Source organism: Streptomyces sp. BPTC-684 (genome assembly GCF_030028635.1).
Classification (GTDB): domain Bacteria; phylum Actinomycetota; class Actinomycetes; order Streptomycetales; family Streptomycetaceae; genus Streptomyces; species Streptomyces noboritoensis.
Genome location: NZ_CP124863.1, coordinates 952,501 through 1,067,843, shown reverse-complemented (window position 1 = coordinate 1,067,843; position 115,343 = coordinate 952,501). Strand labels below are relative to the sequence as shown.

The window sequence follows — 115,343 nt, the reverse complement described above, 5'->3', positions numbered from 1 at the left end:
GCCCGGCGGAATCGCGGAGGACCGGAAAACCTGGACGGCTTCCTCAAGGGCAGTGCCCTTGAGGAAGCGATCTGGGACTGGGCCCGGAGCCGGCGGGCAGCCGGTGTCCAGCTTCCGCCCAGGATCAGTGCCCAGCCGCTGCGGCACAGCGCACAGGTCCACCATGGCCGGGCCCGCAACAACACCGAGGCAACCCACGCGAAGGACTACCTGTTCAAGGACGAGAAAGTCCGCGAGGACTCCCGCGCAGTCGTGGAGTCGGGTCTGGCCAAGGCCGTCGAGCACGCCCGGGAACGCGTGGAGATGCGGCTGGTCGCCCACGCGACCGGTGACACCGACTACGACGCCGACCAGGTCGCCAAGGCCGTGGGGGTCGATCGCGAAACTGCGATGGAGATCGTGGCAGGGCGGCTGAAGACGCCCGTCGCCTCCTGCACGGACTTCGAGAACTCCGACTTCAGCGAGGCGGGCAAGCCCTGCGGGGTGTCCTTCCTGCTGTGTTTCGCCTGCCGCAACGCAGTGGCGACCGCACGTGACCTGCCGAGGGTCGCCTATCTCCACCAGGTCATCGAAGGGCTTCGCGCGACGGTGACCCCTGCGGCCTGGGCAGCGGACTGGGAAGGCCATCACGCCCGCATTTCCGACTTCCTGAGCACCCACACCAGCCCGGAGATGCGGGCCGGGCTCTTGTCCGCTCTGGCCGAGACGGACCGGCACCTCATTGACCGCATGCTCGACAGGAGGCTCGATCCGTGACGACGACTGCTCTGGCCGGCGGGATCCGTCTGGTCGACCCGGCCCCTCACGACCTGGTCCTGCCCTCCCACCGGGTCCGCTCCAACGTCCCCGACGACGTGCTCCCGCGCTTCTTTGAGCTGGTCTGGCGCCTGTCCTACATGATCCACAAGGACACGGTGAAGTCTCAGATCGTCAACTGGGCCCGCTGCCCCGAGCCGTTTCAGGCCTCGTTGATGCGGGTGGGCTGGGCGGTCCTGAACATCCCGACCCCCGCGGTCATGTTGAACGAGACGGCCTCCCGGGCGGTGATATCGCCCAGGGCCCTACGGTTCACATTCAGTGTCTGGATGGACTTCGCTCGCTGGCTCATCAAGCGGGAGATCACCGAACTCACCGCGGTGACGGCGGAGGACCTGGCCGAGTACGCGGAACACATCCGCACCTACGGACGCTCCTGGGACCACGACCGGCGGGCCGCACGGGCACTGAGCCGAATCTGGGCCTATGCCCCTTTCCTGCTGCCGCAGGACCGTCTGGTGATGCCGCCCTGGGAGGATCCGGCGGCCGCGATGACCGACTTCCTCGGAGAGAAGGACACCCCCGCCGGAGGGGAGAACAGCATCCCGATCGTCCACCCGGCAGTAATGTCGCCCCTGCTGGTCTGGTCGCTGCGGATGGTTTTGGACCTGGGGCCGGACATCCTGGCCGCCTGGCGGGAACGCAAGTGCCTGCTCGACCGCACCCGCGAGCCTTCCGCTCGCGGGGACAGCCAGAAGGTCGTCGACTACCTCAAAGACTTGATCGCACGGAGGCAACCGCTGCCTGGCTACTCCGGCTATCAGACCCGCGGGATCAAGCTGAGTGCCCAGTCCCGGGGAAGCGAGGGACGTTTGCCTGCTCTCAACCGCTCCTACGTCGCCGGAATCGTCGGGGTCAACCTCCACCAGGTCACCGTGGGCCGGAAGCGACTGCAGCACGAGCTGGAACCCCGGCATTTCGGCTCCTCTGCCCCGCTGGACATCCCGGTCACGGGCCGCATCGGAGACAGGCCCTGGACCGACTCGATTGACTTCGAGAACGTCCCCTTGCTGGCCCGGCACTTGTCCACGGCCGCACTGATCGCTACCGCCTACCTCTCCGGCATGCGTCCGGAAGAGGTCCAGCACCTCGTCAAGGGCTGCTGCACACGCGAGGACCGCAAGGACGGCACCGTTCGCTACAAGGTCACCGGTCGGCACTTCAAGGGCGTCATTGACGACGAGGGCAACACGATTCCCGAGGGCGAGATCCGTCCGGACCCCTGGATCGTCCTGGAGTTCGTGGCCCAGGCGATCGCGGTGGTCGAAGAGCTGGAGACCGGTGACCTGCTGTTCTCCCGCAGCTTCGCCCCGGCGCGACGGCCCCGTTCGGAAGACGGTGTCGGTGATGCGGTCACCGGCGACGTGGCCGCCAGACGCATCGCCAGCTTCATCGCCTGGGCCAACCAGCAGGCTGTCCGCCACGACCGTCCGCACGAGCTGATCCCGGAAGACCCCGACGGCCCCGTCGTCCTGCAGCGCTTCCGCCGCACGATCGCCTGGTTCATCCACCGCCAGCCGGGCGGGCGGATCGCGCTGGGAGTGCAGTTCGGCCACGCGGCCACGCTGATCGGAGAGTCGTACGCCGGACGCTCGAAAGCCGACATGCTCGAACTCCTCGACTTCGAGGGAGGCCTGGCCTTGGCGGATGCCCTCTCCGAGGCCCGCGACCGCCTAGCCGACGGCGAGAGCGTCAGCGGCCCGGCCGCCACCCGCTACATCGCTGCCGCAACGGAGTTTGAGAACCGGTATGCCGGCACCTACCTCGGCAAACGAGAACTCAAGGCGCTGAGGAAGAACCCGAAGCTGCAGGTCTATGAAGACCCGAAAGCGTTCCTGACCTGCAACTTTGATGCCTTCAAGGCCCTCTGCGACCCGGAACTGGGACAGAGCAGTGCGGGCGGGCAGCGGACCCCTGACCGGTCCAGGTGCAACCTGGCCTGCGCGAATATCAGCCGCACCGACTCCCAGATCGCGGCCGTCCAGGCCGAGATCGACGAGATCGATGCCGCCGCCGCGGACGGGCTGGACCCCTACCCCATCGCCCGCCGCGAGCAACAACGGCGAGCTGGCCTCGTCCAGATCATCGAACGGCACCGGGCCACCGCGATCCCCGCCAGCCCGGCCAAGGAGAGGGACTCATGACTCAGGTTCAGGGACCGGAGGCTGCGGCGGAACCTGTCCCGGACGGCGAGCGGGGCTGTCAGGCCGCTGCCATCGCCGAGACCGTCGGAGCGGTCCTTGCCCACACCGCTGATGCCGCTGCCCCGCACAACCCGGCAAACGCCGCTGAGATTCGGGCGATCACCGATGCGATGGTCCGGCTCTTCGTCGGGGCGCCTCTTCGCTCAGACGGACAGCTCACGGTCAAGTCCCTGGCCGAGGAGGCCGGACTGCGGAGGAACAAACTCACCCACAAGCACACCGGCCTCAAGGATCTCTTCTACGCGCTGGCCAAGGCCCAACAGGCCCCGCCGCAGCCCTTCACCGACAAAGAGCGAGAGGCGAGCGACAAACAGAAGAAGGACCTGACCCGAGTCCGAGCCGAACGGGACAGCCTCCGCGCCAAGACCCAACAGATGGCCCGGGTCATCCATGTCCTTGAGGTCGAGAACCACCAACTCAGGCAATCCGCCGGAACCGATGGAGTCGTCCGCGTCATGCCGAGCCGCAACTGACACCGATGTCCTCTCCACTTTGCGCGGAGCGATCTTGCTGACCCAGGCGTCCACGATCAGGCCGCGGCCATCAGGGTCTCCTTGCTGGCGCGCTCTCCAGGGTGAAGGACCCGAACCGTTCCCGATCACGGGTCCTTCACGTGCCAGCGTTTAGAAGACGCTCACCTTGTTGAGGGTGACGTTTTCGGGAGGGGAGTGCACAGGGGGAGGCCCTCGACGTCCTTCCAGGAGTTCGGGAAGAAACTCCTGTACACGTACACGCCGTCCGGGATCGCGTAGTAGCGCGTTTCCGCGATCTTGAGTCGATACGTGTCCGTACGGCACGTCACGAAGAAGGCGTCGTCGGCCTTGATCCAACCAACGGAGGTGACGGAGGACACTGGCATGTCGGCGCGAGGCGTGATCTTGAGCAAGCCCTGCGTCTTGCTGGGTGTCGGCAAGTCCAGGTAAGGGCTCGTGGTGCGGCCCGCTGGATTCGTCGAGCATGAGGGAGATTCCTCGATGTCCTTATGGGAAGTGTCTCCGTCCCGAATCAAGGCGCTTGCCTTCACGTAGTAGCCGGTTTCCGCGATCTTGAGTAGACCCGAGTCCGTACGGCACGTCACGAAGAAGGTGTCCCCGGCCTTGATCCAGAGGTCGAGGGCGAAGGGGCGACTGTCTGGGGCGAAGATGTATACCCGGATGCTGGATTGAGGCGTGATCTTGAGCAGGCCCTGCGTCTTGCCGGGTGTCGGCAAGTCCAGGTCGAGATCATTGTCGGTCGAGTTGCTGCACGAATCGGGGGTTGTGCAGGCGGTGAGGTTATCGCTGTGGTGGGTGGGCTCTCCTCCCTTCCCGCCCAACCAGAGCATGGCGAGTGAACCGCAGAGGATGAGAAACGCAGAGACGATGAGGCCGACATGGCTCTTCAGCGACATGACGTTTCCGCCTCCGCCGGAGGGCCGGATTGGCTGCACGTCGCCGGTTCCGCTGGTGCCAGCGTCACGCCTGACGTCAGCGAAGCACCGGTTGACCCACGCCACGGAGCGCCCTGCTGCCAGGGCTCCGGCGACCCACATCTTCTTGATGACGGGCAGGGGTTCGGACGGTGACAGCACCTCGTACAGGGCCACGACGCGATACCAGCGGGGGTACTCCTCCGCCCCGCGGAGCAGCTCCGATACCTTGCCTTTGCTGGTCAGCCGCTTCACGCCTTCGGCGCCTCGCGACTTTTCACTGATCTCCTCGGTACTGAGGCCGCTGTCGAAGTAGGCGGTACGCATGAGGTTGAGCCATGCACGGTGGGAGTCGCTCACGGTCTTAGCGATGGGTCCGAGCCCCGGCCCCGGCTTGCTGGCGCCTCTGCTGGTGGCGACCGTCGTGCTCATGCGGCCTTCTCGTCGGTGTTGTCGCCTTGGTTGTCCTCTGTGGCCTCGGCAGCTGAGAGGTCGTTGCGCTCTAGGGCTTGGGTGGCGGGCGGGAGCGGTGTCGGCGCGCGGGGCGTCTCGTCCTGGCAATTGCCGCCCTCCAACGCTTGGAGCAGCTGCTGCACGCCCAGCACAATCACCAGGATGAGTGGGCTGATGACGGCTGCGGGCTGTCCGAGGACGAGCAGCGTGATCACCAGACTGGTGAAGGTGATGAGCCCGGTGAGGGCGATGACGAGTCTGGTTTTGAGGGTGGTCACGGGAGTGCTCCTCCGTGTGTCGCGTCCGGCTGGTGACCTCCCGGCGTTGCCATACGGCCGGATGCCGTCGCTCGGTGCGTCGTTGCGCTAACGCAAGGTCATCACCTAGCAGCATGCGCAACCATTAGGGGTATCGATAGACCTTTGACTCAAAGCGGAACGATCATGGAGTGACGGGGAGGGAACGGGGCAGCTCATGAACTATTAATGGAAAGTTCCGGGTTTCGGTCTTGCGCTCGTCTTCCCTTGACCCGCCAATAGGGCGTGTGGTGTGAACCAAGGTTCGCACTGCTGGGTCTGCCGCGTCCGGAAGACCACGGCACTGAGTGGCCCCCTCGTTTTGCCGCGAGGGGGCTCAGTCGTTTCGGCGGCACGGGACTGCTGGCTCGCTTCGGTCGCTGATAGGGTCCGACTCCGAGGCTGAGGCAACACGCTAGGACTGTCCCTAGAACACGAATGGCCGGGACAACTGGACGACCTGGGCGACGCCCGTCCGGTCGGGCTCTGGCTGCGGGGCCCGGCCGACCTGCGGTTATGGGCACTCAGATCCGTCGCCGTGGTCGGCGCCCGAGCCTGCACTCCCTACGGCGCCCACATGGGCGCCACCCTCGGCGCCGGGCTCGCCGAAAAGGGCTGGGTGGTCGTCTCCGGCGCCGCCGCAGGAGTGGACGGCGCCGCCCATCGCGGCGCCCTCGCGGCAGGCGGCGCCACCATCGCCGTCCTCGCCAGCGGAGTCGACGTCGTCTACCCGCGCGCCCACGCCGAGTTGATCGGCCGCATCGCCGAACAAGGCGTACTCGTCGCGGAGTTGCCACCAGGCGATCATCCAACCCCCAGCCGGTTCGTCCAGCGCAACCGCGTGATCGCCGCCCTCACCCGCGGCACCGTCGTCGTCGAGGCCGAATACCGCAGCGGCTCCCTCGTCACCGCGCGCAACGCCCAACGGCTCGGCCGCCACACCATGGGCGTACCCGGCCCCGCCACCAGCGGACTCTCCGCCGGAGTCCACGAACTCCTGCGCGGCGAAGCCGCCCTGGTCACCGACGCCGCCGAAATCGTCGAACTCGTGGGGGAGATGGGCGAACTCGCCCCGCCGCGCCGGGGCCCCGTCCTGCCCAGGGACCTCCTCACCCCCGCCACCGCACACGTACTCGACGCCCTGCCCGGCCACGGCGAAGCCCCCGTACGGGACATCGCCCGCGAGGCGGCGACCACACCCGAGGACACCCTCGGCAGGCTGTACGAACTGCACTCCCTGGGGTTCGTCGAACGCGAAGGGGACGGCTGGCGGTTGGCGTCAAGCCCGCTCCGTACGCCGGGCACGCGGCGAGGCGGTGCTTGACCTGGAGCATTCGGGTGAAAAGGTAAGGCCGATGACCATCGAGGGCCGCACACCAGCGCTTTCGGGGCCGACGCACCCCGCGACGGCCCCCACCCCCGCGCGTGACCGGCCGCCCGCACCGGGCAAGCCCGATCCCCCCACGTTTGCGCACCGCAACAGCCCGGTCACGCTACGCTCACGAGAACCCCGCAGCAGAGACAGCTCCCCGCTCACGTCACAGCAGAACGGCTCAAGGCAACGAATGCCCCAGCACACCTCCGGGTCTGATCGCACGGCAGCTCCCCCCGCTGCCCGCGCCGGCGGCACCGTGCGACCACCGGCGCCCTCGTCCGTCGACGAACTGTGGCGCTCGTACAAGAGCAGCGGCGACGAGCGCCTGCGCGAACAGCTGATCCTGCACTACTCGCCGCTGGTCAAGTACGTCGCGGGCCGAGTGAGCGTCGGGCTGCCGCCCAATGTCGAACAGGCCGACTTCGTCTCCTCCGGAGTCTTCGGACTCATCGACGCCATCGAGAAGTTCGACATCGAACGGGCCATCAAATTCGAGACGTACGCCATCACGCGCATCCGGGGCGCGATGATCGACGAACTCCGCGCACTCGACTGGATCCCGCGCTCCGTACGGCAGAAGGCCCGCGCCGTCGAGCGCGCCTACGCGACCCTCGAAGCACAGCTGCGCCGTACGCCCTCGGAGAACGAAGTCGCGACCGAAATGGGCATCGCGGTCGAGGAACTGCACTCCGTGTTCAGCCAGTTGTCGCTCGCCAACGTGGTCGCGCTCGAAGAGCTGCTGCACGTCGGCGGCGAGGGCGGCGACCGGCTCAGCCTCATGGACACCCTGGAGGACACCGCCGCCGACGACCCCGTCGAGGTCGCCGAGGACCGCGAACTGCGCAGACTGCTCGCTCGCGCCATCAACACGCTGCCGGAGCGCGAGAAGACGGTCGTCACCCTCTACTACTACGAAGGCCTCACCCTCGCCGAGATCGGCAACGTCCTCGGCGTCACCGAGAGCCGCGTCAGCCAGATCCACACGAAGTCCGTCCTCCAGCTGCGGGCCAAGCTGGCCGACGTGGGCCGCTGAGCACCACCCCGGCACATCGCCCCTCCGCGGATCCCCGGCCCCAGCCTTACAGTGGAGCGGTGCCAAGGATTCGAGCGGCCTCAGTGGCCGAGCACCGCGCCATGCAGCGCGCCGCCCTGCTGGACGCCGCACGCTCCCTGCTGTCCCAAGGCGGCACCGACGCCCTGACCTTCCCCGCCCTCGCCGAGCGCACCGGGCTCGCCCGCTCCTCCGTGTACGAGTACTTCCGCTCCCGGGCCGCCGTCGTCGAAGAGCTCTGCTCCGTCGACTTCCCGCAGTGGGCGGCCGACATCGAAGCCGCCATGCAGCAGGCCGCAGGCCCAGAGGAGAAAGTGGCGGCGTACGTACGCCGCCAGCTGGAACTCGTCGGCGACCAGCGCCACCGAGCCGTCGTCGCCATCTCCGCCAGCGAGCTCGATGCCGGCGCCCGCGAGAAGATCCGCGCCGCCCACGGCGGCCTCATCGCCATGATCGTCGAAGCCCTCGGCGACCTGGGCCACACCCAGCCCCGCCTGGCCGCAATGCTCCTCCAGGGCATGGTCGACGCCGCCGTCCGCCGCATCGAACTCGGCGCGGCGGAGGACCCGACGGAGATCACGGACGCAGCGGTGGGCATGGCGCTGCGGGGTGTGGTCGGCTGAGCCCCGGGGCCGCGAAACACGCACGTGCCGCCCCCTCCCCTCCCCCCTCCCTCCCCCCCACCCCGGCCCCGTCCCCCCTCACACCCCCCAAACCGGCAGCAGCCGCGCATGCCCGCCACGGACCAGTGCCAGCGGGTTCAGGTACAGGTCGCCCCGTTTGAACCCCCAGTGCAGACAGCTTTCCGCGCAGTGCGGCGGGCGATCCGCGTCCGGTTCCGCCGCCTCGATCACCGCCACCAGCTCGCCCCCGGACACCCGCTCGCCCTCCCTGACGAGCGCCCGCACCGGCTCGTAGGTCGTCCGTAAAGGCGGGCTTCCCGAGCCGTCCAGGGTGATCGTGAGTACGCCCTTCCCCGCGACGGGGCCCGCGAAGGTGACCCGGCCCGCCGCGACCGCACGGATCTCCGTGCCCGGTGGGGCCGCCAGGTCGACGCCGCGGTGGCCGGGGCCGTACGGCGTGGTGGGCGGTTCCCAGCCCCGTACGACCACGGGCGTACCGGGAACCGGCCACAGCCGACCGGCCCTGGGCGCCACCCCGCCCGCGCCCACGGCGGCGGCAGCCGCCGCCCCGCCACCCGGCGGCGCGGGCAACGCGGGACGGGCGGGGGCCGCCGCCGAGGTGGCCAGCGCCCCCATCGTGACCAGGCAGATCAGTGTGCGGTGCATGCCGGAAATGATCCCGGGGGGAGGGGATTCGCGGTGATCATGGGCCGGAGCTGTGGACAACCGGCCCGTTGTGGACAGTGGCGTCACCCGGCACGGTGAGGGTCCCGTACACTTCTTGTGGCGATCCGGGTCACCGGGTCGACTTCGCACGCCCCGCCGGTGGTCCAGACCACCGGCCGCGCCTCTCGGTCCTTCACCTGTCAACGGTGCGGGGCACGGCGCATCGGGGCGTCAGGCGCGGCAGCCGCCCGGCGGCCGCGATAACCGAGTACCTCAAGGAGTACGGCCATGGCCGTCGTCACGATGCGGGAGCTGCTGGAGAGCGGCGTCCACTTCGGTCACCAGACCCGTCGCTGGAACCCGAAGATGAAGCGCTTCATCTTCACCGAGCGCAACGGCATCTACATCATCGACCTGCTCCAGTCGCTGTCGTACATCGACCGCGCCTACGAGTTCGTCAAGGAGACCGTCGCGCACGGCGGCTCCATCATGTTCGTCGGTACGAAGAAGCAGGCTCAGGAAGCCATCGCGGAGCAGGCGACTCGCGTGGGCATGCCCTACGTGAACCAGCGCTGGCTCGGCGGCATGCTGACCAACTTCTCCACCGTCTACAAGCGTCTGCAGCGCCTCAAGGAGCTCGAGCAGATCGACTTCGAGGACGTCGCGGCCTCGGGTCTCACCAAGAAGGAGCTCCTGGTCCTCTCGCGCGAGAAGGCCAAGCTGGAGAAGACCCTCGGTGGTATCCGCGAGATGTCGAAGGTTCCCAGCGCCGTCTGGATCGTCGACACCAAGAAGGAGCACATCGCCGTCGGTGAGGCGCGCAAGCTCCACATCCCGGTCGTCGCGATCCTCGACACGAACTGCGACCCCGACGAGGTCGACTACAAGATCCCGGGCAACGACGACGCGATCCGCTCCGTCACCCTGCTCACCCGCGTGATCGCCGACGCCGTCGCCGAGGGCCTCATCGCCCGTTCCGGCGTCGCCACCGGTGACTCGAAGCCGGGCGAGAAGGCCGCCGGCGAGCCGCTCGCCGAGTGGGAGCGCGACCTGCTTGAGGGCGACAAGAAGGCCGACGACGCCGAGGCCCCCGCGGCCGAGGCTCCGGCCGCTGAGGCCCCGGCCGCTGAGGCCGCTGTCGAGGCTCCGGCCGCCGAGACCGCCGAGGCCCCGGCCGCGGACGCCGAGCAGGCCTGACCTTCACGGTCTTCGCTTCGGCGGTGACGGCGGGGGCACACGCTGTGCCCCCGCCGTCACCCCGTAGCCCCGTAGATCTTCCGTAGATCTTTCAGACTTCGAGTCAGACTTCCGAGAGAGAAACACAGACTCATGGCGAACTACACCGCCGCTGACGTCAAGAAGCTCCGCGAGCTCACCGGCGCCGGCATGATGGACTGCAAGAAGGCGCTGGACGAGGCCGACGGCAACGTCGACAAGGCCGTCGAGGCGCTGCGCATCAAGGGCCAGAAGGGCGTCGCCAAGCGCGAGGGCCGTTCCGCCGAGAACGGCGCGGTCGTCTCCCTCCTCGCCGAGGACAACACCTCCGGTGTCCTCCTCGAGCTGAAGTGCGAGACGGACTTCGTCGCCAAGGGCGACAAGTTCCAGGCCACCGCCGCCGCGCTCGCCGCGCACGTCGCCGCGACCTCCCCGGCCGACCTGGAGGCGCTGCTCGCCTCCGAGATCGAGGCCGGCAAGACCGTCCAGGCGTACGTCGACGAGGCCAACGCCAACCTGGGCGAGAAGATCGTCCTGGACCGCTTCGCGCAGTACGCCGACGGCTTCGTCTTCGCGTACATGCACCGCACCATGCCCGACCTGCCGCCGCAGATCGGTGTCCTGGTCGAGCTGGACAAGGCCGACGCCGACGTCGCCAAGGGCATCGCCCAGCACATCGCCGCGTTCGCGCCGAAGTGGCTGTCCCGCGAGGACGTCCCGGCCGAGGTCGTCGAGACCGAGCGCCGCGTCGCCGAGGAGACCACGCGCGCCGAGGGCAAGCCCGAGGCCGCGCTGCCGAAGATCGTCGAGGGTCGTGTCAACGGCTTCTTCAAGGACGCCACGCTCCTTGGCCAGCCGTACGCGCTCGACAACAAGAAGTCCGTCCAGAAGGTTCTGGACGAGGCCGGTGTCACCCTGAAGCGCTTCACGCGCATCAAGGTCGGCATCTGAGTCCGTTCAGCGATCGACGGAAGACCCCGCTAGGGTCTGAGGCAGTCGTCGGCCGCGCTCGCGACGGACGACCGCAGATCTGACGAGGAGGCCATTGCCGCTCAGGGACACAGCACCCACCGGCAATGGCCTTCTTCGTATGTGTACGAGGAGATCCCCATGAATCAGGGCGCGGACGCCGCCACCCAGGCTGACCACAAGCGCGACGACGGCAAGGTGACCGGACGCTTCATGCTGAAGCTCTCCGGTGAGGCGTTCGCCGGCGGAGGGGGTCTCGGCGTGGACCCCGACGTCGTGCACGCCATCGCCCGCGAGATCGCCAATGTCGTACGGGACGGCGCGCAGATCGCCGTTGTCATCGGCGGCGGCAACTTCTTCCGCGGAGCCGAGCTCCAGCAGCGCGGCATGGACCGGGCCCGCTCCGACTACATGGGCATGCTCGGCACGGTCATGAACTGCCTCGCCCTCCAGGACTTCCTGGAGAAGGAGGGCATCGACTCCCGGGTCCAGACCGCCATCACGATGGGCCAGGTCGCGGAGCCGTACATCCCGCTGCGCGCCGTGCGCCACCTGGAGAAGGGACGCGTCGTCATCTTCGGCGCGGGCATGGGCATGCCGTACTTCTCCACCGACACCACGGCCGCCCAGCGCGCTCTGGAGATCGACGCCGAGGCCATGCTGATGGGTAAGAACGGGGTGGACGGGGTCTACGACTCCGACCCCCGCGTCAACTCGGACGCCGTGAAGTTCGACGCGCTGGAGTACGGCGAGGTCATCACCCGCGACCTGAAGGTGGCGGACATGACGGCCATCACCCTCTGCCGTGACAACAACCTCCCCATCCTGGTCTTCGAACTGCTCGCCGAGGGCAATATCGCGCGCGCGGTCAAGGGTGAGAAGATCGGCACGCTCGTGAGCGACCAGGGCACCCGGGCCTGACCGGGGGATGGACAATCCCCTGACGGTCGGACACCGTGCAGGGAAAGACGCGGGTTACGCAGGGCCGTTGGGCACCCCACGGAGCACTCCCGGCCCACTCAAGACATGCAGGAGCAAGTGGTGATCGAAGAAATCCTCCTCGAAGCCGAGGAGAAGATGGAGAAGGCCGTCGTGGTCGCCAAGGAGGACTTCGCCGCGATTCGCACCGGCCGTGCGCACCCGGCGATGTTCAACAAGATCGTGGCCGACTACTACGGTGCGCTGACGCCGATCAACCAGCTGGCCTCGTTCTCGGTGCCCGAGCCGCGCATGGCCGTGGTGACCCCGTTCGACAAGAGCGCGCTGCGCAACATCGAGCAGGCGATCCGCGACTCGGACCTGGGCGTCAACCCGAGCAATGACGGCTCCATCATCCGGGTGACGTTCCCGGAGCTGACGGAGGAGCGCCGCCGGGACTACATCAAGGTCGCCCGGACCAAGGCCGAGGACTCCAAGGTGTCGATCCGCTCCGTGCGCCGCAAGGCCAAGGACGCCCTCGACAAGCTGGTCAAGGACAAGGAGACCGGCGAGGACGAGGTCCGCCGTGCGGAGAAGGAGCTCGACGACACCACCGCGAAGTACGTGGCGCAGGTGGACGAGCTGCTCAAGCACAAGGAAGCAGAGCTGCTCGAGGTCTGATGAACGACTCTTCCTGGGGGGCTCCGCCGCGACCCGAACACTGGGGGCCACCCGACCAGGGGCCTTCCCAGGAGGTGCCTTCGGCGGGGGCTGCCTACGATGCGTATGACGCCCCGTCCCGTACGCACCGATCGCCCGTCGTGACCGACACGGGCAACGACGCCGTACACCGCGAAGAACGTGACCGGGGGGCCGCTCGGGTGAGCGGTCCCCTGTTCCGCGAAGAGACGCCGCAGGAGCCCATGCCCAGCTCGGTACCACCTTCGACTCCGCAGCAGCCGCAGCGGCCCGCGCAGCCGGAGAAGAAGCGGGCGGGGCGCGACCTGCGGGCCGCGATAGGGGTCGGCGTCGGGCTCGGCGCGGTGATCCTGGCGTCGCTGTTCGTCGTCAAGGCCGTCTTCGTCGGAGTGGTCGCGGTGGCGGTCGTCGTCGGGCTGTGGGAGCTCACCTCCCGCCTCGACGAGCGCAAGGGCGTCAAGGCGCCGCTGGTGCCGCTCGCGGTGGGCGGCGCGGCGATGGTCGTCGCCGGCTACGCGCGCGGTGCCGAAGGCGCGTGGGTGGCGATGGCGCTGACGTCGCTTGCGGTGCTGGTGTGGCGGATGACGGAGAAGCCCGAGGGCTATCTCAAGGACGTCACCGCGGGCGTCTTCGCGGCGTTCTACGTGCCGTTCCTGGCCACGTTCGTCGCGATGATGCTGACCGCCGACGACGGGCCGTGGCGGGTGTTCGTCTTCCTGCTGCTGACCGTGGTCAGCGACACCGGCGCGTACGCGATCGGCTGGCGCTTCGGCAAGCACAAGCTGGCGCCGCGCATCAGCCCCGGCAAGACCCGTGAGGGCCTGCTCGGCGCGGTGACGTTCGCGATGGCGGCGGGTGCGCTGTGCATGCAGTTCCTCATCGACGACGGCCAGTGGTGGCAGGGCCTGCTGCTGGGCCTCGCGGTCGCGGCGAGCGCCACGCTCGGCGACCTCGGCGAGTCGATGATCAAGCGGGACCTCGGCATCAAGGACATGGGCACCCTGCTGCCCGGCCACGGCGGCATCATGGACCGCCTGGACTCCTTGCTGCCTACGGCACCGGTGGTGTGGCTGCTGTTGGTCGCCTTCGTCGGCGGCGGCTGACCGGCTGCTCCACCAGGCGCTGACCTGCCGTTTTACCGGTCGGGGGCTCGTTGTCCACAGGACGGCGAGCCCCTTTCCGTATGTCTGAGACACTGGTGGGACCATGCCGAAGCCCGGAGAACTCACTTTCGTCGCCCCCCGCGGAGCCAAGAAGCCCCCGCGGCACCTCGCCGACCTCTCGCCCGCCGAGCGGAAAGAGGCTGTCGCCGCGATCGGCGAGAAGCCGTTCCGCGCCAAGCAGCTCTCGCAGCACTACTTCGCGCGGTACGCGCACGACCCGGCCCAGTGGACCGACATCCCCGCGGCCGCGCGCACCCGGCTCCAGGAGGAGCTGCTGCCGGACCTGATGTCGGTGGTGCGGCACATCTCGTGCGACGACGACACCACCCGCAAGACGCTGTGGCGGCTGCACGACGGGACGCTCGTCGAGTCGGTCCTGATGCGCTACCCCGACCGGGTGACCATGTGCATCTCCTCGCAGGCCGGCTGCGGCATGAACTGCCCGTTCTGCGCGACCGGCCAGGCGGGCCTGGACCGCAACCTGTCGACCGCCGAGATCGTGCACCAGATCGTCGACGGCATGCGCGCCCTGCGCGACGGCGAGGTCCCCGGCGGCCCGGCGCGCCTGTCGAACATCGTCTTCATGGGCATGGGCGAGCCGCTCGCCAACTACAAGCGGGTCGTCGGCGCCATCCGCCGCCTCACCGACCCCGAGCCCGACGGCCTGGGCCTGTCCCAGCGCGGCATCACCGTCTCCACCGTCGGTCTGGTCCCGGCCATGCACCGCTTCGCCGACGAGGGCTTCAAGTGCCGCCTCGCCGTGTCGCTGCACGCGCCGGACGACGAGCTGCGCGACACCCTGGTCCCGGTCAACACCCGCTGGAAGGTCCGCGAGGTCCTGGACGCGGCGTGGGAGTACGCGGAGAAGTCCGGCCGCCGCATCTCGATCGAGTACGCACTGATCCGCGACATCAACGACCAGGCCTGGCGCGGTGACCTGCTCGGCCGCCTCCTCAAGGGCAAGCGCGTCCACGTCAACCTGATCCCGCTGAACCCGACGCCGGGCTCGAAGTGGACCGCCTCGCGCCCCGAGGACGAGAAGGCGTTCGTCGAGGCCATCGCCGCCCACGGCGTGCCGGTCACCGTCCGGGACACCCGTGGCCAGGAGATCGACGGAGCGTGCGGACAGCTCGCCGCGTCCGAGAGGTAGTCTGGGCTCGAAATCTGCATATTCCGACAGGGGAGCGCCACAGCGCTGAGAGTGCGACACCGTCAGGTCGCAGACCCTCTGAACCTCGCCCAGGTCATTCTGGGTAGGAAGTTCGGTCACCACTCAAGCTGTTGCGCCCTGCTCGCCGCCGCCCGGCGAGCAGGGCCGCGTCTCTTCCTGGTCCCACCAGGAGGATCCAGAACCATGCGCAGTACGAAGAAGATGGCGGCCGGCGCGCTCGCCGCCGCCCTGGGCGTCAGTACGCTCGCCGCGTGCGGCGGCAAGGACGACACCGCCAAGTCCGACGGCGGCACCAAGTCCAAGACCGTCACGCTGGTCAGCCACGACTCGTTCGCCGCCTCCGACGCGGTGCTCAAGGAGTTCACCGCGCAGACCGGCTACACGGTCAAGGTCCTCAAGAGCGGCGACGCGGGCGCGGCCCTCAACCAGGAGATCCTCACCAAGGGCTCCCCGCGCGGCGACGTGTTCTTCGGCGTCGACAACACCCTGCTCTCGCGCGCCCTCGACAACGGGATCTTCACCCCGTACGAGGCGAAGGGCCTCGCCGCCGTCCCCGCGGCCGTCCAGCTCGACAAGGGCGAGCACCGGGTCACGCCGATCGACACCGGCGACATCTGCGTCAACTACGACAAGAAGTACTTCGCGGACAAGAAGCTCAGCCCGCCGAGCTCCTTCGCCGACCTGGTCAAGCCCGAGTACAAGAACCTGCTGGTCACCGAGAACGCGGCGACCTCCTCGCCGGGCCTCGGCTTCCTGCTCGGCACTGCCGCCCAGTACGGCGACGAGGGCTGGCAGGACTACTGGAAGAAGCTCAAGGGCAACGGCGTCAAGGTCGTCGACGGCTGGGAGCAGGCCTACAACCAGGACTTCTCCGGCTCGGCCGGCGGCAAGAAGGCCAAGGGCGACCGCCCGCTGGTCGTCTCCTACGCCTCCAGCCCGCCCGTCGAGGTCCTGTACGCCAAGCCGCAGCCCACCGAGGCCCCCACCGGCGTCGCCACCGGCACCTGCTTCCGCCAGACCGAGTTCGCGGGGCTCCTCAAGGGCGCCAAGAACGAGGCGGGCGGCAAGGTGCTCCTCGACTTCCTGGTCTCCAAGAAGTTCCAGGAGGACATGCCGCTCAACATGTTCGTGAACCCGGTGGTCAAGGGCGCCAAGCTGCCCGAGCTGTTCACCAAGTTCGGCGCCACGGTCACCGAGACGCACGACGTCGCTCCGGAGAAGATCTCCAAGAACCGTGAGCAGTGGGTCAAGACGTGGTCCTCGCTCGTGCTGAAGTAAGCCGCACGCCCCGCGCGAAGAAGGTGCGCGCGAACGCGGTGCGGCTCGGCCTGATGGCCCTGCCGCTCGCGTTCTTCGCGCTCTTCTTCGCCTGGCCCGTGGCCGCGATCGTCGGCCGCGGGCTGCGCGTCGACGGCGGCTGGCACCTCGGCCGGATCGGCGAGGTGATCACCGAGCCGGACATCGGGCACGTCCTGTGGTTCACCACCTGGCAGGCGCTCGCCTCCACCGCGCTCACGCTGCTGATCGCGCTGCCCGGCGCGTACGTCTTCGCGCGCTTCGACTTCCCCGGACGCCACCTGCTGCGGGCCGTGGTCACGGTCCCCTTCGTGCTGCCCACCGTCGTCGTCGGCACCGCGTTCCTCGCGCTGCTCGGTCGGGGCGGGCTGCTCGACGAGCTGTGGGGCGTACGGCTCGACACCACGGTGTGGGCGATCCTGCTCGCACACGTCTTCTTCAACTACGCGGTCGTCGTACGGACCGTCGGCGGCCTGTGGGCCCAGCTCGACCCGCGCCAGGAGGAGGCCGCCCGGGTCCTGGGCGCCTCCCGGTTCGCGGCGTGGCGCACGGTGACGCTGCCCGCGCTCGGGCCCGCCGTGGCGGCGGCCGCGCTGATGGTCTTCCTCTTCACCTTCACCTCCTTCGGCGTCGTCCAGATCCTCGGCGGCCCCACCTTCTCCACGCTCGAAGTGGAGATCTACCGCCAGACCGCCCAGCTCCTCGACCTGCCCACGGCGGCGGTCCTGACCATCGTCCAGTTCGCCGCGGTCGGCTCGGTCCTCGCCGTGCACGCCTGGACGGTACGGCGACGCGAGAGCGCCCTGAAGCTCGTCGACCCCGCGCAGACCGCCCGGCGCCCGCGCGGCGCGGGCCAGTGGACGCTGCTCGCCGGGGTGCTCGCGGTGATCGCCGTACTGATCCTGCTGCCGCTGGGCGTACTGATCGCCCGCTCCCTGGACACCCCCGACGGCTACGGCTTCGGCTACTTCCGCTCCCTCCAGTCGGTGGGCGCGGGCGGAACGTTTCTGGTGCCGCCGCTGGAGGCGGTGTGGAACTCCGTGCAGTACGCGCTGGCCGCGACCGGGATCGCGCTGGTCATCGGCGGCCTGGCGGCCGCGGCGCTCACCCGGCGCGGAGGCCGCCTGGTCAGAGGCTTCGACGCACTCCTGATGCTGCCGCTCGGGGTCTCCGCCGTCACCGTCGGCTTCGGCTTCCTGATCACCCTGGACCGGCCGCCGCTGGACCTGCGCACCTCCTGGATCCTGGTGCCGCTGGCCCAGGCGCTGGTGGGGGTGCCGTTCGTCGTACGGACCATGCTTCCCGTACTCCGCGCGGTCGACGGGCGGCTGCGCGAGGCGGCCGCGGTGCTCGGCGCGTCCCCGCTTCGCGTGTGGCGGGAGGTGGACCTGCCGCTGGTGCGGCGGGCGCTGCTGATCGCGGCGGGGTTCGCGTTCGCGGTCTCGCTCGGCGAGTTCGGCGCGACCGTCTTCATCGCCCGCCCCGACCGCCCCACCCTGCCGGTCGCGGTGGCCCGCCTGCTCGGCCGGGCCGGGGACCTCAACTACGGCCAGGCGATGGCGCTCAGCACGATCCTGATGGTGGTGTGCGCGGTGTCCCTGCTCCTCCTCGAACGCCTTCGTACGGACCGGACCGGAGAATTCTGATGCTCAAGCTCGACGGGGTGACGGTCCGGTTCGGCGAGCGGGCCGCGCTCGACGCGGTCGACCTGGAGGTCGCCGAGCACGAGACGGTGTGTGTGCTCGGGCCCAGCGGCAGCGGCAAGTCCACGCTGCTGCGGGTGGTGGCGGGGCTCCAGCCGGTCGACGCGGGGCGGGTGCTGCTCGGGGGCGCGGACCAGGCTGCGGTGCCGGTGCACCGGCGCGGGCTTGGCCTGATGTTCCAGGACCACCAGCTGTTCCCGCAGCGGGACGTGGCCGGGAACGTGTCCTTCGGCCTGCGCATGCGCGGCGTGCCGCGCGGTCAACAGGCCCGGCGGGTCGAGGAGTTGCTGGAGCTGGTGGGGCTGCCCGGGGCGGGGCGGCGGGCGGTCGCGGCGCTCTCCGGCGGCGAGCAGCAGCGCGTCGCGCTCGCCCGCGCGCTGGCGCCGTCGCCGCGGCTGCTGATGCTGGACGAGCCGCTGGGGCAGCTGGACCGTACGCTGCGGGAGCGGTTGGTGGTCGAACTGCGTGCTCTGTTCGGCCGGTTGGGTACGACCGTGCTGGCCGTCACGCACGACCAGGGCGAGGCGTTCGCGCTCGCCGACCGGGTCGTGGTGATGCGGGACGGCCGCATCGCGCAGACCGGTACGCCGCTGGAGGTCTGGCAGCGGCCGGCCTCCGAGTTCGTGGCGCGCTTCCTCGGCTTCGAGAACGTGGTGGCGGCGACGGTGTCGGGGGCCGTGGCTTCCACGGAGTGGGGTGAGGTGCCGGTGCCGGCGGGCTCGGCGCAGGGGCCTGGCCGTGTTCTCGTCCGCCCGGCGGGGATCCGGCTGCTTCCGCCCGGCGAGGGTCTGCCCTGCGAGGTCTCGGCCCGTACGTTCCGGGGCAACCACGTGGCCCTGCGCCTGCGGCCCCGGTCCGGGCCGGTCCTGGAGGCGGAGTGCGGGTTGCGGGGCGCGCCGGGGGTGGGGGATTTGGTGGGGGTGGGGTTCGTGGGGGCGGAGGTAGTGGTCCTGGCGGGTTGAGCCCCCACCCCGCCCCTTCCCCAAAGCCCTCGGCCGGGCGGCCTGTTTCTTGGCTGCGGGTGCGTTGTGGCTGGTCGCGCAGTTCCCCGCGCCCCTAGTGGGCGCCCTGAAGGGGCGCATTTAAGGGGCGAGGGGAACTGCGCGACCAGCCACAGACGGTCCGCAGACGAAAGTCACCCCCGGAGGGTCTCGGGAAGGGGCGGGGTGGGGGAAGCATCCCGGTCGGCAGCGGCGGGTGCCGCATCCGGCTCCGCCCCGAACCAAGCCACCCCCACCGCCCCCGCCACCGCCAGCACGAACCCCAGCCCCGCCATCCACCCGAGGCCCGCCCGGGACGCGTCGCCCAGCCACAGGACGCCGATCGCGCCCGGCAGGACCGTCTCCCCGACCACCAGCGCCGCCGTCGCCCCGTTGACCGAGCCGATCTGCAGCGCCACCGTGTGCAGGTACATCCCGCCGACCCCGGCCACCAGGATCGCGTACAGGGCGGGGTCCGAGAGCAGGCGGCCGAGGTCGAAGGGGTCCACGCCGTTCAGGACCCGCACCCCGACCCCCAGCGCGCCGAAGCCGAGCCCCGACAGCAGGCCCGCCAGGATCGCGGCGCGGGCGCCGAGGAGCCGTACCGCCACCGCGCCGCCCGCCATCAGCAGCACCGACACCACCAGCAGCCACCAGTGCGTGGCGAGGGACGTGTGCCCGCTGCCCTCCGCGCCCGCCGCCGTCGCAAGCAGCACCAGGGCCGAGCAGACCACCGCGATCGAGCCCCACTCCGCGCGGCTCAGCCGGATCCCGAGCAGCTTCACGCTCAGGACCGCCGTGATCACCAGGTTCGCGCTGATCACCGTTTGAGACAGAAACAGCGGAAGCAACCGCGCCGCCAGCGCGCCTAGCCCGAAGCCGACGAAGTCGAGCACCGTGCCCACCATGAATTCCCACGTCATCGCCGCCTTCGCGGTGGACGACAGGCTCGGGCCGCCGTGCTGGGTGCGGGCCGTCGCGGCCGCCTCGCGGCGCGCGGACTTGCGGGATCCGACGGCTTGCAGGACCGAGCCCGTGCCGTAGCAGATCGAGGCCGCGATCGCGGTGAGTAGGCCGAGCAGCACCAAAAGCTCCGTTCCGAGGGATCAAGCATCGAGCAGGAGCACGAGGGGGCTCCTCAGCAGCAGACGTGCGCAGACCGCCTCGCGTTGCCTGGTGTGATCTACGCGTCGCCGCTCACGCCGACAGGCGCGCCAGCTCCGCCGCCGCCTCGTCCACCGAGTCCACCAGCGCGATCCGCGCCGCCATCGGGCGGCCCTCCGCCAGCGCCCGGAGCAGCGGCCACGCGGGCAGCCGCTCCGTCCAGTGCGCGCGGTCGACCAGCACCATGGGCGTGCGCTCGCCGCGCGACCCGTAGTAGTTCGGGGTCGCGTTGTCGAAGATCTCCTGTACGGTCCCGGCCGCGCCCGGCAGGAACACCACGCCCGCGTTGGAGCGGGCCAGCAGCCCGTCCTCGCGGGTCGCGTTGGCGAAGTACTTGGCGATGTGGCTGGCGAACGCGTTCGGCGGCTCGTGGCCGTAGAACCAGGTGGGGATGCCGACCGACACACCGCCCTGGCGATGGCGCCCCCGTACCTCGAAGGCCGCCCGCGCCCAGTCCGAGACGGACGGCGCGAACGACGGCGCCTTGGCGAGCAGTTCCAGCGCCTCGCCGAGCACGGCGTCCGCGAACGGCGCCGCGTACGCGCCCAGGTTCGCGGCCTCCATCGCGCCCGGCCCGCCCCCGGTGGCGACGGTGAACCCGGCCCGGGCCAGGGTGCGCCCCAGCCGGGCCGCCCCGGCGTACGCCTCACCGCCCCGGCCCATCGCGTGCCCGCCCATCACGCCCACCACCCGCGCCCCGGCCAGGAACTCGTCGAGCGCGTCCGAGACCGAGTCGTCGTGGATCGAGCGGAGCATCGACGCGAAGACGTCGCCGTCCGACTTGGTGCGCTGGAACCAGGCGTACGAGCGGGCGTCGGGCGTGCGCTCGTAGCCGGCGTCGAGGTCCTCGAACAGCTCGTCGGGGGTGTAGAGCAGACCGCGGTACGGGTCGAAGGGCAGATCGGGGACGGGCGGGAAGACCAGTGCCCCGTCGGCGCGCACCTTGGCGGTGGCGTCCGGCTCCATCCGGCAGCCGAGGAAGACGGCGCCCGCGGTGTCGGCGGACAGGAGCGCGAACGTACGGTCCGTCAGATCGAGGGACTGCAGGCGGTATCCGACCAGCGTCCCGCCCGCGACGACCTCGTCGAACTCGGCGACGGACTCGATCTCCCGGTCGCGTGCCGCGCGAAGGCCTGCCGGGTGCCCCCGGCGACCCGCTTGTCCGGCTGGGGGTCCGGGGGTCGTCCCCCGGGAAGACGCAGTACTGGCCATCCGGCCACGATAGTCGTACGGGTGGGGGTCCCCTGCTCCTCAAGAGCTTGGGGGAGGGAGGCCCGGCCGGGGCTCAGCCGGTCAAAGGCAGTGCCGCGAGCTCGGCGATCCCCCAGGTCACCGGGCCGAACAGGGCCAGGAGCGCCGCCGCGCGCAGGGCGGCCGAGGCGCGCAGCAGCTTGGCCGGGGCGCCCAGGCGCAGCAGCGCCGCCGTCGTCTCGCCGCGGGCGTGCTTGGACTCCAGGGCCGCCGTCAGCAGCGTCGCCACCGAGCACCCCGTCACCAGCGCCGCGCCCAGGCCCGTGAGCGGGCCGAAGGGGTGCGGGCCCGCCTCGTCGCCGTACAGCGTGGCGGCCGCGATCGTGGCCGAGGCCACCGCGCACACCACGCCCAGCGGACGCCCGATGCGGCGGGCCTCCTCCATCAGGACGCGCCCCGCCAGCAGCCGGGCCGCCCCGGGGCGCGCGGTCTGGAGCAGCCGCCCGCACAGATGGGTCAGGGCCGGGCCCGCGACCGCCAGGCCCAGCGCGGTGAGGACCCAGCCGGCCAGCACCCCGGCGGGGCTGCTGTCGGGGTGGCCCGGCATGGGGATCGCGGAGCCCGGGGTGCCCCGGCTCGCGAACGTCTCCATCGCCAGGCCCGCCGTGATCAGGGTGATCCCCCAGGGCAGGCCCGCCGGGACGGACGCCGGGGGCCGCTCCGCACCGCTCGGCCGGGGTCGGGGCTGCTCCTTGCGCGGGCGCAGGGCGAGCCCGGCCGCCGCCGACGCGGTCAGCGGCAGCACCGAGAGCAGGGTGAGGGCGGCGGCCGGCGGAAGCGGCTGGTCGGCGGTGAGCAGAGAGGCCGCGGCCCCGTCGAAGGGCAGTCCGGTGATGTCTCCGCGCAGATGGAGGTAGACGAGCAGGGCGACCGTCGAGCCGAGCGTGCAGGCCACCGCCGTCGACGCCGCCGCGATCGCGGTGAGCCGCCCGGGGCCCAGGCCCACCGCGGAGAGCCCGGGGCGGGGGCGGGTGCTCGGGTCCGTACGGGCCACGGCGACCGCGAAGTGGACGGTCGCGGCGAGCGGCACCGCGCACCACAGCAGCCGCGGCACCGAGCCGCCGGGGTGCGCGACCGCGTGGCCCAGGGTGCACAGGAGCAGGAAGCCGACCCCCGCCGACGCAGCGGCCACCAGCAGGCGGCGCAGCAGGACCAGCGGGTGGGTGCCGCGGGCTAGACGGAGAGCGAGCACGCGGCGCGGCCCTCCGCGTCGGCGGCGCCGGCCTGCCCGGCCGCGGTGACCCGGCGCCCGTCCAGCAGCCACACCGCGCGGTCGGCGAGCGCCGCGACCTCCGCGTCATGGGTGGCCAGGACCGTGGTGATGGCGTGCGAGCGGGCCGCGGCCGTCAGGGTGCGCAGCACCTGGGCGCGGTCGGCGCGGTGCAGGGTGGCGGTCGGCTCGTCGGCGAAGAGCACCGCGGGGGAGGTGACCAGGGCGCGGGCGATCGCCACGCGCTGGCGCTGCGCGGTGAGCAGGGCGTGCGGGCGGCGGCGGGCGCAGGCGCCGATGTCGAGCCGCTCCAGCCACTCCAGGGCGGCCTTCTTGGCGGTGCGGTGCGAGATGCCGCGCAGCAGCAGCGGCAGCGCCGCGTTCTCCCAGGCGTTGAGCTCGGGCACCAGGGTCGGCTCCGGGTCGATCCAGCCGAACCGGTCCCGGCGCAGCCGCTCGCGGGAGAGCGCTCCCATGGTGTGGACGGGGGCGCTGTTGAACCACACCTCGCCCTGGTCGGGCACGAGCTGGCCGGACAGACAGCGCAGCAGGGTCGTCTTGCCGCTGCCGCGCGGGCCGCCGACGGCCAGGATCTCGCCCTCGCGGATCCCGAGGGAGACCCCCGTCAGGGCGGGCGAGCCGCCGTGGGAGTGGTGCAGGGAACGTCCCCAGAGCACATCGTTGTCCGGCGGGGCCACCATGGCGTACACCTCGGTTCAGATCAGATTTCCTACTCCCCGTACGGGGGAACGAAGGCAGGGCCGATCGGTCACTGGGCACCGTAGGGACTGATGCGCGCCGGTCCCGACAGCACGCGGCCCGGTGGCGCCCATCTCACTCGGATGGGCGCCACCGGGCCGGTGCGTTCAGACGAATCGCCAGGGACGGTCCGGGGACGGCTACAGCTTCGTCCAGGCCTCCGTCAGGACCTGGCGCAGGATGCCCTCGATCTCGTCGAAGGTCTCCTGGTTCGAGATCAGCGGCGGGGCCAGCTGGACCACCGGGTCGCCCCGGTCGTCGGCGCGGCAGTACAGGCCGTTGTCGTACAGCGCCTTGGAGAGGAAGCCGTACAGGACGCGCTCGGTCTCCTCGTCGTTGAAGGACTCCTTGGTGGCCTTGTCCTTGACGAGCTCGATGCCGTAGAAGAAGCCGTTGCCGCGGACGTCGCCGACGATCGGCAGGTCGTGGAGCTTCTTGAGGGTGTCGAAGAAGGCGCCCTCGTTGTCGAGCACGTGCTGGTTGAGGCCCTCGCGCTCGAAGATGTCGAGGTTGGCCAGGCCCACGGCCGCGGAGACCGGGTGGCCGCCGAAGGTGTAGCCGTGCAGGAAGGTGTTGTCGCCCTTGTAGAACGGCTCGGCGAGCTTGTCCGAGATGATGCAGGCGCCGATCGGGGAGTAGCCCGAGGTCATGCCCTTGGCGCAGGTGATCATGTCCGGTACGTAGTCGAACTTGTCGCAGGCGAACATCGTGCCCAGGCGGCCGAAGGCGCAGATGACCTCGTCGGAGACGAGCAGCACGTCGTACTTGTCGCAGATCTCGCGCACGCGCTGGAAGTAGCCGGGCGGCGGCGGGAAGCAGCCGCCCGCGTTCTGCACGGGCTCCAGGAAGACCGCGGCGACCGTGTCGGGGCCCTCGAAGAGGATCTCCTGCTCGATCTGGTCGGCGGCCCAGCGGCCGAAGGCCTCGGGGTCGTCGCCGTGGATCGGGGCGCGGTAGATGTTGGTGTTCGGCACCTTGTGCGCGCCGGGGACCAGCGGCTCGAAGGGGGCCTTGAGGGCGGGCAGACCGGTGATGGACAGGGCGCCCTGCGGGGTGCCGTGGTAGGCGACCGCACGCGAGATGACCTTGTACTTCGTGTGGTTGCCGGTGAGCTTGTGGTACTGCTTCGCCAGCTTCCACGCGGTCTCGACGGCCTCGCCGCCGCCGGTGGTGAAGAAGACCTTGTTGAGGTCGCCCGGCGCGTAGTGGGCGAGACGCTCCGCCAGCTCCACGGCCTTGGGGTGGGCGTAGGACCACACCGGGAAGAAGGCCAGCTCCTGCGCCTGCTTGTAGGCGGTCTCGGCGAGCTCGTGGCGGCCGTGGCCGGCGTTGACGACGAACAGGCCGGAGAGACCGTCGAGGTACTTCTTGCCCTTGTCGTCGTAGATGTAGGTGCCCTCGCCCCGCACGATGGTGGGAACGGGCGCGTTCTCGTACGACGACATGCGGGTGAAGTGCATCCACAGGTGGTCGTAGGCGGTCTGGCTCAGGTCCTTGCTCACGGCTATCGGGTTCCCCACATATAGGTCTGCTTCTTCAACTTGAGGTAGACGAAGCTCTCGGTGGAGCGCACGCCGGGGAGGGCGCGGATCCGCTTGTTGATGACGTCCAGCAGGTGGTCGTCGTCCTCGCAGACGACCTCCACCATCAGGTCGAAGGAGCCCGCGGTCATCACCACGTACTCGCACTCGGCCATGGCCGTGAGCGCCTCCGCGACCGGGTCGAGGTCGCCCTCGACGTTGATGCCGACCATCGCCTGGCGCCGGAACCCCACGGTGAGGGGGTCGGTGACGGCGACGATCTGCATCACGCCCTGGTCGAGCAGCTTCTGCACGCGCTGCCGCACGGCCGCCTCGGACAGGCCCACGGCCTTGCCGATCGCTGCGTACGGGCGGCGCCCGTCTTCCTGGAGCTGCTCGATGATCGCCAGGGACACGGCATCGATCGACGGGGCCGATCCGTTCCCGGTCCTGGGTTCTGCGCTTCTACTGGCCACGGAGCCACTGTGCACCCGACTCGTCTGTCCCGCAACCCCAAAGCGATGAAATTCGTTGTTCCGTGACCTCTCAAGCACTGAATCCGAAGTTCCCGGGCGGCGGGTCTGTCGAAAGCGACACTGGACCGACTAGGGTGGGCTGTCTCACCCATCGGACATCGGACCGGGAGGCAGGACCCAAAGTGACCACCGAACTGCGACGGCTGCGCACGCTACGCAACTACATTGCCGGAGAGTTCCGGGACGCCGCCGACGGGCGGACCATCGAGGTGGTCAACCCGGCCACGGGCGAGGCGTACGCCACCTCGCCGCTCTCCGGCCAGGCGGACGTCGACGCCGCCATGGCCGCCGCCGCCGCGGCCTTCCCGGCCTGGCGCGACACCACCCCGGCCGAGCGCCAGCGGGTCCTGCTGAAGATCGCGGATGCTTTTGAGGAGCGCGCCGAGGAGCTGATCGCGGCCGAGTCGGAGAACACCGGCAAGCCGCTCGCGCTCACCGCCAGCGAAGAGATCCCGCCGATGGTGGACCAGATCCGCTTCTTCGCGGGCGCCGCCCGGCTGCTCGAAGGCCGCTCGGCCGGCGAGTACATGGAGGGCATGACCTCGATCGTCCGCCGCGAGCCGGTGGGCGTGTGCGCGCAGGTCGCGCCGTGGAACTACCCGATGATGATGGCCGTGTGGAAGTTCGCCCCGGCGCTCGCCGCGGGCAACACGGTCGTCCTCAAGCCCTCGGACACCACCCCCGCCTCCACCGTCCTGATCGCCGAGATCATCGGCGCGATCGTCCCCAAGGGCGTCTTCAACGTCATCTGCGGCGACCGCGACACCGGCCGCGCGATGGTCGAGCACCCCACCCCCGCGATGGCCTCCATCACCGGTTCCGTACGGGCCGGCATGCAGGTCGCCGAGTCGGCGGCCAAGGACGTCAAGCGCGTCCACCTGGAGCTCGGCGGCAAGGCCCCGGTCGTCGTCTTCGAGGACGCCGACATCGCCAAGGCCGTCGAGGACATCGCGGTGGCGGGCTACTTCAACGCGGGCCAGGACTGTACGGCCGCGACCCGCGTGCTCGTCCACGAGTCCATCCACGACGAGTTCGTGACCGCGCTCGCCAAGGCCGCCGCCGACACCAAGACGGGGCAGCCGGACGACGAGGACGTGCTGTACGGCCCGCTCAACAACGCCAACCAGCTCAAGCAGGTCACCGGCTTCATCGACCGCCTCCCGGCGCACGCCAAGGTCGAGGCGGGCGGCCACCGGGTCGGCGACAAGGGCTACTTCTACGCCCCGACCGTCGTCTCCGGCCTCAAGCAGGACGACGAGATCATCCAGAACGAGGTCTTCGGCCCGGTCATCACGGTCCAGTCCTTCACCGACGAGGAGCAGGCCCTCGAATACGCCAACGGCGTCGAGTACGCCCTGGCCTCCTCGGTCTGGACGAAGGACCACGCCCGCGCGATGCGCATGTCCAAGTACCTGGACTTCGGCTGCGTCTGGATCAACACGCACATCCCGCTGGTCGCGGAGATGCCGCACGGCGGCTTCAAGAAGTCCGGCTACGGCAAGGACCTCTCGGCGTACGGCTTCGAGGACTACACCCGCATCAAGCACGTGATGACGTCGTACGGGGCCTGATCCCCCGGCGGTTCCCCGCGCCCTGTTCTGGGGCGCGGGGTTGTCGCGCCCCAGCTGGGTGATCGCCCCGCAGGGGCGCTCAAGGGGCGCGGGGAACTGCGCGACCAGCCACATACGGTCCGCAGTCGAGAGCCGAACTGCCAACGCTCGACAGGGTGTCGGGCCTGCGGGGCCCGGCTGTACGCACCGTCCATTGCCCCGTGCGGCAGCACACCGGCATTCTTCCGGGGTGCGAGCGACCCCCATGAACCCCCTCTCCCGCCGCCACCTGCTGCGCGCGCTCGGCGGCGGCGCCGCCGCGGCCGCGCTGGCGGGCTGCGGAGTGCCCGCGGCGTACGTCGGACCCGGTGAGCGCGCGGCGCGCGACCGCTCGGCCGCCGACCACCGGCTCACCTTCGCCAACTGGCCGCTGTACATCGACACCGACGAGGACGACAAGTCGAAGCGGCCCACCCTCGACGCGTTCACCAAGAGCACCGGGATCTCCGTCACGTACACCGAGGAGATCAACGACAACGACGAGTTCTTCGGGAAGATCAGCCCGGCCCTGATGAACCATCAGGCGACCGGCCGGGACATCGTCGTGGTCAGCGACTGGATGGCGGCCCGGTTCGTGCGGCTCGGCTGGGTGCAGGAGATGGACCGCGCCCGCCAGCCCAACGTCGCCGAGTACCTGGATCCGCAGCTCGCTTCGCCCGCCTTCGACGAGGGGCGGCTGCACAGCGTGCCCTGGCAGTCCGGGATCACCGGCATCGCGTACAACAAGAAGAGGCTCGGCCGCGAGATCAAGCACACGAGCGACCTGTGGGACCCGCGCCTGGCGGGCAAGGTGACGCTCCTGTCCGGGCTCGACGAGTCGTTCGCGCTGCTGATGCAGGGCGACGGCGTCGATGTGACGCGGTGGACGGCCGACGACTTCCACCGGATGTGCGACCGGGTCGAGAAGCAGGTGCACAAGAAGCAGATACGCCGCTTCACCGGCAACGACTACATCAAGGACCTCTCCACCGGCGACGTCCTCGCCTGCCAGGCGTACTCGGGCGATGTGATCCAGCTCCAGGCGGACAACCCCGACATCGAGTTCGTGGTGCCCGAGGAGGGCGCCGAGCTGTGGGCCGAGTCGATGATGGTCCCCAACCTGGCCCGCCACAAGGCCAACGCCGAGGCGCTGATCGACTACTACTACGACCCGCACGTGGCGGCGGAGCTGGCGGTCTGGGTCAACTACGTCTGCCCGGTCCCGGCCGCCCGCGAGGTCCTCGCGGCCTCCAAGGACAAGGACCGCGCGGAGCTCGCCGAGGACCCGCTGGTCTTCCCGGACGCGGAGATGCGCCGGAGGCTCGCGATCGCCCGGGACATCACGTCGGAGGAGCGGGTGGAGTTCGCGAAGAGGTGGAACGCGATCGTAGGGCTCTAGGAGTTTGTTCAGGCTGGTTTGAACGCGTTCAAATCACGGCGTAGGCTGCGATCATGAGCGAGCGAAGAGCTGCCCTCGTGCGGCGCATACGCCTGTGGCTTGTCGTCTTCATCGTCTGCCTCGTGCTGAGCGGACTGACCGCGTTCCCGCTGGTGCACGAACTGCACTGGACGCAGAGCCTGTTGCGCTCCACGCCCGTGGGGGACTGGTTCCCGGGCCTGACGGGCTGGATCGACCGGGTGCGCGAAGGGCTCGACGCGACGGACGAGAAGTACCCCTTCGTCCTCTACGGAACGGACTGGCTGGCGTTCGCGCACCTCGTCATCGCCGTCGCCTTCTACGGGCCCTACCGCGATCCGGTGCGCAACATCTGGGTGATCGAGTTCGGGATGATCGCCTGCGCCGGGATCGTCCCGCTGGCGCTGATCTGCGGGCCGGTGCGCGGCATCCCCTTCTGGTGGTCGGTGATCGACATGTCGTTCGGCGTGTTCGGGGCGATCCCGCTGTACGTCGTACGCCGGAAGATCAAGGAACTGGAGGCGCTGACGGCCCGGGCCGCCGTGGGGGCACCGGCGGCGGCGTGAGTCGCGCAGCCACGACACCGGGTGACCCGTCAGCCGTCCCCCGTCCCACCCGTACCCCCCGCCAGGACCGCGCGCAGCGCGTCCACCCGGTTCGTGGTGATCGCGTCCACGCCCTGCGCGATCAGCCGCCGCATGGTCCGCTTGGTGTCCGCCGTCCATACGGACACGAGCATCCCGTCGCGGTGGATCCGCCCGGCCAGCTCCGTACTCATCAGCCCGAAGCGGTAGTTGAGCCAGCGCGGTTTCACCGCCGCGATCAGCTCGGGGCGCGGCGGGGCCAGCGTCGTCCACGTCAGGGCGATCTCGGCGGACGGGTCGGCGGCGCGGACCTTGAGCATGGCGGCGGCGCCCGCGCAGTAGTAGACGCGGTCGCCCGCGCCGCACTCCTGGACCGTGCCCACGACCGCGCGCACCGCCGCCTCCGTCGCACCGGGCAGATCGACCATCACCCGGTGCGCGCCCGCCGCCGTCAGGGCCGCGCGCAGGGTCGGGACGCCGGAGCGGGTCAGCTCGCGCACGTCCTCGTACACGAGGGAGGACAGCGGGCGGTCGTGGCCCCACAACCGCTCCAGCGTGTCGTCGTGGAGCAGCACGGGGACGCCGTCGCGGGTGAGCCGTACATCGATCTCGACCGCGTCCGCGCCCCGCTCCAGCGCCGAGTGGATCGACGGGAGCGTGTTCTCGCGGACGCGGTACGGGTCGCCGCGGTGACCCACGGCAGTCACGGTGCGCATGGGCCCATTGTTGTCGCGGGCTACGGCGCCAGCCACTTCGAGGTGTAGTCGTCGATCTCGGCCGCGAGCTTCGTCTTGCCCGCCTCGTCGAGGAAGGACGCCTCGACCGCGTTCTTGGCGAGGTCGGCCACGCCGCGCTCGTCCAGCTCCAGGAGGCGGGCGGCGACCGCGTACTCGTTGTTGAGGTCGCTGCCGAACATCGGCGGGTCGTCGCTGTTGACGGTGACGAGCACGCCCGCCTGCACCATCTCCCTTATCGGGTGCCGGTCGATGTCGGCGACGACGCGGGTCGCGAGGTTGGAGGTCGGGCAGACCTCCAGGGCGATCCGGTGGTCGGCGAGGTGCTTGAGGAGGTCCGGGTCCTGGGTGGCGCTGGTGCCGTGGCCGATGCGCTCGGCGCGCAGCTCGTTGAGAGCGTCCCAGATCGACTGCGGGCCGGTGGACTCGCCCGAGTGCGGCACCGAGTGCAGTCCGGCGGCGATCGCCTGGTCGAAGTACGGCTTGAACTGCGGGCGCGGTACGCCGATCTCGGGGCCGCCGAGGCCGAAGGAGACCAGGCCCTCGGGGCGGATGCCGTCGGCGGTGGCGAGCCGGGTGGTCTCGGCGGCCGCCTCCAGGCCGGCCTCGCCCGGGATGTCGAAGCACCAGCGCAGCACCGTGCCGAGCTCCTTCTCCGCCGCCCTGCGGGCGTCCTCGATCGCGTCCATGAAGGCGCGCTCGTCGATGCCGCGGCGGGTGGAGGAGAAGGGGGTGATGGTCAGCTCGGCGTACCGGATGTTCTGCCGGGCCATGTCGCGGGCGACCTCGTACGTGAGAAGCCGCACATCCTCCGGGGTGCGGATCAGGTCGACGACCGAGAGGTAGACGTCGATGAAGTGCGCGAAGTCGGTGAACGTGAAGTAGTCCGCGAGGGCCTCGGGGTCGGTGGGGACCTTCGAGTCGGGGTGGCGGGCGGCCAGTTCGGCGACGATACGGGGGGAGGCCGAGCCGACGTGGTGCACGTGGAGCTCTGCCTTGGGCAGGCCCGCGATGAACGGGTGCAGGTCGGTCATGGTTTCCTCCGCAGGCTGTCGGCTTCGCTCGTCGGGGATCATGTTAGGCCGGGCGGGTCCCCCGGATCCCGTGGATCCCGCGGGTTCCGCCGCGGGCGGGAGCTTTAGCATGTCGGAACCACGATGGGGGAGGCCCATGTCAGACAACCGTGATCAGCCGTCCCAGGGCGCCGAGCCCGGGGATCCGTGGGCACCGCCGGAGCGGAAGGTTCCGCTGGAGAAGCCGGGGGCGACAGGGCGGCCGGGGCAGCCGGTGCATGATCAGCCGACGGTGACGTCGATGCCGGCGGCTGGCGAGCCCGGTCCCTCGGACGCGGCGGGGCCCGGTCCCGGTCCTGGTCCGGGGGGCGGGCCCGGGTGGGGTGGGCCGGTGCCGCCGCCTCCGACCGCGCCGGGGGGTCCCGGGCAGGCGGTTCCGGGCAGTTACGGCTATCCCGCGTACCCCGGCTACCCCGACTACCCGGGTTACGGCTACGGGCACCCCGGGTGGACCGGTATGGGTGCCCCGCTCAACGGCTTCGGCACCACGGCGCTGGTGCTCGGCATCGTGTCCGTCGTGCTGTTCTGCATGTGGGGCCTCGGGATCATCCTGGGCGTCCTCGCGCTGGTCTTCGGGTTTCTGGGGCGGGGGCGGGCTAAGCGGGGGCAGGCCACGAATGGGGGGCAGGCGCTGGCGGGGATCATTCTCGGGGCGGTTGGGATCGTGGTGAGCGGGGTGTTTCTGGGGCTGATGATCTGGGCCGTCACGAATGACGAGGAGTCGGGGGACTCGTCGAGGTACGACGATCCGTTCGCGACGTCGCTGGTCACCGGGGATGTGCACCCCACCCCGCCCCTTCCCTAAACCCTCCGGGGGTGGGTGGGGGTGGAGGTGGTTTCTCCCGGGGGCTACGCCCCCGGACCCCTTCTGGGCGGGGCCTGCGGCCCCTGCACCCCGCTTCGGGGCTCCGCCCCGGACCCCGGCGTGGGGGTGGGTAGGTTACCGGGAGCTGCGCCCCGGACTCCCTTCGTCTGCGGGCCGTGTGTGGCTGGTCGCGCAGTTCCCCGCGCCCCTAGATGCGCCCCTCCGGGGCGCCCAGGGGATGCCGCGCAGCGGCATTCAAGGGGCGCGGGGAACTGCGCGAGCAACCACCGATGGTCCGCAGGCATACGCCGGGCCAATGAGGTGCGCGGGGAACTGCGCGAGCAACCACCGACGGTCCGCAGACGAACCCCGGGTCCACCCTTACGCGTCCCGCAACCCCTCCCGCGCCTCCATCAGTGCGAACCCCAGCAAGTTCTCCCCCCGCCACTTCGACGGGTCCTCCGCCTCGGGGGCGTCCGCCGCCAGGCCTATGCCCCAGATGCGGTCCAGGGGGCTGGCCTCCACCAGGACTCGGGTGCCGGTGGACAGGAGGTAGGCCTTCAGGTCGGGGGACTGGCCGAACTTGTGGAGGCTTCCCGCCACCACGATGTCGTACCGCTCCCGCCTCCACACCGCCTCGTCGAACCCGCGGACCAGTCGGCCCGCCTTCTTCGCGGCGGCCGGGCTCGTCGCCGTCAGCGCGGCCCGCTCCGCCTCCGCGTCGCCGAACAGGCGCGCCTTGGCCGCCATCATCCAGTGCTCGGCCGTCGCGTACGCCACGCCGTCCACCTCGAACGGCGACGGCCACCACTGGCTGAAACAGCTCGGTCCGAGCGTCCCGTCACGCCGGGGCGCGTGGCCCCAGAAGTGCAAGAACTTGACCCTTTCACCATCCTTGACCTGCGCGATCAAATTGTCGATCTTCTCCATACACGCGAGTCTGGCATCCGCCACTGACACTCCGTACGGGTATTTACGGCCCGACCCGACACATGGTCGACAGATTCCGTCGCGTAACCAAAAGGCAACAACGGAATCACTTGTTGGTCAGATGCCGCTCTGTCAGGATCGGCACTCAAATCGAGCTGGAGCTACGGAGACCGTGAGCGAGATGGGCAACAGCAACAGCAGTCGCTTCCCGGCGCAGGACCGTTTCGAAGGCGGCGCCCAGTACATCGGCGGGCGGTTCGCGCCCGGCACCTCCGGGCGCAAGCAGGACGTCGTCGACCCTGCGAGGGGTGAAGTCGTCTATACCTATGAGCTGGCGGGGACGCGCGACGTGGATGTCGCCGTCGCCGCCGCCAAGGACGCCTTCCCCGGGTGGGCCGCCGCCACCCCCGCCGAGCGCTCCGACGCCCTGCACCGCTTCGCCGCCGTCCTCGCCGACCGCGCGGAGGAGTTCGCGCAGGCCGAGTCCCTCCAGTGCGGCAAGCCGATCAAGCTCAGCCGGGAGTTCGACGTCCCGGGGACCGTCGACAACACCGCGTTCTTCGCCGGGGCCGCCCGCCACCTCCAGGGGCAGTCCGCCGGGGAGTACTCGGGCGACCACACCTCGTACGTCCGCCGCGAGGCCATCGGTGTCGTCGGCTCCATCGCGCCCTGGAACTATCCGCTCCAGATGGCCGCCTGGAAGGTCCTCCCGGCCATCGCGGCCGGCAACACCATCGTCCTCAAGCCCGCCGAGATCACCCCCCTCACCTCGCTGCTCTTCGCCGAGGCCGCCAGTGCCGCCGGGATTCCGGACGGGGTCGTCAACATCGTCTCCGGCGCCGGGCGCGATGCCGGGGAGCACCTTGTCGGCCACCCCGACGTCGTCATGACCTCCTTCACCGGGTCCACCGCCGTCGGCAAGCGCGTCGCCGAGATCGCCACCGCCACCGTCAAGCGGACCCATCTGGAGCTCGGCGGCAAGGCGCCCTTCGTCGTCTTCGACGACGCCGACCTCGAAGCCGCCGTCCACGGCGCGGTCGCCGCCTCCCTCATCAACTCCGGCCAGGACTGCACCGCCGCCACGCGCGCGTACGTACAGCGGCCGCTGTACGAGGCGTTCGTCGCCGGGGTCGCCGATCTGATGGCGATCGTCCGGGTCGGTGATCCCTTCGACCCCGCCACCGACCTGGGCCCGCTGATCAGCCACGTCCACCGCGACCGCGTCGCCGGGTTCGTGGAGCGCGCCCGCTCCTACGCCCGGATCGTCACCGGTGGCGCGGCCCCGAAGGGGGAGGGCGCTTTCTACCTGCCGACCCTCGTCGCCGACGCGCCGCAGCACAGCGAGGTCGTCCAGTCCGAGATCTTCGGGCCCGTCCTCGCCGTCCTGCCCTTCGACGCCGACGACGAGGGCATCCGGCTCGCCAACGACACCCCGTACGGTCTCGCCGCCTCCGCCTGGAGCCGGGACGTCTACCGCGCGGGCCGCGCCACCCGGGAGATCAAGGCCGGGTGCGTCTGGGTCAACGACCACATTCCGATCATCAGCGAGATGCCGCACGGCGGCTATAAGGCGAGCGGCTACGGAAAGGACATGTCGGCCTACTCCTTCGAGGAGTACACGCAGGTCAAGCACGTGATGTACGACAATACGGCGGTCGCTGCGAAGGACTGGCACCGCACGATCTTCGGGGACCGATAAAGCATCCGATCAGCGGCGCCGCCGCGTGGCTGCCGTCCGACCAGCGGCCGCCACCTCCACCCGAAAGGGCACACAGCGCATGGAGCAGTACGAGCCGGACCGCCTGTCCGGGGCCCAACTGGCCGCCATACAGCGCAGCCTGACCAGCGGCCGGGGCGCCCTGACCCGCCGTTCGCTGATGCGGGCCACGGGCTTCGGCGCGCTCGCCGCCGGCGGCCTCGCCGCGCTCACCGGCTGCGGCATCCCGGCCGCCAAGAAGGAGGGCGGCCAGGCCCCGGCGTCGACGGACCACTCGGCCAAGGAGAAGGCGATCAACTTCTCCAACTGGACCGAGTACATGGACGTCAGCGACGACAAGAAGCACCGGCCCACGCTGGACGCGTTCACCAAGCGGACCGGCATCCAGGTCAAGTACACCGAGGACATCAACGACAACGTCGAGTTCTTCGGCAAGATCAAGCCGCAGCTCGCGGCCGGCCAGGACATCGGCCGGGACCTCGTCGTCGTCACCGACTGGCTCGCCGGGCGGCTCATCCGGTTCGGCTGGGCGCAGAAGCTCAACGCCGCCAACCTGCCGCACGCCTTCGCCAACCTCTCGGCGCCCTTCCGCACCCCCGACTGGGACCCGGGCCGGGCCTACTCGTACCCCTGGACCGGCATTCCGACCGTCATCGCCTACAACTCCAAGGCGACCGGCGGCCGGACCGTCGACTCGGTCACCCAGCTGCTCGACGACCCCTCCCTCAAGGGCCGGGTGGGCTTCCTCACCGAGATGCGCGACAGCGTCGGGATGACCCTGCTCGACATGGGCAAGGACCCGGCGAAGTTCACCGACGCCGACTACGACGCGGCGATCGGGCGGCTCCAGAAGGGCGTCGACAAGAAGCAGATCCGGCGCTTCACCGGCAACGACTACACGGGCGACCTGGACAAGGGCGACCTCGCCGCGTGCGTGGCCTGGGGCGGCGACGTCACCCAGCTCCAGTCCGACAACCCCGACATCAAGTACGCGATCCCGGCGGCCGGTTACATGCTCTCCAGCGACAACCTGCTGATCCCGGCGAAGGCCCGGCACCAGTCCAACGCCGAGCGGCTGATCGACTACTACTACGAGCCGCCGGTCGCGGCCCAGCTCGCCGCGTACATCAACTACGTGTGCCCGGTCGACGGCGTACGCGACGAGCTCAGCAAGATCGACCCCAAGCTGGCCGAGAACACGCTGATCCTGCCCGACAAGGCCATGGCCGCCAAGGCGCACTCCTTCCGCTCGCTCAGCAGCGAGGAGGAGACCAAGTACGAGGAGAAGTTCGCCAAGCTCATCGGCGCCTGACGGCCCCACCCCCCCCCACACCTCCCCCTCGTCCCTCTCCACCCCTGGGATCGCAACCCATGACTGACGACAAGAACGACGGCGGCGACGTCCGCCTCACCGGGATCAGCAAGACGTACGGCTCCTTCACCGCCGTCCATCCGCTCGAACTGACCGTCCCGCAGGGCTCGTTCTTCGCCCTGCTCGGCGCCTCCGGGTGCGGCAAGACCACCACCCTGCGCATGATCGCCGGACTGGAGGAGCCCACCACCGGGACCGTCTTCCTCGGCGACAAGGACGTCACCGACCTGCCGCCCTACAAGCGGCCGGTGAACACCGTCTTCCAGTCGTACGCGCTCTTCCCGCACCTCGACGTCTCCGAGAACGTCGCCTTCGGACTGCGCCGCCGGGGCATCAAGTCGGTGAAGAAGCAGGTCGGCGACATGCTGGAGCTCGTCCAGCTCGGCGACTTCGCCAAGCGCAAGCCGCACCAGCTCTCCGGCGGCCAGCAGCAGCGCGTGGCGGTCGCCCGCGCGCTCATCAACCACCCGCAGGTGCTGCTCCTCGACGAGCCGCTCGGCGCCCTCGACCTCAAGCTGCGCCGCCAGATGCAGCTGGAGCTCAAGCGCATCCAGACCGAGGTCGGCATCACCTTCATCCACGTCACCCACGACCAGGAGGAGGCCATGACCATGGCCGACACGGTCGCGGTGATGAACGGCGGCCGCGTCGAACAGCTCGGCGCCCCCGCCGACCTCTACGAGAACCCGAAGACCACGTTCGTGGCGAACTTCCTCGGCACCTCCAACCTCATCGAGGCCGAGGTCGCCGAGAAGAGCGGCGAGGACCTCGTCGTCACGGCGGGCGGGGCCAAGCTGCGGCTGCCCGGCGGGCGATGTTCGGCCCCCGACACCAGCGGCGGGAAGATCCTCGTGGGCGTGCGCCCGGAGAAGATCTCCCTCGCCCACAAGGACGACGAGGGCTCGATAGCGGCAGGCCGCAACCGCGTCCCCGGACGCATCGTGGACTCCTCGTTCATCGGCGTCTCCACCCAGTACGTCATCGACTCCCCGGCGGGCCGGGGGCTCGCGGTCTACGAGCAGAACATCGAGCGCGACACCCGGCTGGTGCCCGGCGCCGAGGTCGTCCTGCACTGGAACCCGGCGCACACCTTCGGCCTGGACGCGGCGCAGGCGATCGACGCGGGCGTGGAGAAGGTCGAGGACGCCGCGTGAGCGCCCTGACCGAGGCGCCCCCGGCCGCCGACCTCCCCGTACGCAAGGCGTCGGTGCGCAAGCGTCTGGTGCCCTACTGGCTGCTGGTGCCCGGCCTGCTGTGGCTGATCGTCTTCTTCGCGCTGCCGATGGTCTACCAGGCCTCCACCTCGGTGCAGACCGGCTCCCTGGAGAAGGGCTTCCAGGTCACCTGGCACTTCCAGACCTACTGGGACGCCTTCAAGGAGTACTACCCGCAGTTCGTGCGCTCGCTGCTCTACGCGGGCACCGCGACGCTGCTGTGCCTGCTGCTCGGCTATCCGCTCGCGTATCTGATCGCCTTCAAGGCGGGCCGCTGGCGCAATGTGATCCTGGTGCTGGTCATCGCACCGTTCTTCACCAGCTTCCTGATCCGCACGCTCGCCTGGAAGACGATCCTCGCGGACGGCGGGCCGGTGGTGCACGCGCTCAACTCGCTGCACGTGCTGGACGTGACGAGCTGGCTGGGCTGGACCGAGGGCAACCGCGTGCTCGCCACCCCGATGGCGGTGGTCTGCGGCCTCACGTACAACTTCCTGCCGTTCATGATCCTGCCGCTCTACACGTCCCTGGAGCGGATCGACCCGCGGCTGCACGAGGCCGCCGGCGATCTGTACGCGACCCCGGCGACCACCTTCCGCAAGGTGACCTTCCCGCTCTCCATGCCGGGTGTCGTCTCGGGCACGCTGCTCACCTTCATCCCGGCGAGCGGCGACTACGTCAACGCCGAACTGCTCGGGTCCACCGACCAGAAGATGGTCGGCAACGTGATCCAGTCGCAGTTCCTGCGGGTCCTCGACTATCCGACGGCCGCCGCCCTCTCCTTCATCCTGATGGCGATCGTCCTGGTCATGGTCACCGTCTACATCCGCCGAGCCGGGACGGAGGACCTGGTCTGATGCGCTGGCTCCGACGCAATGTGATCGTCATCGCGGGGCTCGCGACCCTCGCGTACCTGATCCTGCCGAACGTCGTCGTGATGGTGTTCTCGTTCAACAAGCCGAACGGGCGCTTCAACTACTCCTGGCAGCGGTTCTCCACCGACGCCTGGCAGGACCCGTGCGGCGTCGCCGACATGTGCGGCTCCCTCTCGCTCTCGCTCCAGATCGCCACCTGGGCGACGGTCGGCGCGACCGTGCTCGGCACGATGATCGCCTTCGCGCTCGTGCGCTACCGGTTCCGGGCGCGCGGCGCGATCAACTCGCTGATCTTCCTGCCGATGGCGATGCCCGAGGTCGTCATGGCCGCCTCGCTGCTGACGCTCTTCCTCAACCTGGGCGCGCAGCTCGGCTTCTGGACCATCCTCATCGCCCACATCATGTTCTGCCTCAGCTTCGTGGTGACGGCGGTCAAGGCGCGGGTGATGTCGATGGACCCGAGGCTGGAGGAGGCCGCGCGCGATCTGTACGCGGGACCGGTCCAGACGTTCGTCCGGGTCACCCTGCCGATCGCCGCCCCCGGAATCGTCGCGGGCGCGCTGCTCGCCTTCGCGCTCTCCTTCGACGACTTCATCATCACCAACTTCAACGCGGGCTCCACCGTGACGTTTCCCATGTTCGTCTGGGGATCCGCGCAGCGGGGCACACCCGTTCAGATCAATGTCATCGGTACGGCCATGTTCGTCATCGCCGTAGTGGTGGTCGTCGCCGGCCAGCTCGTTGCGAACCGGCGCAACAAAGGTGCGAAAGCCTAAGCAATAACTGCCGAACCCTTCGAGGGAGTTGGAAATCATGGCCGTAACCCGAGCCATGAGCAGTGCAGCAGCCCATTCACTGACGGACGCCCAGCCCGTCCCCTTCTGGCTGGAGGACCCGGGCAGGCCCGGTGCCCACCCCGCCCTCGCGGGCGACGAGCGGTGCGACCTGCTCGTCGTCGGCGGCGGCTACAGCGGACTGTGGACCGCGCTCCTGGCCAAGGAGCGCGACCCCCAGCGCGACGTCGTACTCATCGAGGGCAAGGAGATCGGCTGGGCGGCCTCGGGCCGCAACGGCGGCTTCTGCGCCGCCTCCCTCACCCACGGCCTGGGCAACGGCCTCGCCCGCTGGCCGGACGAGCTGCCCCGCCTGGAGAAGCTGGGCACGGCCAACCTCGACGCCATCGAGGCGGCCGTCGCCCGCTACTCCCTGGACTGCGACTTCGAGCGCACCGGCGAGATCGACGTGGCCACCGAGCCGCACCAGCTCGACGAACTGCACGAGATGCACGAGGAGGCGGTGGCGCTCGGCTTCGAGGGCCTCGAACTGCTCGACGGGGAGGCGATGCGGGCCGAGGTCGACTCGCCGACCTTCCTCGGCGGCCTCTGGGACCGGCGCGGCGTCGCCATGCTCCACCCCGCCAAGCTCGCCTGGGGCCTCAAGCGGGCCTGTCTGGAACTAGGCGTACGGATCTACGAACACACCCCGGGCCTCGACCTGGTCTCGGCCGGGCCGGGCATGGTGGTGCGCACTCCGTACGGGCGGATCCGCGCCCGCCGGGTCGCGCTCGGCACCAATGTGTTCCCGTCCCTGGTCAAGCGCGTGCGCGCGTACACCGTCCCGGTCTACGACTACGCGCTGATGACCGAGCCGCTCAGCCCGGAGCAACTGGCCGCGATCGGCTGGAAGAACCGGCAGGGGCTCGGCGACTCGGCCAACCAGTTCCACTACTTCCGGATCACCGCCGACCACCGCATCCTGTGGGGCGGCTACGACGCGATCTACAAGTACGGCGGGAAGGTGCGGGCCGAGTACGACGACCGGCCCGCCACCTACCTCAAGCTGGCCGAGCACTTCTTCCGCTGCTTCCCGCAGCTGGAGGGGCTGCGTTTCAGCCATGCGTGGGGCGGGGCGATCGACACCTGCTCGCGGTTCTCGGCGTTCTTCGGCACGGCCCACGGCGGCAAGGTCGCGTACGCCGCCGGGTACACCGGCCTCGGCGTCGGCGCGACCCGCTTCGGCGCGGACGTGATGCTCGACCTGCTGGCGGGGGAGCGCACCGAGCGCACGGAACTGGAGATGGTCCGCAAGAAGCCCCTCCCGTTCCCCCCGGAGCCGGTCGCGTGGGCGGGCATCGGCATCACGAAGTGGGCGCTTGCCCGGGCCGACGCGAACGGGGGCCGACGCAATCTGTGGCTGAAGGCGATGGATCGGGCGGGCTTGGGCTTCGACAGCTGAGCTGGGCTGGGCTTGGGCGGCTGAGCTGTCGGTCGACCCGAGGCACGCACCGCCAGGGGCGCGGGGAACTGCGCGACCAGCCCAGCACGGTCCGCAGCCGAACAATCAAGCCCCCCGCGTAGCGCCGGCGCACGCCCCGCGATCATGGCGTGAGCCGGTTCACTACCGTTAAGTAGCCGAACCCGCGTAATACCCGGCCCCCAACCCGCTCTCACCCGTGAAACGCCTCTCACGGAAGGAAGACCGGGTGATGAATGGCTCGGGCTCGAAGACAGCGGTGGAATGGCTGGCGTCGGTGGCGCCGGATCCCGACGCCTGCCGGTGGGAGTGGGAGCGCAACCCCCTCGGGGTCGCCCTCCTGCCCGCCGGCAGGCGCTGGGACGTACTGATCCTGCCGGGCGAACTGGGGCACCCCGCGCTCGACGTACTGCTCCGGCTGGTCGACCGGCCGGGCCCCGTCCTCGCCGACTTCGGCGACGCGCGCCTGGGGTTCTTCGTGCCCCCGGGCACGGCCGCGCGCTGGCTCGGCACCGGGGTGCGCGGCGCCGGGCAGGGGACCTGGATCGTGGTGCCCTACCCCGGCCGGATCAGCGGCGGGGTGCGCTGGCTGGTCCCGCCCGACGGCTCGGGCACCCTCACCGACCCCGCGCTGCTCGAACTCGCGATGCACGAGGCGGCGGCGCAGATCGCGCGGGAGGAGCGGGAGGAACGGGACTGAGCGAGGTACTGCCAGAGGTCTTGACAACCTGATTGGTCTGGACCAAATTGTGGCGGGCTCGGCCCCATCCCCGCCATCCCGGATCCGATCCCCCCATGCCCGGAGGACGTTGTGGACCGCACCGGACGCCTCGCCAGACCCGCCAGCCCCTTCAGACCTGCCAGTACCGCCAGACCCCCCAGGCTCCTCGCCGCCGTCACGGCGGCCGTCCTCGCCGCGGGCGCCCTGGTCGCCTCCGCGCAGACCGCCCGCGCCGCCGACACCGAACTCGCCCGCAACGGCGGCTTCGAGGCCGGTCTCGACGGCTGGAGCTGTACGGCGGGCAGCGGCACGGTGGTCGCCTCGCCCGTGCACGGCGGAGCCAAGGCCCTCAAGGCCACCCCGGCCGGGAGCGACAACGCCCAGTGCTCCCAGACCGTTTCGGTCAAGCCCGACTCCACGTACACCCTGAGCTCGTGGGTGCAGGGCAGCTACGTCTATCTGGGCGCCTCCGGCACCGGTACCACCGACGTCAGCACCTGGACCCAGTCCGCCCCGTCCTGGCAGCAGCTGACCACCACCTTCAGGACCGGCGCGAACACCACCTCGGTGACGATCCACACGCACGGCTGGTACGGCACCGGCGCCTACTACGCCGACGACGTGAGCCTGCTGGGCCCCGGCGGCGGGCCCGTCCAGCTCCCGGCCGCCCCCACCGGCCTGGCCGCGGGCTCCGCGACCTCCTCCAGCATCGCCCTGAGCTGGGCCGCCGTCCCCGGTGCCACCGGCTACAACGTCTACCAGGGCGGCTCCAAGGTCCTCTCGGCGAGCGGGACTTCGGCCACCGTGACGGGCCTGGCCGCCTCCACCGCGTACACCTTCCAGGTCACCGCCACCAACACAGCCGGTGAGTCCGCGAAGTCCGCCGCCGTCACCGCCTCCACCACCAGCGGCGGGGGAGGGAACCCGGGCGGCGGTCTGCCGGCCCACGCGCTCGTCGGCTATCTGCACGCGAGTTTCGCCAACGGCTCCGGCTACACCCGGATGGCCGACGTCCCCGACTCCTGGGACGTCATCGACCTGGCCTTCGGCGAGCCGACCTCCGTCACCTCCGGCGACATCCGGTTCGGCCTCTGCCCGGTGAGCGAATGCCCGGGTGTCGAGTCCGCCGCCGACTTCAAGGCCGCCATCAAGGCCAAGCAGGCCGCGGGCAAGAAGGTCCTGATCTCCATCGGCGGCCAGAACGGCCAGGTCCAGCTCACCACCACGGCCGCCCGCGACACCTTCGTCGCGTCTGTCTCGAAGATCATCGACGAGTACGGACTCGACGGCCTGGACGTCGACTTCGAGGGCCACTCGCTCTCGCTGAACACCGGCGACACGGACTTCCGCAACCCGACCACGCCGGTCGTCGTGAACCTCATCTCGGCGCTGAAGACGCTGAAGGCCAAGTACGGGGCGAAGTTCGTGCTGTCGATGGCCCCGGAGACGTTCTTCGTGCAGCTCGGCTACCAGTACTACGGCTCCGGCCCCTGGGGCGGCCAGGACCCGCGCTGCGGTGCCTATCTGCCGGTCATTTACGCCCTGCGCGACGATCTGACCCTGCTGCACGTCCAGGACTACAACTCGGGCTCGATCATGGGCCTGGACAACCAGTACCACTCGATGGGCGGCGCGGACTTCCACATCGCCATGACCGACATGCTGCTCACCGGCTTCCCGGTGGCGGGCGACACCGGCCGGATGTTCCCGGCGCTGCGCCCCGACCAGGTCGCCATCGGCCTCCCGGCGTCCACCAACGCGGGCAACGGCTACACGGCCCCCGCCGAGGTCACCAAGGCGCTGGACTGCCTCACCAGGAAGGCGAACTGCGGCTCGTACCAGACCCACGGGAGCCGGCCGGGGCTGCGCGGCCTGATGACCTGGTCCGTCAACTGGGACCGGTTCAACGGCGGCGAGTTCTCGAAGAACTTCGACGCATACCCGTGGAGCTGAGCAGCAGGAGCATCCCGCACAGGCAGCCGCTCGCCAGCACGTCCAGGGGCCAGTGGTAGCCGTGCAGCACCAGACCGGTGCCCGTCGCCGCGGTGAGCACGCCCGCGGCGGCGGGCATCACCCATGCGCGGCGCGGGGCGGTGTACGGGGCGAGCAGCAGGGCCGCGCCGCCGTACGCCACCATCGCGGTGGCCGTGTGGCCGGACGGGTAGTAGCCGGTGTCGGTGGTGAGCGGGCCCGCGCGGTCGGTCCAGATCTTCAGCGGCACGACCAGCGCCGGGACCAGGGCCATCGTGGCGGCCGTGATCAGCGCGTCCAGGCGGGCGCCGCGCCACACCGCGTATCCGAGGGCGAGCGCGAGCAGCGGCAGGGCGACGGGCATCGAACCGAGGTCGGCCAGGACTTGGGTCACGTCCTGAGGGCCCCGGCCCGCGAGACGGCCGCCGACGCGCTCGTCGAGCCGGCGCAGCGGGCCGTCGGCCACGACCTGCCAGGTGAGGAGCGCGAAGAGGACCGCGAGGGCGGCGAAGGCCGTGAAGAGGAAAGCCGACCGCCCCGGAACAGGGGGGGAGGTTCCGGGGCGGTCGCCGTGACCGGTGTGCCGTGCGCCCCGGGGGGTGTGGGGCGGACGGCCATCCGATCGGTGAGGAGTTCCGGAGCCAGAGGCGCCGGCGGTGTGCGCCAGGGCACGACCAGAACGAGGCTGGGGATGCGCCGCCCTGGAGCCGCCCGCAGTCCCCTGCGGGCGAGGTGTTTCTCTCATCTGCAGAAACCGTACGGCAGTGAGAGGGGGACCGACAGCCGGATCCCCATCCCGCCATCGGCCCCCCACACGTTCTTCACAGGCCGGACGCCCGGCCCGGCGATCAGAGCGTGGTGAAGGCCTGCTCGATGATGTCGAGGCCCTCGTTCAGCAGGTCCTCGCCGATGACCAGCGGCGGAAGGAAGCGCAGCACGTTGCCGTAGGTGCCACAGGTCAGGACCAGGAGGCCCTCCGCGTGGCAGGCCTTGGCGAGCGCACCGGCGGCGGCCGCGTTCGGCTCCTTGGTGGCGCGGTCCTGGACCAGCTCGATGGCGATCATGGCGCCGCGGCCGCGGATGTCGCCGATGATGTCGAACTTCTCGGCCATGGCGGCGAGGCGGCCCTTCATGACCTCCTCGATGCGCTTGGCCTTGCCGTTGAGGTCGAGCTCCTTCATGGTCTCGATCGCACCGAGGGCGCCGGCGCAGGCCACCGGGTTGCCGCCGTAGGTGCCGCCGAGGCCGCCCGCGTGCGCGGCGTCCATGATCTCGGCGCGGCCGGTCACGGCGGAGAGCGGCAGACCGCCCGCGATGCCCTTGGCGGTGGTGATCAGGTCCGGGACGATGCCCTCGTCCTCACAGGCGAACCACTGGCCGGTGCGGCAGAAGCCGGACTGGATCTCGTCGGCGACGAAGACGATCCCGTTGTCCTTGGCGAACTGCGCGATCGCGGGCAGGAAGCCCTTGGCGGGCTCGATGAAGCCGCCCTCGCCGAGGACCGGCTCGATGATGATCGCGGCGACGTTGTCGGCGCCGATCTGCTTGTTGATCATGTCGATGGCCTGGGCGGACGCCTCGGCACCGGCGTTGTCCTGACCGGTCGGCCAGCGGTAGCCGTAGGCGACCGGGACGCGGTAGACCTCGGGCGCGAACGGGCCGAAGCCGTTCTTGTACGGCATGTTCTTGGCGGTCAGCGCCATCGTCAGGTTGGTGCGGCCGTGGTAGCCGTGGTCGAAGACGACGACGGCCTGGCGCTTGGTGTACGCACGGGCGATCTTGACGGCGTTCTCGACGGCCTCGGCGCCGCTGTTGAACAGCGCGGACTTCTTGGCGTGGTCGCCCGGGGTCAGCTCGGCGAGGGCCTCGGCGACCTCGACGTAACCCTCGTACGGCGTGACCATGAAACAGGTGTGGGTGAAGTCCGCGAGCTGCGCGGAGGCGCGGCGCACGACGGCCTCGGCGGAGGCGCCGACCGAGGTCACGGCGATGCCGGAACCGAAGTCGATCAGACGGTTGCCGTCGACGTCCTCGATGATGCCGCCGCCCGCGCGCGCGGTGAAGACGGGCAGGGTGGAGCCCACGCCGGCGGCGACCGCGGCGACGCGGCGGGCCTGCAGCTCCTGCGACTTGGGGCCGGGGATCGCGGTGACGATGCGGCGCTCCTGCGGGATCGCGGTCATGGGGGCTCCTGGGTGATCTGCGTCTTCGGACGCGGGGGTTTTGGACGCTTCCTTGGCTTTCTTCGCAGGCTAAGTGGCGGTGGCCTGTGCGGGCATGCGCCGTTAGGGAGTGGTGAAGGTGTGTCGTTGTCCTCCGCGGACATAGCAGCACGCTTCGCGTGGGATGCGTGGTCGTGTGCCGGTTGTCCGTGGCTGGTCGCGCAGTTCCCCGCGCCCCTGAATGTGCCCCTCCGGGGCACCCGGGGGATTGCCGCGCCGGCATTCAAGGGGCGCGGGGAACTGCGCGACCAGCCCACCACCGGACCGCAGACGAAGACCGGGCTCAAACAGCCGCGCTACCCCCCGTAGTCCCCCCGTTCCGTTTAGATTGGCCGCTGGACTCGGTTACGGACCTGGCTGGTCAGGGGGCAAAGGGTCGATGGACACCGAAGGCACGCACGACGCACGGGGCACCGAGGCGCGGTCGGTGCCGCGCCCTGCCGCGCCGCCGCCCGTCCCGGCGCCGCCGCCCGCCTTCCCGCCGCAGCCGACCCGGCCCCCCGGGCGCCCGCCGCTGGGCGAGTGGCTGCGGACCCCGCGCGCGGCCGCCGAGCCGGGTCTTTGGCGGTACGGGCACCGGCCGCGCCCCACCGACGCCGTCCACCGGGTGCCGGACCGGGCGCTGCTCAGCGGCGCGGTGATCGCCCTGCTCGCGGCCGTCCTGGTGTGGTCGCTGTGGCGCAACGGGTACGTGCCGCACCGGATGGTGCCGCTCGAACTGTTCACGCCGTCCGACTGGTGGGGGCTGCACCGCAGGCCCCCCGCCGCGCTGACCGCGCTCGCCGCCTACAACAGCCTGGTCGCGGTCGCGGTCATCTACGTCTTCGGCCACTTCGGCAACTGGCGCGAGGTCTTCCGGCGGTACGCGGTGGACCACCCGCAGCCCGCGCGCGCGGTGCGCACCGCGCTGGTGGCGATCGCCCTGGCGTGGTTCGTGATCTGGGCCGACGACTGGCTGCCGTTCTACTCGCTGGCCTTCGGCGTGGTGCCGCACTCGTGGATCTTCAGCGACGACCCGGTGGCCACCAAGGACGCCACCGACACGGTGACCACCGTCTACCACGTAGTGGTAGTGGTGGCCGCGCTGTGGGTCTGCGGCCGGGCGGGCGACTGGCTCGGGCTCTTCCGCGAGCGCACCGGCCGCGCCCAGGGCGGCCGGACGGCCGCACCCGCCGGTGCCCCCGCCGACCGGACCCCGGCCGAGTGGCCCCAACTGCGCGAGGCCGGGCAGCACGCGGCCGCCGACCGGCTGGCCGCCGACGCGGAGAGCGGCCGGATGAACGACGTGGACTGCGCCCGCATCCGCCGCGCATGGACATCGGTGGCCGCCGATCCCGCGCGGCTCCCCGCGTTCACGGACGCGGTGCTGCGTGACGGCTCGCGCGCCTGTCTGCACCCTTCGGGCGACCGCGACCTGCCCGCCCGCGCCGCCACCCACGACCTGCTCACCGCCCAGGTGCGGATCGGCCGGTTCGCGGACCTGGAGAACAACCCGCCCGCCCGCCGGGGCGCGGGCGCGGCCGTCGACCCGGCGGCGCTCGGCACCTCGCTGCTCGCCCTCGGACCCTCCGGCGCGGGCAAGACCCGCCGCCTCGTGCGGCCCGTGGTGGAGTCGCTGGCGCTCCAGGCGCTGGCCGGACAGGCCGCCGTGGTCGCCGTCGGCGCCGCGGGCACACCGCTGGGCGCGGACGAGGCGTACGACGTGATCGTGCGGCCCGGCGACCCGGCCTCCGAGTACGACCTGGACCTCTACGGCGGCACCGGCGACCCCGACGAGGCCGCCGCCCTGCTCGCCGAGGCCTGCGCCGGGGACCTGCCCGACGCCGACGTCCGGCGGGCCGCGACCGCGCTCGCCCAACTGCTCGGGCCCTACCGGGCGGCGTACGGGCGCTTCCCCTCGGTGCCCCGGCTGCGCGAGCTCCTGGACGGCTCGGGCGACGCCCTGGCCGAGCTCCGCGCCGACCTGGACCGCGAGGCGCACCCCGCGCTCCACCGCGAACTGGACGCGCGCGCCCGGCAGGCCGACATCCCCGGCGACCCGGGCCTGGTCCTCGCGGACCGCCTCGCCTGTCTGGACCGGCCCGCCTTCGCCGCCTTCTTCGACACCACCGGCCACAGCCGCCCGTTCTCGCTGCGCGCCCTGGAACACCCCGTACGGGTGAGGGTCGACCTGCCCGAGCGGGCGCACCCGGAGGCGGCGCGGCTCCTCAACCGGCTGCTGCTCGCCCAGTTCACGGCGAGCGCGGTGGCCCGCCAGGACCGCTCGCTGTTCGCCTGCCTGGTCCTGGACGACGCCACGCACGCGGTGACCGCGGGCTCCGTACGGGCCCTGCAGCGGCTGCGGCAGGCCAACGCCGGGGTGGTGCTCACCCTGCGCGCGCTGGGCGACGTGCCCGAGCGGCTGCACACCTCGCTGCTCGCGGCGGTCGGCTGCCACATGGCCTTCTGCGGGGTCACCACCTGGGACGGGCAGCTCCTGTCGCAGCTGTGGGGCACCGAGTGGATCGAGACGACGGAGGTCGCCCAGCACGCGGTCTTCGCCGACCAGCCGCTGACCCGGGCGCTGCACGCGCTGCGCAAGCTGGCCACGGGCAAGCCGGTGACCCGGGACGCGGTCACCGTGCGCAAGGTCGAGCGGGAGCGCTGGTCGGCCTCCCAGCTCGCCCACCAGGTGCCCGCGGGGCACGCGGTGCTCTCGCTCACCGACGTCGGGGGCGAGCACGCGCCGCCGCTCCTGGTGGACCTGCGGGGCTGAGACGAGGGGGTCGCGGCGGGCGCCGTGACCCCGCCGTCCTGGCAGAATCGAGGTGCGCCCTTCATACGGGACGGCGCATTCCCCCTCGTACCCCTCGAAGGTCGTCGAAGCCCCCCATGCCGCCCACCCTCGCCTCCCTCGTCCAGCACTCGGCGCTGAAGCTCACCGTGCGCGCGGGCGAGGACCGGCTGGACACGCCGGTGCGCTGGGCGCACGTCAGCGAGCTCGCCGACCCCGTCCCCTACATGGAGGGCGGCGAGCTCCTCCTCATCACCGCGATGACGCTGGACGCCGAGGACCCGCAGACGATGCGGCGCTATGTGCGCCGGCTCTCCGGCGCCGGGGTCGTCGGGCTCGGCTTCGCGGTCGGCGTCAATTACGACACGGTGCCGGACGCGCTGCTCGACGCGGCCCGCGAGGAGGACTTCCCCCTCCTTGAGGTGCCGCGCCGCACCCCGTTCCTGGCGATCTCCAAGGCCGTCTCGGCGGCCATCGCGGCCGACCAGTACCGGGCGGTGACGGCGGGCTTCGAGGCCCAGCGCGAGCTGACCCGGGCCGCGCTCGCGGGCCCCGGTGAACTGCTCGCCCGGCTCGCGGCGCACGTGGACGGCTGGGCCGCGCTGTACGACACGTCGGGTGCGGTGGTCGCGGTGCAGCCGGAGTGGGCGGGGCGCCGGGCGGCCCGGCTCACCGCCGACGTGGCCCGGCTGCGGGACCGGGCCGCCCCGGCCAGCGCGGTGGTCGGCGGCTCCGACGACCGCTCGGACGACCGCGTCGAGCTCCAGTCGCTCGGCACCGGGCGGCGGGTGCGCGGGGCGCTCGCGGTCGGCACGGGGGCGCCCCTTGGCACCGCCGAGCGGTACGCGGTGCACTCCGCGGTCGCGCTGCTGACCCTGACCACCGAGCGGTCGCGGGCCCTGCAACTGGCCGAGCAGCGCCTGGGCGCGGCGGTCCTTGGGATGCTGCTGTCCGGGCAGCAGGACCACGCACGGGCGGTGGCGGGCGACCTGTACGGCGGGCTCCTTGACGCCCCGTTCCGGCTCGTCATCGCGGAGACCGAGGGGGAGTCGGCCGACCTCGGGGTGCTCGCCGAGGCGATGGAGTCGGCGGCGGCGCGCTCCGGCGAGGCGGTCCTGGTGGTCCCCGAGGGCGACCGGCTCGTGGTCCTGGCGGCGGACGGCGGCGACGCGGTGGCCGCCTGCGCCTCCTTCGAGCCGGAGGAGGGCGCCGAGCTGGTGATCGGCCTGTCCGCCCCGGCCGGGCCGATCGCGGTGGCGTCCGCGTACAAGCAGGCCGAGCAGGCGCTTTCGGTGGCGCGGCGGCGGGGCCGCCCGCTGGTCGAGCACGAGGAGCTGGTGGCGGGCTCGCTGGTGCCGCTGCTCGCGGACGACGCGGTACGGGCGTTCGCGGACGGGATGCTGCGGGCGCTGTACGAGCACGACGCGACCGGGCGGGGCGATCTGGTGGCCTCGCTGCGGGCGTGGCTGTCGCGGCACGGCCAGTGGGACGCGGCGGCGGCGGACCTCGGGGTGCACCGGCACACGCTGCGGTACCGGATGCGGCGGGTGGAGGAGATCCTGGGCCGCTCCCTGGACGACCCGGACGTCCGGATGGAACTCTGGCTGGCGCTGAAGGCGACGGGTTCGCGGGCCGAGTGATTTTCCCCCACCCCGCCCCTTCCCGAAGTTCAGAAGTGAGTGTTCTGTCTCGCCCGGCGGTAGTGGGCTCGGGCGAGACAGCTTAGAAGGGGTGTGCTACTTGGGGGTTGAGCAGCGCAGCGCGGGAAGCTCGTCCCACCGTGCGCGCGGCGGGTACTGCTGCACATGGTCCGGGCAGGCGTACTGAGTGAATCCGGCTCCGCCGCTCATGCTGTGCACGTCGCCGACGATGACGGGGGCGGTGGTCCAGCACCCGCAGATAGCGAGGACGGGCAATTTGGCGGGCTCGGGTTCGGACGTGATCGCGTCGTGGGTCATGCTGCCGCCGCCCGGACGGGCGTGATGTTGGTGGTGGGGTGGTCGTAGTCGATGCCGATTTCCGCGAACGCTGCGGCTCGCCACCGTTCACGCTGTAGATACGGCAGCTCGGGGCACTCGCGGAAGATCTCGCGGACGGTCTCGGCGCTCGGCCCCTGCCACGGCCTACCCCAGACAGCACCGGACAGGGCTTCGGTAGTGGGCTCGGGGTCGGGAAGCGCAGCGTGCCGCCCTCGGGCGGGCAGCAGCAGCCGCAACACCCACATGGCGGCACGGGCGATAACATCGCGCATACGTCGTTCAGCTCCTAGATAGCTGTCTCGGCGGAGCCCCGGCGGACCGATTCCAGCGGTCTTCCGGGGCGCTTTCGTTTCGACGTTAAGCGAACTGGTCTACCTCCGTCTATAGCAGTATGCATACGTACGCATTCGGAAGGCGACATGGCCAGTTGTCTACCGTTGCCTCATGGCTACACCTGAGGTTGATCACGGGTCCCCGACGCCGGTCTATCGGCAAATCGCAGCAGCGGTCATCGCTGACATTGAGAGCGGCGCCCTGGCCGTGGACCGGCGGATTCCCTCGGAAGCGTCTTTGGTGCAGCGGTTCGGAGTGGCCCGCGAGACCGTGCGCAACGCTGTCCGCTTTCTGCGCGACGAGGGGTATGTCTACACCGTGCCGCAGCGGGGCACCTACGTCCGCGACCGCAACACCGAGGACGAGCACCAGGGCGACGAGTAGCCCCGGCCGACACACGGGGGAACGTGCCGACCGGGGCCGTTGATGACCCTGTTCCGGGGTGCTCAACCAAAGCCCCGGAACAGGGCCGTCTCTCTCACCGCTGGGTGCAACAGCGGCACCCCTCACGGGGCGGACCGGGGCGGGAGCCTGAGCACGTCAACTCAGACGGAACACGACCTGCCCCTACTCAAGGCTTGTCCGGTCGGGAGACCTGCCCGCCCCTGCCGTGCGATTCGCCGTCGGCACGGAAGGGGCGGAACCTGTCCGCTCCCGGCGCCCTGGGTCCCCACTGAGCACACCGGAAGCGGAGCCAACCCGAACCCCGCTGGGGACCACTGCCGACAGTGCAGCGGGGCCGGGAACCTATCTGCGGGCCGTCACAACGAATCCGGTGAACAACCATGCTGCGAACTCCGCGATACGCCACGCGGCGCAGTAGGCGAACCAGCCGGCCCGCTTCACTGCCGTCCCTTCGCCACGCACATGGAGCACGGAAACGGGCACGGCGGCAGCCTCGCCCCCTGCGGGATGAACACCACTCCCGAGCGCACGTTCAGCGCCCCTCCGAACGGTGTCCACCAGCCCTCGGGAGAGTTCGCGTAGGGCGTCCCCTTGTATGGGTCGCACCCGCCGCTGCGTAACGTCGCCAGGGTCGGGGCTCTCACCGTTTCGCCTGCCGTTTGGCTCCGTCTGGGTCCGCGCAGTCGGTGTGCCGGTAGACGACCACCGGACCGGTCGGCCGGTCGAGCGTTCCCCGCTTGCACACGTCAAGGGACTTGATCGGCTCCATGCACGCGGGGCATCTCTCGCCCTTCGGCGCGAACGTCGTGTACTCCCACTGACTTGCGTCCGTCTCGGTCCTGGTCGCCATCGTGTCGCCGTCCCCTCGCGTGGTCCGATGACAACCACGCTAGGGAGAGCGGAACCCCAACTCCCAGCGGATTGCGCCCGATTGCACGCTGATTACGCGAGCGAATCGAGAGCCTTGATGATCAGCGCGCGAGCCTTCTGGCCGTAGACCGCCATGTCGGCCAGCGTGGCGAACGTGTCGGCGTATGCCTTGATCTCGCTGGGCTGCGTGATCGTGAGGTAGCCAGAAACCAACTCCACGTTCACTTGAGCCTTGTCGAAGATCCAGAACCCCTCTACCGGCATTCGCGCCCGCCTGAGTTGGACAGGGATCACACCCACGCTGACGTTGGGGAGCGCGCTGAAAGTCAGTAGGTGATCAAGCTGTTCCGCTTGGGTGTCGGCGTTGCCCAGACTGTTGCCCAATGTGCCTTCCTCTACCAGGAATGCGAAGCGCCGTTGTCCCTCACGCAGCACGCTTTGCCGCTCCATCCGCGCCGCCACAGCATCGGCCACGTCATCGACGGCTACGCGGCGCTGCTGGACAGCGCGCAACACGTCCTCGGTGTAGCCGAACGTCTGAAGTAGGCCAGGGAAGAGGCCCGGCGAATAGGCCCGAAACCGATGGGTGCGCTCATACAGCGGCAAACGGGCTTCCTGGGCACGTCGCAGCCCTGCGCGCTCCATCCTGCGCCAGGACACCCACATGCCCTCTACGGCCCGCAGTGAGGCAATCAGGTCCGCTGTTTGATCCTCAGCGCCGGTCGCCGCGCACCACGCGCGAATGTCGTCCTCGCTGGGATTCTGCCTTCCCGTCGAGATCCGGGAGACCTTGGACGGGTACCAGCCGCAGCGAGCGGCTACCTCCTTGCCCTCAAGCCCGGAGTCCTTGACCAACTCGCGTAGGCGGTCGGCAAGGAGCTGCCGGGCTTGCTGAACGCTAGACGATGCTGATTCGGACATGACTCACTAGACCGGCTCGTACTCCTCGTGAGGCGTTGCCCGCTCCCACACCAACTCGAAGGCAGCCGCGACCAGTTGCACCACTTCCGGCTCTGTCCGCCACTCGCGGTCAACGACTTCACCGACCCCAGAGAAGTACGTGAACAGCACCGAATCCCTGTCGAACATCCAAAGATCTGTACCGGGGAGCGGGATGTCAGCGGCCTTCCGCCGGGGCAGCCAGCGGACCAGCTCACCCGCTGCCACGTTGGGGAAGGTCACGTCGTACTCATACCGGATGTAGTCAGTCACGGGTTCTGAGACGATCCGCGCCCGCCGCATGACCACACCTCGGGCCGTTGCCTCGGTCACAACATCCAGGAAGGGGCGCCACCACGCTGAACGATCGGCGGCAGGGTCCAGACGTTTGCCGTTCTGCCACGCGATGAACTCAGGGTCGTTGGGCTGGTAGGCGTCGCGCATCTCCAGGTGCACAGCAGAGTGACGGGCCTTGGCCAGCCCTTCCAACACGGGGTTCGTCATCGCGCTACTCACTGTCATGAAGGGGCAGGAACTTCCGCATGACCTTGGGAAGCCTGATGATCGTCTCGTGATCCGGAACATCCGTGCTGTGACCGGGTATTGAGCCGATCTCTTGGCACGCCTTCACCTCCGCTTCAGTGGCCGTATACGACTGGATCAGTAGATCCCCCGTGTCCTCGTCCAGCCAGATCGTCGGCGAGTCGGTGTCGGGGGTGTTCGGAATGATCCCGAGGAAACGCAAGCGCATGGCTTCTCCCTGTGTCGATCCGATTGCGGCCGATTGCTAGAGCGTCATCCTTCCGGCGCATCGGCGCAAGAGGGCATGCCTGCCCGGCACTTGAGGTAGCACCGGGTACGACGAAGCCCCCGCACCCGCCGCCCCAAAGGGTGACGCGCACGGGGGCTCTGGTGGTGCTGCGGGTCAGTCCCACACGTCCGAGTCGTCATCCTCGGGCTCGGGGGCCGTGATCGCTGTCCGGGCGCTCGGCGAGAGACCCAACTCCCGGATGTATCGGGCGAGTTGAGTCCGGTACTGCCCCGCGATGGTCGCAGCCCCGTTCTTGACCGTGCCTCGCTCGGCGGTCACGATCAACCCGCGCTCCGAGAGGTCCCGCTCTGCCTGGTCGATCCGGGCGACGCACACGCACAAGTCTTTGACCGTGGTGTGGTCCACTTCGCCGATCCCGGCGGCCACTTCCAGAATCGGTACGACGCGTCGCCACTCCTCGGACGCGACTTCCCGGCATCGGATGTTCGCTGGTTCAACGGCGGGATCGGGTGAGGGCGGGAATACCCCGGACCAATCCGGCTCGGTGAGGATCGCGCGGGGCACGATCACGCCTTCTTTGATGGCGGTCTTTGAAGGGTTCCCCTCGCGTGCCCGCTGAACGGCCGAATTGGGCCGGTATCTGTCTGCCATGCATTCTCACTTCCTGACGTCGGGCCCGTTCCGGGCTGCCCAAAAACGCCCACAGCTCCGGCGCGAGTTTTTTGCCTCCCTGCCGCGCCCCTGTTTGAGGAGATGGGAGTCATCCCCTGGTCAGCAATTCAGAACGGCGGTGCTTTCGAGAGGTTTTCGGCTGCCCATCCCCCCGGCTGATGCTTTGCTGTCTCCCTGCTGTGACAACGCGCACACAATGCGCGCAGACGCTTGAATGAATCAGGATCACTCACACCCTCAGTAATGAGTGCCCGCCGACTGTGCGGGAAATGGTCAGCCACCTTCGCTTCGCGACCACACAGCACACACCACGGGTTGGCGTACAGAAAAGCGCTTCGGGTTCGTGGCCAGAGAGGACCATACGAACTTCCGCCGCGTGTTACTCGCTGCCTGTTCGCTTGCTTCTCGTGTTCAGCGCAGCGTCCGCCCGTGGTCAGCTCGGGGCATCCGGGTATCGGGCAGGGGGTGCGGGGCTTACGCGGCATGGGGGCCATGCGGCGGGATGACCGGGGGATCAATCAAAGATCCGTCCGGAAGGCGGGGCGTGATATCCACCAGGGTGAGCCGGCGGGGGTCGCCCGGGTCACGCATGCGCTGAATCCCGCGCGGCATCGGTGCCCCGCTGTTCACCACTGGGGAGCCAGTCGGGGAATCAGCCCACACGGGCCGCCCTTTGGCATCTCGGGGGAAGTGCGGATAATCCCCGTTCGGTCCGGGGTCCAGTGCGTCAGTGGCCATGGTCAGTCCGTCCCCGAAATGTACGCTTCCCGCGTAGCCTGCAATTCCTCGGAAAACTCGGCACCGAGCTGCGCGGCCTGGCCCTCAACGGCCTTGACGATCTCGTCCAAGAGCTGCGCGTCATACCAGCGCTGTTCAGGCACAGTCACGTACTCGCCCAATGCCGACTGGGCACGCTGTGCCTCGGTCAGGACGTGCCCGCGCTTGTAGCGGGCCGCACGGTATTCAACGTAGGCAGCGAACCAGGGCTCTGCGGAAAGGGCTTCAACGAACCGCTCTCGGGCAGCGTCGCCGGAGTGCGCAGCCTCGTCAGCACGCCCCCGCCACGTCTCAGCAAACTCGCGGTTGTACTCCTCGGCACGTTCCGCCCGCCGGGCCGTCTCCGCCTCTTCCGCCGCCCGCAACTGCGCCTCAGCGTCCGCCAGCGGGCCCGACACCTTTTCCGCCTGCGCTCGCAGCTTGGCAACCTGCGCGGCGGCCTTCTCGATCTCCGTAGCCATAATCAGTTACCACCCTTGTTCACGTCGCGCCCATGCTGCGCGGCAATCTGCTTGTCGTTCTCGTAGTAGCCCAGGCTCATGCGGACAGTGGTCCCCATACGCTCGAACATGTCAGGGTGGGAATCCCGGAGCGCCGCAAGCTGTTCCATGTGCTCGTTTCGCCGCCATGTGTCGGCACGGGCCTGCCCCTTGTCTCGCTTCCCGTCCAGAAATTCGGCTCGGTTGAGGCTGTCGCTCATTACTGGTTACTCCTTCTGTTGCTGTGTTCGGACATGAAAAAGCCCCCTGTGACTCGTCAAGGGGGAGAACTGGTGTCGCTATGCGGCTTGTTGGGCTTTACGCTTGCGGTAGTCGGCCTGTCGGCAGCGCCGGGAACAGAAGCGCTTGGGGCGCCCCCTGCCGGTCCATCCGGCGGGCTCGCCACAGTGGGCGCACTCGGCGGTCTTGCGCTCCTCGGCGGCGATCCAGGCGGCTTCCTCCAAGTCATCCTGCATGGTCTGGCAGTCACGTTCGGCTTCGTCGTAGTAGTCGCAGTACTTCTTGCGCTTACTGGTGATCAGGAAGTGTTCGCCGCACAGCGGGCACGGCTTCAGCCGTGGCCCCGTGGGCCTCTTCGTGGCCCGGTAGGCGGCCTGTCGGCAACTCGGCGAGCAGTAGCGCTCCTGTCGCCCGGTCAAGCGCTGCCCGCAGTGTCCGCAGTCCGGCAGGTGGTTGTAGGGCGGGTAGTAGCCCAAGGGTTCTCCACTGGCTGTTACGGAAGTCGATGATGGGGCTATGGTTTCTAGGTTTTCTTAGACTTTCTTAGAGAAACCTAATAGCTGTTACACACCACCGGAATTAGTAGTCAGTACTCCGGACCTCCTCACGCTGCCGCTGCCCCCTTGCGTTGGGCGTGCCAGTCCCGGCAGGCGTACGAGCAGAACCGGGGCGGGCGCCCACGGCCCCCGCTGGTGACGTGGTTGCCGCACTCGGGGCGTGCGCACGGAGACCCGTTCTGCATAGCCCGCAGAGCGTCGCTGACGAACTGGTGCACGTCGGTCGCCCATGGGTCGCCCTTTGCGGCCCCGCTGAGCGCTCTGGACTCCGCCCGCCTCAACAGGGTGAGCAGTGAGCTGTAATCGGTCTGGTTCATCGAACTCCCCGTGGGGTGCGTTCCGCCGTCCGGCGGGTGGTCATGGGCGGGATCCGGCAGCGTCGGCGCAGGATCGAATCCCTCTCTCTTCCCCATACGTGGAGGGCAAGGGTTGGCCGCATTTCGGGCATGCATGGCAATTCGTTCGCGTGATCCGCGTCTCACTTCGAAGCAGGCTGCGCGGGGTGTGGCACTAGTAGGGGCCGATGAGTGCCCGCGCTCCTGGAGCCTGGAGCATCAGCGCTCGGACATGACCGCGCGCGACATGCGCCCCATTTCGCACCCCGAGAAAAAGTCCCCCTACTTATATAGGAGGCCAGGGAATTCCCGAGAATCGCAAGAACCCGGACATTTAGAGCATGTGACGTGCGTCTCGCCTCCTGCCGTGAGGCTACAAGTTGAAGTCGTGTGCGCCGCCTGCGGGCACGAGACAGAACTGACATGCCAGTCCCAACCAGGTTTGTTCCAGGGCCTGTTACGCGGCGGTCGCGAGGGTGCTCGGGGTCAGGTTGCGGTGCGCGGTCGCTCCGGGCGTGGGTGCGTGGTTCGGGTTGTTCTCGGCTGTGACTTCATCAGCCACGGTCACGTTCGCTTCAATGGCGGGGTCAAGGTCCCCGGTGATGGTGAATTCCACCCGCCGCAGATCGAGCCGTCGCCATCCGCCCTTCGTTCCGCGCTTGACCATGAGGCGTGCTCCTGTCTCTACGAGCATGGTGCGCCGTGCCATGGTGTCCGCGCCGTTCCAGTCGTCGCCGTAGGTGCGCCCGGTCGACAGGACTTCCCGGCGGGCCTCAGTCTTCTCCCGCGCTTCCAGCTCGGCCAACCGGGTCTCTAGTGCGTCGGCGCGCTTCTGCCAGGCTGCCATGCCCGCTTTGGACTTGCGGCGGCCCTTCTGCTCGTCGTGCTCCTCCATCTCCGCCACGGTGGCGTCAATCTCCGGCTGAGGGTCGTACCCGGGTATCTCGGTGACGCGGGTGATCTGCACGGGGCCGACCAGACGCAGGAACTCGCTGCTTGCGTGCTCGTCCACCCAGTCGGCGCGCACGGTGGACGGTGCGGGGCAGTTCGCGCCGTACTTGTAGGAAGAGCACTGGTAGTAGCCCTTGTTCAGGTACATCCGGCCCGCGCAGCCGTCGCAGTGGATGACGCGCAGGAGCAGTGCCCCGGAGTCCTTGCGGACGGGCGGACGCTCGGCAACAGGCTTCGGGGTGAGCAGCGCTCCCACCTGGTCGAACTCCTCGCGGGTGAGGATCCCCTTTTCGGCAGCCATGACCGGGGCGCCCTGCTCATCGCGCACGGGGTTCCCGCGATGCATCTTCCAACCCATGATCGCGGGGGACGTGAGCATCTTGACGATGGTCTTGTCCCGCCACTGCGCGGGCTTCCGCTTCGGCTTGGTGCTCTCCGCCGGCTCGGTCCCGTTGTTCTTCGTGCGGGCCTTGTAGGCGGCCCAGTGGGCGGACGGGGACAGCACGCCGTCAGCGTTCAGCATGCGGGCGATAGTGAGCGGGGCGAGACCGGCCACCAGGGCGGCAATGATTCGCTCAATGACGGTGACCGCTTCGGGGTCGGGGACGAGCGTCCAGCCCACCCCACCGTGTTCGGCGGGCATCGGGGCGGGGAGGTAGCCGTATGCGGGCTGTCCGCCGCCCCGCCACCGAAGGGGCATCTTGCGCATGGCTGCCTGTGCGCCGGTCACGCGGTCGCTGGTGGACTGCGTCTCGACCTGCGCGGCGAACGCGAACATCATCATCATGAGTTCGCTCATGGGGTCCATCGGGTTGCGGAAGTCGAAGACGAGCCGACCCGTGCCGCCCAGACCCTCGGCGAAAACGATCATCTTGCGGTGCTTGCGGGCCCACTTCGCAAGCTCGTGCATGTCGCCCATGGACCGGATAGCCCTGTCGAACCTCCAAAACACCAGGGCGGCGTAGTCGTCGGGGCGCTTCAGCCACGCGCCGAGCTGCGGACGCTCGAAGGGGCCGACCTTGGACGCGGACACGTCCAGGTCGACCGCTTCGCGCAGCGCGTCACCCTCGCCGAAGTCGATCCCGAGGGCAGCCGCCGCTATGTCGTCGGCCTCACGCTGACGCTCGGGGCTGGTGGTCTCGTCTGTACGGACCGACAATCGGATGCATCGGACCCCGCGCAGGGTCTCAGTCGGGGCAGCCCCGACCGTTGTGTTCGTCTTGTGCTTGACCAGCGTTGATGCGGCCATGACCCGAGGACTCCAGAACTGTCAGTCTGGAACTTCGGGGCTTCCCGAAACTCTCCGAGGGAGCTCTTCGGCTGCGGACCGTGCTGGGTTGCTCGCGCAGTTCCCCGCGCCCCTAAAAATGCCGCTGCGCGGCATCCCCTGGGCGCCCCGGAGGGGCGCATCTCAGGGGCGCGGGGGAACTGCGCGAGCAACCCCCACCGGGCCGCAGACGAACTCCGGGCGCCAAACCGGCGCACCCCCAACCCCCACCACTCCACCCCGGACAAACGCCGACCCGGCCGGACCGGCCTACGGTGGGAGGGACAGTAGACCCACTACCTCGGAAGGGCCGGGATTCGATCATGACTTCCACCCACGCCTTCTGGCTCGCCGGCCGCCAGGCCACCGGTGAGGACAGCTTCGACGTCACCTCCCCCTGGGACGGCCGGCTGGTCGGCAAGGTGAGCGTTCCGACCGAGGCCCAGGTCGAGGAGGCCGTCGCGGCCGCGCACGCCGTGGTCGACGAGTTCGCCGCGACCCCCGCGCACGTACGCGCCGCGGCCCTCGACCACGTCTCGAAGCGCCTCGCCGAGCGCACCGAGGAGATCGCCCAGCTCATCTCCGCCGAGAACGGCAAGCCCATCAAGTGGGCCCGCGGCGAGGTCGGCCGCGCCGTGTCCGTCTTCCGGTTCGCGGCCGAGGAAGCCCGCCGCTTCAACGGCGGCGAGGCCCAGCGCCTGGACACCGACGGCGGCGGCGTGGGCCGCCTCGCCCTGACCCGCCGCTTCCCCAAGGGCGTCGTCCTCGGCATCGCGCCGTTCAACTTCCCGCTGAACCTGTGCGCTCACAAGGTCGCCCCGGCCATCGCCGTCGGCGCGCCGATCATCCTCAAGCCCGCCCCGGCCACCCCGCTCTCGGGCCTCATCCTCGGCGAGCTGCTCGCCGAGACCGAGCTGCCCGCCGGCTCGTGGAGCATCCTGCCCGTCGCCAACGACAAGATGCCGGCCCTGGTGCAGGACGACCGCCTCCCGGTCATCTCCTTCACCGGATCCGACAAGGTCGGCTACGCGATCATGGACTCGGTGCCGCGCAAGCACTGCACCCTGGAGCTCGGCGGCAACGGCGCGGCCGTGGTCCTCGCCGACTTCGCCTCCGAGGAGGACCTGGACTGGGCGGCGACCCGTATCGCCACCTTCTCCAACTACCAGGGCGGCCAGTCCTGCATCTCCGTGCAGCGCGTGATCGCCGACGCCGCCGTCTACGACCGGCTGCTGCCGAAGGTCGTCGCGGCCGTCGAGGCCCAGGTCACCGGTGACCCGTCCGACGCCTCCACCGACGTCGGCCCGCTGGTCAGCGAGGACGCCGCCAAGCGCGTCGAGTCCTGGGTCGACGAGGCCGTACAGGCCGGTGCCAAGCTGCTCGCCGGCGGCAAGCGCGACGGCGCCGCCTACGCCCCGACCGTCCTCACCGAGGTCCCGGCCGACACCACCCTCGCCTGCGAGGAGGTCTTCGGACCGGTCCTCACCGTGCAGAAGGTGGACGGCGAGGAGGAGGCCTTCGCGGCCGTCAACTCCTCCAAGTACGGCCTTCAGGCGGGCGTCTTCACGCACGACCTGCAGACCGCCTTCCGCGCCCACCGCGCCCTGGAGGTCGGCGGCGTGATCGTCGGCGACGTCCCCTCGTACCGCGCGGACCAGATGCCGTACGGCGGCGCCAAGGCCTCCGGCGTCGGCCGCGAGGGCGTCCGCTACGCGATGGACGACTACACGTACGAGCGTGTGCTCGTCCTGACGGGTCTCGCCCTCTAGGACGTACGTACGGACGCGGCCGGAGCCCACCAGCGGGCTCCGGCCGTTTCGCGTCCCAGGGGTGGTCGGGCCGCCCGGAATCGGGTACATACGGACGAGTAGCACTGTCCGGTAACGGGTGCGTGCGCGCGCCCCGACAACCTCGCGGCGAGGAGTACCCCTCATGACCGCACCACACGGCACACCCAAGGTCTCCGAGCGCGAAGCGCGCCGGGTCGCCGAAGCCGCGCGCGAGCAGGACTGGCGCAAACCGAGCTTCGCGAAGGAACTCTTCCTCGGGCGCTTCCGGCTCGACCTCATCCATCCGCATCCGCTGCCCGCCACGGACGACGTGGAGCGCGGCGAGGCGTTCCTCGCCAAACTGCGGGACTTCTGCGAGACGAAGATCGACGGCGCCCTCATCGAGCGCGAGTCACAGATCCCCGACGAGGTGATCAACGGGCTCAAGGAGCTCGGCGCCCTCGGGATGAAGATCGACACCAAGTACGGCGGCCTCGGCCTCACCCAGGTGTACTACAACAAGGCGCTCGCGCTGGCCGGTTCCGCCAGCCCCGCGATCGGCGCGCTGCTCTCCGCCCATCAGTCGATCGGCGTACCGCAGCCGCTGAAGCTCTTCGGCACCCAGGAGCAGCGGGACACCTTCCTGCCGCGCTGCGCCCGTACCGACATCTCCGCCTTCCTGCTCACCGAGCCCGACGTCGGCTCCGACCCGGCCCGGCTCGCCACCTCGGCGGTCCCGGACGGCGACGACGCCTACGTGCTCGACGGGGTGAAGCTCTGGACCACCAACGGGGTCGTGGCGGACCTGCTGGTCGTCATGGCCCGGGTGCCGAAGTCCGAGGGGCACAAGGGCGGCATCACGGCCTTCGTCGTCGAGGCCGACTCGCCCGGCGTCACCGTGGAGAACCGCAACGCCTTCATGGGCCTGCGCGGCATCGAGAACGGCGTGACCCGCTTCCACCAGGTCCGCGTCCCCGCCGCGCACCGGATCGGCCCCGAGGGCGCCGGTCTGAAGATCGCCCTGACCACGCTGAACACCGGCCGCCTCTCGCTGCCCGCGATGTGCGTCGGCGCGGGCAAATGGTGTCTGAAGATCGCCCGCGAGTGGTCGGCGGCGCGCGAGCAGTGGGGCAAGCCCATCGCCCGGCACGAGGCCGTGGGCAGCAAGATCTCGTTCATCGCGGCCACCACCTTCGCCCTGGAGGCGGTGCTCGACCTGTCCTCGCAGATGGCCGACGAGGACCGCAACGACATCCGCATCGAGGCCGCGCTCGCCAAGCTGTACGGGTCGGAGATGGCCTGGCTGATGGCCGACGAGCTGGTCCAGATCCGCGGCGGACGCGGCTTCGAGACCGCCGACTCGCTGGCCGCCCGCGGCGAGCGGGCCGTACCGGCCGAGCAGATCCTGCGCGATCTGCGCATCAACCGGATCTTCGAGGGCTCCACCGAGATCATGCACCTGCTGATCGCCCGGGAGGCCGTGGACGCCCATCTGTCGGTCGCGGGCGATCTGATCGACCCGGACAAGAAGCTGCCGGACAAGGCGAAGGCGGGCGCCAACGCCGCCGCCTTCTACGCCCGCTGGCTGCCCAAGCTGCTCTCCGGACCTGGCCAACTGCCCAACTCCTACAGCGAGTTCGGTGATCTGGCGCAGCACATCCGGTACGTCGAGCGGTCCGCCCGCAAGCTGGCCCGCTCCACGTTCTACGCGATGTCGCGCTGGCAGGGCCGGATGGAGACCAAACAGGGCTTCCTCGGGCGGATCGTCGACATCGGCGCCGAACTGTTCGCGATGAGCGCCGCCTGCGTACGGGCGGAGCTGCTGCGCACCACCGGCGACCACGGCCGCGAGGCGCACCAGCTGGCCGACGTCTTCTGCCGCCAGGCCCGGATCCGGGTGGACGAGCTCTTCGAGCGGCTCTGGGCCAACACCGACGACCTGGACCGCAAGGTCGTCACCGGCGTCCTGGCCGGGTCGTACACCTGGCTGGAGGAGGGCGTCGTCGACCCGTCAGGGGACGGCCCGTGGATCGCGGACGCGACACCCGGACCGGCGAAGCGGGACAACGTCCACCGCCCGATCCGCTGAATCCGACGGGCAGTTGGGACACCGAGGGGCCCCGCTCCCCGGTGTCCCGGCGGCCCCCGGACCGTGCCGAGGGGCCCGGCACGGGGGAGTGCTTACCCGGCACACAGCCGATGCGGCAAGAATGGGGGGCATGAGCGACAGCCCAGCCCCCCTCGCCGACCCGCACATCGCCTTCGACCCCGCCGAAGGCCGCCGGGACATCGTCGTCCTCGGCTCCACCGGGTCCATCGGCACCCAGGCCATCGACCTGGTGCTGCGCAACCCCGACCGGTTCCGCGTCACCGCGCTCGCCGCGTCGGGTGGACGGGTCGCGCTCCTGGCCGAGCAGGCGCGCCGGCTGCGGGTCCGCACGGTCGCGGTCGCCCGGCCGGACGCGGTGCCCGCGCTGCGCGAGGCGCTGACCGAGCAGTACGGCGCAGAGCCGCTCCCCGAGATCCTCGCCGGACCGGACGCGGCCACCGAGCTCGCCGCCTCCGACTGCCACACCGTCCTCAACGGCATCACTGGCTCCATCGGCCTCGCGCCCACGCTGGCCGCCCTGACGGCGGGCCGCACCCTGGCGCTCGCCAACAAGGAGTCGCTGATCGTCGGCGGCCCGCTGGTGAAGGCGGTCGCGAAGCCCGGCCAGATCATCCCGGTCGACTCCGAGCACGCCGCCCTCTTCCAGTCCCTGGCCGCCGGCACCCGCGCCGACGTGCGCAAGCTGGTGGTCACCGCCTCCGGCGGCCCCTTCCGCGGCCGTACGCGCGCGGAGCTCGCCGACGTGACCCCGCGGGACGCGCTCGCGCACCCCACCTGGGCCATGGGCCCGGTGATCACCGTCAACTCGGCGACCCTGGTCAACAAGGGCCTCGAAGTCATCGAGGCGCACCTGCTGTACGACATCCCCTTCGACCGGATCGAGGTCGTCGTGCACCCGCAGTCGTACGTCCACTCCATGGTCGAGTTCACCGACGGCTCCACGCTCTGCCAGGCCACCCCGCCCGACATGCGCGGCCCGATCGCCATCGGCATCGGCTGGCCCGAGCGGGTGCCCGACGCGGCCCCGGCCTTCGACTGGACCAAGGCGTCGAGCTGGGAGTTCTTCCCGCTCGACACCGAGGCCTTCCCCTCGGTCGGACTCGCCCGGCATGTCGGGGAGCTGGGCGGAACGGCTCCGGCGGTGTTCAATGCCGCGAACGAGGAGTGCGTGGACGCTTTCCTCGCGGGACGGCTGCCTTTCAACGGAATCATGGATACGGTCACAGAGGTCGTCGCCGAGCACGGCACCCCCGCCGAGGGAACTTCCCTCACGGTCTCGGACGTCCTGGAAGCGGAGACCTGGGCACGGGCCCGGGCCCGTGAACTCGCGGTGAAGGCGACAGCGGAGGCGCGCGCATGACGATTTTGATGACGGTGCTCGGCATAGTCGTCTTCGTGGTCGGCCTGCTCGTCTCGATCGCGTGGCACGAGCTGGGCCACCTCTCCACGGCCAAGATGTTCGGCATCCGGGTGCCGCAGTACATGGTGGGCTTCGGCCCGACCATCTGGTCGCGGAAGAAGGGCGACACCGAGTACGGCATCAAGGCGGTCCCGCTCGGCGGCTACATCCGCATGATCGGCATGTTCCCGCCCGGCGAGGACGGGCGGATCACCGCGCGCTCCACCTCGCCCTGGCGCGGCATGATCGAGGACGCCCGCTCGGCGGCCTTCGAGGAGCTCCAGCCCGGCGACGAGACGCGGCTCTTCTACACGCGCAAGCCGTGGAAGCGCGTGATCGTGATGTTCGCCGGGCCGTTCATGAACCTGATCCTCGCCGTGGCGATCTTCTTCGGCGTGATGATGACGTTCGGCGTCAACACCCAGACCACCCAGGTGGGCAAGGTCTCCGACTGTGTGATCTCGCAGAAGGAGCAGCGCGACACCTGCAAGGCCTCCGACCCGGTCGCCCCGGCCAAGCAGGCCGGTCTGAAGGCCGGTGACAAGATCGTCGCGTTCAACGGCGAGAAGGTCGGCGACTGGTCGGCGCTGCAGAAGCACATCCGCGACACCATCGGCCCCGCCACCATCACGGTCCAGCGCGACGGCAAGCCGCTCGACCTGCACGCCAGCCTGATCAAGAACGACGTCGCCAGGATCGACGGCTCCGGCAACTACACCTCCGGCACCACCTCGGCGGGCTTCCTCGGCTTCAGCCCCGCCACCGGCATCATCCAGCAGTCCTTCGGCGAGTCCGTGGACCGCATGGGCGACATGATGCGCTCCGGGGTGAAGTCGCTGGTCGCGATCCCCTCCAAGGTCCCGGACCTGTGGAACGCGGCGTTCAACGGCGAGGAGCGCAAGGCCGACTCCCCGATGGGCGTCGTCGGCGCGGCCCGGGTCGGCGGCGAGGTGTTCACCCTGGACATCCCGCCGGAGAACCAGATCGCGATGATGCTGTTCCTGGTCGCGGGATTCAACCTCTCCCTGTTCCTCTTCAACATGCTGCCGCTGCTGCCGCTGGACGGCGGGCACATCGCGGGCGCCCTGTGGGAGTCGCTGCGCCGCACGGTCGCACGCGTCTTCAAGCGCCCCGACCCGGGCCCGTTCGACGTGGCGAAGCTGATGCCGGTCGCGTACGTGGTGGCCGGGATCTTCATCTGCTTCACGCTGCTCGTGCTGGTGGCGGATGTGGTGAACCCGGTGAAGATCTCTTAGCGGGCAGGTGCGTGTCGTACGCATGTAGGGGGCGGGCCGGGTGCATGGAGCGCCGGGCCCGCCCCTTCGCGTGAACTCCCGGGGCGCGATGTGCTCGGGTGCCCCGGGGTGACGTAACCTCGAAGGCTGGAGCCCGCTGATCTCGGGACCTTGATCCTCACCTTGATCCACACCTTGGGGTTGCACAGCAGATGACTGCGATTTCACTGGGAATGCCGTCCGTTCCGACCAGGCTCGCCGAGCGCCGCAAGAGCCGTCAGATCCAGGTCGGGTCCGTGGCGGTCGGCGGGGACGCTCCTGTTTCGGTGCAGTCGATGACGACGACGCGTACGTCGGACATCGGTGCGACGCTTCAGCAGATCGCGGAGTTGACGGCGTCGGGCTGTCAGATCGTGCGGGTGGCGTGTCCGACGCAGGATGACGCGGATGCGCTGGCGACGATTGCGAAGAAGTCGCAGATTCCGGTGATCGCGGATATTCATTTCCAGCCGAAGTACGTGTTCGCGGCGATTGATGCCGGGTGTGCGGCGGTGCGGGTGAATCCGGGCAATATCAAGCAGTTCGACGACAAGGTGAAGGAGATCGCGCGGGCGGCGAAGGATGCGGGGACGCCGATTCGTATCGGGGTGAACGCGGGGTCGCTGGATGCGCGGTTGCTGAAGAAGTACGGGAAGGCCACGCCCGAGGCGCTGGTGGAGTCGGCGCTGTGGGAGGCGTCGCTGTTCGAGGAGCACGACTTCCGGGACATCAAGATCTCGGTGAAGCACAACGACCCGGTGGTCATGGTCGAGGCGTACCGGCAGCTGGCCGCGCGGTGTGACTATCCGCTGCACCTGGGTGTGACGGAGGCGGGTCCGGCGTTCCAGGGCACGATCAAGTCGGCGGTGGCTTTTGGGGCGCTGCTGAGTCAGGGCATCGGGGACACGATCCGGGTCTCGCTGTCGGCGCCGCCGGCGGAGGAGATCAAGGTGGGGATGCAGATTCTGGAGTCGTTGAATCTGCGTCAGCGTCGTCTGGAGATCGTGTCGTGTCCGTCCTGCGGCCGCGCCCAGGTCGACGTCTACAAGCTGGCTGAGGAGGTCACGGCGGGTCTGGAGGGCATGGAGGTGCCTTTGCGGGTCGCGGTGATGGGGTGTGTGGTGAACGGGCCCGGCGAGGCGCGTGAGGCGGACCTCGGCGTCGCCTCGGGCAACGGCAAGGGGCAGATCTTCGTGAAGGGCGAGGTCATCAAGACGGTGCCCGAGTCGAAGATCGTCGAGACGCTGATCGAAGAGGCGATGAAGATCGCCGAGCAGATGGAGAAGGACGGCGTGACGTCCGGCGAGCCGCAGGTGTCTGTGGCGGGTTGATTTCCCCCCACCCCGCCCCTTCCCGAAAGCCCTCGGCCGGGCGGCTTGGTTCGTCGGCTGCGGGCCTGTGGGGGCTGGTCGCGCAGTTCCCCGCGCCCCTTGAGATGCCGCTGCGCGGCAATCCCCCCGGGCGCCCCGCAGGGGCGCATCTCAGGGGCGCGGGGAACTGCGCGAGCAACCCAGCACGGTCCGCAGACGAACACCGGGCCTATAAGGGGCGCGGGGAACTGCGCGACCAGCCACATCCAGCCCGCAGACAAAGGCCGGGCACGAAAAGCGGCGCGGCCAGCCCCCACCAGCCCGTAGGGGGAGGGCAGGGCGGCGTCAGGGTGCCCCGCCGGGTACAGTGCGGAGATCAGCAGACCGCATGGTGAGGCCCCACGTGTTGACGCAGACCACCACCCGGGTCCTCGAACCCGGTGACCTCGGCGCGGCGCTCGCCGTCCTGGAGAGCGATCCGGTCGCCAACGCCTTCGTGGCCTCGCGCGTGCAGGTCGCCGGCCTCGACCCGTGGCGGCTCGGCGGCGAGATGTGGGGCTGGTACGCCGACGGCAAGCTGCGCTCGCTCTGCTACTCCGGCGCCAACCTCGTCCCCATCTGCGCCACCCCCGAAGCCGTCCGCGCCTTCGCGGACCGCGCCCGCCGCACCGGCCGCCGCTGCTCCTCCATCGTCGGCCCGGCCGAGCCGACCGCCCTGCTCTGGAAGCTCCTGGAGCCGCACTGGGGCCCGGCCCGCGACGTCCGCCCGCACCAGCCGCTGATGGTCACCGACCGGATGCCCGACGACATGGTCCCCGACCCGTACGTACGCCGGATCCGCAAGGACGAGATGGACGTGATCATGCCCGCGTGCGTGGCCATGTTCACCGAGGAGGTCGGCGTCTCCCCGATGGCGGGCGACGGCGGGCTGCTCTACCAGGCGCGCGTCGCCGAACTCGTCGGCGCCGGGCGCTCGTTCGCCCGCGTCGAGGGCGGCAAGGTCGTCTTCAAGGCCGAGATCGGCGCGGCCACCTCGCGCGCCTGCCAGATCCAGGGCGTCTGGGTCGCCCCCGAGTACCGGGGCCGGGGCCTGTCCGTCACCGGCATGGCCGCCGTCCTGCGCTACGCCCTCGCCGACGTGGCCCCGGTCGTCAGCCTCTACGTGAACGACTTCAACACGGCGGCACGCGCCTGCTACCGCCGGGTCGGCTTCCGTGAGACGGGGGCTTTCATGAGCGTGCTCTTCTGACAGTAGGGTGCGGCCATGGCACCTTCCTTTGGAGCCGGTCCCCGGACGCCCGAGGTGACGGTCGGACCGCTCGACCTCGCCGCTCGCGTGGACGAGGCCCTCGCCGTGCAGGCGGTCGCCTTCGGGCTCAGCGCGGAGGAGGTCGGCGTGCGCCGCCACATCGTGCTGCGCCACCTCGCCTGCCCCGGCGCGCGCGCCCTGGGCGCCACCACCCCCGACGGCCGGCTCGTCGGCTTCGTGTACGGGATGCCCAACGACCGCGCGCACTGGTGGTCCACGGTCGTCGAACCGTATCTGCGCCACAACGGCACCGACGTCTGGCTCGACGACTCCTTCGTGATCACCGAACTCCACGTCCACCCCTCCCACCAGGGCCGGGGAGTCGGCCGCGAGCTCATCACCCGGATCACCGACAGCGCGGCCGAGCCGAGGTCGATCCTCTCCGCGATCGACATGGAGAGCCCGGCGCGGGCGCTGTACCGCGCGCTGGGGTATCTGGACCTCGCGGGACAGGTCCACTTCCCGAGCGCGCCACGGCCGTACGCGGTGATGGGGGCGCATTTGCCCTTGCGGCGGGCCTGAGTGGCGCCCGGCCGGGGGTCCGGGGGTTGTCCCCCGGGAAGACACAGTCCGAGCGCGCCACGGCCGTACGCCGTCATGGGCGCGCACCTGCCGCTGCGGCGGCCGTGAGCCCGTAAACCGATTTCCACGCGCGCGTGGCGCGCGGATAACCTCCTGACACCACCCGTGTACGTACAGGAGAGATTCCCATGGCAGCCGCCCAGGTCCAGCGCATGTCCCGTCTGATGGTCAAGACACTGCGCGACGACCCGGCGGACGCGGAGACGCTCAGCCACAAGCTGCTGGTCCGGGCCGGATACGTACGGCGCAACGCGGCCGGCATCTGGACCTGGCTGCCGCTCGGCAAGAAGGTCCTCGACAACATCTCGAACATCGTGCGCGAGGAGATGGACGCCATCGGCGCCCAGGAGGTGCTGCTGCCGGCCCTGCTGCCCAAGGAGGCGTACGAGGCGAGCGGGCGCTGGGAGGAGTACGGCGACCTGCTGTTCCGGCTCAAGGACCGCAAGGGCGCGGACTATCTGCTCGGGCCCACCCACGAGGAGATCTTCACCCAGACCGTCAAGGATCAGTGCACGTCCTACAAGGACCTGCCGGTGATGCTCTACCAGATCCAGACCAAGTACCGGGACGAGGCGCGTCCGCGCTCGGGCGTGCTGCGCGGGCGCGAGTTCCAGATGAAGGACTCGTACTCGTTCGACACCACGGACGAGGGCCTGGCCGAGTCGTACGCGCTGCACCGCGAGGCCTACCGGAAGATCTTCGCGCGGCTCGGGCTCGACTACCGGATCGTTTCGGCGGTGTCGGGGGCGATGGGCGGCTCGGCGTCGGAGGAGTTCCTGGCCCCGGCCGCCGCCGGTGAGGACACGTTCGTGGACTGCCCGGCGTGCGAGTACGCGGCGAACACGGAGGCCGTGACCTTCGTGGCCGAGGCCGTGGACGCGTCCGGGGTCGAGCCCGTGGAGGAGCTGGACACGCCGGACACCCCCACGATCGAGAGCCTGGCGGCCCACCTGGGCGTCCCGGCCTCCGCCACCCTGAAGAACCTCCTGGTCAAGGTGGACGGCGAGATCGTGGCGGTCGGGGTGCCCGGGGACCGCGAGGTGGACCTGGGCAAGCTGGGCGAGCACCTGGCGCCGGCCGTCGTCGAACTGGTCACCGCCGAGGACTTCGTGGACCGGCCCGATCTCGTACGCGGGTACGTCGGCCCGCAGGGCCTGGAGAAGGTCCGCTACATCGCCGACCCGCGGGTGGCGCCGGGCACGGCGTGGGTGACGGGTGCGAACCGTGCGGACACGCATGCGCGCAATGTGGTCTGCGGGCGGGACTTCTCGGTCGACGACTACCTCGACGTGGTCGTCGTCGAGGAGGGCGACCCGTGCCCCGCGTGCGGCGCGGGCCTCCGGCTCGACCGGGCGATCGAGATCGGGCACATCTTCCAGCTGGGGCGGAAGTACGCGGACACGTTCCAGCTCGACGTCCTCGGTCAGCAGGGCAAGCCGGTGCGGGTGACGATGGGCTCGTACGGGATCGGCATCTCGCGGGCCGTGGCCGCGCTGGCCGAGCAGACGGCCGACGCGGCCGGGCTGTGCTGGCCTGCGGAGGTCGCGCCGGCGGATGTCCACGTCGTGGCGGCGGGCAAGGCGCTGCAGACGGAGGTGGCGCTGGATGCGGCGTCGCAGCTGGCTGCGGCGGGGTTGCGGGTGCTGGTGGACGACCGGGCGGGGGTGTCGCCGGGGGTCAAGTTCACGGATGCGGAGCTGTTGGGCGTGCCGAAGATCCTTGTTGCGGGGCGGCGGGCCGGGGAGGGTGTGCTTGAGCTCAAGGACCGGCGGACGGGGGAGCGGGAGGAGCTCTCTGTGGCGGAGGCGATCGCTCGTCTGCGGGGTTAGCCCCCACCCCGCCCCTTCCCTAAACCCTCCGGGGGTGGGGGGAGGACTGAGGCGGTCTCCCGGGGGCTACGCCCCCGGACCCCCTGTTTGTCTGCGGGTTCTCTTGGGCTGGTCGCGCAGTTCCCCGCGCCCCTGAGGGGCGGGGCCTGCGGCCCCTGCCCCGGCTCCTCGAACGCCGGAGGACTGGATCTCCCGCGCCTGACCCGCTCGCGTCGGGGCTGCCCAAGCTGGACGTCCCCCGTCACCTAAGGGGCGCGGGGAACTGCGCGAGCAACCCAGTACGGTCCGCAGACGAGCACCGGGCCGGAAAGGGGCGCGGGGAACTGCGCAGGGCCCGCCCCCCTACAACCAGCCCGCGAACTCCAGCAGCAGTTCCGATTCCTGGGCGCGGCCCGCCGCTCGGGCGCGCAGGCCGGACTCCACCGCTCGGAACAGGGTCCAGCCACGAAGCCGCGCCGGGTCGACATCCAGCGCGTCCGCCAGCTTGTTCACCCGGCGCCGCGCCACCGCCGCACCGCTCGGCGCCGCGATCAGGTCCTCGACGCGGTCGCGGACCAGGCGGGCCAGGTCGTAGGCCCGTTCGCCCACCAGCGGCTCGGGGCCCACCGTCAGCCACGGCGAGCGCTCGCCCGAAAGCACCTTGCTCTGGCGGAAGTTGCCGTGGAGGAGGAACTCCTCCGACGACGAGGTCGTCAACTCGTCCCGGGCCGCCAGGGCCGCCTCCGCCAGCGGCGCCAACTCGTCCGGCAACTCGCCCCGCATCGGACTGGACTGACGTTCCGTCCGTTCCGTGACGGACTCGAACTCGTGCGACGCCGGCGGCTCCACCCACAGGCGGCGCAGCGTTCCCGCCGCCTCCAGGAGCGCCTTCGCCTCCGGGAGCGAGCGCAACGACACCTCGGGGTGCAGGCGTTCCAGCAGAAGGGAGTCGGAGGGAGGAGCGTCCAGGAGTTGCGTCGCGCCCCAGCCCTTCCAGTGCGCCAGCGCAGCCCGCTCCAGCTCCGGCCGTGCCTCGGCGGGGGCCAGCTTCAGGGCCGCCGGGGTGCCGTCCGCGCACCGGACGAGGAGCACCAAAGAGCTGCGGCCCCCGGGCGCCTGCACCCGGTCCACCGTCAGCCCGCGCTCCGCGACCGCCGCCTCGGCCAGGGCGGGCAGCTGCCCGAGCCAGCGCTCCGCGACGTCGTCCCCGTACGTCTCGCCGAGCGCGCGTACCAGCCGCTCAGGCGGTTCGAAAGCCATGCGTGCGTCGTCCCTTGGTCGGCTAACCGGTCGGGCCCGGACGTTCGGCGAGCCCCGGAAAGGCTACGCTGCCGCCCCGCCACCTCCCCGCCCGCACCGCCGCCTCCCGCAGCGCGGCAGCCGCCTCCCGGCGCAGCGGGCCCTCGGCCGCCCGGACGAGATCGGAGTAGACCCCCGCCACCCGGTCCTCCAGCTCGGCCGCGAGCCGCACCGCGGCCGCCGCGTCCGGCACCGGGAACGGCAGCGCGTACGCGGGCGCCGACGCGACCGGCGCGGCGCCCAGGTCGCGCACGGTCCGGGTGAGCGCGTCACGGCGGGCGCGGTGGGCCGCGTACGCCTCCCGGGCCTCGGCCCCGCGCGCCTCGGCGACCCGGCCGCCGAGCACCCCGTACCCGTACACCGCCGCGTGCTCCGCCGCGAGCGCGGCCTGCGCCGCTTCCAGAGCCGACATCAGCCGCCGCCCTCCCGCCGGGTCAGCAGATACGCGTGGACCGCGCCCGCCGCCGCGACCGAGGCCAGCAGCCGGGCGAGCTCGGGGGGCGCCCCGGCCAGCGCCGCCGTGTGGGCGTCGGAGACCCGGCGGGCCGTCGCCGCGAGCTCCCGCAGCGCCTCGGAGGGGGAGTCGGGGACGGGCGCGGGAGGCGGGGAGGTCTGCTGCGGCCGGCCGCCGCCGAGCGCCGTCGCGTGCTGCGCCGCCTCCTCGCGCAGGGGCGCGAGCCGGTCCCGTACCGCCGGATGGCGCAGTGCCACCGCCTCGTACCGGTCGCGCAGCGCGGCGCTCGCCGCCGAGGTGCGCAGCCGCAGGGCGGCCTCGGCCCGGGCCGCGCGGACCCGCTCCGCCGCGCCGCGGTCGGCCTGCGGCGACGTGCCGTCCGAGCAGGCGGCGAGCAGTCCGGCGGCGGCCGCGCCGGTCGCCGCGAGGGCGGCTCTGCGAGAGGTCGGCGTCCTGGTAGCGGGCACGTCTGTCTCCCCTGTGGGCTCCGGGCCCGGGGGCCGCCAAGTGATCACCGCAGGCGAGCGTACCCGCGCCCCGCTCCGGGTGGACGGCAACACCCCCCGGGACCGGATACCCTTTGACCTGACGGCGCAGACGTATGCCGTACGCGACGATCCCACAACAGCACACGCGGCCGAGGAGTCACCCGGATGAGCACGACCCAGAGCGAGAGGCTGCGCGGACTGCTGGAACCGCTCGTCAGCGCGAAGGATCTCGATCTCGAGGAGATCGAGGTGTCCCGGGCCGGCCGCCGCCGCATGCTGCGTATCGTCGTCGACTCCGACGAGGGCGTGGAGCTGGACACCTGTGCCGAGCTGAGCCGGGCCGTCTCCGACGCGCTCGACGAGAGCGACGTCATGGGTGACGAGGAGTACGTCCTCGAAGTCACCTCCCCCGGTGCCGAGCGCCCGCTCTCCGAGCTGCGCCACTACGTGCGCGCCACCGGGCGGCTCGCCCGGTTCACCCTCGCCGAGGGCGGCGAGCTGGTCGCGCGCATCCTGAACGCCGACGAGGACGGACTCGACCTCGAGGTGCCGGGCGTGAAGGGCCGCAAGGCCACCGCCCGCCGGGTCGCGTTCGCCGACATCGTCAAGGCGCGTGTCGAAATCGAGTTCAACCGCAAGGACAAGAAGGAAGAGGAGGCGTAGCCATGGACATCGACATGAGTGCCCTGCGGGGTTTGGTACGGGAGAAGGAGATCTCCTTCGACCTGCTGGTCGAGGCCATCGAGTCGGCCCTCCTCATCGCCTACCACCGCACCGAGGGAAGCTTCCGCCGCGCACGCGTCAAGCTGGACCGCGAGAACGGTCATGTGACCGTGTGGGCGAAGGAAGACCCGGCCGACCTGGAAGAGGGCCAGGAGGCCAAGGAGTTCGACGACACCCCGACCGGCTTCGGCCGCATCGCCGCCACCACCGCCAAGCAGGTCATCCTGCAGCGGCTGCGCGACGCCGAGGACGACATCACCTTCGGTGAGTTCGCCGGGCGCGAGGGCGACGTGATCACCGGTGTCGTGCAGCAGGGCAAGGACCCCAAGAACGTCCTGGTCGACATCGGCAAGATGGAGGCCATGCTCCCCGTGCAGGAGCAGGTCCCGGGCGAGGAGTACACCCACGGACTGCGCCTTCGTACGTACGTCGTACGGGTGGCGAAGGGCGTGCGCGGTCCCTCGGTGACGCTCTCGCGCACCCACCCCAATCTGGTGAAGAAGCTCTTCGCCCTGGAGGTGCCGGAGATCGCGGACGGCTCGGTGGAGATCTCCGCCATCGCCCGTGAGGCCGGTCACCGTACGAAGATCGCCGTCCGCTCCACCCGCAGCGGTCTGAACGCCAAGGGCGCCTGCATCGGCCCGATGGGCGGCCGGGTGCGCAACGTCATGGCCGAGCTGCACGGCGAGAAGATCGACATCGTCGACTGGTCGGACGACCCGGCCGAGATGGTGGCGAACGCGCTCTCCCCGGCCCGGGTCTCCCGGGTCGAGGTCGTGGACCTCGCGGCCCGCTCCGCGCGGGTGACCGTGCCCGACTACCAGCTCTCGCTCGCCATCGGCAAGGAGGGCCAGAACGCCCGCCTCGCCGCGCGGCTCACCGGCTGGCGCATCGACATCCGGCCGGACACGGAGCAGCCCTCCGAGCAGGACTGAACAGACGGCCACGGGGTCCGGGAATAGTGCCGGGCCCCGTGGCTGTTGCCGTCATGGCGATCTTTTAGGACAACGGCCGTTCGATTTTTGCCCCAAAGGGGTGAGGTCGGTACGGGGAGGTAGACTTAAACGTGTCTGGCCGGACGCATGCCCGCGCATGCCCTGAGCGCACCTGTGTGGGGTGCCGGGAGCGAGCGGCCAAGACCGATTTGCTGCGCATCGTGGAGGTCGAGGGCGCTTGCGTCCCCGATCCTCGCGGTACGCTGCCCGGCCGGGGTGCGTACGTTCACCCCGCCTCGGTCTGTCTCGACCTGGCGGTCCGCCGCCGGGCACTCTCCCGGGCCTTCAAGGTCAAGGAGCCGCTGGACAGCGAGGCCGTGCGTCAGCACGTCGAGCAGGCAGCACCGTAAGAAGAAGTACGGCACGGAACACCGTGCGGTCAGGTACCTCGCGAGTTGGAAGTAGGTCGAGATTGCGATGAGCACTCGATGAGTACGCGATGAGTACGCCCATGAAGTAGCGACGGTCCGGCGGTAACCCGGACCTAAAAGGAGCGAAGTGGCTAAGGTCCGGGTATACGAACTCGCCAAGGAGTTCGGGGTTGAGAGCAAGGTCGTCATGGCCAAGCTCCAAGAACTCGGTGAATTCGTCCGTTCGGCGTCCTCGACGATCGAGGCGCCGGTTGTACGCAAGCTGACCGACGCTTTGCAGGGGCCCGGTGGCAACGCCGGCAAGTCCGCTGCCAAGCCGAGCGCGCCCCGCAAGGCGACGCCTGCCAAGCCCGCCGCGCCCTCCCCGGCGCAGGCGGCACGTCCCGCTGCCCCCAAGCCCGGCGCCCCGGCCCCCAAGCCGGCCGCCGCCGAGGCCCCCAAGAGCAGCACCCCGTCCACGGCGCCGGCCCCCGGCCCGCGTCCGGGTCCCAAGCCCGCGCCGGCCAAGCCCGCCCCGGCGGCTCCGGTCCCCGCGGCCGAGTTCTCGGCTCCGGCGGCTCCGGCCGCCCCCGCGCCGCAGCAGGCCCCGCGTCCCGCGGGTGCCACCCCCGGCCCGCGTCCGGCCGCCCGTCCCGCCGCCTCCGGCGGTCAGGGCGAGCGCCAGGGCGGCCAGGGCGCACGTCCCGGCGGCGCTCCGCGTCCCGCCGCGGGCGAGCGCGCACACCCCGGTGCCTCCGGGCGGCCTGGCGGTGCCCGTCCCGCGGGTCCGCGTCCCGGCAACAACCCCTTCACCTCCGGCGGCTCCACCGGCATGGCGCGCCCCCAGGCGCCCCGTCCCGGCGGCGAGCGCGCCCCGCGTCCCGGCGGTGCCGGTGCCCCCGGTGGTGCCCCGCGTCCGCAGGGCGGTCCCGGTGGCGCTCCGCGTCCCCAGGGCCAGGGCGCTCCCCGGCCGACCCCGGGCGGTATGCCCCGGCCGCAGGGCGGCGCCCCGCGTCCGGGCGGTGCCCCGGGCGGTAACCGTCCGAACCCCGGCATGATGCCGCAGCGTCCCGCTGCGGGCCCGCGTCCCGGCGGCGGCCCCGGTGGCCGTGGTCCCGGTGGCCCCGGTGGCCGTCCGGGCGGCGCCGGTCGTCCCGCGGGCGGCGGCTTCGCCGGCCGTCCGGCCGGTCCCGGCGGTGGCGGTCGTCCCGGTGGCGGCGGTGGCTTCGGCGGCCGTCCCGGCGGTGGCGGTGGCGCTCCCGGTGGTGGCGGCGGCTTCGGCGGCGGTCGTCCCGGCTTCGCCGGTCGTCCCGGCGGCCCCGGTGGCCGTGGCGGCACGCAGGGTGCCTTCGGCCGTCCCGGCGGGCCCGCCCGTCGCGGTCGCAAGTCGAAGCGTCAGAGGCGCCAGGAGTACGAGGCCATGCAGGCCCCGTCGGTCGGCGGCGTGATGCTGCCCCGCGGCAACGGCGAGACCGTTCGCCTGTCGCGCGGTGCTTCGCTCACCGACTTCGCGGAGAAGATCAACGCCAACCCGGCGTCGCTGGTCGCGGTCATGATGAACCTCGGCGAGATGGTCACTGCCACGCAGTCCGTCTCCGACGAGACCCTCCAGCTCCTCGCGGGCGAGATGAACTACCAGGTTCAGATCGTCAGCCCGGAGGAGGAGGACCGCGAGCTGCTCGAGTCCTTCGACATCGAGTTCGGCGAGGACGAGGGCGGCGAGGAGTACCTCGTGGCGCGTCCGCCGGTCGTCACCGTCATGGGTCACGTCGACCACGGAAAGACCCGACTGCTCGACGCGATCCGCAAGACGAACGTCGTGGCGGGCGAGGCCGGTGGCATCACCCAGCACATCGGTGCCTACCAGGTCGCGACCGAGGTCAACGGCGAGGACCGCAAGATCACCTTCATCGACACCCCGGGTCACGAGGCGTTCACCGCCATGCGTGCCCGTGGTGCCAAGTCGACCGACATCGCGATCCTCGTGGTGGCGGCGAACGACGGTGTGATGCCCCAGACGATCGAGGCGCTCAACCACGCCAAGGCGGCCGACGTGCCGATCGTGGTCGCGGTCAACAAGATCGACGTCGAGGGTGCGGACCCGGTCAAGGTCCGCGGTCAGCTGACCGAGTTCGGTCTGGTGGCCGAGGAGTACGGCGGCGACACCATGTTCGTCGACATCTCCGCCAAGCAGGGTCTGCACATCGACTCCCTGCTCGAGGCCGTCGTCCTCACCGCCGACGCCTCGCTCGACCTGCGGGCCAACCCGGAGCAGGACGCGCAGGGCATCGCGATCGAGGCCCACCTCGACCGCGGCCGCGGCGCCGTCGCCACCGTCCTCGTCCAGCGCGGTACCCTCCGCGTCGGCGACACGATGGTCGCCGGTGACGCCTACGGCCGAGTCCGCGCCATGCTCGACGACAAGGGCGAGAACGTGGAAGAGGCGGGTCCGTCGACCCCGGTCCTCGTCCTCGGTCTCACCAACGTCCCGGGCGCGGGCGACAACTTCCTGGTGGTCGACGAGGACCGTACGGCCCGTCAGATCGCCGAGAAGCGCGCCGCCCGCGAGCGCAACGCCGCGTTCGCCAAGCGCACCCGCCGGGTGTCCCTCGAGGACCTCGACAAGGTGCTCAAGGCCGGTCTGGTCCAGGACCTCAACATCATCATCAAGGGCGACGCGTCCGGTGCTGTCGAGGCCCTCGAGTCCTCGCTGCTCCAGCTCGACGTCGGTGAAGAGGTCGACATCCGCATCCTGCACCGCGGTGTGGGTGCGGTCACCGAGTCCGACATCGACCTGGCGATGGGCTCCGACGCCATCGTCATCGGCTACAACGTCCGTGCGGCCGGCCGTGCCGCGCAGATGGCGGAGCGCGAGGGCGTCGACGTCCGGTACTACTCGGTGATCTACCAGGCCATCGAGGAGATCGAGGCGGCCCTCAAGGGCATGCTCAAGCCGGAGTACGAGGAGGTCGAGCTCGGCACCGCGGAGATCCGCGAGGTCTTCCGCTCGTCCAAGCTCGGCAACATCGCGGGTGTGCTCATCCGCTCCGGCGAGGTCAAGCGGAACACGAAGGCCCGCCTCCTCCGGGACGGCAAGGTCATCGCGGAGAACCTCAACATCGAGGGTCTGCGCCGCTTCAAGGACGACGTCACCGAGATCCGCGAAGGCTTCGAGGGCGGTATCAACCTCGGAAACTTCAACGACATCAAGATCGACGACGTCATCGCGACGTACGAGATGCGCGAGAAGCCGCGCGGCTGATCGTCGTATCGAGTCGGGGCCGGTCGGCGGAGCTTATTCCGTCGATCGGCCCCGGCCGTTGCGTGTACGGTTCTGATGTCCCCGCCAAGTGGTTGGCGGGGCCATCTACCCCGGACCGGCGGGATATCCGGACACCTATGTATGTGGGGACGCTGTCCTTCGATCTGCTCCTCGGCGACGTACGGTCGCTGAAGGAAAAACGCTCCGTCGTCCGGCCGATCGTCGCCGAACTCCAGCGCAAGTACGCGGTGAGCGCGGCGGAAGTCGGCGGCCAGGACCTCCATCGCAGGGCCGAGATCGGCCTGGCGGTGGTCTCCGGCGACACGGGGCACCTCACAGACGTACTCGACCGGTGCGAGCGCATGGTCGCCGCCCGGCCCGAGGTGGAGCTGCTGTCGGTGCGACGCAGGCTCCACAGTGACGAAGACTGAAACCTGAGCTTGAGCAAGGCAAAGAAGGAGAAGGACCAGTGGCCGACAACGCGCGGGCGAAGAAGCTGGCGGACCTCATCCGGGAGGTGGTCGCCCAGAAGCTGCAGCGCGGCATCAAGGACCCGCGCCTCGGTACGCACGTGACCATCACGGACACCAGGGTCACCGGCGACCTGCGGGAGGCCACGGTCTTCTACACGGTCTACGGCGACGACGAGGACCGGGCCAGCGCGGCCGCCGGACTGGAGAGCGCCAAGGGCATCCTGCGCTCCGCGGTCGGCTCCGCCGCCGGCACCAAGTTCACGCCGACCCTGACGTTCGTGGCGGACGCCCTCCCGGAGAACGCCAAGACGATCGAGGACCTCCTCGACAAGGCGCGGGCCTCGGACGCCGCGGTGCGCGAGGTCTCCTCGGGCGCCAAGTACGCGGGCGACGCCGACCCGTACAAGAAGCCCGGTGACGAGGACGACGAGGGTACCGCCGCCGAATGAGCCAGAACCGGACGCCGGACGGACTCGTCATTGTCGACAAGCCGTCCGGCTTCACTTCGCACGACGTCGTGGCCAAGATGCGCGGGATCGCCAGGACCCGCCGGGTCGGCCACGCGGGCACGCTCGACCCGATGGCCACGGGCGTGCTCGTCCTGGGCGTCGAGCGCGCCACCAAGCTGCTCGGGCACCTCGCCCTGACCGAGAAGGAGTACCTCGGTACGATCCGCCTCGGCCAGGACACGGTCACCGACGACGCCGAGGGCGAGATCACCTCGTCCACCGACGCCTCGAAGGTGACCCGCGAGGGCATCGACGCCGGTGTCGCGGCGCTGACCGGCGCCATCATGCAGGTCCCGTCGAAGGTCTCGGCCATCAAGATCGACGGCAAGCGCTCCTACGCGCGCGTGCGCGGCGGCGAGGAGTTCGAGATCCCGGCCCGTCCGGTGACGGTCTCCTCGTTCCGGGTGTACGACGTGCGCGAGGCCGTGGCCGAGGACGGCACCCCCGTCGTCGACCTGGTCGTCTCGGTGGTCTGCTCCTCCGGTACGTACATCCGCGCCCTCGCCCGTGACCTGGGCGCCGGGCTCGGCGTCGGAGGCCATCTGACGGCGCTGCGGCGCACCCGGGTCGGTCCCTACGGACTGGACGCGGCGCGCACGCTCGACCAGCTCCAGGAGGAGCTGACGGTGATGCCGGTCGCCGAGGCCGCGGCCGCCGCGTTCGCCCGCTGGGACGTCGACGAGCGACGCGCCGGGCTGCTCCTGAACGGGGTGCGCCTGGACATGCCCGAGGTGTACGGCGACGGCAAGCCGGTCGCCGTCTACGGGCCGGGCGAGCGTCTCCTTGCGCTCGTCGAGAGCCAGCGCGGCAAGGCGAAGAGCCTGGCGGTGTTCGGCTAGCCCGGCGACGGGTGCGGCCGGGACTTGTCCCGGGTTTTCAAACGTGTGGCGGGCTCTTCGAGAGCCCGCCACACGTGTTTTCACCCTTGCGTGCAGGCGCTCGTAGTGAAAGAGGGGTGCACTGGGGGGCGCTTTCGCCTCGCGTTCTTCTCGGTCGGATCATCCCAGAACTACCGTTTCGGACATGGGACGCGGGGACGGCGACGGGGGCCGGGAGACGCTGGTACGGATCTGCGATCTGGCGGGACGTACCCGGGGCACCGGATTCGTCGCCGACGACCGCGGCACCGTGGTCACCAGCCACGAGGTGGTGGACGGGCTCACCCGGGTGGTGCTGCACGCGCCCGGCGAGCGCACCTGCCTCGCCGAGGCCGACGCGGTCACCCCGCTGCCGGAGGCCGACCTCGCCCTGGTGCGCACCGAGGGCCTCGGGGTGCGGCCGCTGCCCGTCGCCGCCCGGGAGTCGGTCGCCGCGGGCACGTACGTACGGATCGCCGCGCACGGCTGGCGCGAGGCGCGGGTGCTCGGCGAGTCGCCCGTCACCTACACCGCCACCGACCGCTTCCACCTCCTCGGCTCCGCGCTGGAGCTGGCGATCGGCACCGAGGGCGCCGACGCGCTGCGCCTCGGCGGCGAGGCGGCGGGCGGGCCGGTCCTGGACGCGGCGACCGGTGCGGTGCTCGGGGTGCTCGGCACCGCGCTGCACGCGGCGCACCGGGCGGCCGGGCTCGCGGTGCCGCTGCGGCCCGACGGCGGCCCGCTCGAAGAGCTGCTGCGGCGCAACGCGGCGACCGTGCCGGGGTACGGCGAGGACCTGAACCTGGCGGGCGCGCTCCAGCTCACCGCGACCTCGGTGGGCTCGGCCGGCGGACCGGGAGTGCGCCGGGACCCGGTCGAACGTCGGCTCACCGTACGGCACTTCACGGACTTCGCGGCCGGGAGCGCCTGTGTGCTCGGCCTGGTCGGGGATCCCGGCACCGGCCGCACCACCGAGCTCGCCGCACTCGCCGCCCGCCGCGCCCGGGGCCCGGAGCCCGCCCCCACGGTGTGGCTGCGCGGCGCGGATCTGCGCGCGGGCGACGGCTCGGTGGCCGACGCGGTGGCGCGGGCGCTGCGGCAGGCGGGCCGGATCGTGGCGGCCGCGGGCGCCCCCGGCGACATGGAGTGCGCCACCCCCGAGCGGGTGGCACGGCTGGCCTCGGACGCCGGGCGCCCCCTGCTCGTCCTGCTCGACGGGCCCGAGGAGATGCCGCCCGTGCTCGCGCACCGGCTGCCCGAGTGGACGGCCGGCACGGCGGCGTGGCTGCGCGAGGCCGGGGCGCGGCTCGTGGTCGCCTGCCGCCCCGAGCACTGGGAGCAGGCCGGGGCGCTCTTCCCGCCGGACGCGCTGCACCCGGCCGAGGCGTCCCGGCTGCCGCACGCCGTGCGGATCGGCGACCTCTCCCGCAAGGAGGCCGCCCGGGCCCGCGAGCGGTACGGCATCCCGGACAACGCCCTGGCCGACCGGGCCGGACGGCATCCGCTGACGCTACGGCTGCTCGCCGAGGTGCGCGACGCGCTGCCGGGCGAGGTGCCGGGCCGCCCCGGCCGCGAGGACGTCTTCGCCGCCCACCTGGACCTGATGTGCCTGCGCATCGCGGTACGGCTGGCGGCCGCCCGGCGTCCCGCGCCGCACGGCACGGCGGTGCGGCGGCTCGCCGCGCGGGTCGCGGGCCGGGTCCACGAGGCGGCCCGGCGCTGTCTGGGCCCCGGCCAGGGCGAGCTGGACCGCGAGAACTTCGAGGAGATCTTCCCCTGGCGCACCGGCTGGGCGTCCGCGGTCCTCACCGAGGGCCTGCTGGTCCCGGCGGGTTCCGGCTACCGCTTCGCGCACGAGGAGCTGGCCGACTGGCTCCAGGCCGCCCACCTCGACCTGGACGCGGCCCTGCACGCCCTGGTCCACCGCTGGTGCGAGGACGCGCCCGGCACCGCCGACCGGGCCCCGGCCCGGCTGCCGTCCCGCCCGGGCACCGGCGGCCCGGGCGGGCGGAGCGAGGACGGGGCGGCGTACGTGCCGCCACCGCCGGGGTCGCGCGCCGCCGCGACCGCGGGCGAGGGCGAGGAACCCGCCGGGCCGCCGCACCCCGGCGTCCCCGACCAGCGCCGCTCACCGCGCCGTGAGGACGGCAGGCGGGGGCGGCGGTTCCGGCCGGGGCCGGTGCCGCCCGCGCCCGAGGCGGAACCCGCGCCCCCGGAGGAGGAGCCCCGAACCCTCCCCGTACCCCGGCACCGCATCGGCCCCGTCCTCCAAGCCCTGCTGCTCCTCGACCGCGAGCACGGGGCCGACCGGCTCGCGCCGCGCCTGGTCAAGCTGGTGGAGGCGCTCGACCGGCCGGCGGCGGGCCCCGGCGCGGGCGAGCAGGACCGGACGGAGGACGCCTGCTGGTGGGCCGTCCACCTGCTCGGGCAGACGCTGCTGCGGGTGCCCGAGCCCCGTACGTACCTCTGTGTGCTGCGGCTGCTCGCGGACCGGATCAGCGAGCGGTCGGTGCGCGCGGGCGGGCCGGGGCGGCTCGGCGGCCTGGGGGAGTTCGGGCCGTGGTTCTGGCAGCGGCTGCGGATCGGCGACGACCGCCGGATGGAGCTGATGCGGCGGCTGGTGCCCGCCGACGGGGCGCCGGGCGCGGCGCCGGAGTGGGCGCGGTACCTGGACGCCGTGGACCGGCGGCTCGCGGCCGAGCCCCGGAGCGTACAGCCGCTGCTGTGCCGGTGGTTCACCGACGAGCGGCCGCTGCCCGCGCCGCCGGGCAGCGAGATGCGCCCGACCGTCGCCGGGGCCGCGCAGGCCCTGCTCTACGCCCGCCGCTCGCTGGCCATCGACGACCTCACCGAGGCGCTGGTCGCCACCGCGCACGCCCGCGCCGACGAACTCCTGGCCGCGCTCGCCGAGGACGAGCCGTCCGCGCTCTGCCGGGCCGTGGACCGCTGGGCCCACGACGACCGGCCCGAACGCCGGGTGGCGGCCGCCGCGTACGGCCCGCGCGTCGCGCCGTACGTCACCACCGGTGCCGACCGCGACCTGCTGCGCTACGCCGCGCTCGCCCTGCTCGCCCGGTCCGCCGACACCCCTCTGCACGGCGCCGCGCTCGGCCTGCTCATCCGCGACCCGCGCACCCGCGCCCGCTACCTCGACAAGACGCTCGCGCGGTACACGGGCGGCGATCCCCGGCTGCCCGCCGCCGCGCTCACCGCTGCCCTCACCACCCACCCCGAACCGGTGCTCGCCGCCTTCCAGACGCGCCTCGACCAGCCCGGGGACGCCGCGGCCGAGGTGCTGCGGGCGCTCGCCGAGATCAACACGCCCGCGCTCGCCCGCCGCGCGGCCGCCCTGGTCCGCGCCTATCTGGACCGCCACCCGGAGGGCGCGGCGCACGCCGCAGCCTTCGTGGAGCGGCGCCTGGAGTACGGACCGGCCGCCAGGGCCGTGCTCTTCCCGCTGGTCACGTCGGTACTGCGGGGCTGCTCGCCGCAGGTGCGGCGGGCCCTTGCGCCGGTGCTGGCCGCGCCCGGCAGCCGCACCTCGCGCCCCCTGCGGGCCGAGCTCCTGGACGTACTCCTCGAATACGAGCGGTACGAGTCGCGGGACCCGGCGGTCCTGCACGCCCTGCTGCGGGCGGCGGCGCTGGGCGCCGAGGCGCGTCCCGAGGCGCGCACCCGCGACCTCGTCCACCGCACCGGGCTGCTCCTGGTGCGCACCCCCGAAGGCGCCTCCTGTTTCGACCGCCGGGTCGTCGAGCTGGCCAGGGAAGTACCGGAATTCGCCGTACAGGTGGCGGGCTGGCTGGTCCAGGCGCCGCACGAGTGGTCGGCGGTGATCGGGCCGAGCGCCCGCCGCACGGTCGAGACGCTTGCGGTGCCCATGCCGATGCGGGCCGAGCCCGCCGGGCATGGCAGTCTTAGACCTGTGTGAGAGGCCTACTCTCGCGCACACGGGTTCGGATTTCGGGCGAGTTTCGGGCGAGGAGCGGTCACAGTGCAGCGCTGGCGTGGCTTGGAGGACATCCCCCAGGACTGGGGACGCAGCGTCGTCACCATCGGCTCCTACGACGGGGTGCACCGCGGGCATCAGGTGATCATCGGGCGGGCCGTGGAGCGCGCCCGCGAGCTGGGCATCCCGTCGGTCGTGGTGACCTTCGACCCGCACCCCAGCGAGGTCGTGCGCCCCGGCAGCCACCCGCCGCTGCTCGCCCCGCACCACCGGCGCGCCGAGCTGATGGCGGGCCTCGGTGTGGACGCGCTGCTCATCCTCCCCTTCACCAGCGAGTTCTCGAAGCTGTCGCCGGCCGAGTTCGTGGTCAAGGCGCTCGTCGACAAGCTCCACGCGCGCGTGGTCGTCGAGGGCCCCAACTTCCGCTTCGGCCACAAGGCGGCCGGCAACGTGGCGTTCCTGGCCGAGCTGGGCGAGACGTACGACTACGAGGTGGACGTCATCGACCTCTTCGTCAGCGGTGAGGCGGGCGGCGGGCAGCCGTTCTCCTCGACCCTGACCCGGCGCCTGGTCGCCGAGGGCGACGTGGCGGGCGCCGCCGAGATCCTGGGCCGCCCGCACCGCGTCGAGGGCGTCGTGGTGCGCGGCGCGCAGCGCGGCCGCGAGCTGGGCTACCCGACGGCGAACGTGGAGACCCTGCCGCACACCGCGATCCCCGCGGACGGCGTGTACGCGGGCTGGCTCACGGCCGACGGCGAGCGGATGCCCGCCGCGATCTCGGTCGGCACCAACCCGCAGTTCGACGGCACCGAGCGCACGGTCGAGGCGTACGCGATCGACCGCGTCGGGCTCGATCTGTACGGGCTGCACGTCGCCGTCGACTTCCTCGCGTACGTGCGCGGCCAGGAGAAGTTCGAGTCGATCGAGGCGCTGCTCGAAGCGATCGCCCGCGACGTGAAGCGCTCGACGGAACTGATCGAGGCGGACGAGGCACGCGGCTAGAACCGGTCAAACGCTGGTCAATCAGTGACCAGAAACCGCCCAAGACCTGGCATCCATTGACTATGGGTGAAGGCTTTGGGCGGTTTTCGTCGTATTGACGAACTGGAGCGGCGCATAAGTTGAGACACGTGGCTGAACCCAACGTGTCCCGCATCCTCGGCATCGTCGGCGTCGACGCGGCCAGGATCGCGCAACCCGGCGTCCCGCCATACCACACACCGGTGTTCGTCCCGGCCCACCCGCGCTACCCGGCCGGAGGCGCCGCCCCGCGCGTCGACTTCGAGCTGTTGGGACCGGCCTCGGGGCCGCCGGTCCCGGTCGCTTTCAGCACCGTGGCGAAGCTGGTCGACGCGCTCGGCCCGACGCAGCCCTGGATCGCCGTCTCCATCGGCCCGTTCGCGGAGGCGATGCGCGAGGCCCGGCTGCCCAAGGTGCGCCTGGACCCGGAGGTGGCGCCGGGCGGCCGCCGATGGCAGCCGGAGGACCCGGAGCGTACCTACGGAGAGAGCGGGGCAGGGGCATGAGCGCCGACGTGAAGGTCATTCTGGCCGACCTCGACTCGATGGCGTCGACCTTCCACAAGGAAGCCGGCGTCTACCGGGGCATGCACGCCAACGTGAAGCCCGCGGTGGCCGGTTCCGGCGACCCCGGGTGCGACGCGGCGATCAAGTCGATGGCCGACCTGATAGCGGGCCTGCACGACAAGCAGAAGGCGATCGACGGGCTTACCAACTACGGTGCCGTGCGCACGGACATCCTGCACGCGGCCCAGCAGGCCCGCCTGGACGCGGCCGAGGCGCTCAACAAGCTGTACGAGGAGGACACTTCGAAGGTGTCCCCGGGTGACAAGGTCACCATCGCGGACTATCTGCGCGGGCTGTACGCGTACGACTCCGAGCGCACGCGGGTCAAGGGGCACGACGCCGCCGACAAGCTGGACGACGCCAAGAAAGAGGCGGCCGAGGCGAAGAAGGACCTGCGCACCGAGCGCAGCGCGTGGCAGAAGCAGGGCAGGACGCTTCCCAAGGACTCCCCGGCCCGGCTCGCCTACAAGGACGCGCTGACCGAGCTCGACGGCCTGGAGATCGACATCGCCCGCGCCGGGCACGGCAGTTCGGCGCTGCCGTACGACCACGCGCTCAATGTGAAGGTCGGGGACGCGGCGGAGGCGCTGCGGCTGGGCAAGAGCTTGGAGAAGCTGCCGGAGTTCCTCAAGGAGATCCCGGTCGTCGACGTCGCCGCGGCGAGCGTCTGCGGCCTCCTGGAGGCGAAGGACGACCACGACAAGGGCTGGTCGTGGACGCACTCGGTGGTGGTGGACGGGGGTGCGGCGCTGGGCGGCCTGGCGGCGGGCACCGCCGCGGTCGCCCTGGTGGCGAGTTCGGAGATCACCGTGCCGGTGGCCGTGGTCGCCGGGGTCGGCGGCCTGGTGATCATCGGGACGACCGATCTGCTCGACGAGGCGTTCCACGAGCACTGGAGCGAGGACATCCACGACCACGGCGTGGTCGGCGGCCTCCTGCACGGTTCCGCCAACGTGGCGTCCGACACGTGGGGGGACGTCAAGCGACTCGGCAGCGATGCCAAGGACGGAGCGAAAAAGGTGTGGCATGGCTTCACGAGCCTCTTCTGAGGACACGGCTCCCGCGAAACTGCCCGTGGTCGGGACCACGTGGTACCGCCGGGGTCCGCGCTACTGGCTGCGGCGCGCCGGATTCGGCGTCGCCACCCTGCTGACGGCGGTCCTCGTGTGCGCCGCCGCCGGCGCACTCTTCGACGGCCTGGTCTCCGGGCTGCCCGACGGCTGGCGCAAGGCCGGTTACGTCGTCGAAGGGGTGGCGGGCGTTGCCGGTCTGGGCTGGGGATGGGTACGCGGACGCCGCCAGATTCGCGAGCGGCTCGCCGACCCGCCGACACCCGAACAGAGTTGGGCGCGACAGCGGGAGGCCCGGCGAGGCGCGGCCAGTGGTGTCAGCAGCCGTGGCCTCATGGTGCTCATGCTGCCGCTGCTGCCCGCGGTGATGGCGTGGTGGCTGGGCACGATGTGCGCGGCCACGTTCGTCCGCGAGCTGCCCTCCGAGGTCGGCGCCCGCCGCGCGATGGCCCGGTAGCGCAGGACAACGGCCAAGGGCCCGCGCGGTCGTGACGGCTGCGCGGGCCCTTCGGCGTCGGCCCCTCCTACTGCTGCGGAGGCTGCGGCTGCTGCCACGCCTGCGGGGGCTGCTGGCCGCCGTACGGCTGGGGCGGCTGCGGATGCTGCGGGGCGTACGGCTGCGGGGGCATCGGCTGGCCCGGCGCCTGCTGGCCAGGTCCGGGCTGGCCCGGGAACGGCTGCCCCGGGAACGGCTGGCCCGGGTGCTGCGCCTGCTGGCCCGGCATCGGCGGAGCCATGTGCGGCGGCGGATTGACGCCGTCCCCCGTCCACAGCCCCTGCTGCTGCTGGGCGCGGACGAAGTCCTCGGCCACCAGCGCCGACAGATGGAAGTACGCCTCGCGCGTCTTGGGCCGCATCATGTCGAGGTCGACCTCGGCGCCCGCCGCCAGGTGCTCGTCGAACGGGACCACCACGACCCCGCGGCAGCGCGTCTGGAAGTGCTGGACGATGTCGTCCACCTTGATCATCTTGCCGGTCTCGCGGACCCCGGAGATGACCGTGAGGGAGCGCTGGACGAGGTCGGCGTACCCGTGCGCGGAGAGCCAGTCCAGCGTCGTGGACGCGCTCGACGCACCGTCGACGGACGGGGTGGAGATGATGATCAGCTGGTCCGCGAGGTCGAGCACACCGCGCATCGCGGAGTACAGCAGACCCGTACCCGAGTCGGTCAGGATGATCGGGTACTGCTTGCCCAGGACGTCTATCGCCCGCCGGTAGTCCTCGTCGTTGAACGTCGTGGACACGGCCGGGTCGACGTCGTTGGCGATGATCTCCAGACCGGACGGCGCCTGCGAGGTGAACCGGCGGATGTCCATGTACGAGTTGAGGTACGGGATCGCCTGGACCAGGTCGCGGATGGTGGCCCCGGTCTCGCGGCGCACCCGGCGGCCGAGCGTGCCGGCGTCCGGGTTGGCGTCGATCGCCAGGATCTTGTCCTGCCGCTCGGTCGCCAGCGTCGCGCCGAGCGCCGTCGTGGTCGTCGTCTTGCCGACACCGCCCTTGAGGGAGATGACCGCGATCCGGTAGCACGACAGCACGGGCGTCCGGATGAGGTTGAGCTTCTGCTGCCGCTCGGCCTCCTCCTTCTTGCCGCCGAACTTGAAGCGCGAGGCGCTGCCCGGGTTGCGGCTGCTCTTCGCCTTCTGCTTGTTGTTGCGCAGCAGCCGGTCGGAGGAGAGCTCCACGGCCGCGGTGTACCCGAGCGGCGCGCCCGGCACGGACCGCTCGCGCTGGTCGTGCGCCATGGGGGAGGGCCACCCGGCCCCGCTCCGCGGATCCACGGGCCCGGCGGGCGGCTGCGCCTGCGGCTGCGGTTGTGCCGGGGGCTGGGCCTGCTGGTGGGGTACGGGGGCGTGGGCGTCCGGCGTCCCCGGCTGGGGGAAGCCGTAGCCGCCCTGGGGGGCGTGGGGGGCCTGCGGCGCGGGCGGGTTCTGGGCCGGTGCCGGGGTCGGTGCCGGTGTCGGGGTCGGTTGCGGGGTCGGCTGCGGGAACCCGTAACCGCCTTGGGGGGCGGGGGAGTTGGGGTCGGCGGCCGGGGTCCCGGGGCGCGGGAAGACGTAGGTGCCCTGGGGGGCGTTCGCGTCGGGGGCCGGGGCCGGGGTGCTGGGTGCGCCCTGCGTTCCGGGGTGCGGGAATCCGTACGCGCCCTGCGGTGCGGGGGCGTTGGGGGTGGCCGCCGGGGTCGGGGCAGGGGCCGGGAAGTTCGGCGTGGCCGGTGTGCCCTGCGGGCCCGGCTGCGGGAACCCGTAACCGCCCTGCGGAGTAGGGGTGTTGGGGTTGGTGGCCGGGGTGGGGGCCGGTGCCGGGACCGGGGCGTTCGGCGTGCCCGGGGGCGGGAAGCCGTAGCCGCCCTGCTGGGCCGGAGCGCCCGGCTGGGGCAGCGGGAAGCCGCCCTGGCCCGTCGGCGGTACCGGCTGCGGCGCCGCCGGCTCGGCGCCCTGCGGCAGCGGCCATGCGGGCTGCCCGGTCTGCTGCGGCGCCGGTACGGGCCACTGCGGTGCCGACGCGGGCGCGGCGGGCTGGTACGCGGGCGGCAACGGCGGCAGCCCCGGCTGCTGGGCCTGCGCGGCCCACGGCTGCTCGGCCGGGGCGACCGGGGTGCCCGGCGCGTCCTGCGGCACGGCGTCCTGGGGGGCCGCGTCCGCGACGGGGGGCACGGCGTCGGCCGGTGCGGCCGCGGCCGCCTGCGCCGCCACGGCGTCGACCGGCTCGGCGACCGGGGGTGCGGGGACGGGCTCGGCGGGCGTGGCAGGTACGGCGTCGGCGGCCTCGGCCGTTACCGGCGCGGCGTTCACGTAGTCGCCAGAGCCGTCGGAGTCGGCGGAGTCGGAGGGTTCGACGGTCATCTGGTCGGCGGGGGCCGGGGCGACGTCGGCCGACCCGGTGAGCTCGGCAGCGGCCGCCTCCGCGGCGGCGGGCGCGGCGTCGCTCGGCTCGGGAGCAGCGGCGGGCTCGGGCTCGCCCGAAGCCGCGTCGGCCTCCGGCGCGGTGCCCTCGGGGCTGCCAGGGCCAGAGGTCGGCTCGGCCTGGGCCGTACCGGCAGAGTCCTGCACGGTATCCGCCGCTGCCTCGTCCTTGACGGCCGCGTCGACCGGCTCGTCGGCAGCGACCGGCGCGGGAACGGCGGCGGCGACGGCGGACGGGGCATCCGCATCCGCCTCGCCGTCCGAGCCCGCGCCGGCACCCGCCGCATCGGCCTTCGCCGCGTCCGCCGCGGCAAGCCGCTCCGCGAGCTCCCGCTTCAGCGAGCCCGGCGAGAACCGCATCGTCGCGCCGCTCTCGATGTCACCGCCCCCGAACGGCTGCGGCTCGGCGGCCGCGTCGGCGGAGGGGGCCGGGGCGGGGCCCGGCGGCGGAGGCGTGGTCGTCCAGTTCGGCTGGAAGCCGCCGCTGGAGGGCAGGCCGGGCACGGCCACGGGCGGCCCGGCGGGCGGCGGGGGAGGCGGCGTCGCCGCGTCCGCGCTCGGCGCCGCGTTCTGCGTGTACCAGGCCGGCGGGGTGTAGTCGATGGTGAACTCACCCGTGGGCTCGGGATCGGCGTCGGACCGATTCTCGTCGCGCGCGTTCCCGCCGGTGCGGAACTGGTCCTGATCGCTGTTCACCGGATTCCTTTCGTTCGCAGGCCGTCCCAGCCTAATCGCCGACAACACCGCACCGGCAGGCCCGGCCACGTATGCGCTCGACGGGAGGTGCGGTCAGTCCACTGCCGCCGGCCGACTGCGGGCCGTCGGTGGCTGGTCGCTCCCCCAAGTTCTCGGCTTCGCTCGAACAGGGGGGACCCCCATCGCGGCGGAGCCGCACAATGACACAGCCCCGCGCCCCTTGGGGGATGGGGCCCCGGACGGTCAGTCCATCCTGCGGGCCGAGCCGAGCAGTCCGGTCTCCGCGTCCGTGGCCTGGGTCATCACGAACTGGCGGTCGCGGGCACTGCACCACAGCGTCACCCCGTCCGCCAGCGTGGACAGCGCCTCCGCCTCGGCCTGGGGGAGATGCATGATCCGCCCGATCTGCGCGGCCTCGTCCGGCGAGACCCGCTGCACACCGACCAGATCCGACTTCTCCAGCAACCGGGGCGCCACGGGGCTCAGATACGGCAGCAGCGTCAGCACCGACTGCCACGGCCCCGAGACCACGCGCCCGCGCGGCGGCCGCATCCCGCAGTCGCGGACGACCACGACCGGCGATCCGGCGGACGCGCCCTGCGGCGGCACCCGGCCCACGTCGTGCAGCGCGATGCACTGCTGGCCGCCGCCCGCCGCCTGGGCGAGCGCCGTCCACGCGGGGGCCCGGCCCGTCTCCACGGTCACGCGCGCGCCCGTCGCGGCCGCCCGCAGCGCGAGCACCTGCGCGGTCCAGAGCCCGCCGATCAGCGTCACGTCGTACGCGGTGGGGCGGTTGATGCCGAGGACCGACGGGCGGCCCGCCGCGTCCACGCCTATCACCATGCCGTCGTCGCCGACCGGCAGCGCCAGGGCCTCCACCTGGTCGGCGGAGAGCGCGTGCCGGTCGCGGCGCGGCCCGAGGAGCCCGAAGCCCATCCGGGCGCGCCCTCTGCGTACCTCCGGAGAGGAGGGCGCAGTGGCAGGAGAGACAGAGGACGTGGTCATCAGCGCGCACCCCCGAGCGGCAGTGTGGCCAGCATGCCCGGCAGCTGTTCGCGGTCCAGGCGCACCAGGCCGGTCTTCACACCGCGCGCGGTGCGCTCCAGCTCCCGGCGGGCGGCGACCAGTTCCTCGTCGCTGCGGCCGGTTATCCGGACGTGTCCGGTGAGCGTGACCTCCTGGCGGTCACCGGCGGCCAGCGTCAGGCTGAACGTGGTGGCGAGCGCGGGAAGCGAGGTCAGCAGGGCGACCAGCTGCGGCATCGAGGCCCCGCCGCCGCCCAGTTGGGGCCAGCGGCCCACCCAGTACGTCGTGTGGCGGCGGTCGTCGCAGCGCCAGGTCCGGGCCGTCTCCTGGGTGCGCCGCCCCGGCGTGCCCGCGCGGCCCGCCTGGGTGATCGCCATCGGATTGGCGCAGGTCGAGGTGGCGATGGCGCCGGTCAGCTCCTGCTCGGTGAGGACCGTCGTACGGAACCCGGCGCCGGTGAGCCGGCTCGCCAGCTGGTCCGCCGCGCGCACCAGGCACTTCTGGGCGCCGGTCAGACCGCCGCCGCGCGCCGCCACCGCCTCCGGGCACAGCTCGGGGTCGAGCTTGAGCGCGATCCAGGTGATGCGCACCGCGGGCGAGCCCGTCTGGGCCTGCAGCGGTGCGTAGTTGCGGGCGGCCACCGACTGCTGCGGCAGGTGCGGGGCGGGCGCGGGCTGGGTGTGCTGGACGATCTGCGCGGATTCGAGCCGGATGCCGTCGACGTCCAGCGCGTCCCGTACGAGAGCCACCGGCAGGGGGCGGGCGCCGCGCTCCGGGCGCAGCGCCGTGGCGTCCATCTCGACCTGGAGGACGGCGGTGAGGAAGGTGCCGTCGCCGACCATGCCGACGGGGCGGCGGTCGCGGTCGCCGAACGTGTACGTCCGCAGCGCCGGGTCGCACTCCACCGCCGGGGCGAAGCCCGGTTCCGTGCCCTCCGGGACCGGCAGGCCCGCCGCCCTGCGCGTACGCGCGCGCAGCGCGAGCACCGTGCCCAGCCACTCGGGCAGCGAGCGGCGGTGGCGGCGGACGACCGCGAGCAGTACAAGGAGCGTTGCGACCACACCGGCGGGCACCAGCATCAGTGTGTCGATCACCCACGCGACGAGCAGCACGGCGGCGGCGAGCTCCACCAGCACGAGTTGTTGCAGTCGGAACGAACCGAAGTGTCCGGGCCGGGCCTTGAGGCGGGGTGCGGAGGCTCCCTGGGCGGGGGCCGAAGGACCGGCGGCGGCAGGCCGTACACGCGTCGCGGACGCCATCACTCCACCACCCCCCATTCGTGCGCAAGCACCCAAAACATCCGGATTCCCCCAGCTCCGCAAGGGGTCTTGACGGCGGCTTCACCCTACCCGCCCCACAGGCACCCTCGGTCAACAGGCATAGTAGGGGGCCGGTCTGACAATCGAGGCCCGGGGACCGCAGGACCAGGTCCGATCAGGGGGCCGCGCGGGGAGAGACAGAGGCGCATGGCATCACGGCGGGACGAGCTCAACGCGTACACCTTTGCGAAGAAGCGCACGGTGGCGGCGTTTCTGCAACCGTCTCCCACGGGCACGGAGGAAGGTGCTCCGCGCCCGCTGAAGGCCATCGTGCCGAGCGTGATCGTGGCCGCGCTCTGCCTCGCCGGCTTCGGCGCCTGGGGGATGTTCAAGCCCAAGGCGCCGCAGGGCTGGGACACCCCGGGCACCAAGGTGATCGTCGGCAAGCAGTCGACGACCCGTTACGTCGTCCTGTCCACCGGCAAGGGCAAGGACAAGAAGGTCCTGCTGCACCCAGTGCTCAACCTCGCCTCGGCGCGGCTGCTGCTCGATCCGCAGAAGTTCGACGTCATCCAGGTCAGCGACGACATCCTGGACTCGGGCAAGCTCTCGCGCGGCCCGATCCTGGGCATTCCGTACGCCCCGGACCGGCTGCCCGCCGCGAGCGAGGCCGGAAAGGCCAAGCGCTGGGCGGTCTGCGAGCAGCCCGGCGGCGGCAAGGACTCGGTCCAGAAGGCCGCGTTCGTCTTCGCCGACCGCGACTTCAAGCTGACCGACGACAAGCGCCGCCTGACCGGCGGCCAGGTCCTCTACGTCCAGGGCCAGAAGAACAAGGCCCGTTACGTGGTGGACGCCAAGGGCACCAAGTACCTGGTCAAGGGCGCCCCCGGTGATCTGCTCGCGCGTACGCTCTTCGGCGCCGACGAGCAGCCGCAGCCCGTCACCGACGACTGGCTGGCCACCCTCGGCGACGGCACCCCGATCGACTTCCCGGCGATCCCCGGCACCGTCGGCGCCCCGGCGGGCACCGGCGGCGGACTCTCGCCGCAGGAGGACAAGGTCGGCATGGTGCTGAGCGCCCTGACCGGCGCGGGCCGCCAGCAGTACGTAGTACTGCAGGGGAAGGTCCAGCCCGTCTCCGACTTCACGGCCTGGCTGGTGCTCAACTCCCCGCAGACCACGAAGCTCGGCATGCGCGGCGACGTCAAGGAGGTCGACGCGGCCTCCATCGCCCCCAAGCCCGACTACTTCGGCGCCGCCAACAACTGGCCCGACAAGAAGGCGAAGCAGGTCAACGCGGGCGGCGGCGCCGCCGCTTCCGGCGCGCGGAGCACCGTGTGCAGCGTGTTGCGCAAGGTCGACGACAAGGGCAGCACCACGCTGTCCACCTGGGCGGGCACCGAGTACCCGGCGGCCATCACCGCGGGCGGCACCAGCACGTACGTCACCCCCGGCACGGGCCTGCTCTACACGCAGGTGCAGGGCAGGCAGACCCGCCCCGACGGCTCGCTGTTCCTGGTGACCGACACCGGACTGCGGTACGCGGTGCAGGCCAACGGCGACAGCGACGCCGCCCGCTCCGACATCGGCGCCGGCGACCAGCAGAAGCCCGACGACGGCCGTCCCGAGCCGAGCCAGGCGCAGCAGCGCCTCGGATACGAGAAGGTCACCCCGGCCCTGGTGCCCATCAACTGGTCGGAGTTCCTGTCCAAGGGCCCGCGGCTCGACACCAACAGCGCCCGCCAGCCCCAGGGCTCGTAGGGAGGACTGACGTCAGTGTCGATGCTGAAGCCATTCAGGAAGCCGGTGCTGGTGGGCGCGGCCACGGCCGTCGCCTCACTGGCGCTCGCCCCGTCCGCGTACGCGGCACCCGTGCCGCCCGCCCTCGGGGTCGACGGCAGCGGCGAGTGCACCTTCCCCATGAAGAAGCAGATCGAGGGCCGCCCCTGGTCGCTCCAGCGGGTGCTCTTCGACGAGCTGTGGCAGGACACCAAGGGCAAGGGCGTACGGGTCGCGGTCATCGACACCGGTGTCGACATCGCCAACCCGCAGCTGAAGTCCGCGGTCGACGCCAAGAGCGGCGCGGACTACCTCAAGCCCGAGAAGGACGGCTCGGGCGAGCAGAACGACAAGCGGGGCAAGACCGGCGGCACGGTCGACGAGGTCGGCCACGGCAGCAAGGTCGCGGGCATCATCGCCGCGCGCCCCCGCGCGGGCACCGGTTTCGTCGGCCTGGCGCCCGAGGCCACGATCATCCCGATCCGCCAGAACGACGAGAAGAACAGCGGCAAGACGGACACGATGGCGAAGGCGATCGACCACGCGATCGCGCAGCACGCCGACGTCATCAACATCTCGCAGGACACGACCGAGCCGCAGGGGCCCGACTCGGACCTCGCGAAGGCCGTGCGGCGGGCGCTGGACAAGCAGATCGTGGTGGTCGCCTCGGCGGGCAACGACGGCATGGACGGCAAGGCCAAGGACACGTACCCGGCGGCCTTCCCGGGCGTGCTCGCGGTCGCGTCCTCGGACCGCAACAACGAGCGCGCGGTGTTCTCGCAGCCCGGCACGTTCGTCGGGGTCGCGGCGCCGGGCGTCGACATCGTCTCGACGGTGCCGGGCAACGGCCAGTGCTCGGACAACGGAACGAGCTTCTCCGCCCCGTACGTCGCCGGGGTCGCCGCGCTGCTGCGCGCCAAGTACCCGTACGCGACGACGAAGTGGACGGCCGCGCAGATCATCGCGCGGATCGAGCAGACGGCTGAGCGGTCCGTCAACGGGCACGACAACTTCGTCGGGTGGGGCGTGGTCGACCCGGTCCGCGCGGTGACCGACGACTCGCCCCCGGAGGCGGCCGCGCACCCGGACCCCGGCCCGCCCAAGGCCGCGGCCCCGGACGTGGCCGCGCTGGCGCTCTCCGAGACGCCCCAGGAGCGCAACGAGCGGTACGCCACGTACGCGTTGGGCATCGCCGCCCTGCTGGTGGCGGTGGTCGCGGGGACGGCGACGGTGATCCGGGACGCCCGGAAACGGGGTTTGCGGAAGGTGAACGCGGTGAACGGGGCGAACGGGGTTTCGGGGCGTACCTGATCGGGACGAACCTGAGACGTCTTTGAGTACGGATACTCATTCGGCTCCGTAACCGGAGTGACTAGAGTGATCACATGCTTCGCGTGCTTCACGAGTGTGACGAAGCGGCAGCGGTAGCGCGGCACCAGTGGCAGAGCGGTGCCGACGGGGATTCACGGGGAGGAACAGTGGCCGAGCCGAACGGTGGCGGCAACGGCGGCACGGGCAGCGGCGGCGGAAGGCCGGACCTCGGCGTCGACGGGGTGAGCCTCGCCGACTTCAAGGGCCGCATGGAGGAACTGCTGCGCAGCCTGGACAAGTCCCCGGCCCGCCACACCAAGATCGCCGACCAGCGGGTGCAGCCCGAGGCGTACGGCAAGGGGTTCGCGGCCGCGGACGAGCTGCACAAGGCGTACGACAAGGTCCGTACGAACCTGGAGCGGCTCACCAAGATCTTCGGTGACCAGATCGAGGGCATGGGCATCGCGGTGCACATCGCGGACAAGGGCTACGGCGGGATCGACGTGGACGAGGCCCACCGCTACCAGGCCATCCGCAAGGAGACGGAGAAGTACTACGAGTCTCCGGCGGCCGGTACGAAGCCGGCGGACCAGGGTCCGGGTACGAAGCAGACGCCCGGCAAGGGCAACGACGCCGACTCCGGCGGCCTGAAGTAAAAGGGGGCACAACGATGGCGACGGACGAGTTCGAGGGCATGACCCTCGAAGCCCTCAACGCGATGCTGGCCTCGGCCAAGCCGGGCGAACTGACCGGTGCGGCCGAGACGCTGGCCGCCGCGGCGCCCGACATCGCGGACATCGCGCGGGACCTGCGCTGGTACATCGACCAGGTCAAGTGGCACGGCGCCGGTGGCGACGCGTTCCGCGAGTGGGGCCGCGGCATGGTGTCGGAGACGCTGGTGCTGAGCGAGTACGCGGGGGTCGTCGGCCAGGAGATGGCCCGCGCGGGCCAGGCCCTGACCGAGGCGAAGGCGGCGGTCCCGCCGTCGGACGGCATGTGCTTCGCCGACCCCGAGAAGGAGAAGGCGCGGCTGAAGGCGCTGGGGCCGAAGACGAACGAGGCGATCAATGCGTTGAATCGGCTGGCGTCGTTCTACAACACGTCGAAGGATCGGATCACGGCTCAGCCTGAGCCCAAGTTTGCGCCGTTGCCGGTCCAGCGCAGTGGCGACGAGTCCGCCTACGGGACGAGTTCGTCCTACGGCGGTGGCACCTCCACCGCGCACAGCGGTGGCGGCGGTGTCGTGGGCGGGGCGTCCTACGCCTCTTCCGGCTCAACGGGGCACCACACCACGGCTGGTAACGGGACCGCGGCCCCCGGCTCGGCGGTTACGGCACCTTCCGGTGTGCACCAGCCGGTGGGAACCTCCATCGACTCCGTCACCATGACTCCGCCCCCGGAGACCACGACGCGGCCCACCGTGCCCACCGGGCCCACGCCTGTGCAGGGACAGACGCCTGTGCTCACTCCGCCGCCGGTCCTGCCCGGTCCGGTCGGCAAGGGCGGTCTTGAGCGGCCGACCACGATGACCCGCGTGCCCGGGGAGGGACCGGCCACCGGTCGTTCGACCGGCGGCCTGCGCGGTCCGGGTATCGCTCGTCCGAGTGGTCTGCCGGGCACCACGCGCGGTATCACCCCCGAGGGCATCACCGGTGGGCGTCCCACGCCGACGACCGGCCGTGGCTCGACGCCCCGGCTTCCGATGGGCACGGTCGTCGGCGAGGAGCGCGCCGGAACCGGTATGGGCCGTGGGCCCATGGGCGGCGGTATGGGCCACGGCCCCGGCGGCCAGGCGCGTGGCGCGACGGGCACGGGCGGTCGCAGGCTGGCTTCCGAGCCGGGTGGAACTGTTGGGGCCCCGCGTGCGTCTCTCGGCGGGCGTGGCGAATTCACCCCCGGTGGTACGGGGTTGGTGAACGGCAACAAGCGAGGCACGGACCGGCGTCGTTCCACTTCTTCCGAGGCCCCCGACTACCTGGTCGAGGACGAGGAGACGTGGGCGATGGACCACCGCAAGGTCGTCCCGCCGGTAGTCGACTGACGTACGCAAACCATCGCCGCTCAAGGAGTCCGCAGTCCCATGTTCAGCTCAGCCCGCTCGGTGCGCAGCCGCTCGGCACTTCTCGGTGCCGCGGTGGCTGCCGCGCTGGCCTGCTCCGTCGGCACCGCGCCGACGGCGCTCGCCGACGACATGCGGTCCAAGCAGTGGTACCTGGACGCGATGGACGCGGACGCCATGTGGAAGGTCAGCACTGGTTCCGGAGTCACGGTGGCGGTCGTCGACAGTGGTGTCGACGACACCGTTCCCGAACTCAAGGGCCGCGTCCTGCCGGGCAAGAACATCGACCAGCCAGCGAAGAGCGCCCGCGAGGACACCAACCGGCACGGCACGAACATGGGGCTGCTCATCGCCGGCAGCGGCGCCCAGGGTGGGGTCAAGGGGCTCGCTCCCGGTGCCAAGGTCCTTCCGGTGAAGGCCTACGAGAACGTCCTGCCGGGGCTGAAGGTCGTCTCGCTGGGCATTCGGGCCGCCGCGGACACCGAGGCCAAGATCATCAGTGTGTCGCTGGGCGGCTCGCCCAATGGCGCCGAGGACGCCGAACTCAAGTCGGCGGTCGACTACGCCCTCAAGAAGGGCAAGCTGATCTTTGCGGCAGCGGGCAACGACGAACTCGACCGCATCGACCACCCCGGGGCGTACCCCGGTGTCGTCGCCGTGAGCGCCATCGACTTCAAGGGCAAGGTCACGCAGTGGTCCAACCACGGTGCAGGCGTCGGGCTCGCGGCCCCGGGCGATGAGATCCCCGGGTACTGCACGCGTGGCGCCGGGTACTGCGCTTCCCACGGAACCAGCCAAGCCACCGCCCTAACCTCCGCCACAGCCGCCCTCATCTGGTCCGCCCACCCCGACTGGACCGGCAACCAGGTGTTGCGCGTGATGATGGAGACCGCCGGGCACAACGGCAAGGTGCCGAGCCAGTACATCGGGTACGGCACCGTCCGCCCCGCCCAGGTCCTCCTCAAGGGCAACGGCAACCCGGGCCCCGCCGACGTGAATCCGCTGCTCGCCGCCCGGGGCGGCGCGGCAGCCACGACTTCCCCCTCTCCCGCAGACACAGCAGACAAGGGGGCAGGCGGTGGCGACCAGGAGAAGCCGCAGGCCGGTGAGGCCGCGGACTCGGCGTCCGAGGACAAGGACTCCGCGCCCTGGACCGTCATCGCCATCATCGCCGCGGCCGTCGTCCTCATCGGCGGCGCCGTCGCGGCGGTACGTGTACGCAACAAGCGAGCGTGATCACTCGCTCGGACACTCACGAGAGGGAAGACAATGAGCTCCAACCCCGGTGGTCAGAGCATTGGCTACGAGGCCGTCACCAAGGCCAAGAACGCCATTGAGGAAACCGCCCACGACATGAGCCAGCAGATCCGCGTGCTGGCCGACGCGATCGCCACGGTCGGTGCCGGCTGGAGCGGTTCCGGTGCCAACCAGTTCGTGACCGCCCAGGACACGCTGAACCGGCGCCACGACGACATCCGCCGCAAGCTGGACGTCCTCTACAACGCCGTGATCGGTACGAAGAACCTCAACCAGGAGAACGACGAAGAGGTCGACGCCGCGTTCCGGGCGATCAACGCGCAGGGCGGCGCCACCAGCGGCGGCGTGCCCAACACCTCCGGCCTGAACAGCCTCTAGGCAGCCCGAGGCACTCCGAGGCACTCCGAGGCGCCCTTCCGGCGCCGCACGCACGCGCCGCAGCTCATCCGCGTACGTACGCACGCACCAGCACAGTTCAGACTTCACGAGGAGCAGACATGGGCGACAACGGTCCCGACCTCAAGATTCGGTATGAGAACGTCCAGGAGATCGCGAACAGCATCCGCGCCATCTCCAAGCGCATCACGGACGACCTCGGGCGCATGGAGGCGGCCGTCAACGTCGTCGCCGCCACCTGGGACGGCGAGGCGCACGGTCAGTACCTGAAGGTCCAGAAGGACTACCGGGCCGACGCGCACGACATCCAGCAGACGCTGGAGAAGATCGCCAAGACGATCGAGACCGGCAAGGACAGCTACCACGCGACCGACCTCAAGGCGTCGCGGCTGTTCACCGAGGGCTACTGACCCCGGGGGCAGGCACAGGGAAAGGGGGTCACGCCCGCATCGGGCGTGACCCCCTTCCGTATACCCGCTCACGGCTCCGTCAGGAGCCTCAGCGCAGGTCGAACTCGCCGTCCCGCGCCCCCAGGACGAACGCCGTCCACTCCGCCTCCGTGTACCGCAGCACGGTGTCCGGGTCGAGGGACGACCGCATCGCGACGGCACCGCCGGGCAGATGGGCGATCTCCACCCGCTCCTCCGCCTCCTCGGTGCCGGGCGCGCTCAACCACTCCACGCCCGAGATGTCCAGGGCGTACAGCTCTTCCTTCTCACGTTCGCTGCCCATGTAGCACGTTCCCTTCGAAGTTCAGTGCCTGTCACAGTAGTTGGAGCGGGCGGGCCGTACCGCCCGTTCCTCCTACTGTCACCACTCCGGGCTGTCACTGGTCGGGGAGCCAGCCCAACTGCACCAGCGGGGTGCCGCGCTTGCGGGAGACGAAGTAGCCGCGGCCCTGCGGCATCGGGCGGGGGCGGACGTTGCCGAGCACGTCGCCCTCGTTCGGGTCGCCGGACAGGACCACGCCCTGTGCGCCGAGCTCCTTGATGCGCTGCATGAACGTCTCGTACATCGAGCGGGACGCGCCCGCCGAGCTGCGGGCGATGATGAAGCGGACGCCGACGTCCCGGGAGAACGGCAGGTTCTCCACCATCACCGACAGCGGGTTGCCCGCGTTCGTCGACACCAGCTCGTAGTCGTCGATGATGATGAAGACCTGCGGGCCGGTCCACCAGGAGCGGTCGCGCAGCTGCTGCGGGGTCACGTCCGCCGGGGGCTGGCGGCGCACCATCAGGTCCGCCAGGGCGTTCATGTGCATCTCAAGCGCGCTGGACAGCGGCGCGTACTCCAGCAGATGCGTGTCGGGGACCACGTCCAGGAGCGAGCGGCGGTAGTCGCCGACCACGATCTTCGCCTCGTCCGGCGAGTACCGCTCGGAGATCTTCTGGGCGAGGTGGCGAAGCAGAGCCGTCTTGCCCGACTCGCTCTCGCCGAAGACCAGGAAGAACGGGTCGGTCTCGAAGTCGACGAACACCGGTTCCAGATTGGTCTCGTCGATGCCGATCGCCACGCCGTGCTGCGGGTACTCGAAGCCCTTCGGCAGCTGGTCGGCCGGGAGGCGGCGGGGGAGCAGCCGGACGGTGGGGGCCGCCGGGCCCTGCCACGCCTCCTTCACCGTACGCACGAACGCCTCGGTGGCCTGGGAGAGCGTCTCGGGGTCGCACGAGCCGTCCATGCGCGGCAGCGCCGACATGAAGTGCAGCTTCTCCGCGACCTGGCCGCGGCCCGGCATGCCCACCGGCACGTTCGCGGCGACCTTGCGGTCGAACTCGGAGTCCATCGAGTCGCCGAGCCGCAGTTCGAGGCGGCCCAGGATCTGGTCCTTGAGCGCGGCGCGCACCTCCATGTAGCGGGAGGCCGTGAGGATGACGTGGATGCCGTAGCCCAGGCCCCGGCTCGCGATGTCCTGGACGACGCCGTCGAGCATCTCGTAGTCGCCGCGGAAGGCGCCCCAGCCGTCGATGACCAGGAACACGTCGCCCCAGGCCTCGCCCGGCAGCTCACCGGCCGCGCGGCGGCGCCGGTAGGTGGAGATGGAGTCGATGCCGTTGGCGCGGAAGAACTCCTCGCGCCGGTTGAGCACGCCCGCGACCTCCGCCACCGTACGCCGCACCCGCTCGGGGTCCAGACGTGAGGCGATGCCGCCCACGTGCGGCAGGTCGGCGACGGCCGACAGACCGCCACCGCCGAAGTCCAGCCCGTAGAACTGCACTTCGTGCGGGGTGTGGGTGAGCGCGAACGACGAGATCAGGGTGCGCAGCAGCGTCGACTTGCCGGACTGCGGGCCGCCGACGAGCAGCATGTGGCCCGCCGCGCCCGAGAAGTCCCGGTAGAGCACCTCGCGGCGCTGCTCGAAGGGCTTGTCGATGAGGCCGAGCGGCACGATCAGACCGCCCGGGCGGGTGTACTCCGTCGCGTTGAGACCGCGCTCCGCCGTCGTCGCGATGCCCGGCAGCAGCTGGTCGAGCGTGGGCGCGTCGTCCAGCGGCGGCAGCCACACCTGGTGGGCGGGCACGCCCTGCCCCTCCAGGCGCCGCACGATCACGTCGAGCACCGTGTCGGCCAGCGCGTCGTCCTCGCCCGGGCCCCGGAGGGCCGCCGGGTCGGGTGCCGCGTAGACGACCGGCACCGGGGCCGCCGTGAACAGCGCGGTGCGCCGCTCGATCGGCAGCGGGCCCACGGTGAGGTCGGGGCCGCCGGAGCGGTAGGTGCCCGACACGTACGCCGCCTTGAAGCGGACCATCTCGTCCGTGCCGAACTTGAGGTAGCCCGAGCCCGGCACCGACGGCAGGTGGTAGGCGTCGGGGACGCCGAGCGCCGTGCGCGACTCGGCCGCCGAGAAGGTGCGCAGACCCACGCGGTACGAGAGGTACGTGTCGAGGCCGCGCAGCTTGCCCTCCTCCAGGCGCTGCGAGGCCAGCAGCAGGTGCACGCCCAGGGAGCGGCCGATGCGGCCGATCTGGATGAACATGTCGATGAAGTCGGGCTTGGCGGTGAGGAGTTCGGAGAACTCGTCGATCACCAGGACCAGCGAGGCCAGCGGTTCGAGGGGGGCGCCCGCCGCGCGCGCCTTCTCGTAGTCGTGCATGTTGGCGTAGTTGCCCGCCGAGCGCAGCAGCTCCTGGCGGCGCTGGAGCTCGCCGCGGATCGCGTCGCCCATGCGGTCGACCAGGGTCAGGTCGTCCGCCAGGTTGGTGATGACCGCCGCCACGTGCGGCATCTGCGACATGCCGGTGAAGGTCGCGCCGCCCTTGAAGTCCGCGAGGACGAAGTTCAGCGTCTCCGAGGTGTGGGTGACCGCGAGGCCGAGCACCAGGGTGCGAAGCAGCTCCGACTTGCCGGAGCCGGTCGCGCCCACGCACAGGCCGTGCGGGCCCATGCCCTCCTGCGCGGCCTCCTTGAGGTCCAGCATCACCGGCTGGCCGTCCTCGCCGACGCCGATCGGCACCCGCAGCCGCTCGGCCGTCGAGCGCGGCCGCCAGGTGCGGGCCACGTCGATGGAGCCCGCGTCCCCGAGGTTCAGCAGGTCCGTGAAGTCCAGGTTGGCGAGCAGCGGCTCGTCGTCGTCACCGGTGCCCATCTGCAGCGGCGCGAGCTGGCGGGCCAGCGCCTCGGCGGCCGGCAGCGACATCTGGTCGGGCACGCCCTCGTACGCGAGCCCGAAGCCCGACTCCAGGCGCAGCCGGCCCGGCCGCACGACCACCGAGAGACCGCCGCGCGGCTCGTCGAGCTCGCCCGGCACCACCTCGATGATGGTGACGCCCTGCAATCCCTCGGCGGCCGCGAACGCCGAGTCCGGCGGCACCATCCCGCCGTCCAGCACGACCACCAGGTGCGGCTGGTCCAGGACCGGCTGGTTGTCCCGGCTGAACCGGGGCCGCCCGTCCAGCCTGCTGTGCAGCAGCAGCTCCAGCTCGCCCAGGTCGTCACCGAACAGCCGCTTCGTACCGGCCCCGTCGACCTGGCCGGGCACCTGGGTGTGCGGCAGCCACTTCGTCCAGTCCCAGCGCGCCACCGCGCCCGGCGCCGCCACCACGGCGACCATCAGGTCGTCGGGGGAGTGCAGCGTCACCAGCTGCGCCACCAGCGCGCGCGCCGCCGACTGGGAGGCGTCCGGGTCGCCGGAGACCGTCACGTGGTAGAAGGCGCGCATCGAGACGGCCATCGGCAGCCCGTCCAGCGAGCCGTGCACCGCGAGGAACTGCTGCATGGCGCCCGCGCACAGCGGCTCCAGCTCGTCCACCGGCGCCGTCTCCGGCGCTATCAGCGGGGTGGCGAGCTGCTGGGCGCCCAGGCCGATCCGGGCCTGCCCGAAGTCGTCGTCGCCGACCCGGCGCTCCCACACCCGCGAGCCCTCCGCGACCACCGACCACAACTGCTCGGGCGCCGGGTGCAGATACAGCTGCGCGTCGCGCTGGCGGCGCGCGGTCTTGCGCACCGTACGCCGCGTCTGGGCGAGGTACTTGAGGTAGTCGCGCCGGACATCTGCCATTTGCCCCTGCGCACCCTTGCGGAACTTCACCAGCTGCGCGATCACCATCGCCAGTGTGGAGACCAGCATCAACGCGCCCATGATCTTCATGAACGGCGCCGAGTTGGGCATGAAGAAGAACACCACCGACGAGCCCATGCCGAGCATCGGCAGGAGCTGCATCAGCATCGACTCCTGCTGCCCGCGCGGCAGCTCCGGCGGCCCCTCAAGCCGCAGTTCATCCGAGGACACTTCGGGCGGCAAGGACCGCGGCGGGCGTTTGACGACGATCTGGCTCACCGGAGCATCAATCCCTCAATACGGACGGTCACTTGCGTTCCGGCGCCCCCGTGACCGCTCGTTTCGGAGGCTTCCTGCGCGCGACGGTGATCCTACTTGCAGCCTGTGACACCGGAGCCCGGTAGGGTGGCGCGCGCAGTGTGCGCAACCGCGAATCAGGGGGTCCGAGGACGTGAGTACGACCGCAGCGACAGGCTTCTGCCGGGTCACGGTGGTGGCGCCCGACAGTCGCATCGATGTGGCCCTCCCGGAGGACATCGCCGTCGCCGACGTCTACCCGGAGATCCTCCGGCTCACCGGCCAGACCCAGCCCGCGGGCGCGCCCACCGGCTACCACCTGGTGCGCCGCGACGGCACCGTCCTCGACGGCGCCCGCACCCTCGCCGCCCAGCAGGTCCTCGACGGGGAGCTGCTGAGCCTGCGCCCGTTCGCCGAGTCGCTGCCGCCCGCCGTCTTCGACGACGTCTCGGACGCCGTCGCCTCCGCCGTCACCCGCGACCGCCACCTGTGGAGCGACGACCTGCTGCGCTGGGCGGGCCTGGTCGGCGGCGTCCTGCTGCTCGTCCTGATGGGCTTCGTCCTCTGGTACGCGGACCCGGTCGACCACGACATGCACGGCCTGCCCGGCATCATCGCGGGCTCCGCGGGACTGCTGCTCACCGCCTTCGCGGGGGTCCGGGCCCGGGTCTACTCCGACCGCGCCAGCGCCGTCGCCCTGGGCCTGGGCGCACTGCCCCTGCTGCTCATCGCGGGCTCCGGCATCATCGGCCCGGACAGCGGCGACGGCCCCGGCAAGCTCCAGTTCCTGCTCGGCTGCGTCACCGTCCTGGTCGCCTCGGTGTCCCTGGTCGTCCTCACCCCGAGCGGCGACGCCCCGTTCGTGGCGACCACCTTCCTCGCCGCCACCGGCACCCTCGCCACCTTCGTCGCGATCCTCACCGAGTCCACCGCCACCCGGACGGCCGCGGTCTGCGCCCCGGTCGCCATCGGCCTGGTCGCCTTCCTGCCCGGCCTCTCGGCCCGCTTCGCCCGGCTCCCCATCGGCTACGCCTCCCCGCGCAGCGCCACCGCCGACGACTTCGGCGCCGAGCCCAGCACCCCCGACGCCCGCCCCGTCGACGCCGAGCGCATCGCCGCCCAGGCCCGGCGCGGCCACGAGATGCTGCTCGGCCTGGTCGGCGGCTGCGCCGCGACCGTGGTCGGCTCCGCCGCCGTCCTCGGCTTCTCGCACAGCCTCTACGGCCAGCTCCTCGCCCTGGCGGCCGGGCTCGCCATGCTGCTGCGCGCGCGGCTGTTCCGCTACACCTCGCAGGTCGCCTGCGTCCTGGTGGCCGGGATCGCCGCGATCGCCCTGCTGGTCCTCGGCCTCTCCCTGAACCCGCCCGGCGACCTGCTGTACGACTTCGTCCGCTACGGCGACCGGGGCTCCCTCGACATCCGTACGATCTGGCTCTCCGCGGCCGTCGCCGCCGGCGCCGCCCTGATCACCGCCATCGGCCTGATCATCCCGAAGAAGGGCCTCTCGCCCTTCTGGGGCCGCACCCTCGACCTCGCCGAGGGCGCCGTGCTGCTCTCGCTGGTCCCGCTCTGCCTGGCCGTCCTGGACGTCTTCGACCGGGCCCGCTCGCTCACCAGCGGCTGACCGGGCCGCCGGGACACGCCCGGGGCGCCCGGAACCCCCGATCGGACGAGTCCCCGCGTACTGGTACGCTGTGTGACGGCCGTTTGTGTACGCGTCTCCGGATCGTTCTGGAGGCTGCGCCCAGCGGATCCCCGCCTCCCGAGTAACGGAAGCTCCCCTGAGACCAAGACCAGGGGCACTCGGTGGCACATTTCGACTACGAGGAGTACCGAGTGTCTCTCGACGCCGCTACGAAGAAGCAGATCATGTCCGAGTTCGGCCAGAAGGAGGGCGACACCGGCTCCCCCGAGGTCCAGGTCGCCATGCTCTCCCGCCGCATCTCGGACCTGACCGAGCACCTCAAGACCCACAAGCACGACCACCACTCGCGTCGTGGTCTGCTGATCCTCGTGGGCCAGCGCCGCCGCCTGCTGCAGTACCTGGCCAAGAAGGACATCCAGCGCTTCCGTGCGCTGGTCGACCGCCTGGGCATCCGCCGCGGTGCGGCCGGCGGCGCCAAGTAAGTCGCCGTGAAGGGAGCGGTTCCCACCTATTAGGGGGCCGCTCCCTTTGCTGTACGTGCGGGACGTACCGGACGCTCAGTAGTCTGGTCGTACAACGCAACACACAATGAGCGAGAAGGCTCCTCCCGCCGCCGGTCCTCGGTAGTGGCCTCCGGGAGAGAACGCCCCCGGATGCTTCGATCGAAGACCGGCCCGCAGCCAAGGAGCGCTTCTCCGCCACACCGTCCCCCCGCCACACGGGCCCGGGGACGAAAGACGATGAGTATCGGAGAAAACGCTAGTGGAGAACGAGACCCACTACGCCGAGGCCGTTATTGACAACGGTTCCTTCGGCACCCGCACCATCCGCTTCGAGACGGGCCGCCTGGCCAAGCAGGCCGCCGGCTCCGCCGTCGCGTACCTGGACGACGACACGATGGTCCTTTCGGCCACCACCGCGTCCAAGAAGCCCAAGGACCAGCTCGACTTCTTCCCCCTGACGGTGGACGTCGAGGAGCGGATGTACGCGGCCGGCAAGATCCCCGGCTCCTTCTTCCGCCGGGAGGGCCGCCCCTCCGAGGACGCGATCCTCACCTGCCGCCTGATCGACCGCCCGCTGCGCCCGTCCTTCAAGAAGGGCCTGCGCAACGAGATCCAGGTCGTCGCCACGATCATGGCGCTCAACCCCGACCACCTGTACGACGTCGTCGCGATCAACGCCGCGTCCGCGTCCACCCAGCTGGCCGGTCTGCCCTTCTCCGGCCCGATCGGCGGCGTCCGCGTCGCGCTGATCAACGGCCAGTGGGTCGCCTTCCCGACGCACACCGAGCTCGAGGACGCCGTCTTCGACATGGTCGTCGCGGGCCGCGCCCTGGAGGACGGCGACGTCGCGATCATGATGGTCGAGGCCGAGGCCACCGAGAAGACCATCCAGCTGGTCAAGGGCGGCGCCGAGGCGCCGACCGAGGAGGTCGTCGCCGCCGGTCTGGACGCCGCGAAGCCCTTCATCAAGGTGCTCTGCAAGGCCCAGGCCGACCTCGCCGCCAAGGCCGCGAAGCCGACCGGCGAGTTCCCGGTCTTCCTCGACTACCAGGACGACGTCCTGGAGGCGCTCACCGCCGCGGTCAAGGGCGAGCTCGCCCAGGCGCTCACCATCGCGGGCAAGCAGGACCGCGAGACCGAGCTGGACCGCGTCAAGGAGCTGGCCGCCGAGAAGCTCCTCCCGGCCTTCGAGGGCCGCGAGAAGGAGATCTCCGCCGCCTACCGCGCGCTGACCAAGAAGCTGGTCCGCGAGCGCGTCATCAAGGACAAGGTCCGCATCGACGGCCGCGGGATCACGGACATCCGTACCCTGGCCGCCGAGGTCGAGGCCATCCCGCGCGTGCACGGCTCGGCGCTCTTCGAGCGTGGCGAGACCCAGATCCTGGGCGTCACCACCCTCAACATGCTCCGTATGGAGCAGCAGCTGGACACCCTTTCCCCGGTGACCCGCAAGCGCTACATGCACAACTACAACTTCCCGCCGTACTCGGTCGGCGAGACCGGCCGCGTCGGTTCGCCGAAGCGCCGCGAGATCGGCCACGGCGCGCTCGCCGAGCGCGCGATCGTGCCGGTCCTGCCGACGCGCGAGGAGTTCCCGTACGCGATCCGCCAGGTGTCCGAGGCCCTCGGCTCCAACGGCTCGACGTCCATGGGCTCGGTCTGCGCCTCCACCATGTCGCTGCTGAACGCCGGTGTGCCGCTCAAGGCCCCCGTCGCCGGCATCGCCATGGGTCTGATCTCCCAGGAGATCGACGGCAAGACGCACTACGTCGCCCTCACCGACATCCTCGGTGCGGAGGACGCCTTCGGCGACATGGACTTCAAGGTCGCCGGTACGAAGGAGTTCGTCACCGCCCTCCAGCTCGACACCAAGCTGGACGGCATCCCGGCCTCCGTCCTGGCCGCGGCCCTCAAGCAGGCCCGCGACGCCCGCCTCCACATCCTCGACGTGATGATGGAAGCGATCGACACGCCGGACGAGATGTCCCCGAACGCCCCGCGGATCATCACCGTCAAGATCCCGGTGGACAAGATCGGTGAGGTCATCGGCCCCAAGGGCAAGATGATCAACCAGATCCAGGAGGACACCGGCGCCGAGATCACGATCGAGGACGACGGCACCATCTACATCGGTGCCCAGGTCGGCTCGCAGGCCGAGGCCGCCCGCGCCACGATCAACGCGATCGCCAACCCGACCATGCCGGAGGTCGGCGAGCGCTACCTGGGTACGGTCGTCAAGACCACCACCTTCGGTGCCTTCGTCTCCCTGATGCCCGGCAAGGACGGCCTGCTGCACATCTCGCAGATCCGCAAGCTCGCCGGTGGCAAGCGCGTGGAGAACGTCGAGGACGTGCTCGCGGTCGGCACCAAGGTCCAGGTCGAGATCGCGGAGATCGACTCCCGCGGCAAGCTCTCCCTGGTCCCGGTCGTCGAGGGCGAAGAAGGCGACGAGACGAAGGACGACACCGACAAGTGACGTCCCGTAGCTCCAAGGCGACGGCCCGCACCTCCTCGGAGGCGCGGGCCGTCGCCCGTACCCAAACGCTTCTCCAGGGCACCAACGGCATCGGCACCGTCCGCCGCACGACGCTGCCCGGCGGCCTGCGCGTCGTCACCGAGACCCTGCCCTCCGTACGGTCGGCGACCTTCGGCATCTGGGTCCAGGTCGGCTCCCGCGACGAGACGCCCACGCTCAACGGCGCCACGCACTATCTGGAGCACCTCCTCTTCAAGGGCACGCGCAAGCGCAGCGCCCTCGACATCTCCTCCGCGATCGACGCGGTCGGCGGCGAGATGAACGCCTTCACGGCGAAGGAGTACACCTGCTACTACGCGCGCGTGCTCGACACCGACCTGCCGCTGGCGATCGACGTCGTCTGCGACATGCTGACCGGCTCGCTCATCCTCGAAGAGGACGTGGACGCCGAGCGCGGTGTCATCCTCGAAGAGATCGCGATGACCGAGGACGACCCGGGCGACTGCGTGCACGACCTGTTCGCGCACACCATGCTCGGCGACACCCCGCTGGGCCGCCCGGTCCTCGGCACGGTCGACACGATCAACGCGCTGACCCGGTCGCAGGTCGCCCGCTTCTACAAGAAGCACTACGACCCGCGCCACCTGGTCGTGGCGGCCGCCGGAAACGTCGACCACGCCACCGTCGTACGCCAGGTCCGCAAGGCCTTCGAGAAGGCCGGCGCGCTCACCCAAACGGACGCGGTTCCCGTCGCCCCGCGCGACGGCGCCCGCACCCTGAAGACGGCGGGCCGCGTCGAGCTCCTCAACCGGCGCACCGAGCAGGCGCACGTCGTCCTCGGCATGCCGGGCCTGGCCCGCACCGACGAGCGCCGCTGGGCGCTCGGCGTGCTGAACACGGCCCTGGGCGGCGGCATGTCGTCCCGCCTCTTCCAGGAGGTACGGGAGAAGCGCGGCCTCGCCTACAGCGTGTACTCGTACACCTCGGGCTTCGCCGACTGCGGCCTGTTCGGCGTGTACGCGGGCTGCCGCCCCAGCCAGGTCCACGACGTCCTGAAGATCTGCCGGGACGAGCTGGACCGGGTCGCCTCGGACGGCCTCTCGGACGAGGAGATCGGCCGCGCGGTCGGCCAGCTCTCCGGCTCGACCGTCCTGGGCCTGGAGGACACGGGCGCGCTGATGAACCGCATCGGCAAGAGCGAGCTGTGCTGGGGCACCCAGATGTCGGTCGACGACATGCTGGCCCGGATAGCCGCGGTCACCCCGGACGACGTCCGCGAGGTGGCCCGTGATGTGCTGGGCCGGCGTCCCTCGCTGTCCGTCATCGGCCCGCTGAAGGACAAGCAGGCCGACCGCCTCCATGAAGCGGTCTCCTGATCCGTACGTGTACGTAAGGACGTAAGGAAGCAAGCATGAGCAAGCTGCGTGTGGCGGTCCTCGGCGCCAAGGGCCGGATCGGTTCCGAGGCGGTACGGGCCGTGGAAGCGGCCGAGGACATGGAGCTGGTGGCCGCGCTGGGCCGGGGCGACAAGCTGGAGGCGCTCGCCGACGCCGGCGCCCAGGTCGTGGTCGAACTGACCACCCCCGCCTCGGTGATGGGCAACCTCGACTTCTGTGTGCGCCACGGGATGCACGCGGTCGTCGGCACCACCGGCTGGACCGAGGACCGCCTCGCGCAGCTCACCGCCTGGCTGGACGGCTCGCCGTCCACCGGTGTGCTCATCGCGCCGAACTTCTCCATCGGGGCCGTCCTGACGATGAGGTTCGCGCAGCTCGCCGCCCCCTACTTCGAGTCCGTCGAGGTCGTCGAGCTGCACCACCCCAACAAGGTGGACGCGCCGTCGGGCACCGCCACGCGCACCGCGCAGCTGATCGCGGCGGCCCGCGCCGAGGCTGGCGTGGCCCCCGCGCCGGACGCCACGGCGACGGCGCTGGACGGGGCGCGCGGCGCGGACGTCGACGGCGTCCCCGTCCACGCGGTCCGGCTGCGCGGTCTGCTGGCGCACCAGGAGGTCCTCCTGGGCGCCGAGGGCGAGACGCTGACGATCCGTCATGACTCGCTCCACCACAGCAGCTTCATGCCGGGCATCCTGCTCGGCGCGCGCCGCGTGGTGACCACTCCGGGCCTGACCTTCGGCCTGGAACACTTCCTCGACCTGAACTGAGCTGGACTGCCGGTCATGCGCGCAAAGATCACTTACTTCGTCACGGCTGCCGTCCTGGTCTTCTACTTCGTCCTGGTCGGCAGCCGGGGCGTGATGCTCATCCAGGACGGCAAGCTGATCACCGTCCCCATGGGGATCGCGGTCCTGGTGCTGCCGCTGATCGGCATCTGGTTCCTGTGGGCCAACACCCGCTTCGTGACCCGGGCCAACGCCCTCGCCGCCGAACTGGAGGCCGAGGGCGGCCTCCCGGTCGACGAGCTGGTCCGCACCCCCGGCGGCCGCATCGACCGCGACTCGGCCGACGCGGTCTTCGCCCGCCGCAAGGCGGAGACGGAGGACACCCCGAACGACTGGCGCTGCTGGTTCCGCCTGGCCGTGGCCTACCAGGACGCCCGCGACACCCCCCGAGCCCGCAAGGCGATGCAGCGGGCGATCACGCTGCGGGAGGCGGCGGAGTAGTCCGCCGCGCCCGTGGGGCGCGGCCCCGGTCAGGGGCGCCCGTACTCCGCGCCCCACGCCTCCACCGTGTCGGCCGCTCGGTCGAACGCCTCGACGCGCGACAGGAAGTCCGCGTTGTGGTCGGTGAGCAGCACCGGAAGCGTCGCCCCGCCGGGCCGGGAGGCGAGCAGCGCCTGTCCCTGCACCGTCCGGGGCAGCCCGAGCCACCGCACCGGCTGCTGCACCGTCCGTACGTCCTCGATCTGCTGCCACGGCACCGTGGAGGTGCTCAGGAAGCGGACCCGACGCAGCCCGGCCCGGCTGACCCAGACGCCCATCCGCAGCATCCGCAGCGCCGACGCGATCACGGCGAGGGCGACCACCAGGACCGCGAGCGCCGCGGCCGGACCACCCGTGAACGCGATGATCACCGCGGCGAGCAGCACGAACGAGGCGAGGAGCAGCAGCACCGCGGCCGCTCCGACCCGCCAGGGGCCCGGTCGGTAGGGACGCCGCCAGCGGTCGTGGTCGTCGAAGGGCAGCGCGACGTCGTCGGCGGTCGCATCGAATGCGCGGTCGGCCGTCAGGAAGGGCAGGGGCACGACTGATCCTCACTCACAAGCACGCTCGATTGGCTGTGCCCGGTGAGGCTACCCAGGAGGCGGTGGAACGACCAGCTCCGGGGGGCCGTGGGGGTGCCTCCCACGCCATTCGGGCGAGGGGGGGAGTCAGCGGCCGTCCGCCTGGGACTGCTGGGAGTGTCCCGGCGACTGGCTGGGCTGCAGCGCGGGCAGGCCGAACAGGAGCGAGCCCGCGAGCCCGGCCACCACGGTGAGCCCGACCAGCGTACGGCCCACTATTCGTCCGGCGCCGGCACGCTCGCGCGGCGGCGGGGCGACATTGCTGCGGAAGCGGTCGGCCTCGGCGACGAACGCGAAGGGAACGGACTCACGCCGGCGGAACATGAGGGGCTTCTCCTTGTCTCTGGGGTGGTGCGCGGGCTGCGGTGTGGTGTGGTGCGCGAACTGTGATGCGTCTACTGGTACAGACGTACGGAGTTGAGGATTGGTGCCCGAATCCCCCGAATTGGCCGAAGAATTCTGTGACGCATGGTCAGACCAGGTGTTGCCCCTTCGACGCCAACGACCGCGCGGCCCCGCAAGTGGCCCGAAGGTGCCCGTACGGGCACAGATGTGCGGATGGGCCGCGCAAAGTGTCCGTATTGCGGCGTTTCATGAAGTTCATCTAGGCTGATCAAACGGACCCGGCACTGCTTGAACCCCCGAGCAGGCAGTGCCGGGCTCCCTCTGCCACGTCCCCCGAGGGGACACCGGGCGCTGAGCAGCGAGTAGCGTGTTACCCATGGCTCCGATCTCCACTCCGCAGACCCCCTTCGGGCGGGTCCTCACCGCCATGGTCACGCCCTTCACGGCGGACGGCGCACTCGACCTCGACGGCGCGCAGCGCCTCGCCGTCCACCTGGTCGACGCAGGCAACGACGGACTGATCGTCAACGGCACCACCGGCGAGTCCCCGACCACCAGCGACGCGGAGAAAGACCAGCTCGTACGGGCCGTACTGGAAGCGGTAGGAGGCCGGGCCCACGTCGTCGCCGGCATCGGCACGAATGACACGCGTCACACCCTGGAGCTGGCCCGCACGGCCGAGCGCTCCGGCGCACACGGCCTGCTCGCCGTCACGCCGTACTACAACAAGCCCCCCCAGGAGGGCCTGTACCGGCACTTCTCGGCCATCGCCGACGCCACCGAGCTCCCGGTGATGCTCTATGACATCCCCGGCCGCAGTGGTGTCCCGATCGACACCGAAACCCTGGTGCGCCTCGCCGAGCACCCGCGTATCGTCGCCAACAAGGACGCCAAAGGCGACCTCGGCCGTGCCAGCTGGGCCATCGCCCGCTCCGGCCTCGCCTGGTACTCCGGCGACGACATGCTCAACCTTCCGCTGCTCTCGGTCGGCGCGGTCGGCTTCGTCTCGGTCGTCGGCCACGTGGTCACCCCCGAGCTGCGCGCGCTCCTCGACGCGTACCTCTCGGGCAACGTCCAGAAGGCCATCGAGATCCACCAGCGACTGCTCCCGGTGTACACGGGCATGTTCCGTACCCAGGGAGTGATCACCACCAAGGCCGCGCTGGCCCTGCAGGGGCTGCCCGGCGGACCGCTGCGCCTGCCGATGATCGACCTGACGGCGGAGGAAACCGCCCAGCTCAAGATCGATCTTGCGGCCGGCGGGGTAGAGCTGTAACTCCTGCGGGGTACAGCTGCCACCACAGACTTCACAACTGAATACGAAGAACGAAACAGACAACAGCAAGTGCACGAATGTCATGCGCGCCACGTGCCTCGGAGGTACGTGGCGTGTGTGGTGAGGAGAGTCTTTTGAGTCATCCGCATCCCGAACTCGGCACCCCGCCGAAGCTTCCCAAGAACGGCCTGCGCGTCACCCCGCTCGGCGGTCTCGGCGAAATCGGCCGGAACATGACGGTCTTCGAGTACGGCGGCCGCCTGCTCATCGTCGACTGCGGCGTGCTCTTCCCCGAGGAGGAGCAGCCCGGCGTCGACCTGATCCTGCCGGACTTCAGCAGCATCAGGGACCGCCTCGACGACATCGAGGGCATCGTGCTCACGCACGGCCACGAGGACCACATCGGCGGCGTCCCGTACCTGCTCCGCGAGAAGCCGGACATCCCGCTGATCGGCTCCAAGCTGACCCTCGCGCTGATCGAGGCGAAGCTCCAGGAGCACCGCATCCGCCCGTACACGCTGGAGGTCGCCGAGGGCGACCGCGAGCGCCTGGGCCCCTTCGACTGCGAGTTCATCGCGGTCAACCACTCCATCCCGGACGCCCTCGCGGTGGCCATCCGCACCCCCGCGGGCCTGGCCGTCGCCACCGGCGACTTCAAGATGGACCAGCTCCCGCTGGACGGGCGCCTCACGGACCTGCACGCCTTCGCCCGGCTGAGCGAGGAGGGCATCGACCTCCTCCTCTCCGACTCGACGAACGCCGAGGTCCCCGGCTTCGTACCGCCGGAGCGGGACATCTCCAACGTCCTGCGCACGGTGTTCGCGAACGCCGACAAGCGGATCATCGTGGCCAGCTTCGCCAGCCACGTGCACCGCATCCAGCAGATCCTGGACGCCGCCCACGAGTACGGCCGCCGGGTCGCCTTCGTCGGCCGCTCGATGGTCCGCAACATGGGCATCGCGCGCGACCTCGGCTACCTCCGGGTCCCCGCGGGCCTGGTCGTGGACGTCAAGACGCTCGACGACCTGCCGGACGACGAGGTCGTGCTGGTCTGCACCGGCTCGCAGGGCGAGCCCATGGCGGCGCTGTCCCGGATGGCCAACCGCGACCACCAGATCCGGATCGTCCAGGGCGACACGGTGATCCTGGCGTCGTCCCTGATCCCGGGCAACGAGAACGCGGTCTACCGCGTCATCAACGGTCTGACCCGCTGGGGCGCGAACGTCGTCCACAAGGGCAACGCCAAGGTGCACGTCTCGGGCCACGCCTCGGCCGGCGAGCTGCTGTACTTCTACAACATCTGCAAGCCGAAGAACCTGATGCCGGTCCACGGCGAATGGCGTCACCTGCGGGCGAACGCGGAGCTCGGAGCCCTCACCGGCGTCCCGAAGAACCACATCGTCATCGCCGAGGACGGAGTGGTCGTCGACCTGGTCGACGGCGCCGCGAAGATCGTCGGCAAGGTCCAGGCGGGTTACGTGTACGTGGACGGCCTCTCGGTCGGCGACGTCACCGAGTCCTCGCTCAAGGACCGCCGCATCCTCGGGGACGAGGGCATCATCTCGGTCTTCGTGGTCGTCGACTCGTCGAGCGGCAAGATCGTCAGCGGTCCGACGATCCAGGCACGCGGTTCCGGCATCGAGGACTCGGCCTTCACCCCCGTGGTCTCGAAGGTCGAAGAGGCGCTGAACAAGTCCGCCCAGGACGGCGTCGTCGAGCCCCACCAGCTCCAGCAGCTGATCCGCCGCTCGGTCGGCAAGTGGGTCTCGGACACCTACCGTCGGCGCCCGATGATCCTCCCGGTCGTCGTCGAGGTCTGACGACCCGTCTGACACCACGGCGTACGCCCGGAGCGGGGCCCCTCGATTTGCATCGGGGCGCCCCGCTCCAGTACGTTTACATCTCCTCCACACGGGAACCCGGCACCTTCGCGTGCCATCCGCGTCAGCGACGCGGGGACAGGGAAACCGAACGGGAGGGAAATTCCGACTCAGGATCTCTGATAAAGTCGGAGCCGCCGGAAAGGGAAACGCGAAAGCGGGAACCTGGAAAGCGCCGAGGAAGTCGGACCGGGAAACGGTCTGATAGAGTCGGAAACGAAGGAAGCGCCCGGAGGGCCCGGAAACGGGAACAAAGGAAGCGTCCGTACCTTGAGAACTCAACAGCGTGCCAAAAGTCAACGCCAGATTGACAACCCCGGCCCATCCCTTGTGGTGGGTTGGAGGTTCCTTTGAAAAGTCCATCCGCTTGCGGGTGGCAATTACACAGCGAGGACGCTGAGGATAACCGGCCTTATTCCGGCCTGGTTGTTCCGCTCTTTCGTGTGTGCGCACCGGATGACCGGTACACATTCATGGAGAGTTTGATCCTGGCTCAGGACGAACGCTGGCGGCGTGCTTAACACATGCAAGTCGAACGATGAAGCCTTTCGGGGTGGATTAGTGGCGAACGGGTGAGTAACACGTGGGCAATCTGCCCTTCACTCTGGGACAAGCCCTGGAAACGGGGTCTAATACCGGATACGAC

Annotated in this window: 99 protein-coding genes, 1 rRNA gene, 1 pseudogene and 1 riboswitch (2 of these 102 only partly in view); of the genes and pseudogenes, 66 read left to right on the top strand and 35 right to left on the bottom strand. The window is 70.9% G+C overall.

From position 1 onward, the window contains the following. The 3 genes in view from QIY60_RS04615 to QIY60_RS04605 are tightly spaced (each overlapping or abutting the next) and all read left to right on the top strand, a layout consistent with a single transcriptional unit that may run on beyond the window. Positions 1 to 756, top strand: partial view of a hypothetical protein gene (locus QIY60_RS04615; protein WP_283141267.1) — the 3' end only. 978 nt of this gene lie to the left of the window's left edge; the window shows 756 of its 1,734 coding nt (coding positions 979-1,734); its start codon lies beyond the left edge, outside the window; the stop codon is at positions 754 to 756. Continuing rightward, on the top strand, positions 753 to 2,960 hold the full coding sequence (locus QIY60_RS04610) for a hypothetical protein (protein WP_283141266.1): 2,208 nt from the start codon (positions 753 to 755) through the stop codon (positions 2,958 to 2,960). Before QIY60_RS04615 ends, QIY60_RS04610 begins: the two co-directional genes overlap by 4 nt. Further along, positions 2,957 to 3,493: a hypothetical protein gene (locus tag QIY60_RS04605; protein WP_283141265.1), complete on the top strand. Its 537-nt coding sequence runs from the start codon at positions 2,957 to 2,959 to the stop codon at positions 3,491 to 3,493. Before QIY60_RS04610 ends, QIY60_RS04605 begins: the two co-directional genes overlap by 4 nt. 161 nt (positions 3,494 to 3,654) lie before the next feature. Here QIY60_RS04605 and QIY60_RS04600 read toward each other — a convergent pair whose 3' ends face one another. Together QIY60_RS04600 and QIY60_RS04595 are read right to left on the bottom strand one after the other, a co-directional pair. Then, complete coding sequence (locus QIY60_RS04600) at positions 3,655 to 4,860, bottom strand: hypothetical protein (RefSeq protein ID WP_283141264.1); 1,206 nt, start codon at positions 4,858 to 4,860, stop codon at positions 3,655 to 3,657. Further along, positions 4,857 to 5,159, bottom strand: coding sequence for a hypothetical protein (locus tag QIY60_RS04595; protein WP_283141263.1), 303 nt, complete (start codon positions 5,157 to 5,159; stop codon positions 4,857 to 4,859). Before QIY60_RS04595 ends, QIY60_RS04600 begins: the two co-directional genes overlap by 4 nt. A 454-nt stretch (positions 5,160 to 5,613) precedes the next feature. Here QIY60_RS04595 and dprA point away from each other — a divergent pair. The 3 genes and pseudogenes from dprA to QIY60_RS04580 all read left to right on the top strand — a co-directional run. After that, positions 5,614 to 6,501: pseudogene (dprA, locus tag QIY60_RS04590) on the top strand (DNA-processing protein DprA); the annotation flags it as partial. 241 nt (positions 6,502 to 6,742) lie between these two features. Further along, a complete protein-coding gene (gene whiG / locus QIY60_RS04585) occupies positions 6,743 to 7,585 on the top strand; it encodes an RNA polymerase sigma factor WhiG (RefSeq protein WP_283141262.1) in 843 nt (280 codons plus the stop codon). An 83-nt stretch (positions 7,586 to 7,668) separates the two neighbouring features. Beyond that, entirely contained in the window at positions 7,669 to 8,226 is a 558-nt protein-coding gene (locus tag QIY60_RS04580; RefSeq protein ID WP_283145818.1) for a TetR/AcrR family transcriptional regulator, read from the top strand. Positions 8,227 to 8,304: 78 nt separating this feature from the next. On the opposite strand, the gene QIY60_RS04575 is transcribed toward QIY60_RS04580, so the two are convergent. Further along, on the bottom strand, positions 8,305 to 8,892 hold the full coding sequence (locus tag QIY60_RS04575) for a M23 family metallopeptidase (protein WP_349253899.1): 588 nt from the start codon (positions 8,890 to 8,892) through the stop codon (positions 8,305 to 8,307). 288 nt (positions 8,893 to 9,180) lie between these two features. Between QIY60_RS04575 and rpsB the strand changes: the two genes are divergently transcribed. From rpsB to QIY60_RS04530, 9 genes are all read left to right on the top strand, one after another. Next, positions 9,181 to 10,089, top strand: a complete 909-nt coding sequence (gene rpsB / locus QIY60_RS04570; RefSeq protein ID WP_283141261.1) for a 30S ribosomal protein S2 — start codon at positions 9,181 to 9,183, stop codon at positions 10,087 to 10,089. Positions 10,090 to 10,221: 132 nt separating this feature from the next. After that, positions 10,222 to 11,058, top strand: a complete 837-nt coding sequence (gene tsf / locus QIY60_RS04565) for a translation elongation factor Ts (protein ID WP_067164807.1) — start codon at positions 10,222 to 10,224, stop codon at positions 11,056 to 11,058. Positions 11,059 to 11,217: 159 nt separating this feature from the next. Continuing rightward, the gene (gene pyrH / locus QIY60_RS04560; RefSeq protein ID WP_283141260.1) at positions 11,218 to 11,997 is read left to right on the top strand and encodes a UMP kinase; all 780 of its coding nucleotides are present in this window, start codon (positions 11,218 to 11,220) and stop codon (positions 11,995 to 11,997) included. 120 nt (positions 11,998 to 12,117) lie between these two features. Beyond that, entirely contained in the window at positions 12,118 to 12,675 is a 558-nt protein-coding gene (gene frr, locus QIY60_RS04555) for a ribosome recycling factor (RefSeq protein WP_266984297.1), read from the top strand. Further along, positions 12,675 to 13,796 carry a phosphatidate cytidylyltransferase gene (locus tag QIY60_RS04550; RefSeq protein WP_283141259.1) on the top strand — a complete coding sequence of 374 codons (1,122 nt, stop codon included), beginning with the start codon at positions 12,675 to 12,677 and terminating at the stop codon, positions 13,794 to 13,796. Before frr ends, QIY60_RS04550 begins: the two co-directional genes overlap by 1 nt. A 103-nt stretch (positions 13,797 to 13,899) precedes the next feature. After that, positions 13,900 to 15,006: a 23S rRNA (adenine(2503)-C(2))-methyltransferase RlmN gene (rlmN, locus tag QIY60_RS04545; protein ID WP_101390413.1), complete on the top strand. Its 1,107-nt coding sequence runs from the start codon at positions 13,900 to 13,902 to the stop codon at positions 15,004 to 15,006. A gap of 18 nt (positions 15,007 to 15,024) precedes the next feature. After that, positions 15,025 to 15,134, top strand: a riboswitch (TPP riboswitch). Between the two features lie 76 nt (positions 15,135 to 15,210). After that, positions 15,211 to 16,305, top strand: a complete 1,095-nt coding sequence (locus QIY60_RS04540; RefSeq protein ID WP_283141258.1) for a thiamine ABC transporter substrate-binding protein — start codon at positions 15,211 to 15,213, stop codon at positions 16,303 to 16,305. 53 nt (positions 16,306 to 16,358) lie between these two features. Next, positions 16,359 to 17,969 (top strand): iron ABC transporter permease, encoded by a 1,611-nt coding sequence (locus tag QIY60_RS04535; RefSeq protein ID WP_283145816.1) that lies wholly within the window; start codon positions 16,359 to 16,361, stop codon positions 17,967 to 17,969. After that, a complete protein-coding gene (locus tag QIY60_RS04530) occupies positions 17,969 to 18,988 on the top strand; it encodes an ABC transporter ATP-binding protein (RefSeq protein WP_283141257.1) in 1,020 nt (339 codons plus the stop codon). Before QIY60_RS04535 ends, QIY60_RS04530 begins: the two co-directional genes overlap by 1 nt. Before the next feature lie 173 nt (positions 18,989 to 19,161). Here QIY60_RS04530 and QIY60_RS04525 read toward each other — a convergent pair whose 3' ends face one another. The 6 genes from QIY60_RS04525 to QIY60_RS04500 form a co-directional block, all read right to left on the bottom strand. Beyond that, positions 19,162 to 20,091, bottom strand: a complete 930-nt coding sequence (locus QIY60_RS04525) for a hypothetical protein (RefSeq protein WP_283141256.1) — start codon at positions 20,089 to 20,091, stop codon at positions 19,162 to 19,164. Positions 20,092 to 20,203: 112 nt separating this feature from the next. Next, positions 20,204 to 21,382, bottom strand: coding sequence for an LOG family protein (locus QIY60_RS04520; RefSeq protein ID WP_283141255.1), 1,179 nt, complete (start codon positions 21,380 to 21,382; stop codon positions 20,204 to 20,206). Between the two features lie 73 nt (positions 21,383 to 21,455). After that, positions 21,456 to 22,613, bottom strand: coding sequence for a hypothetical protein (locus QIY60_RS04515; RefSeq protein ID WP_283141254.1), 1,158 nt, complete (start codon positions 22,611 to 22,613; stop codon positions 21,456 to 21,458). Then, entirely contained in the window at positions 22,595 to 23,332 is a 738-nt protein-coding gene (locus QIY60_RS04510; protein WP_283141253.1) for an ATP-binding cassette domain-containing protein, read from the bottom strand. The genes QIY60_RS04515 and QIY60_RS04510 overlap by 19 nt, the downstream gene beginning before the upstream one ends. 198 nt (positions 23,333 to 23,530) lie before the next feature. Continuing rightward, positions 23,531 to 24,910, bottom strand: a complete 1,380-nt coding sequence (locus tag QIY60_RS04505) for an aspartate aminotransferase family protein (protein WP_283141252.1) — start codon at positions 24,908 to 24,910, stop codon at positions 23,531 to 23,533. Continuing rightward, on the bottom strand, positions 24,895 to 25,386 hold the full coding sequence (locus QIY60_RS04500; protein WP_283141251.1) for an Lrp/AsnC family transcriptional regulator: 492 nt from the start codon (positions 25,384 to 25,386) through the stop codon (positions 24,895 to 24,897). Before QIY60_RS04500 ends, QIY60_RS04505 begins: the two co-directional genes overlap by 16 nt. 182 nt (positions 25,387 to 25,568) lie before the next feature. Between QIY60_RS04500 and QIY60_RS04495 the strand changes: the two genes are divergently transcribed. The 3 genes from QIY60_RS04495 (at position 25,569) to QIY60_RS04485 (ending at position 29,018) form a co-directional block, all read left to right on the top strand. Then, positions 25,569 to 27,017, top strand: coding sequence for a gamma-aminobutyraldehyde dehydrogenase (locus tag QIY60_RS04495; RefSeq protein WP_283141250.1), 1,449 nt, complete (start codon positions 25,569 to 25,571; stop codon positions 27,015 to 27,017). Positions 27,018 to 27,261: 244 nt separating this feature from the next. After that, positions 27,262 to 28,434 (top strand): spermidine/putrescine ABC transporter substrate-binding protein, encoded by a 1,173-nt coding sequence (locus QIY60_RS04490; protein ID WP_283141249.1) that lies wholly within the window; start codon positions 27,262 to 27,264, stop codon positions 28,432 to 28,434. 53 nt (positions 28,435 to 28,487) lie between these two features. Beyond that, positions 28,488 to 29,018 (top strand): hypothetical protein, encoded by a 531-nt coding sequence (locus tag QIY60_RS04485; protein WP_283141248.1) that lies wholly within the window; start codon positions 28,488 to 28,490, stop codon positions 29,016 to 29,018. Positions 29,019 to 29,047: 29 nt separating this feature from the next. Here the strand turns inward: QIY60_RS04485 and QIY60_RS04480 are convergent, their stop codons facing one another. Continuing rightward, positions 29,048 to 29,752, bottom strand: a complete 705-nt coding sequence (locus QIY60_RS04480; RefSeq protein WP_283141247.1) for a glycerophosphodiester phosphodiesterase — start codon at positions 29,750 to 29,752, stop codon at positions 29,048 to 29,050. 20 nt (positions 29,753 to 29,772) lie between these two features. Further along, on the bottom strand, positions 29,773 to 30,804 hold the full coding sequence (locus QIY60_RS04475) for an adenosine deaminase (RefSeq protein WP_283141246.1): 1,032 nt from the start codon (positions 30,802 to 30,804) through the stop codon (positions 29,773 to 29,775). A gap of 136 nt (positions 30,805 to 30,940) precedes the next feature. Here QIY60_RS04475 and QIY60_RS04470 point away from each other — a divergent pair, with 136 nt between their 5' ends. After that, positions 30,941 to 31,648 carry a DUF4190 domain-containing protein gene (locus QIY60_RS04470; RefSeq protein WP_283141245.1) on the top strand — a complete coding sequence of 236 codons (708 nt, stop codon included), beginning with the start codon at positions 30,941 to 30,943 and terminating at the stop codon, positions 31,646 to 31,648. Between the two features lie 381 nt (positions 31,649 to 32,029). Here the strand turns inward: QIY60_RS04470 and QIY60_RS04465 are convergent, their stop codons facing one another. After that, on the bottom strand, positions 32,030 to 32,578 hold the full coding sequence (locus tag QIY60_RS04465) for an NADAR family protein (RefSeq protein WP_283141244.1): 549 nt from the start codon (positions 32,576 to 32,578) through the stop codon (positions 32,030 to 32,032). 181 nt (positions 32,579 to 32,759) lie between these two features. On the opposite strand from QIY60_RS04465, the gene QIY60_RS04460 reads away from it, so the two are divergent. The 8 genes from QIY60_RS04460 to QIY60_RS04425 all read left to right on the top strand — a co-directional run bounded on the left by QIY60_RS04460 (position 32,760) and on the right by QIY60_RS04425 (position 42,683). Next, entirely contained in the window at positions 32,760 to 34,277 is a 1,518-nt protein-coding gene (locus QIY60_RS04460; RefSeq protein ID WP_283145815.1) for a gamma-aminobutyraldehyde dehydrogenase, read from the top strand. A gap of 79 nt (positions 34,278 to 34,356) precedes the next feature. Beyond that, positions 34,357 to 35,607, top strand: coding sequence for a spermidine/putrescine ABC transporter substrate-binding protein (locus QIY60_RS04455; RefSeq protein ID WP_283141243.1), 1,251 nt, complete (start codon positions 34,357 to 34,359; stop codon positions 35,605 to 35,607). 59 nt (positions 35,608 to 35,666) lie between these two features. Further along, the gene (locus QIY60_RS04450; protein ID WP_283141242.1) at positions 35,667 to 36,821 is read left to right on the top strand and encodes an ABC transporter ATP-binding protein; all 1,155 of its coding nucleotides are present in this window, start codon (positions 35,667 to 35,669) and stop codon (positions 36,819 to 36,821) included. Continuing rightward, entirely contained in the window at positions 36,818 to 37,738 is a 921-nt protein-coding gene (locus QIY60_RS04445) for an ABC transporter permease (RefSeq protein ID WP_283141241.1), read from the top strand. Before QIY60_RS04450 ends, QIY60_RS04445 begins: the two co-directional genes overlap by 4 nt. Further along, entirely contained in the window at positions 37,738 to 38,532 is a 795-nt protein-coding gene (locus tag QIY60_RS04440; protein ID WP_283141240.1) for an ABC transporter permease, read from the top strand. Before QIY60_RS04445 ends, QIY60_RS04440 begins: the two co-directional genes overlap by 1 nt. A 37-nt stretch (positions 38,533 to 38,569) precedes the next feature. Continuing rightward, complete coding sequence (locus QIY60_RS04435; RefSeq protein WP_283141239.1) at positions 38,570 to 39,991, top strand: FAD-binding oxidoreductase; 1,422 nt, start codon at positions 38,570 to 38,572, stop codon at positions 39,989 to 39,991. Positions 39,992 to 40,241: 250 nt separating this feature from the next. Next, entirely contained in the window at positions 40,242 to 40,709 is a 468-nt protein-coding gene (locus tag QIY60_RS04430; RefSeq protein ID WP_283145814.1) for a hypothetical protein, read from the top strand. 225 nt (positions 40,710 to 40,934) lie between these two features. After that, on the top strand, positions 40,935 to 42,683 hold the full coding sequence (locus QIY60_RS04425) for a glycoside hydrolase family 18 protein (RefSeq protein ID WP_283145813.1): 1,749 nt from the start codon (positions 40,935 to 40,937) through the stop codon (positions 42,681 to 42,683). Here QIY60_RS04425 and QIY60_RS04420 read toward each other — a convergent pair. After that, positions 42,634 to 43,167 carry a phosphatase PAP2 family protein gene (locus QIY60_RS04420; protein WP_349253898.1) on the bottom strand — a complete coding sequence of 178 codons (534 nt, stop codon included), beginning with the start codon at positions 43,165 to 43,167 and terminating at the stop codon, positions 42,634 to 42,636. The two genes, QIY60_RS04425 and QIY60_RS04420, sit on opposite strands and share 50 nt — an antisense overlap. 382 nt (positions 43,168 to 43,549) lie before the next feature. Further along, positions 43,550 to 44,884 (bottom strand): 4-aminobutyrate--2-oxoglutarate transaminase, encoded by a 1,335-nt coding sequence (gabT, locus tag QIY60_RS04415; RefSeq protein WP_283141237.1) that lies wholly within the window; start codon positions 44,882 to 44,884, stop codon positions 43,550 to 43,552. A gap of 418 nt (positions 44,885 to 45,302) precedes the next feature. On the opposite strand from gabT, the gene QIY60_RS04410 reads away from it, so the two are divergent. Next, positions 45,303 to 47,678, top strand: a complete 2,376-nt coding sequence (locus QIY60_RS04410; RefSeq protein ID WP_283141236.1) for an ATP/GTP-binding protein — start codon at positions 45,303 to 45,305, stop codon at positions 47,676 to 47,678. Positions 47,679 to 47,794: 116 nt separating this feature from the next. Continuing rightward, positions 47,795 to 49,336, top strand: coding sequence for a PucR family transcriptional regulator (locus QIY60_RS04405; protein ID WP_283141235.1), 1,542 nt, complete (start codon positions 47,795 to 47,797; stop codon positions 49,334 to 49,336). Positions 49,337 to 49,432: 96 nt separating this feature from the next. Here QIY60_RS04405 and QIY60_RS04400 read toward each other — a convergent pair whose 3' ends face one another. Further along, the gene (locus QIY60_RS04400) at positions 49,433 to 49,654 is read right to left on the bottom strand and encodes a hypothetical protein (RefSeq protein WP_283141234.1); all 222 of its coding nucleotides are present in this window, start codon (positions 49,652 to 49,654) and stop codon (positions 49,433 to 49,435) included. Next, positions 49,651 to 49,947 carry a hypothetical protein gene (locus QIY60_RS04395; RefSeq protein ID WP_283141233.1) on the bottom strand — a complete coding sequence of 99 codons (297 nt, stop codon included), beginning with the start codon at positions 49,945 to 49,947 and terminating at the stop codon, positions 49,651 to 49,653. The genes QIY60_RS04400 and QIY60_RS04395 overlap by 4 nt, the downstream gene beginning before the upstream one ends. Positions 49,948 to 50,119: 172 nt before the next feature. Between QIY60_RS04395 and QIY60_RS04390 the strand changes: the two genes are divergently transcribed. After that, positions 50,120 to 50,392 carry a winged helix-turn-helix domain-containing protein gene (locus QIY60_RS04390; protein WP_283141232.1) on the top strand — a complete coding sequence of 91 codons (273 nt, stop codon included), beginning with the start codon at positions 50,120 to 50,122 and terminating at the stop codon, positions 50,390 to 50,392. Between the two features lie 661 nt (positions 50,393 to 51,053). Here QIY60_RS04390 and QIY60_RS04385 read toward each other — a convergent pair. The 9 genes from QIY60_RS04385 to QIY60_RS04345 all read right to left on the bottom strand — a co-directional run bounded on the left by QIY60_RS04385 (position 51,054) and on the right by QIY60_RS04345 (position 58,254). Then, positions 51,054 to 51,263: a hypothetical protein gene (locus QIY60_RS04385; protein WP_283141231.1), complete on the bottom strand. Its 210-nt coding sequence runs from the start codon at positions 51,261 to 51,263 to the stop codon at positions 51,054 to 51,056. Positions 51,264 to 51,355: 92 nt separating this feature from the next. Continuing rightward, positions 51,356 to 52,204 (bottom strand): helix-turn-helix transcriptional regulator, encoded by an 849-nt coding sequence (locus QIY60_RS04380; RefSeq protein ID WP_283141230.1) that lies wholly within the window; start codon positions 52,202 to 52,204, stop codon positions 51,356 to 51,358. A 6-nt stretch (positions 52,205 to 52,210) separates the two neighbouring features. Next, entirely contained in the window at positions 52,211 to 52,726 is a 516-nt protein-coding gene (locus QIY60_RS04375) for a DUF6879 family protein (RefSeq protein ID WP_283141229.1), read from the bottom strand. Positions 52,727 to 52,730: 4 nt separating this feature from the next. Beyond that, complete coding sequence (locus QIY60_RS04370; RefSeq protein ID WP_283141228.1) at positions 52,731 to 52,973, bottom strand: hypothetical protein; 243 nt, start codon at positions 52,971 to 52,973, stop codon at positions 52,731 to 52,733. A gap of 174 nt (positions 52,974 to 53,147) precedes the next feature. Then, positions 53,148 to 53,645, bottom strand: a complete 498-nt coding sequence (locus QIY60_RS04365) for a phage terminase small subunit P27 family (protein ID WP_283141227.1) — start codon at positions 53,643 to 53,645, stop codon at positions 53,148 to 53,150. A 761-nt stretch (positions 53,646 to 54,406) separates the two neighbouring features. After that, entirely contained in the window at positions 54,407 to 54,904 is a 498-nt protein-coding gene (locus QIY60_RS04360) for a hypothetical protein (RefSeq protein ID WP_283141226.1), read from the bottom strand. Positions 54,905 to 54,906: 2 nt separating this feature from the next. Then, complete coding sequence (locus QIY60_RS04355) at positions 54,907 to 55,143, bottom strand: hypothetical protein (RefSeq protein ID WP_283141225.1); 237 nt, start codon at positions 55,141 to 55,143, stop codon at positions 54,907 to 54,909. 78 nt (positions 55,144 to 55,221) lie between these two features. Next, positions 55,222 to 55,638 (bottom strand): hypothetical protein, encoded by a 417-nt coding sequence (locus QIY60_RS04350; protein WP_283141224.1) that lies wholly within the window; start codon positions 55,636 to 55,638, stop codon positions 55,222 to 55,224. A gap of 873 nt (positions 55,639 to 56,511) precedes the next feature. Beyond that, on the bottom strand, positions 56,512 to 58,254 hold the full coding sequence (locus tag QIY60_RS04345; protein ID WP_283141223.1) for a recombinase family protein: 1,743 nt from the start codon (positions 58,252 to 58,254) through the stop codon (positions 56,512 to 56,514). A gap of 341 nt (positions 58,255 to 58,595) precedes the next feature. Between QIY60_RS04345 and QIY60_RS04340 the strand changes: the two genes are divergently transcribed. From QIY60_RS04340 to QIY60_RS04305, 8 genes are all read left to right on the top strand, one after another. Then, the gene (locus QIY60_RS04340) at positions 58,596 to 60,041 is read left to right on the top strand and encodes an aldehyde dehydrogenase family protein (protein ID WP_283141222.1); all 1,446 of its coding nucleotides are present in this window, start codon (positions 58,596 to 58,598) and stop codon (positions 60,039 to 60,041) included. A gap of 163 nt (positions 60,042 to 60,204) precedes the next feature. Next, entirely contained in the window at positions 60,205 to 62,130 is a 1,926-nt protein-coding gene (locus tag QIY60_RS04335; protein ID WP_283141221.1) for an acyl-CoA dehydrogenase family protein, read from the top strand. Between the two features lie 130 nt (positions 62,131 to 62,260). Further along, positions 62,261 to 63,511 carry a 1-deoxy-D-xylulose-5-phosphate reductoisomerase gene (gene dxr / locus QIY60_RS04330; protein ID WP_283141220.1) on the top strand — a complete coding sequence of 417 codons (1,251 nt, stop codon included), beginning with the start codon at positions 62,261 to 62,263 and terminating at the stop codon, positions 63,509 to 63,511. Then, entirely contained in the window at positions 63,508 to 64,806 is a 1,299-nt protein-coding gene (locus QIY60_RS04325; protein ID WP_283141219.1) for a site-2 protease family protein, read from the top strand. Before dxr ends, QIY60_RS04325 begins: the two co-directional genes overlap by 4 nt. A gap of 191 nt (positions 64,807 to 64,997) precedes the next feature. Next, complete coding sequence (gene ispG, locus QIY60_RS04320) at positions 64,998 to 66,155, top strand: flavodoxin-dependent (E)-4-hydroxy-3-methylbut-2-enyl-diphosphate synthase (RefSeq protein WP_283141218.1); 1,158 nt, start codon at positions 64,998 to 65,000, stop codon at positions 66,153 to 66,155. Between the two features lie 385 nt (positions 66,156 to 66,540). Further along, entirely contained in the window at positions 66,541 to 67,383 is an 843-nt protein-coding gene (locus QIY60_RS04315) for a GNAT family N-acetyltransferase (RefSeq protein ID WP_283145812.1), read from the top strand. Between the two features lie 15 nt (positions 67,384 to 67,398). After that, on the top strand, positions 67,399 to 67,965 hold the full coding sequence (locus QIY60_RS04310; RefSeq protein WP_283141217.1) for a GNAT family N-acetyltransferase: 567 nt from the start codon (positions 67,399 to 67,401) through the stop codon (positions 67,963 to 67,965). 188 nt (positions 67,966 to 68,153) lie between these two features. Beyond that, entirely contained in the window at positions 68,154 to 69,854 is a 1,701-nt protein-coding gene (locus QIY60_RS04305) for a proline--tRNA ligase (RefSeq protein WP_283141216.1), read from the top strand. Positions 69,855 to 70,196: 342 nt separating this feature from the next. Here QIY60_RS04305 and QIY60_RS04300 read toward each other — a convergent pair whose 3' ends face one another. From QIY60_RS04300 to QIY60_RS04290, 3 genes are read right to left on the bottom strand one after another with little or no spacing between them, the layout of a single operon-like run. Continuing rightward, positions 70,197 to 71,093, bottom strand: a complete 897-nt coding sequence (locus QIY60_RS04300) for an aminoglycoside phosphotransferase family protein (protein WP_283141215.1) — start codon at positions 71,091 to 71,093, stop codon at positions 70,197 to 70,199. A 22-nt stretch (positions 71,094 to 71,115) separates the two neighbouring features. Next, positions 71,116 to 71,544: a ferritin-like domain-containing protein gene (locus QIY60_RS04295; protein ID WP_283141214.1), complete on the bottom strand. Its 429-nt coding sequence runs from the start codon at positions 71,542 to 71,544 to the stop codon at positions 71,116 to 71,118. Beyond that, positions 71,544 to 72,053 carry a hypothetical protein gene (locus QIY60_RS04290; protein WP_283141213.1) on the bottom strand — a complete coding sequence of 170 codons (510 nt, stop codon included), beginning with the start codon at positions 72,051 to 72,053 and terminating at the stop codon, positions 71,544 to 71,546. Before QIY60_RS04290 ends, QIY60_RS04295 begins: the two co-directional genes overlap by 1 nt. Before the next feature lie 186 nt (positions 72,054 to 72,239). Here QIY60_RS04290 and rimP point away from each other — a divergent pair, with 186 nt between their 5' ends. The 12 genes from rimP (at position 72,240) to QIY60_RS04230 (ending at position 86,305) form a co-directional block, all read left to right on the top strand. Further along, positions 72,240 to 72,737, top strand: a complete 498-nt coding sequence (gene rimP, locus QIY60_RS04285) for a ribosome maturation factor RimP (protein ID WP_283141212.1) — start codon at positions 72,240 to 72,242, stop codon at positions 72,735 to 72,737. 2 nt (positions 72,738 to 72,739) lie between these two features. Next, positions 72,740 to 73,732 (top strand): transcription termination factor NusA, encoded by a 993-nt coding sequence (gene nusA, locus QIY60_RS04280; RefSeq protein ID WP_101390450.1) that lies wholly within the window; start codon positions 72,740 to 72,742, stop codon positions 73,730 to 73,732. Positions 73,733 to 73,863: 131 nt separating this feature from the next. Next, positions 73,864 to 74,142, top strand: coding sequence for a YlxR family protein (locus QIY60_RS04275; RefSeq protein WP_101390451.1), 279 nt, complete (start codon positions 73,864 to 73,866; stop codon positions 74,140 to 74,142). Positions 74,143 to 74,290: 148 nt separating this feature from the next. Next, positions 74,291 to 77,404, top strand: coding sequence for a translation initiation factor IF-2 (gene infB / locus QIY60_RS04270; RefSeq protein ID WP_283141211.1), 3,114 nt, complete (start codon positions 74,291 to 74,293; stop codon positions 77,402 to 77,404). Between the two features lie 137 nt (positions 77,405 to 77,541). Continuing rightward, positions 77,542 to 77,835, top strand: coding sequence for a DUF503 domain-containing protein (locus QIY60_RS04265; RefSeq protein WP_283141210.1), 294 nt, complete (start codon positions 77,542 to 77,544; stop codon positions 77,833 to 77,835). 38 nt (positions 77,836 to 77,873) lie between these two features. Next, positions 77,874 to 78,326 (top strand): 30S ribosome-binding factor RbfA, encoded by a 453-nt coding sequence (rbfA, locus tag QIY60_RS04260; protein WP_190094198.1) that lies wholly within the window; start codon positions 77,874 to 77,876, stop codon positions 78,324 to 78,326. Beyond that, complete coding sequence (truB, locus tag QIY60_RS04255) at positions 78,323 to 79,225, top strand: tRNA pseudouridine(55) synthase TruB (RefSeq protein WP_283141209.1); 903 nt, start codon at positions 78,323 to 78,325, stop codon at positions 79,223 to 79,225. The genes rbfA and truB overlap by 4 nt, the downstream gene beginning before the upstream one ends. A 184-nt stretch (positions 79,226 to 79,409) precedes the next feature. Beyond that, entirely contained in the window at positions 79,410 to 83,174 is a 3,765-nt protein-coding gene (locus tag QIY60_RS04250; protein ID WP_283141208.1) for a serine protease, read from the top strand. A 63-nt stretch (positions 83,175 to 83,237) separates the two neighbouring features. Beyond that, positions 83,238 to 84,194: a bifunctional riboflavin kinase/FAD synthetase gene (locus tag QIY60_RS04245; protein ID WP_283141207.1), complete on the top strand. Its 957-nt coding sequence runs from the start codon at positions 83,238 to 83,240 to the stop codon at positions 84,192 to 84,194. Positions 84,195 to 84,322: 128 nt separating this feature from the next. Next, positions 84,323 to 84,718 carry an SAV_915 family protein gene (locus tag QIY60_RS04240; protein ID WP_283141206.1) on the top strand — a complete coding sequence of 132 codons (396 nt, stop codon included), beginning with the start codon at positions 84,323 to 84,325 and terminating at the stop codon, positions 84,716 to 84,718. Then, positions 84,715 to 85,827: a DUF6317 family protein gene (locus QIY60_RS04235; protein ID WP_283141205.1), complete on the top strand. Its 1,113-nt coding sequence runs from the start codon at positions 84,715 to 84,717 to the stop codon at positions 85,825 to 85,827. The genes QIY60_RS04240 and QIY60_RS04235 overlap by 4 nt, the downstream gene beginning before the upstream one ends. After that, positions 85,805 to 86,305: a hypothetical protein gene (locus QIY60_RS04230; protein ID WP_283141204.1), complete on the top strand. Its 501-nt coding sequence runs from the start codon at positions 85,805 to 85,807 to the stop codon at positions 86,303 to 86,305. Before QIY60_RS04235 ends, QIY60_RS04230 begins: the two co-directional genes overlap by 23 nt. Before the next feature lie 67 nt (positions 86,306 to 86,372). On the opposite strand, the gene QIY60_RS04225 is transcribed toward QIY60_RS04230, so the two are convergent. The 3 genes from QIY60_RS04225 to eccE all read right to left on the bottom strand — a co-directional run bounded on the left by QIY60_RS04225 (position 86,373) and on the right by eccE (position 91,735). Continuing rightward, complete coding sequence (locus tag QIY60_RS04225) at positions 86,373 to 89,450, bottom strand: SCO5717 family growth-regulating ATPase (protein WP_283141203.1); 3,078 nt, start codon at positions 89,448 to 89,450, stop codon at positions 86,373 to 86,375. Between the two features lie 243 nt (positions 89,451 to 89,693). Then, complete coding sequence (locus tag QIY60_RS04220; RefSeq protein ID WP_283141202.1) at positions 89,694 to 90,455, bottom strand: hypothetical protein; 762 nt, start codon at positions 90,453 to 90,455, stop codon at positions 89,694 to 89,696. After that, on the bottom strand, positions 90,455 to 91,735 hold the full coding sequence (eccE, locus tag QIY60_RS04215) for a type VII secretion protein EccE (RefSeq protein WP_283141201.1): 1,281 nt from the start codon (positions 91,733 to 91,735) through the stop codon (positions 90,455 to 90,457). Before eccE ends, QIY60_RS04220 begins: the two co-directional genes overlap by 1 nt. Positions 91,736 to 91,942: 207 nt before the next feature. Between eccE and eccB the strand changes: the two genes are divergently transcribed. The 7 genes from eccB (at position 91,943) to QIY60_RS04180 (ending at position 98,947) form a co-directional block, all read left to right on the top strand. Further along, positions 91,943 to 93,496 carry a type VII secretion protein EccB gene (gene eccB, locus QIY60_RS04210; protein WP_283141200.1) on the top strand — a complete coding sequence of 518 codons (1,554 nt, stop codon included), beginning with the start codon at positions 91,943 to 91,945 and terminating at the stop codon, positions 93,494 to 93,496. A 21-nt stretch (positions 93,497 to 93,517) separates the two neighbouring features. Further along, positions 93,518 to 94,825 (top strand): type VII secretion-associated serine protease mycosin, encoded by a 1,308-nt coding sequence (gene mycP, locus QIY60_RS04205; RefSeq protein ID WP_283141199.1) that lies wholly within the window; start codon positions 93,518 to 93,520, stop codon positions 94,823 to 94,825. A gap of 167 nt (positions 94,826 to 94,992) precedes the next feature. Continuing rightward, complete coding sequence (locus QIY60_RS04200) at positions 94,993 to 95,481, top strand: hypothetical protein (protein ID WP_283141198.1); 489 nt, start codon at positions 94,993 to 94,995, stop codon at positions 95,479 to 95,481. Positions 95,482 to 95,495: 14 nt separating this feature from the next. Further along, positions 95,496 to 96,866 (top strand): hypothetical protein, encoded by a 1,371-nt coding sequence (locus tag QIY60_RS04195; protein ID WP_283141197.1) that lies wholly within the window; start codon positions 95,496 to 95,498, stop codon positions 96,864 to 96,866. A 39-nt stretch (positions 96,867 to 96,905) separates the two neighbouring features. Beyond that, positions 96,906 to 98,120, top strand: a complete 1,215-nt coding sequence (locus QIY60_RS04190) for a S8 family serine peptidase (RefSeq protein ID WP_283141196.1) — start codon at positions 96,906 to 96,908, stop codon at positions 98,118 to 98,120. A 33-nt stretch (positions 98,121 to 98,153) separates the two neighbouring features. Then, a complete protein-coding gene (locus QIY60_RS04185) occupies positions 98,154 to 98,519 on the top strand; it encodes a WXG100 family type VII secretion target (protein WP_067164935.1) in 366 nt (121 codons plus the stop codon). Positions 98,520 to 98,638: 119 nt separating this feature from the next. Further along, positions 98,639 to 98,947, top strand: a complete 309-nt coding sequence (locus tag QIY60_RS04180) for a WXG100 family type VII secretion target (RefSeq protein ID WP_283141195.1) — start codon at positions 98,639 to 98,641, stop codon at positions 98,945 to 98,947. Positions 98,948 to 99,035: 88 nt separating this feature from the next. Here the strand turns inward: QIY60_RS04180 and QIY60_RS04175 are convergent, their stop codons facing one another. Beyond that, positions 99,036 to 99,269, bottom strand: coding sequence for a DUF397 domain-containing protein (locus QIY60_RS04175; protein ID WP_283141194.1), 234 nt, complete (start codon positions 99,267 to 99,269; stop codon positions 99,036 to 99,038). Between the two features lie 94 nt (positions 99,270 to 99,363). Further along, a complete protein-coding gene (gene eccCa, locus QIY60_RS04170) occupies positions 99,364 to 103,311 on the bottom strand; it encodes a type VII secretion protein EccCa (protein ID WP_283141193.1) in 3,948 nt (1,315 codons plus the stop codon). A 172-nt stretch (positions 103,312 to 103,483) separates the two neighbouring features. Here eccCa and eccD point away from each other — a divergent pair, with 172 nt between their 5' ends. From eccD to QIY60_RS04140, 6 genes are all read left to right on the top strand, one after another. Next, positions 103,484 to 104,953 (top strand): type VII secretion integral membrane protein EccD, encoded by a 1,470-nt coding sequence (eccD, locus tag QIY60_RS04165; RefSeq protein WP_283141192.1) that lies wholly within the window; start codon positions 103,484 to 103,486, stop codon positions 104,951 to 104,953. A gap of 212 nt (positions 104,954 to 105,165) precedes the next feature. Then, positions 105,166 to 105,456: a 30S ribosomal protein S15 gene (gene rpsO / locus QIY60_RS04160; protein WP_067164948.1), complete on the top strand. Its 291-nt coding sequence runs from the start codon at positions 105,166 to 105,168 to the stop codon at positions 105,454 to 105,456. Between the two features lie 280 nt (positions 105,457 to 105,736). Then, complete coding sequence (locus QIY60_RS04155) at positions 105,737 to 107,953, top strand: polyribonucleotide nucleotidyltransferase (RefSeq protein WP_283141191.1); 2,217 nt, start codon at positions 105,737 to 105,739, stop codon at positions 107,951 to 107,953. Then, positions 107,950 to 109,329, top strand: a complete 1,380-nt coding sequence (locus QIY60_RS04150; RefSeq protein ID WP_283141190.1) for a pitrilysin family protein — start codon at positions 107,950 to 107,952, stop codon at positions 109,327 to 109,329. The genes QIY60_RS04155 and QIY60_RS04150 overlap by 4 nt, the downstream gene beginning before the upstream one ends. Positions 109,330 to 109,364: 35 nt before the next feature. Then, on the top strand, positions 109,365 to 110,117 hold the full coding sequence (gene dapB / locus QIY60_RS04145; RefSeq protein WP_283141189.1) for a 4-hydroxy-tetrahydrodipicolinate reductase: 753 nt from the start codon (positions 109,365 to 109,367) through the stop codon (positions 110,115 to 110,117). Positions 110,118 to 110,132: 15 nt separating this feature from the next. Next, a complete protein-coding gene (locus QIY60_RS04140; protein ID WP_283141188.1) occupies positions 110,133 to 110,576 on the top strand; it encodes a hypothetical protein in 444 nt (147 codons plus the stop codon). Between the two features lie 29 nt (positions 110,577 to 110,605). On the opposite strand, the gene QIY60_RS04135 is transcribed toward QIY60_RS04140, so the two are convergent. Together QIY60_RS04135 and QIY60_RS04130 are read right to left on the bottom strand one after the other, a co-directional pair. Continuing rightward, positions 110,606 to 111,157 (bottom strand): PH domain-containing protein, encoded by a 552-nt coding sequence (locus tag QIY60_RS04135; RefSeq protein WP_283141187.1) that lies wholly within the window; start codon positions 111,155 to 111,157, stop codon positions 110,606 to 110,608. Positions 111,158 to 111,283: 126 nt separating this feature from the next. Then, positions 111,284 to 111,520 (bottom strand): hypothetical protein, encoded by a 237-nt coding sequence (locus tag QIY60_RS04130; protein WP_283141186.1) that lies wholly within the window; start codon positions 111,518 to 111,520, stop codon positions 111,284 to 111,286. A 397-nt stretch (positions 111,521 to 111,917) separates the two neighbouring features. On the opposite strand from QIY60_RS04130, the gene dapA reads away from it, so the two are divergent. From dapA to QIY60_RS04115, 3 genes are all read left to right on the top strand, one after another. Next, positions 111,918 to 112,817 (top strand): 4-hydroxy-tetrahydrodipicolinate synthase, encoded by a 900-nt coding sequence (gene dapA, locus QIY60_RS04125; protein ID WP_283141185.1) that lies wholly within the window; start codon positions 111,918 to 111,920, stop codon positions 112,815 to 112,817. A gap of 134 nt (positions 112,818 to 112,951) precedes the next feature. Continuing rightward, complete coding sequence (locus QIY60_RS04120; protein ID WP_101390480.1) at positions 112,952 to 114,637, top strand: ribonuclease J; 1,686 nt, start codon at positions 112,952 to 112,954, stop codon at positions 114,635 to 114,637. A gap of 530 nt (positions 114,638 to 115,167) precedes the next feature. After that, positions 115,168 to 115,343, top strand: a 16S ribosomal RNA gene (locus QIY60_RS04115) (it continues 1,352 nt past the right edge of the window).

Bases quoted from the DNA above. Each gene is read 5' to 3' on its own strand.
- QIY60_RS04605 (WP_283141265.1), top strand. From the start codon at position 2,957: ATGACTCAGGTTCAGGGACCGGAGGCTGCGGCGGAACCTGTCCCGGAC.
- QIY60_RS04600 (WP_283141264.1), bottom strand. From the start codon at position 4,860: ATGAGCACGACGGTCGCCACCAGCAGAGGCGCCAGCAAGCCGGGGCCG.
- whiG (WP_283141262.1), top strand. From the start codon at position 6,743: ATGCCCCAGCACACCTCCGGGTCTGATCGCACGGCAGCTCCCCCCGCT.
- QIY60_RS04575 (WP_349253899.1), bottom strand. From the start codon at position 8,892: ATGCACCGCACACTGATCTGCCTGGTCACGATGGGGGCGCTGGCCACC.
- rpsB (WP_283141261.1), top strand. From the start codon at position 9,181: ATGGCCGTCGTCACGATGCGGGAGCTGCTGGAGAGCGGCGTCCACTTC.
- tsf (WP_067164807.1), top strand. From the start codon at position 10,222: ATGGCGAACTACACCGCCGCTGACGTCAAGAAGCTCCGCGAGCTCACC.
- pyrH (WP_283141260.1), top strand. From the start codon at position 11,218: ATGAATCAGGGCGCGGACGCCGCCACCCAGGCTGACCACAAGCGCGAC.
- QIY60_RS04550 (WP_283141259.1), top strand. From the start codon at position 12,675: ATGAACGACTCTTCCTGGGGGGCTCCGCCGCGACCCGAACACTGGGGG.
- rlmN (WP_101390413.1), top strand. From the start codon at position 13,900: ATGCCGAAGCCCGGAGAACTCACTTTCGTCGCCCCCCGCGGAGCCAAG.
- QIY60_RS04540 (WP_283141258.1), top strand. From the start codon at position 15,211: ATGCGCAGTACGAAGAAGATGGCGGCCGGCGCGCTCGCCGCCGCCCTG.
- QIY60_RS04535 (WP_283145816.1), top strand. From the start codon at position 16,359: ATGGCCCTGCCGCTCGCGTTCTTCGCGCTCTTCTTCGCCTGGCCCGTG.
- QIY60_RS04530 (WP_283141257.1), top strand. From the start codon at position 17,969: ATGCTCAAGCTCGACGGGGTGACGGTCCGGTTCGGCGAGCGGGCCGCG.
- QIY60_RS04520 (WP_283141255.1), bottom strand. From the start codon at position 21,382: ATGGCCAGTACTGCGTCTTCCCGGGGGACGACCCCCGGACCCCCAGCC.
- QIY60_RS04510 (WP_283141253.1), bottom strand. From the start codon at position 23,332: ATGGTGGCCCCGCCGGACAACGATGTGCTCTGGGGACGTTCCCTGCAC.
- QIY60_RS04490 (WP_283141249.1), top strand. From the start codon at position 27,262: ATGAACCCCCTCTCCCGCCGCCACCTGCTGCGCGCGCTCGGCGGCGGC.
- QIY60_RS04485 (WP_283141248.1), top strand. From the start codon at position 28,488: ATGAGCGAGCGAAGAGCTGCCCTCGTGCGGCGCATACGCCTGTGGCTT.
- QIY60_RS04480 (WP_283141247.1), bottom strand. From the start codon at position 29,752: ATGCGCACCGTGACTGCCGTGGGTCACCGCGGCGACCCGTACCGCGTC.
- QIY60_RS04475 (WP_283141246.1), bottom strand. From the start codon at position 30,804: ATGACCGACCTGCACCCGTTCATCGCGGGCCTGCCCAAGGCAGAGCTC.
- QIY60_RS04470 (WP_283141245.1), top strand. From the start codon at position 30,941: ATGTCAGACAACCGTGATCAGCCGTCCCAGGGCGCCGAGCCCGGGGAT.
- QIY60_RS04465 (WP_283141244.1), bottom strand. From the start codon at position 32,578: ATGGAGAAGATCGACAATTTGATCGCGCAGGTCAAGGATGGTGAAAGG.
- QIY60_RS04460 (WP_283145815.1), top strand. From the start codon at position 32,760: ATGGGCAACAGCAACAGCAGTCGCTTCCCGGCGCAGGACCGTTTCGAA.
- QIY60_RS04455 (WP_283141243.1), top strand. From the start codon at position 34,357: ATGGAGCAGTACGAGCCGGACCGCCTGTCCGGGGCCCAACTGGCCGCC.
- QIY60_RS04450 (WP_283141242.1), top strand. From the start codon at position 35,667: ATGACTGACGACAAGAACGACGGCGGCGACGTCCGCCTCACCGGGATC.
- QIY60_RS04440 (WP_283141240.1), top strand. From the start codon at position 37,738: ATGCGCTGGCTCCGACGCAATGTGATCGTCATCGCGGGGCTCGCGACC.
- QIY60_RS04435 (WP_283141239.1), top strand. From the start codon at position 38,570: ATGGCCGTAACCCGAGCCATGAGCAGTGCAGCAGCCCATTCACTGACG.
- QIY60_RS04430 (WP_283145814.1), top strand. From the start codon at position 40,242: ATGAATGGCTCGGGCTCGAAGACAGCGGTGGAATGGCTGGCGTCGGTG.
- gabT (WP_283141237.1), bottom strand. From the start codon at position 44,884: ATGACCGCGATCCCGCAGGAGCGCCGCATCGTCACCGCGATCCCCGGC.
- QIY60_RS04410 (WP_283141236.1), top strand. From the start codon at position 45,303: ATGGACACCGAAGGCACGCACGACGCACGGGGCACCGAGGCGCGGTCG.
- QIY60_RS04405 (WP_283141235.1), top strand. From the start codon at position 47,795: ATGCCGCCCACCCTCGCCTCCCTCGTCCAGCACTCGGCGCTGAAGCTC.
- QIY60_RS04400 (WP_283141234.1), bottom strand. From the start codon at position 49,654: ATGACCCACGACGCGATCACGTCCGAACCCGAGCCCGCCAAATTGCCC.
- QIY60_RS04395 (WP_283141233.1), bottom strand. From the start codon at position 49,947: ATGCGCGATGTTATCGCCCGTGCCGCCATGTGGGTGTTGCGGCTGCTG.
- QIY60_RS04390 (WP_283141232.1), top strand. From the start codon at position 50,120: ATGGCTACACCTGAGGTTGATCACGGGTCCCCGACGCCGGTCTATCGG.
- QIY60_RS04385 (WP_283141231.1), bottom strand. From the start codon at position 51,263: ATGGCGACCAGGACCGAGACGGACGCAAGTCAGTGGGAGTACACGACG.
- QIY60_RS04380 (WP_283141230.1), bottom strand. From the start codon at position 52,204: ATGTCCGAATCAGCATCGTCTAGCGTTCAGCAAGCCCGGCAGCTCCTT.
- QIY60_RS04375 (WP_283141229.1), bottom strand. From the start codon at position 52,726: ATGACGAACCCCGTGTTGGAAGGGCTGGCCAAGGCCCGTCACTCTGCT.
- QIY60_RS04370 (WP_283141228.1), bottom strand. From the start codon at position 52,973: ATGCGCTTGCGTTTCCTCGGGATCATTCCGAACACCCCCGACACCGAC.
- QIY60_RS04365 (WP_283141227.1), bottom strand. From the start codon at position 53,645: ATGGCAGACAGATACCGGCCCAATTCGGCCGTTCAGCGGGCACGCGAG.
- QIY60_RS04360 (WP_283141226.1), bottom strand. From the start codon at position 54,904: ATGGCTACGGAGATCGAGAAGGCCGCCGCGCAGGTTGCCAAGCTGCGA.
- QIY60_RS04355 (WP_283141225.1), bottom strand. From the start codon at position 55,143: ATGAGCGACAGCCTCAACCGAGCCGAATTTCTGGACGGGAAGCGAGAC.
- QIY60_RS04345 (WP_283141223.1), bottom strand. From the start codon at position 58,254: ATGGCCGCATCAACGCTGGTCAAGCACAAGACGAACACAACGGTCGGG.
- QIY60_RS04340 (WP_283141222.1), top strand. From the start codon at position 58,596: ATGACTTCCACCCACGCCTTCTGGCTCGCCGGCCGCCAGGCCACCGGT.
- QIY60_RS04335 (WP_283141221.1), top strand. From the start codon at position 60,205: ATGACCGCACCACACGGCACACCCAAGGTCTCCGAGCGCGAAGCGCGC.
- dxr (WP_283141220.1), top strand. From the start codon at position 62,261: ATGAGCGACAGCCCAGCCCCCCTCGCCGACCCGCACATCGCCTTCGAC.
- QIY60_RS04325 (WP_283141219.1), top strand. From the start codon at position 63,508: ATGACGATTTTGATGACGGTGCTCGGCATAGTCGTCTTCGTGGTCGGC.
- ispG (WP_283141218.1), top strand. From the start codon at position 64,998: ATGACTGCGATTTCACTGGGAATGCCGTCCGTTCCGACCAGGCTCGCC.
- QIY60_RS04310 (WP_283141217.1), top strand. From the start codon at position 67,399: ATGGCACCTTCCTTTGGAGCCGGTCCCCGGACGCCCGAGGTGACGGTC.
- QIY60_RS04305 (WP_283141216.1), top strand. From the start codon at position 68,154: ATGGCAGCCGCCCAGGTCCAGCGCATGTCCCGTCTGATGGTCAAGACA.
- QIY60_RS04300 (WP_283141215.1), bottom strand. From the start codon at position 71,093: ATGGCTTTCGAACCGCCTGAGCGGCTGGTACGCGCGCTCGGCGAGACG.
- QIY60_RS04295 (WP_283141214.1), bottom strand. From the start codon at position 71,544: ATGTCGGCTCTGGAAGCGGCGCAGGCCGCGCTCGCGGCGGAGCACGCG.
- rimP (WP_283141212.1), top strand. From the start codon at position 72,240: ATGAGCACGACCCAGAGCGAGAGGCTGCGCGGACTGCTGGAACCGCTC.
- nusA (WP_101390450.1), top strand. From the start codon at position 72,740: ATGGACATCGACATGAGTGCCCTGCGGGGTTTGGTACGGGAGAAGGAG.
- QIY60_RS04265 (WP_283141210.1), top strand. From the start codon at position 77,542: ATGTATGTGGGGACGCTGTCCTTCGATCTGCTCCTCGGCGACGTACGG.
- truB (WP_283141209.1), top strand. From the start codon at position 78,323: ATGAGCCAGAACCGGACGCCGGACGGACTCGTCATTGTCGACAAGCCG.
- QIY60_RS04250 (WP_283141208.1), top strand. From the start codon at position 79,410: ATGGGACGCGGGGACGGCGACGGGGGCCGGGAGACGCTGGTACGGATC.
- QIY60_RS04235 (WP_283141205.1), top strand. From the start codon at position 84,715: ATGAGCGCCGACGTGAAGGTCATTCTGGCCGACCTCGACTCGATGGCG.
- QIY60_RS04230 (WP_283141204.1), top strand. From the start codon at position 85,805: ATGGCTTCACGAGCCTCTTCTGAGGACACGGCTCCCGCGAAACTGCCC.
- QIY60_RS04220 (WP_283141202.1), bottom strand. From the start codon at position 90,455: ATGACCACGTCCTCTGTCTCTCCTGCCACTGCGCCCTCCTCTCCGGAG.
- eccE (WP_283141201.1), bottom strand. From the start codon at position 91,735: ATGGCGTCCGCGACGCGTGTACGGCCTGCCGCCGCCGGTCCTTCGGCC.
- eccB (WP_283141200.1), top strand. From the start codon at position 91,943: ATGGCATCACGGCGGGACGAGCTCAACGCGTACACCTTTGCGAAGAAG.
- mycP (WP_283141199.1), top strand. From the start codon at position 93,518: ATGCTGAAGCCATTCAGGAAGCCGGTGCTGGTGGGCGCGGCCACGGCC.
- QIY60_RS04195 (WP_283141197.1), top strand. From the start codon at position 95,496: ATGGCGACGGACGAGTTCGAGGGCATGACCCTCGAAGCCCTCAACGCG.
- QIY60_RS04190 (WP_283141196.1), top strand. From the start codon at position 96,906: ATGTTCAGCTCAGCCCGCTCGGTGCGCAGCCGCTCGGCACTTCTCGGT.
- QIY60_RS04185 (WP_067164935.1), top strand. From the start codon at position 98,154: ATGAGCTCCAACCCCGGTGGTCAGAGCATTGGCTACGAGGCCGTCACC.
- QIY60_RS04180 (WP_283141195.1), top strand. From the start codon at position 98,639: ATGGGCGACAACGGTCCCGACCTCAAGATTCGGTATGAGAACGTCCAG.
- QIY60_RS04175 (WP_283141194.1), bottom strand. From the start codon at position 99,269: ATGGGCAGCGAACGTGAGAAGGAAGAGCTGTACGCCCTGGACATCTCG.
- dapB (WP_283141189.1), top strand. From the start codon at position 109,365: ATGAGCAAGCTGCGTGTGGCGGTCCTCGGCGCCAAGGGCCGGATCGGT.
- QIY60_RS04140 (WP_283141188.1), top strand. From the start codon at position 110,133: ATGCGCGCAAAGATCACTTACTTCGTCACGGCTGCCGTCCTGGTCTTC.
- QIY60_RS04130 (WP_283141186.1), bottom strand. From the start codon at position 111,520: ATGTTCCGCCGGCGTGAGTCCGTTCCCTTCGCGTTCGTCGCCGAGGCC.
- dapA (WP_283141185.1), top strand. From the start codon at position 111,918: ATGGCTCCGATCTCCACTCCGCAGACCCCCTTCGGGCGGGTCCTCACC.